Source organism: Enterobacter sp. 18A13 (assembly GCF_007035975.1).
Classification (GTDB): domain Bacteria; phylum Pseudomonadota; class Gammaproteobacteria; order Enterobacterales; family Enterobacteriaceae; genus Enterobacter; species Enterobacter vonholyi.
In genome coordinates this window covers 4,514,649-4,629,991 of the sequence record NZ_AP019634.1, presented here as the reverse complement: position 1 = coordinate 4,629,991, position 115,343 = coordinate 4,514,649, and the positions used below count along the sequence as shown (strand labels likewise).

Sequence of the window (115,343 nt, the reverse complement as noted above, 5' to 3'; positions counted from 1 at the left end):
CATAAGCCTGCAACATCACTTTAACCGGGCCGATCAGTTCGGACAGGGACGGGTTATCACCCATACCTGTCACCTGAGCGACAATGTTGCCACCAACGGAGTTAAAGAAAGAGACGCCTTTAGAGCCGATCATTGCGATATCGCACTGAACGCCTTTTTCAGACCATGCTTTCATATCCGCCAGCAGTTTTTTGAACAGGTTAATGTTCAAGCCGCCACACAGACCACGGTCGGTCGACACCACCAGGTAGCCCACGCGCTTAACTTCGCGTTCTTCCAGGTAAGGGTGCTTATATTCCAGATTACCGTTTGCAAGGTGACCAATCACTTTGCGCATGGTTTCTGCATAAGGACGGCTGGCCGCCATGCGATCCTGCGATTTACGCATTTTGGAAGCGGCGACCATCTCCATCGCTTTAGTGATCTTTTGCGTGTTCTGGACGCTTGCGATCTTACTACGTATCTCTTTTGCGCCGGCCATGAGCTTCTCCTCAATGCCAGGCGGCTTGTCCTGAGACAAGCCGCCGGACGATTACCAGGATTGGGTTGCTTTGAAGGAATCGAGGATAGCTTTCAGCTTGCCTTCGATTTCGTCGTTATAGCCACCGGTCTGGTTGATCTCTTGCATCAGCGGAGCGTGATCACGGTCGACGTAAGCCAGCAGAGCGGCTTCGAAGCTACCGATTTTCGCCAGTTCCACATCTTCGAGGTAACCGCGTTCAGCCGCGAACAGTACCAGGCCCTGCTGAGCAACAGACATTGGTGCGTACTGTTTTTGCTTCAGCAGCTCGGTCACTTTCTGACCGTGGCTCAGCTGTTTACGGGTTGCTTCGTCCAGATCGGATGCGAACTGAGAGAACGCAGCCAGTTCACGATACTGTGCCAGCGCGGTACGGATACCACCGGACAGTTTCTTGATGATCTTGGTCTGAGCAGCACCACCAACACGGGATACGGAGATACCCGGGTTAACTGCCGGACGAATACCGGAGTTAAACAGGTTGGTTTCCAGGAAGATCTGACCATCGGTAATAGAGATTACGTTGGTCGGAACGAACGCAGAAACGTCACCCGCCTGGGTTTCAATGATCGGCAGAGCGGTCAGAGAGCCCGTTTTACCCTTCACTTCACCTTTGGTGAAGTTCTCGACGTATTCCGCGTTAACGCGGGAAGCACGCTCCAGCAGACGAGAGTGGAGGTAGAATACGTCGCCAGGGAACGCTTCACGTCCAGGTGGACGACGGAGCAGCAGGGAAACCTGACGATAAGCAACAGCCTGTTTAGACAGGTCATCGTATACGATCAGCGCATCTTCACCGCGGTCACGGAAGTATTCGCCCATTGCGCAACCGGCGTATGGCGCCAGGTATTGCAGTGCAGCAGATTCAGACGCGGTCGCTACCACAACGATGGTGTTAGACAGTGCGCCGTGCTCTTCCAGTTTACGAACCACGTTAGAAATGGTGGACGCTTTCTGGCCGATGGCCACGTACACGCATTTGATGCCGGAGTCACGCTGGTTGATGATGGCGTCGATAGCCATCGCGGTTTTACCGGTCTGACGGTCACCGATGATCAGTTCACGCTGACCACGACCGATTGGGATCATGGCATCAACGGACTTATAACCTGTCTGAACAGGCTGATCTACGGACTGACGGTCGATAACGCCTGGTGCGATAACTTCGATTGGAGAGAAGCCATCGTGCTCAACCGGACCTTTACCGTCGATTGGCGCACCCAGGGTGTTAACAACGCGACCCAGCAGGCCACGGCCAACCGGTACTTCCAGAATACGGCCAGTACACTTAACCTTCATGCCTTCGGCGAGGTCAGCGTATGGACCCATCACAACTGCACCTACGGAGTCGCGCTCCAGGTTCAGTGCGATAGCGTAACGGTTACCCGGCAGGGAAATCATCTCACCCTGCATACAATCGGCCAGGCCGTGGATACGGATAACACCGTCACTTACAGAAACAATAGTACCTTCGTTGTGAGCTTCACTCACAACACTGAACTGAGCAATGCGCTGCTTGATCAGTTCGCTGATTTCGGTGGAATTCAGTTGCATGCTCCAGTCCCCTTAAGACTGCAAGACGTCTGCAAGGCGTTCAAGACGGCCGCGTACGCTGCCATCAATGACCATATCACCCGAACGGATGATTACGCCTGCCATTACAGACTTATCGATTTTGCAATTCAGCTTAACTTTGCGTGACAGACGTTTTTCCATCGCGGCGGTGATTTTCGCAAGCTGTTCATTACTCAGTTCAGTCGCAGAAGTCACTTCGACTTCAGCGGTTGCTTCACTAAGGGCACGTAAGTGCTCAAACTGCTCGAAAACATCCGGGAGCACACGGAGACGACCATTTTCTGCCATCACCTTAATCAGGTTCTGGCCGTTGGCATCCAGTTGCTCTCCGCACACGGCGATAAACGACGCGGCGAGAGTTTCAGGTGCTAACGCACCGGAAAGCAACTCAGCCATTTGTTCGTTTTTCGTCACCTCAGCGGCAAACGCCAGCATATCCTGCCAGCGATCGACATTTTGGTGTTCGACAGCAAAGTCAAAAGCTGCTTTGGCGTAGGGGCGAGCTACCGTAACAAATTCAGACATCAGCCCCTCCCTCCTTACAGTTCAGCGACAAGTTTGTCCACGATGTCGCTGTTAGCAGCTTCATCCACGGAACGTTCGATGATCTTCTCGGCGCCAGCAACAGCCAGAATCGCAACCTGCTTACGCAGTTCTTCACGAGCACGTTTACGCTCAGCATCAATTTCTGCCTGAGCCTGTGTCACGATCTTAGTACGTTCCTGTTCTGCTTCAGCTTTGGCTTCGTCCAGGATCTGCGAACGGCGTTTGTTAGCCTGTTCGATGATAACCTGAGCTTCCGCTTTCGCTTTTTTCAGCTGGTCTGTCGCGTTGGCCTGTGCAAGGTCCAAATCTTTCTTAGCGCGTTCTGCAGAAGCCAGACCGTCAGCAATTTCTTTCTGACGTTTTTCGATGGCAGCCATTAAAGGCGGCCATACATACTTCATGCAGAACCAGACAAAGAGAATAAACGCGATGGCCTGGCCGAGGATTGTTGCGTTCATGTTCACAGCACAATACCTCTTTAATATCTGTGGCTTAGGGTTTTAAAACTACTACTACGCGACAGCAAACATCACGTACAGACCCAGACCTACAGCGATCATTGGGATAGCATCCACCAGACCCATAACGATAAAGAACTGAGTACGCAGCAGAGGAATCAGATCAGGTTGACGCGCTGCGCCTTCCAGGAATTTGCCCCCGAGGATGCCGATACCGATCGCAGCACCGATAGCCGCCAGACCCATCATCACAGCGGCAGCCATGTACAGCAGATCCATATTCAGGTTTTCCATGACAGTCTCCAGTTTGTTTCAATTAAAACGTAGTAGTGTTGGTAAAAAATCAGTGCTCTTCAGACGCCATCGACAGATAGACGATCGTCAGAACCATGAAGATAAAGGCTTGCAGCGTAATGATCAGTATGTGGAAAATGGCCCACGGCACATTCAGAACCCACTGTGACCACCACGGCAGAAGACCCGCGATCAGAATGAAAATCAGCTCACCCGCATACATGTTGCCGAACAGTCGCAGACCCAGTGAAACAGGTTTGGACAGCAGGCTAACGCCTTCCAGGATCAGGTTGACCGGAATAAACGCCCAGTGGTTGAACGGCTGCAAGGTAAGCTCTTTCACAAAGCCGCTTACGCCTTTCATTTTGATGCTGTAGAAAAGAATCAGGATAAATACGCCCAGCGCCATCGACAGGGTGATGTTCACGTCCGCAGACGGTACAACACGCAGCGCTGGCAGGCCGAAGATGTGCTCACCGATAAACGGCAGCAGATCGATTGGCAGCAGGTCCATCAGGTTCATCAGGAAGACCCAAACGAACACGGTCAGGGCCAGCGGAGCAATCAGCTTGCTCTTGCCATGGTACATGTCTTTGACGCTGCCATGGACGAAGCCGATGATCATTTCGATGAAGGTCTGGAATTTCCCTGGTACACCGCTGGTCGCTCGTTTAGCAACACCGCGGAACATGGCCAGGAACAGAAGACCCAAAACCACCGAGAAGAACATGGAGTCGATGTTGATCGTCCAGAAGGTGGCCGGGGGGTTATGTGGATCCACCAGCGAGAATGTACGCAGGTCCAACTGAAGGTTATTCAGATGGTGACCTATGTAATCCTGCGGCGTCATATTTTCTGAAGCCATGATGCCTTTTACCCTTTGTTATTGATTACAGCTGGAGCCAGAACTTGTACCACCAGCACCAAAACCCACGTTGCTATCAGCGGCATGAAGACCACTTTCAAAACCGCCAGCGCCATCACCAGTAGAGCAAAGGTCAGCAACACCTTACACACTTCGCCGAGAGCGAAGGACCAGGCCACGCGGCCTTTGGCGGGTGTATGCGCCTGATGACGCCAGGCAAAAATCATAAACAACACATTTGGCAGCACAACCGCCAAACCCCCGCACACGGCGGAGATGCCCCAGAAGGGGTCTTTGAGGCTAAACAGCAGTCCACTTGCTATCACAGCCAGAAACTGAATGAACAGAAGCTTACGAGCAACGTTTCTACTCAAGAGCGACACAGACATCACGTTTTTACTCCTGCTCCCTTCGAGGTATGTCGCGTGTCGTATAAAACGTCCTTTAAGGCTCAGAGTCAAGCATCAAAAAGCGGTCAAATTATACGGTGCGCACCCGTGATTTCAAACATTAAGTAGCGAAAAGGTGAATAAATGTTTAAATATTTTTCCCCACCGCTATTTTTTAACTTTCGAGCAAAGCACCAACCTTCGACCAAAACTGCAAACAGCGCGAAAACGTTGTCGATAAAGCGTGCACGAGATCACAAAACACACATTTGCGATAAGGTTGTATTTATCAAAGACGCAAATCGCAGAAATTTATCTTTATGAAATTAAACGCAAAATATCGCAACTATTTTCAAAACAGCCCGGTACACAATAAAAACCTTTTATTGACATTCTTAATAAATAATTAACATTGCGTTCTGGTTACTGCTTTCCACTTTTAGCAGACTTATATTTTCACAGATGACTATCTTCCAGGGGAAGAATAGTCGCCAGGTTAACCAGAAGAAAAACCTTAGTGAAAACGAGGTTAAGAGCTCACCAGTAAATCCCCTGTAGTTGTGCTGTTTTTTAACATGCGAAGAACAGCACAAATTCCACATTTTTTATTAATTTTTTAAAAATTGTTTGGCTTAATTATCACCAGATGACGTTCGCCATCGAGCTGAGGAATGTTTAATTTCTCGATGGATTCAACAGCAAAACCGTCCGGAAGCTGTTCAATCTCATCGCCTGGCAACTGCCCTTTTAGCGCATAAAAGCGGCCATTCTCAGCAGGTAAGTGCTTGCACCAGCTCACCATATCATTGAGCGACGCAAATGCGCGGCTGATAACCCCGTCAAACGGCGGCTCTGCCGGGAACGCCTCTACCCTGCTCTGTACGGGCGTAATATTTTCAAGCTTCAGCTCATGCTGTACCTGACGTAAAAAGCGCACACGCTTGCCAAGACTGTCCAGAAGCGTGAAATGGCTCTCAGGGCGAACAATCGACAGCGGAATACCCGGCAGACCTGGGCCCGTCCCTACGTCGATAAAACGCTCACCTTTCAGATAAGGGGCAACCACGATGCTGTCGAGAATGTGGCGAACGAGCATCTCGTTGGGGTCGCGAACAGACGTCAGGTTGTACGCTTTATTCCATTTATTCAGCATATCGACATAGGCCACCAGCTGATTTTTCTGGTGATCGGTGAGCGAAATACCTGCCTGATCCAGCAGACGAGAGAGTTTGTTGAGCACGGTGAATACCTGTTGGAAAACTTAGGTGGCGGGTGGCGCTTGGCTTACCCGCCCTACGGGTTCAGTAGGCCCGGTAAGCGCTGCGCCACCGGGCAATATTCCGGGCCTTACGCGCTACGGCGCAGCATGCCCTGCTTTTTCAGCCACACCAGCAGAATGGAAATCGCTGCAGGCGTGACGCCGGAGATACGTGAGGCCTGGCCGATCGAGACCGGTTTGTGATCGTTCAGCTTGGCGATCACTTCGTTGGAAAGGCCAGTCACCTGGCGGTAGTCCAGCATTTCCGGCAGCAGCGTGTTTTCGTTACGCTGCTGTTTTTCGATCTCATCCTGCTGACGCGCGATGTAACCTTCGTACTTAACCTGGATCTCAACCTGCTCTGCCGCTTCAGCATCTTCCAGGCCCGGCGCGAACGCGGTCAGTTTGACCAGGTTCTCGTAGGTGACTTCAGGACGGCGCAACAAATCTTCACCGCTGGCCTCGCGCGACAGCGGCGCGGTTAAGTGAGCGTTTACTTCGGCAGCGGTTTCCGCCTGCGGGTTCACCCAGGTGGTTTTCAGGCGCTGACGTTCCTGTTCAATGCGCTCCAGCTTCTCGTTAAAGCGCGCCCAGCGTTCGTCATCGACCAGACCCAGCTCGCGGCCGATTTCGGTCAAACGCAGGTCGGCGTTATCTTCACGCAGCATCAGGCGATATTCCGCGCGAGAGGTAAACATACGGTACGGTTCTTTGGTACCCAGCGTGCAGAGATCGTCAACCAGCACGCCCAGATACGCCTGAGAACGGCCGGGTGCCCAGCCCTCTTTCTCAGCAGAGAAGCGCGCGGCGTTCAGACCGGCAAGCAGGCCCTGCGCAGCCGCTTCTTCGTAGCCGGTGGTGCCGTTAATCTGACCCGCAAAGAACAGACCGTGGATGAATTTGCTCTCCAGGGTTGGCTTCAGGTCACGCGGATCGAAGAAATCGTACTCAATAGCGTAGCCAGGGCGAACGATTTTTGCGTTCTCCATGCCCTGCATTGAGCGAACAATTTGCATCTGCACGTCAAACGGCAGGCTGGTGGAGATGCCGTTCGGGTAAATTTCGTTCGAGGTCAGCCCTTCCGGCTCCAGGAAGATCTGGTGCTGGTTACGATCGGCGAAGCGCATCACTTTGTCCTCGATCGACGGGCAGTAGCGCGGACCGATCCCTTCGATCACGCCGGCGTACATCGGGCTGCGATCGAGGTTATTGCGGATCACATCGTGGGTTTTCTCGTTGGTATGCGTGATATAGCACGGCACCTGCTGCGGATGCTGTGCCGCATTGCCCATGAACGAGAAGACCGGCATCGGGTTATCACCGTGCTGTTGCGCCAGCACGCTGAAATCAATGGTGCGCGCATCAATACGCGGCGGCGTACCGGTTTTCAGGCGGCTGACGCGCAGCGGCAGTTCACGCAGACGGCGAGACAGTGGAATAGAAGGCGGATCGCCGGCACGGCCACCGCTGTAGTTATCGAGACCAATATGAATTTTACCGTCAAGGAATGTACCCACGGTCAGCACCACGGCTTTGGCGCGGAATTTGAGGCCCATCTGGGTCACGGCACCCACGACGCGATCGTTCTCAACGATTAGATCTTCAACCGCCTGCTGGAAGATCATCAGGTTCGGCTGATTCTCCAGGGCGGTACGCACCGCCTGCCGGTAAAGCACGCGGTCTGCCTGGGCACGGGTCGCACGCACAGCGGGACCTTTACTCGCGTTTAGTATCCTAAACTGGATGCCGGCCCGATCGATCGCTTTCGCCATCAGGCCGCCAAGTGCATCCACTTCTTTTACCAGGTGTCCTTTCCCAATGCCGCCAATCGCCGGATTACAGGACATTTGTCCCAGCGTGTCGATATTGTGTGTCAAAAGCAGGGTCTGCTGACCCATTCGCGCTGCGGCCATTGCGGCCTCAGTGCCTGCGTGACCCCCGCCAATGATGATGACGTCAAAAGGATCCTGATAAAACATGGTGGTCTGCCTCGCGTAAAGCGGTATGAAAATGGATTGAAGCCTGGGCCGTGGATTCTACTCAACTTTAGTCTTTCGAGAAAGCATTGGGATCCTGGGCTATTAAAAAGAAGATCTTTTTATTTAGAGATCTGTTCTATTGTGATCTCTTATTAGGATCGCGAACCTGTGTGGATAAGTCCGATCTCATAAAGAAGATCATGCAGTTAGAAAGGATCGTTTGCTGTGAATGATCGGTGATCCTGGACCGTATAAGCTGGGATCAGATCGCGACTTTATACACAGGCCAAAAACTGCGCTACGGTTGTTATTTGGATAACTACGGGTTAATACGAGCTTTTAACCAGAGTTATCCACATCTGTTCGCGCGATCTTTAATCGTTTTTGAGTAAATTTTTCCATTCCGCGAGCCAGATCTCGGCTGGATCCTCCGGAATGTCATGATCGAGGATGTTGATCTTGAGCGTTTCACCCAGCTGTTTTGCTCCGCAGGAGGTCACAGCGGCTTCGACTTTCTCTATTGCCCCGCAAAAGGTGTCATATTCACGACTGCCGATCCCCACTGCGCCAAAACGGACGTTTGACAGGTCGGGCTGCTGTTCCAGCAGTTCGTCATATAAAGGTTGCAGATTATCCGGCAGATCCCCCGCGCCGTGCGTGGAGGTGATCAGCAGCCAGACCCCGTCAGTCGGGAGATCTTCAAGCAACGGGCCGTGCAGGGTTTCCGTGGAAAAGCCCGCCTCTTCCAGCTTTTCAGCCAGATGTTCCGCTACGTATTCCGCACCACCAAGGGTGCTGCCGCTGATAAGGGTAATGTCCGCCATTGATCGCTCGCCCAGATAAAGAGACGGCCATTGTACGCTGTGAACGAGCTGGGATCTACCTGTGGAAAATGTGGGAATGAATTTGCCCGATCACGGGCGGATGGTACGCATGATCGGGTTTTGCAAGGAGATCAGGGTCTCGGTGGACTGAATTTCATCTATTGTTTGGATCTTGTTGATAAGTACCTGCTGGAGCGCGTCGATGGATCGGCACATAACTTTAATAAAGATGCTGTAGTGCCCGGTGGTGTAGTACGCCTCGGTGACTTCATCCAGCGCGTTCAGTTTCGCCAGGGCGGAAGGGTAGTCTTTGGCGCTTTTAAGAATGATGCCGATGAAGCAGCAGACGTCGTAACCCAGCTGCTTTGGGCTGACGTCAATGCGCGCACCGGTAATGATCCCTGCCTGCTTCATCTTTTCTACGCGAACGTGAATGGTTCCCGGGCTGACGCCAAACTGTTTTGCCAGTTCGGCATAGGCGGTGCGGGCATTAGCCATTAAGGCCTCCAGAATGCCGCGGTCGAGATTGTCGATCTGATAATTTTCCATAGCTTTTTCTTATGAAGATTAATGAATCACTTTATTCTAGCGCTATATTTTATCGAATCAAAAATGAAGGTGGCTTTTTGTTGATGGGTTATTGAATAAGGCGCCGTTTCTGTTGCTTAATCAATATCAACAGGACGCAGGAGTATAAATAATGAAAACCGCTTACATCGCAAAACAACGCCAGATCAGTTTCGTAAAATCCCATTTTTCCCGCCAGCTGGAAGAGAAGCTTGGGCTGATTGAAGTCCAGGCACCGATCCTCAGCCGCGTGGGTGACGGGACGCAGGATAACCTCTCTGGATGCGAAAAAGCGGTACAGGTGAAAGTGAAAACACTGCCAGACGCCCAGTTCGAAGTGGTTCATTCACTGGCGAAGTGGAAGCGTCAGACCCTGGGACAACACGACTTCAGCGCGGGCGAAGGGCTCTACACGCACATGAAAGCCCTTCGCCCTGATGAAGATCGCCTTTCACCGATTCATTCCGTTTACGTTGACCAGTGGGACTGGGAGCGCGTAATGGGTGATGGTGAACGTCATATCGGCACGCTGAAATCCACCGTTGAGGCGATCTACGCCGGGATCAAAGCAACCGAAGCGGTAGTGAGCAAAGAGTTTGGTCTGGCAACGTTCCTGCCGGATACGATCCACTTTGTCCACAGCCAGGAACTGCTGACCCGTTTCCCGGATCTGGATGCCAAAGGCCGTGAGCGTGCGATCGCCAAAGAATTAGGTGCTGTGTTCCTGATCGGTATCGGCGGCAAATTGTCTGATGGCAAACGCCACGACGTTCGTGCGCCTGATTATGATGACTGGAGTACTGCGGGTGAGGGCGAATTTGCCGGGCTGAACGGCGATATTCTTGTCTGGAACCCGATACTGGAAGACGCATTCGAGCTCTCTTCTATGGGGATCCGCGTGGATGCTGACGCGCTGAAGCGCCAGCTGGCGGTCACCGGTGATGTAGACCGTCTCAAACTCGAGTGGCACCAGGCGCTGCTGCGCGGCGAAATGCCGCAGACGATTGGCGGCGGTATCGGCCAGTCCCGTCTGACCATGCTGCTGCTGCAATTACCTCATATCGGTCAGGTTCAGTGTGGCGTCTGGCCGCAGCAGGTACGTGAAAGCGTTGGCTCTCTTCTGTAATTAACGCTGCCAGCGTCTGAGCAGGCGGCTACGCAGCCCGGTATCAAAGCGCCAGATATGATCGAAGATGCGCATGATGCCGGGTTTTCCATGGGCGGACATCGCCACCGCATGAAAACCGTGTTGATGCACCCTCTGTAATTCCTTCACCTTATTGACCACATCATCCGGCAGCCGCTGGGCAATAAAATCGGAAATCACCACTGCGTCAGCGTCGTACCAGTCGCCGCCCTGCATACGCTCCACAATGCTGCGAAAACAGCTTGCCAGATCGGTTCCACCGCGAAAACGCTGGCTCAGGAAGCGGATTGCCTGCTCGATCCCCTGCTGGTTCGTCAGCTCATAGCCCACGACTTCGCTGGAGAACAGCATGATGAAGCAGCGACGGCGATCGGCGAGCGCCACGCGCATCAGTGCCAGACAGAACGCCTTCGCACACTGCTCGTTAAACCCACCCATCGATCCGGACGTATCCACGCAAACGATGAATGGCCCGCGCGGCTGTTCATCAAAATCCTGATGAACCACAGGGCGCTGGCTTACCTTCTCGCGCCAGGCTTCGCCGTGCAGCCGGTAGGTGAGGAGCTGTTTTTCCACCAGCCGACGGTAAAACTCATACTCCAGCTCGGTCATCCCGAGCGTGCTCAGTTCCGTGGGCAGCAGGCGTAAAATGTCATCACTCTGCTGGAGCCCGTCGACCTGCTCCGGCACGGTAGCCGGTTCGCGCACCAGGGTGCGGAAGGTCTCCATGGGGGCATCTTTCTTTGGGACCGACTTTGCCTCCCTTGAGCGACCCAGCTGTTCTGCAAGCTTCATCAGCTCGGGCTGCTGCGCCAGAAAATCGCCGTATTTGACGATCAGCTGATAGTCCCCGCGCCGGAGCTGACCGGCGCTCATATCCCAGAGACGCCCTGCGGCGTTTTCATTCTCCACCAGCACCTGCTCAAGCTGGCCGCTTAAGGTCATGCGCTCCTGAACTTCACTGAGCAGCTGTTCGCGCTCTTCGTCCAGCAGCTGCTGGTTTAGCGTCGTGGCCTGCACCACCAGGCTGAGGCGCCAGCGCTGTAAGAAGAGGGTGTGCAGTGCGGGAGTGAACGTGGCGTTATCCGTGACCAGCGCCCGGGCCTGGCTGGCAAACGGAGAGTGGACCTTGTCGAGCAGCGTCAGGGTTTGCGGAAGCTGAACGATAAACTGCGATGTGGAGAGCCGCTGGCACTGCTGATAACAGGCCACCTCTTCCGTTAGCTCAGGCGGAACTTCGGTCTCCCTGAACCGCTGACGCAAATTTTCCCGCCAGCGCGGAAGATCGTCCGTCATCGCCTTTTTGAGCTTCGGAAATTTTTCAAAGAAGGCTGCCAGCTGCGGCGAAGCCAGAAGGGTTATGACCACTTCTTCGATCAACCCTTCCTCGCTGACGGCCAGCATGACGTTAAGCGTATCCAGGGTTAGCATTGACGCGCCTGTTTAATCTGCGCGCTGACGTCCTGCAGGCTGGCTTCGATGCGACCTAACCAGTCGCTATGAATAAAGAGGCACTTTTGCTGCTCGCTAAAGCGGGTGTGCTGCTGGTGCCATTCCGTATCCAGCGCTTCCAGCTGCTGCTTAATCTCCTCGGGGACGCTGTCAGAGGCGGTTCCCGGCAGCGCGAGACGCGAGCCCTGCAGGCTGACGTCGCGGATCACCAGGTGCTGGCTGCTGTCCACTTCCATATTCAGCGGCTGCGCGAAACCGATGCCGTTGAGCTTTCCACGGATCTCTCCGCCCTTATCCAGCCACTGTGCCAGCGCCTCGCGCTCAATCGTCACATGCACCACCTGCATATCATGCAGCTTAAGCGGCTGTTGGAGCAGCAGGGTCAGCGTCGGGCTGGTGAGTTCGGTGGGTAATTCATAGTGCGGTTTGCGTGCGAACATCCCCCCCAGGCGATTCACTTTCAGCGCGGTTTTATCACTTTGCTGCTGCTGAAGCTGGATGCGCCGCTGGGCAATCGCCCCCAACTGATTGAGCATCGCCTGCTGTCCCCAGGCGTGTCCGGTCATCAAAACGTCAAGCTGCTGCTGCATCAGGTTCATGCCTTCCGCGTCGTGCCAGAGGCAGTCTTTCAGCAGGATCAGATCGATGGGCGCCACGGCATCGCGGCCGCTGAACAGGGCGCTGGCCTGCAGCAGACGGATCGCTTTTTTCCAGCGGCGATCGGAGACATAGGGCGCCGAGGGAAGGTGATCAAGCTGCTGACGAAGCAGATAGATCAGCTCGAATACCGCGTCCGGCAATTTGATTTTGCCAATATCCTGCTGCCACTGGTGGTACTCCTCATCCGTCACCTGCAGCGAAGCGGGTACCGGATTTTCGCTCTCGTCCTGCTGGCTGACCAGCATGGAGCGGAAGTTGGATTTATCCTGTACTTTGTCCAGCCACAGGCGGATCAGCATACGGTCATACAGCGCTTCCAGGCTGCTGTCGGCTTCAGGCAGTTCGTTTGAGGCGGCCACCAGCAGGCGCATTGGGATTTTTTCTTCACTGGCGCCGTTGCGGAACCGACGTTCGTTTATCGCCGTGAGCAGGGTGTTCAGAATGGCCGGTCCCGCTTTCCAGATCTCATCAAGAAAGACAATTTCAGCCTCCGGAAGATACCCTTCTGTCAGACGCTGATAGCGCCCCTCATCTTTCAGTGCCTGAATGGAAAGCGGGCCAAAAACTTCTTCTGGGGTGGAAAACCGGGTCATGAGATATTCGAAGGCGCGGGCGTTCTGAAAAGCAAATTTTAGCCTGCGGGCAATCAGGCTTTTGGCAATGCCCGGCGGACCCAGCAAAAACACGCTCTCGCCGCTCAACGCCGCCAGTAAACAGAGGCGAATGGCGTGGCTACGCTCGAAAAGGCCTTTCTCCAGCGCGCTGCTAAGGCGGGAAATTCTTTCTGCTAATAAATGTGAGTGAGCCATAATAGTTTTGCATCCTTTCGCCGTCGTGGCGGCCAATTGAAGCGAGTATAGACGTTTCAGTCAGGGCTGGTAATAGACTGAAGTGCGGCGCAATTTTCTTTGCGCTACATTAATGCGGTTGCATTTAGGGGTACGATTTTGCAATGAATCGTGCATACTGTGCGCTTTTTGTGGGCCAAGGGACCAGGAACACATTTGTTATTTAAACGAAAAGACTAGTCTATGAGCACTGATAATAAGCAATCATTACCCGCAATAACGCTTGCGGCGATCGGGGTTGTCTACGGTGATATTGGCACCAGCCCGCTTTATACGCTTCGTGAATGTCTGTCCGGCCAGTTTGGCTTTGGTGTTGAGCGCGATGCCGTATTTGGCTTCCTGTCCCTCATCTTCTGGCTGCTGATCCTGGTGGTTTCCGTTAAATATCTCTCCTTCGTTATGCGTGCTGATAACGCAGGTGAAGGTGGGATCCTGACCCTGATGTCCCTGGCAGGGCGCAATACGTCAGCCAGGATGACGTCCGTTCTGGTGATTATCGGCCTGATTGGCGGCAGCTTCTTCTATGGGGAAGTGGTGATAACGCCGGCTATTTCGGTGCTCTCGGCGATAGAGGGGCTGGAGATCATTGCGCCGCAGCTCGATTCATGGGTTGTTCCTTTGGCCATTATTGTCCTGACGCTGCTGTTTATGATCCAGAAGCACGGTACCGGGCTGGTGGGCAAACTGTTTGCGCCGATTATGCTGGCCTGGTTCCTGATCCTGGCCGCGCTTGGTTTGCGCAGCATTATCGCGAATCCGGAAGTGCTGCATGCGCTGAACCCTTACTGGGCCGTGCATTTCTTCCTTGAATACAAAGTGGTTTCCTTCGTGGCGCTGGGTGCCGTCGTGCTCTCCATTACCGGCGTTGAAGCGCTATATGCTGACATGGGGCACTTCGGGAAACTGCCTATCCGCGTGGCATGGTTTATTGTGGTGCTGCCGTCGCTGGTGCTGAACTACTTTGGCCAGGGCGCGCTGTTACTTAAAAATCCGGAAGCGATCAAGAACCCGTTCTTCCTGCTGGCGCCTGACTGGGCGCTGGTGCCGATGCTGATTCTGGCGACGCTGGCGACCGTCATTGCCTCTCAGGCGGTGATTTCCGGCGTGTTTTCTCTGACGCGCCAGGCCGTGCGTCTGGGGTATCTCTCTCCGATGCGCATCATCCATACCTCTGAGATGGAGTCGGGCCAGATCTACATCCCGTTCGTTAACTGGCTGCTCTACTTCGCTGTTGTGATTGTTATCGTCAGCTTCGAGCACTCCAGCAACCTGGCGGCGGCGTACGGTATTGCGGTAACCGGTACGATGGTGCTGACATCGCTTCTCTCCACCACAGTGGCGTACCGAAACTGGCACTGGAATAAATTCCTCGTGGCGATGATTCTGGTGGGCTTCCTGTGCATTGACGTGCCGCTGTTCTCCGCAAACCTCGACAAGATTGTCTCCGGCGGCTGGCTGCCGCTGACGCTGGGTCTGGTGATGTTCATCGTCATGACCACCTGGAAAAGCGAGCGTTTCCGTCTGCTGCGCCGCATGCACGAGCACGGGAACTCTCTTGAGGCGATGATCGCTTCTCTGGAGAAATCCCCGCCGGTCCGCGTGCCGGGCACCGCGGTGTACATGTCTCGCGCCCTGAACGTCATTCCCTTCGCGCTGATGCATAACCTCAAGCACAACAAAGTGCTGCACGAGCGCGTGATCCTGCTGACGCTGCGCACTGAAGATGCGCCTTACGTTCACAACGTGCGTCGCGTGCAAATCGAGCAGCTCTCCCCGACATTCTGGCGCGTGGTGGCGAGCTACGGCTGGCGTGAAACGCCAAATGTGGAAGAGGTGTTCCACCGCTGCGGTCTTGAAGGGCTGAGCTGCCGGATGATGGAGACGTCGTTCTTTATGTCTCACGAATCGCTTATCATCGGCAAGCGCCCTTGGTATTTGCGCCTGCGCGGCAAACTGTACCTGATCCTGCAGCGTAACGCCCTGCGCGCGCCTGACCAGTTTGAGATCCCGCCTAACCGCGTGATAGAGCTGGGTACGCAGGTCGAGATTTAAGTCCTTTCGAAAATGCCGGGTGGCGCTGCGCTTACCCGGCCTACCAAACCCGTAGGCCCTTGCAAGCGAAGCGCCGTCGGGCTATTTCTCCCATCAATATTTCACTTAGCGAAACGTTTCGACGTCGATCACAAATCTGTTACGTCATGATGGTTTTCTGAACATTTCTGGCGCTACACTACTTTTAGCGAAACGTTTCGCTAGTGGAGCAAGAAAATGAAGAAAGGCACGGTACTCAACTCAGAAATCTCATCGGTTATTTCCCGCCTTGGGCATACCGATACGCTGGTGGTTTGCGATGCAGGCTTACCGGTTCCGCGCAGCACAACCCGTATTGATATGGCGTTAACGCAGGGTGTTCCTTCGTTTATGCAGGTACTGGAAGTCGTGACGGCGGAGATGCAGGTTGAGGCAGCCATTCTCGCGGCGGAAATCAAACAACATAATCCGCAACTCCACGAAACGTTGCTCAGCCATATTGAGCAACTGCAACAACACCAGGGAAACACCATAGAAATTCGTTACACAACGCACGAGCAGTTCAAACAACAAACCGCAGACAGTCAGGCGGTAATTCGCAGCGGGGAGTGTTCCCCGTATGCGAATATCATTCTCTGTGCTGGCGTCACCTTCTGAGGCCATCATGGACGCATTACTGCAACTCAAAGGGATCGATAAGTCGTTCCCGGGCGTAAAAGCCCTCTCCGGCGCGGCGCTGAACGTCTACCCCGGGCGCGTAATGGCGCTGGTGGGGGAAAACGGCGCCGGCAAATCCACCATGATGAAAGTGCTAACCGGTATCTATCAACGCGATGCCGGTTCACTCCTCTGGCTGGGTAAAGAAACCACCTTCACTGGCCCGAAATCTTCTCAGGAAGCAGGTATCGGCATTATTCACCAGGAGCTGAACCTGATCCCGCAGCTCACCATTGCGGAAAACATCTTCCTCGGCCGCGAGTTTGTTAACCGGTTCGGCAAAATCGACTGGAAAACTATGTATGCTGAAGCGGACAAGCTGCTGGCGAAGCTGAACCTGCGCTTTAAGAGCGACCGTCTGGTAGGCGATTTGTCGATTGGCGATCAGCAGATGGTGGAAATCGCGAAGGTGCTGAGCTTTGAGTCGAAGGTCATCATTATGGATGAACCGACCGACGCCCTGACCGATACTGAAACCGAATCCCTGTTCCGCGTTATCCGCGAGCTGAAGTCGCAGGGGCGCGGGATTGTCTATATCTCTCACCGCATGAAAGAGATCTTCGAGATCTGCGACGACGTCACCGTTTTCCGCGACGGGCAGTTTATTGCCGAGCGCGAAGTGGCCACGCTGACCGAAGATACGCTCATTGAAATGATGGTGGGACGTAAGCTTGAAGATCAATATCCGCATCTGGATAAAGCGCCGGGAGAGATCCGCCTGAAGGTGGACAACCTCTGCGGTCCGGGTGTGAACGACGTGACCTTTACCCTGCGCCAGGGCGAGATCCTGGGCGTGGCGGGCCTGATGGGAGCGGGACGTACCGAGCTGATGAAAGTGTTGTACGGCGCACTGCCGCGCACCAGCGGTTATGTCACCCTTGACGGCCATGAAGTGGTCACCCGCTCTCCGCAGGATGGTCTGGCGAACGGCATCGTCTATATCTCCGAAGACCGCAAACGCGATGGCCTGGTGCTGGGCATGTCGGTAAAAGAGAACATGTCCCTGACCGCGCTGCGCTATTTCAGCCATAGCGGTGGAAGCCTGAAGCATAAAGACGAACAGCAGGCGGTCAGCGATTTTATCCGCCTCTTTAACGTCAAAACCCCGTCGATGGAGCAGGCGATTGGCCTGTTATCCGGCGGGAATCAGCAGAAAGTGGCGATTGCGCGCGGGTTGATGACGCGCCCGAAAGTGCTGATCCTCGACGAGCCAACCCGCGGCGTGGACGTGGGCGCGAAGAAAGAGATCTATCAGCTGATTAACCAGTTTAAGGCCGACGGTCTGAGCATCATTCTGGTCTCTTCCGAGATGCCAGAAGTATTAGGCATGAGCGATCGCATTATCGTTATGCATGAAGGGCATCTCGGCGGTGAATTCACTCGCGAGCAGGCCACCCAGGAAGTTCTGATGGCTGCCGCTGTGGGCAAGCTTAATCGCGTGAATCAGGAGTAAGAAGATGACTACCCAGGCTGTTTCTGGTCGCCGCTATTTCACAAAGGCGTGGCTCATGGAGCAAAAATCGCTGATTGCCCTGCTGGTGCTGATCGCGATTGTATCGACCATGAGTCCGAACTTTTTCACCGTTAATAACCTGTTCAACATTCTGCAGCAGACGTCGGTGAATGCCATTATGGCGGTCGGCATGACGCTGGTAATTTTGACCTCAGGTATCGATCTGTCCGTCGGTTCCCTGCTGGCCCTTACCGGCGCGATCGCCGCTTCGCTTGTCGGGATTGAAGTCAACGCGCTGGTGGCCGTGGCCGCGGCCCTGGCGGCAGGGGCCGCGATTGGCGCCGTCACCGGCGTGATTGTGGCAAAAGGTCGCGTTCAGGCATTCATCGCCACGCTGGTGATGATGCTGCTGCTGCGCGGGGTGACCATGGTTTATACCAACGGCAGCCCGGTCAATACCGGCTTCACCGATAACGCCGATCTGTTTGGCTGGTTCGGTATCGGTCGCCCGCTGGGTGTTCCGACACCGGTCTGGATCATGGCTATCGTCTTCCTGGCGGCGTGGTACATGCTGCACCATACCCGTCTGGGCCGTTATATTTATGCGCTGGGCGGTAACGAAGCGGCAACGCGCCTGTCCGGTATCAGCGTTAATAAAGTCAAAGTTATCGTCTACTCCCTGTGCGGTCTGCTGGCGTCACTGGCGGGCATTATCGAAGTGGCGCGCCTCTCTTCCGCGCAGCCGACGGCGGGTACGGGGTATGAGCTGGATGCTATCGCGGCAGTGGTTCTGGGCGGTACGAGTCTTGCGGGCGGTAAAGGTCGCATTGTTGGGACATTGATCGGCGCACTGATTCTCGGTTTCCTGAATAATGGTTTGAATTTGTTAGGTGTTTCCTCCTATTACCAGATGATCGTTAAGGCAGTGGTGATTTTGCTGGCGGTACTGGTAGACAACAAAAAACAGTAACTGACGACACTACAGGACATCTTAGATATGAACATGAAAAAACTGGCTACCCTGGTTTCTGCTGTCGCGCTGAGCGCAACCGTAAGTGCTAACGCCATGGCGAAAGATACCATCGCGCTGGTTGTCTCAACCCTGAACAACCCGTTCTTCGTCTCCCTGAAGGACGGTGCGCAGAAAGAAGCGGACAAGCTGGGCTACAACCTGGTGGTGCTGGATTCACAGAACAACCCGGCGAAAGAGCTGGCTAACGTTCAGGACTTAACCGTTCGTGGCACCAAAATTCTGCTGATCAACCCAACCGACTCTGACGCCGTAGGCAACGCCGTGAAGATGGCAAACCAGGCGAAAATTCCGGTGATCACCCTGGACCGTCAGGCAACCAAAGGCGACGTGGTGAGCCACATTGCGTCTGATAACGTGCTGGGCGGCAAAATCGCGGGTGATTACATCGCGAAGAAAGCTGGCGAAGGCGCGAAAGTTATCGAACTGCAGGGGATTGCCGGTACGTCTGCCGCCCGCGAGCGTGGCGAAGGCTTCCAGCAGGCTGTGGCCGCACACAAATTCAACGTGCTGGCGAGCCAGCCAGCAGACTTCGATCGTACCAAAGGTCTGAACGTCATGCAGAACCTGCTGACCGCACACCCTGATGTGCAGGCGGTCTTCGCGCAGAACGACGAAATGGCGCTCGGTGCGCTGCGTGCTCTGCAGACTGCAGGTAAATCTGATGTGATGGTTGTCGGATTTGACGGCACGCCGGATGGTGAAAAAGCAGTAAACGATGGCAAACTGGCTGCGACCATCGCTCAGCTGCCTGAGCAGATTGGCGCCACTGGCGTTGAAACTGCCGACAAAGTGCTGAAGGGCGAAAAAGTTCAGGCTAAATACCCGGTTGACCTGAAGCTGGTCATCAAGCAGTAAAAGGCGAATCAGGCAGTCGCTGGCTGCCTGAGGGACACCAATAAAAGAAAAGTGTGGCATACGCCACCGGGTAACACCGGTGGCGCTCTCAGATGGACAACCCAACCATGAAAACCGCAGGCAACCTCGTCGTCCTTGGCAGTATCAATGCCGATCACATTCTTAACCTTGAATCGTTCCCTGCACCGGGCGAAACCGTCACGGGTAATCAGTATCAGGTGGCATTTGGCGGTAAAGGTGCCAACCAGGCCGTGGCCGCGGGTCGCAGTGGGGCGAATATTGCGTTTATCGCCTGCACGGGTGATGACGATACCGGTGAGCGTGTACGCAAGCAGCTCGCGAGCGACAACATTGATATCGCACCGGTCAGCGTTGTTGCAGAGGAATCTACCGGCGTGGCGCTGATTTTCGTCAACGCTGAAGGTGAGAATGTCATCGGTATTCATGCTGGGGCTAACGCTGCGCTGACGACGGAGCGCGTAGAAGCGCAACATGCAAGCATCGCCGGAGCGGAAGCCCTGCTCATGCAGCTGGAATCACCGGTTGAAAGCGTGCTGGCCGCCGCAAAAATTGCGCATGAAAATCATACCACTGTTGTACTGAACCCGGCCCCAGCACGTGTATTATCAGACGAGCTGCTGGCGCTGGTGGACATCATTACGCCGAACGAAACCGAAGCCGAAAAGCTGACGGGCATTCGCGTAGAAAATGATGACGATGCCGCACGAGCCGCGCGTGCACTGCATGATAAGGGCATCGGCACCGTAATTATCACCCTTGGCAGCCGTGGGGTGTGGGCAAGCGTCAATGGCGAAGGCCGTCGCGTGCCGGGCTTTAAGGTCAAAGCGATTGATACCATTGCAGCGGGAGACACCTTCAATGGTGCACTGGTGACCGCGCTGCTGGAAGGCAAGAAAATGGATGACGCTATTCGCTTCGCTCACGCCGCTGCCGCGATTGCGGTGACGCGCAAGGGCGCCCAGCCTTCCGTTCCGTGGCGTAAAGAGATCGATGAATTCTTAAGTCAGCAGGGGTAACGCTTGGCTACAATGAAAGATGTCGCCCGTATGGCGGGCGTTTCTACCTCGACGGTATCCCACGTCATTAATAAAGATCGCTTCGTCAGCGAGGCGATTCGGGAAAAAGTCGAAGCTGCGGTAAAAGAACTCAACTATGCGCCGTCTGCGCTGGCGCGCAGCCTTAAGCTCAATCAGACGCGCACCATCGGTATGCTGATCACCGCAAGTACCAACCCCTTTTATTCAGAACTGGTTCGCGGCGTGGAGCGCAGCTGCTTCGAGCGCGGCTACAGCCTGGTGCTGTGTAACACCGAAGGTGACGAGCAGCGCATGAATCGTAACCTGGAGACGCTGATGCAAAAACGCGTCGACGGGCTACTGTTGCTCTGCACCGAAACGCACCAGCCCTCGAAAGAGATCATCCAGCGCTATCCTTCTATTCCCACCGTGATGATGGACTGGGCCCCATTCGACGGAACCAGCGATCTCATTCAGGATAACTCCCTGCTGGGTGGTGATATGGCGACTCAGTATCTGATTGATAAAGGCTATACCCGCATCGCCTGTATTACCGGTCCGCTGGATAAAACCCCGGCGCGTTTGCGTCTGGAAGGGTATCTCTCCGCCATGGATCGAGCAGGGCTCGCCATTCCTGATGGCTACCGGATCACTGGTGATTTCGAATTTAACGGTGGCTTCGAGGCAATGCAGAAACTGCTGACGCAAGCGCAGCGCCCGCAGGCGGTCTTTATTGGTAATGATGCGATGGCGTTTGGTGCCTATCAGGCGTTGTACCAGGCGGGGCTACGCGTGCCGGACGATATGGCGGTGATTGGCTACGATGATATTGAACTTGCCCGCTACATGACGCCGCCGCTGACTACTATTCATCAGCCGAAGGATGAACTGGGAGAGCTGGCCATAGATGTGTTGATCCACCGTATGGCGCAGCCCACGCTGCAGCAACAACGCCTGCAGCTTACTCCTGTTCTGATGGAACGCGGTTCGGTTTAGCTTTCTCTTTATGACGCTCTTTAATCAGGTTTCTGCCGTCTTTCGGTTTTAACAGCATAAAGACCAGCGCCGATACCACGGTAAGTGCGCCCATGGTAATAAAGGTATAGTGGAACTGCTCAACGGTATTTGCGTTGTCAAAACCCTCATAAAACCTCAGCACCGCTGCACTCACGGCAACCCCTAAACTGATCGACAGCTGTTGCGTTACCGCCAGCACGCTGTTGCCGCTACTGGCGTTCTCGTCAGTCAGGTCGGCGAGGGTGATGGTGTTCATCGATGTGAACTGCGTCGACATCGCCATGCCCAACACAAACAGCGGCAGGATCAGCATCCAGACGGGTAACGCGGCGGACTGCAGCGAAAACTGCGCAATCATCAAACCGATAAAGACCGTCACGCCAACCAGCGTCTTACGATAGCCAAACCAGCGCAGCACCTGCGTAACGGTTGATTTTGCCAGAATCGAGCCCATTGCCGTGGGCGCCATCATGCAGCCAGCAATCAGGGCCGGGTAGCCGAAACCCACCTGCAGCATCAATGGCATCAGGAACGGCACACAACCCGTCCCCAGACGAGACGCAATGTTGCCTGCAATCCCTACGGAAAAGGTTCGGGTATTAAAGAGCCCCAGGGAGATTAACGGTGTCGGGTGGCGGCGCGCGTGACGTATATAAAGAAGAAATAACAGAATACCGCCCAGGATAACGGAGAGCGCTATCCACGTTGCGACGATCTTCTCGCCAAACAGCTCCATCCCGCTGGAGAATAATACCAGGCTCAGGCCGAACAGGAAAAAGCCGCCCATGTCGAAGCTGCGCCTTGGCGTGGTGAAGTTCGGCATATATTTGCGGGCATACAGCAGCCCCGCAACGCCAATTGGGATATTAATCAGGAAGATCCAGTGCCAGCTTGCCCAGGTGACAAACACGCCACCGAGTACCGGTCCAAGTATCGGGCCAACAAGGCCTGGCATGGTAACGAAGTTGAGCACGGGAAGTAATTCGCTGCGCGGGTAGGCTCGCAGTAGGGCAAGGCGCGCCACGGGCATCATCATCGCGCCGCCGATGCCCTGCAATACGCGGAAGATAACCAGCTCTGTTAATGATGAGGAGAGCGCACAGGCCAGCGAACCGAGCGTAAAGAGCGTTACGGCCAGCATGAAAACTCTGCGGGTGCCAAAGCGGTCGGCCAGCCAGCCGCTGACCGGTATTAACATTGCCACCGTCAGGGTGTAGCTGATGATGGCTGACTGCATCGCCAGTGGGGAACGGTTGAGGCTTTGCGCAATAGCGGGAAGCGCGGTGTTGAGGATGGTGGCATCCAGTGCCTGCATAAAAAACGCCATGGCTGCAATCCACGGCAATCCGGCCATGCTGCGCGCTTTTTTCTTTATCATTTATTTACCTGCTGGTAGGTTGGCGCGGCCAGCAATGCCTGGCACGCACTCAGGGCTCGTTGCCCGTCGCTTTCCTGGATGGCATCCACTATCGCCTGATGCAAATCCAGTTTTACCACTTCGTTTTGTGTAATAGAGGTAAAGTAGGTGTGATACACCGAATGAAATAAAGAGGCAAAAGAGGTAAGGAACGGATTGGCGCTCATCATATAGATGTGTTCATGCCAGGCCATATCGACCTCAACCCAGCGTTCGCGGTTGAAGTGTTTTTTCAGGAACACCATCTCTTCCATCAACGCGTTAAGCTGCGCTTTCTGCTCTGCTGTTCCCAGCGTAGCGGCAAGCAGACATGCCTGAGGTTCAAGGCTGCTGCGCATCACCAGAAAGTGATCGACGACCTGATGAAAGTTATCTTCCGTCATCCACCAGGAGAGCAGCTCCTGATCGAGAAAATTCCAGTTACTCTGTGGCATTACGCGTGTGCCAATGCGAGGACGTGGAAGCACCATACCTTTTGCCGTCAGGGTTTTCACCGCCTCGCGCACGGCGGTACGACTCACCCCAAACTGCTCACCCAGCTCCATTTCACCCGGCAGGATGCTACCGGGGGCATATTTACCCGCTAAAATCCGCTGCGCCAGCTTTTCTGCCAGCACGTACGACAGGTTTTTTTGGGCGGCCAGCTGTTGTGCGCTTAATGGCATCGCTTTTATTCCTTAAAGATACATGCTGATAATTATGCCACCTCGAATGTGATTGTGGTTGCAGATACATCAAATAGAACAATTTGTAGCTTGATTTCACCTCGGGTGGTGAAAAAAAACGCGGATAAAAACTTTTTTTAAATTTCCTCTTGTCACGTCGGAATAACTCCCTATAATGCGCCTCCACTGACACGGAGCAACGGCACACACGCCGCCGGGTCAGCAGAGAATAGTGTAAATAAACGCTTGACTCTGAAGCGGGAAGGCGTAATATGCACACCCCGCGCCGCTGCGAAAAGCGAAGCGGTACTGCTCTTTAACAATTTATCAGACAATCTGTGTGGGCACTCAAAGTGACATGGATTCTTAATGTCTTCGGACAATAAATGAATACCAAGTCTCTGAGTGAACATGCGTAATTCATTACGAAGTTTAATTCACGAGCATCAAACTTAAATTGAAGAGTTTGATCATGGCTCAGATTGAACGCTGGCGGCAGGCCTAACACATGCAAGTCGAGCGGCAGCGGAAAGTAGCTTGCTACTTTGCCGGCGAGCGGCGGACGGGTGAGTAATGTCTGGGAAACTGCCTGATGGAGGGGGATAACTACTGGAAACGGTAGCTAATACCGCATAACGTCGCAAGACCAAAGAGGGGGACCTTCGGGCCTCTTGCCATCAGATGTGCCCAGATGGGATTAGCTAGTAGGTGGGGTAACGGCTCACCTAGGCGACGATCCCTAGCTGGTCTGAGAGGATGACCAGCCACACTGGAACTGAGACACGGTCCAGACTCCTACGGGAGGCAGCAGTGGGGAATATTGCACAATGGGCGCAAGCCTGATGCAGCCATGCCGCGTGTATGAAGAAGGCCTTCGGGTTGTAAAGTACTTTCAGCGGGGAGGAAGGTGTTGAGGTTAATAACCTCAGCAATTGACGTTACCCGCAGAAGAAGCACCGGCTAACTCCGTGCCAGCAGCCGCGGTAATACGGAGGGTGCAAGCGTTAATCGGAATTACTGGGCGTAAAGCGCACGCAGGCGGTCTGTCAAGTCGGATGTGAAATCCCCGGGCTCAACCTGGGAACTGCATTCGAAACTGGCAGGCTAGAGTCTTGTAGAGGGGGGTAGAATTCCAGGTGTAGCGGTGAAATGCGTAGAGATCTGGAGGAATACCGGTGGCGAAGGCGGCCCCCTGGACAAAGACTGACGCTCAGGTGCGAAAGCGTGGGGAGCAAACAGGATTAGATACCCTGGTAGTCCACGCCGTAAACGATGTCGACTTGGAGGTTGTGCCCTTGAGGCGTGGCTTCCGGAGCTAACGCGTTAAGTCGACCGCCTGGGGAGTACGGCCGCAAGGTTAAAACTCAAATGAATTGACGGGGGCCCGCACAAGCGGTGGAGCATGTGGTTTAATTCGATGCAACGCGAAGAACCTTACCTACTCTTGACATCCAGAGAACTTTCCAGAGATGGATTGGTGCCTTCGGGAACTCTGAGACAGGTGCTGCATGGCTGTCGTCAGCTCGTGTTGTGAAATGTTGGGTTAAGTCCCGCAACGAGCGCAACCCTTATCCTTTGTTGCCAGCGGTTAGGCCGGGAACTCAAAGGAGACTGCCAGTGATAAACTGGAGGAAGGTGGGGATGACGTCAAGTCATCATGGCCCTTACGAGTAGGGCTACACACGTGCTACAATGGCGCATACAAAGAGAAGCGACCTCGCGAGAGCAAGCGGACCTCATAAAGTGCGTCGTAGTCCGGATTGGAGTCTGCAACTCGACTCCATGAAGTCGGAATCGCTAGTAATCGTAGATCAGAATGCTACGGTGAATACGTTCCCGGGCCTTGTACACACCGCCCGTCACACCATGGGAGTGGGTTGCAAAAGAAGTAGGTAGCTTAACCTTCGGGAGGGCGCTTACCACTTTGTGATTCATGACTGGGGTGAAGTCGTAACAAGGTAACCGTAGGGGAACCTGCGGTTGGATCACCTCCTTACCTTAAAGAACCTGCCTTTGTAGTGCTCACACAGATTGTCTGATGAAAAGTAAATAGCAAGGCGTCTTGCGATTGAGACTTCAGTGTCCCCTTCGTCTAGAGGCCCAGGACACCGCCCTTTCACGGCGGTAACAGGGGTTCGAATCCCCTAGGGGACGCCACTTGCTGGTTCGTGAGTGAAAGTCACCTGCCGTCATATCTCAAAACTGACTTACGAGTCACGTTTGAGATATTTGCTCTTTAAAAATCTGGATCAAGCTGAAAATTGAAACGACACATCTTTAATGGTGTGTTCGAGTCTCTCAAATTTTCGCAATCAGAAGTGAAACATCTTCGGGTTGTGAGGTTAAGCGACTAAGCGTACACGGTGGATGCCCTGGCAGTCAGAGGCGATGAAGGACGTGCTAATCTGCGAAAAGCGCCGGCGAGGTGATATGAACCTTTGACCCGGCGATGTCCGAATGGGGAAACCCAGTGCAATTCGTTGCACTATCGTTAACTGAATACATAGGTTAACGAGGCGAACCGGGGGAACTGAAACATCTAAGTACCCCGAGGAAAAGAAATCAACCGAGATTCCCCCAGTAGCGGCGAGCGAACGGGGAGCAGCCCAGAGTCTGAATCAGCTTGTGTGTTAGTGGAAGCGTCTGGAAAGTCGCACGGTACAGGGTGACAGTCCCGTACACGAAAGCACACAGGCTGTGAACTCGAAGAGTAGGGCGGGACACGTGGTATCCTGTCTGAATATGGGGGGACCATCCTCCAAGGCTAAATACTCCTGACTGACCGATAGTGAACCAGTACCGTGAGGGAAAGGCGAAAAGAACCCCGGCGAGGGGAGTGAAAAAGAACCTGAAACCGTGTACGTACAAGCAGTGGGAGCACCTTCGTGGTGTGACTGCGTACCTTTTGTATAATGGGTCAGCGACTTATATTCTGTAGCAAGGTTAACCGTATAGGGGAGCCGAAGGGAAACCGAGTCTTAACTGGGCGTTAAGTTGCAGGGTATAGACCCGAAACCCGGTGATCTAGCCATGGGCAGGTTGAAGGTTGGGTAACACTAACTGGAGGACCGAACCGACTAATGTTGAAAAATTAGCGGATGACTTGTGGCTGGGGGTGAAAGGCCAATCAAACCGGGAGATAGCTGGTTCTCCCCGAAAGCTATTTAGGTAGCGCCTCGTGAACTCATCTTCGGGGGTAGAGCACTGTTTCGGCTAGGGGGCCATCCCGGCTTACCAACCCGATGCAAACTACGAATACCGAAGAATGTTATCACGGGAGACACACGGCGGGTGCTAACGTCCGTCGTGAAGAGGGAAACAACCCAGACCGCCAGCTAAGGTCCCAAAGTCATGGTTAAGTGGGAAACGATGTGGGAAGGCACAGACAGCCAGGATGTTGGCTTAGAAGCAGCCATCATTTAAAGAAAGCGTAATAGCTCACTGGTCGAGTCGGCCTGCGCGGAAGATGTAACGGGGCTAAACCATGCACCGAAGCTGCGGCAGCGACGCTTATGCGTTGTTGGGTAGGGGAGCGTTCTGTAAGCCGTTGAAGGTGGCCTGTGAGGGTTGCTGGAGGTATCAGAAGTGCGAATGCTGACATAAGTAACGATAAAGCGGGTGAAAAGCCCGCTCGCCGGAAGACCAAGGGTTCCTGTCCAACGTTAATCGGGGCAGGGTGAGTCGACCCCTAAGGCGAGGCCGAAAGGCGTAGTCGATGGGAAACAGGTTAATATTCCTGTACTTGGTGTTACTGCGAAGGGGGGACGGAGAAGGCTATGTTAGCCGGGCGACGGTTGTCCCGGTTTAAGCATGTAGGCGGAGGTTCCAGGTAAATCCGGTACCTTTTAACGCTGAGGTGTGATGACGAGGCACTACGGTGCTGAAGTAACAAATGCCCTGCTTCCAGGAAAAGCCTCTAAGCATCAGGTAACATCAAATCGTACCCCAAACCGACACAGGTGGTCAGGTAGAGAATACCAAGGCGCTTGAGAGAACTCGGGTGAAGGAACTAGGCAAAATGGTGCCGTAACTTCGGGAGAAGGCACGCTGATATGTAGGTGAAGCCCCTGCGGGTGGAGCTGAAATCAGTCGAAGATACCAGCTGGCTGCAACTGTTTATTAAAAACACAGCACTGTGCAAACACGAAAGTGGACGTATACGGTGTGACGCCTGCCCGGTGCCGGAAGGTTAATTGATGGGGTTAGCGGCAACGCGAAGCTCTTGATCGAAGCCCCGGTAAACGGCGGCCGTAACTATAACGGTCCTAAGGTAGCGAAATTCCTTGTCGGGTAAGTTCCGACCTGCACGAATGGCGTAATGATGGCCAGGCTGTCTCCACCCGAGACTCAGTGAAATTGAACTCGCTGTGAAGATGCAGTGTACCCGCGGCAAGACGGAAAGACCCCGTGAACCTTTACTATAGCTTGACACTGAACACTGGTCCTTGATGTGTAGGATAGGTGGGAGGCTTTGAAGCGTGGACGCCAGTCTGCGTGGAGCCGTCCTTGAAATACCACCCTTTAATGGCTGGTGTTCTAACGTAGACCCGTGATCCGGGTTGCGGACAGTGTCTGGTGGGTAGTTTGACTGGGGCGGTCTCCTCCCAAAGAGTAACGGAGGAGCACGAAGGTTAGCTAATCCTGGTCGGACATCAGGAGGTTAGTGCAATGGCATAAGCTAGCTTGACTGCGAGAGTGACGGCTCGAGCAGGTGCGAAAGCAGGTCATAGTGATCCGGTGGTTCTGAATGGAAGGGCCATCGCTCAACGGATAAAAGGTACTCCGGGGATAACAGGCTGATACCGCCCAAGAGTTCATATCGACGGCGGTGTTTGGCACCTCGATGTCGGCTCATCACATCCTGGGGCTGAAGTAGGTCCCAAGGGTATGGCTGTTCGCCATTTAAAGTGGTACGCGAGCTGGGTTTAGAACGTCGTGAGACAGTTCGGTCCCTATCTGCCGTGGGCGCTGGAGAATTGAGGGGGGCTGCTCCTAGTACGAGAGGACCGGAGTGGACGCATCACTGGTGTTCGGGTTGTCATGCCAATGGCACTGCCCGGTAGCTAAATGCGGAAAAGATAAGTGCTGAAAGCATCTAAGCACGAAACTTGCCCCGAGATGAGTTCTCCCTGACCCTTTAAGGGTCCTGAAGGAACGTTGAAGACGACGACGTTGATAGGTCGGGTGTGTAAGCGCAGCGATGCGTTGAGCTAACCGATACTAATGAACCGTGAGGCTTAACCTTACAACGCCGAAGATGTTTTGGCGAAGAGACAGAACAATCAAATTTCAGCCTGATACAGATTTAACAGAATTTGCCTGGCGGCTTTAGCGCGGTGGTCCCACCTGACCCCATGCCGAACTCAGAAGTGAAACGCCGTAGCGCCGATGGTAGTGTGGGGTCTCCCCATGTGAGAGTAGGGAACTGCCAGGCATCAAACAAGTGAAGAGGCCATCCGAAAGGATGGCCTTTTTGCGTTTCGGAACCACCGAATTTTGTAGGCCGGGCAAGGCAAAGCCGCCACCCGGCAAGTCAGATCGCACTCCACTCCATAATAAACTCCGCAATCCCATCCACATCATTTAAATCCAGTACCGGAACTTCAAGTGGCAATACAACATCACTTGCCACCGCAATCACATGCTCATCCAGCGTTAACTCACTAAAATCATGCCCGGCATCGCTTCTGAATAGCAGGATCTTAGGCACGGCCTCATGCTTAAATCCCTCAATCAGCACCAGATCCAGGGTGGAGTGATCCATCCGACTGACAAGATAAGCGAGATCCAGCGGCGCCTCGTCCGGCGTTTCTGTCATTAACGCCCAGCGTTGAGAACTTGCCACCATCGTTTGCGCTGCACCCGCTTTACGCAGCTCAAAGCTGTCTTTTCCCGGTTTATCGACATCCATATTATGGTGGGTATGCTTAATCAATCCTGGACGGATACCTCTGGTACACAGCGCAGGAATGAGCTTTTTCAGCAGCGTGGTTTTCCCGGTTCCACTCCAGGCGGATATGGCTACAACAGGTATCATTTTTTCTCCTGCATCATCTGCAAATCTTCATGCGTATTCACATTCACAAACGCTGATTTCACATCGCTAAAATCAACGGAATGGCCGCCAGACTCACGCATGAAGACCATTACCCTGCGCTCTCCCCCAGCCAGATAGCTCTGCAGAGCAGGAGCTAGCGATCTGTGCATTAATGCGATAGCAGGATGGTCACGCTCGCCGTCATGTACCCAAACCACTGGAGCTGTACTGCGAAGCTGTAATAAACGCTCGGCAAGACAGGACGGAATAAACGGGGTATCGCAGGGGCAGAAGATAAACCACTCTCCTTGAGACTGTTGTATGACCGAAAGCATACCGGCCAGCGGTCCTGGGTAATCCTCAACGATATCCTGGTAGACGGCGTACCCGCTGCTTCGGTAAGTGTCGATATGCCGGTTAGCGCTGATGGCCATTGTCGACACCTGGCCTGAGAGCGTATCGGCGACATGCTGCCATAAGGGTTTTCCATTAAGAAGCTGAAGCCCCTTATCTTTTCCGCCCATTCGCGTTGCTCTGCCGCCTGCCAGAACGACCCCGATGATTTCCTGGCTAAGATTCACGAATATCGCCTCTTTTATTGTGGGATTGACCCTGCTAACGTGTCACTCTAAATGAAAGGAGCACCACCATGAAATGTAAACGTCTGAATGAAGTTATTGAACTCCTACAGCCCGCCTGGCAAAAAGAGCCAGAGCTAAATCTGATGCAATTTTTACAGAAACTGGCGAAAGAGTCAGGTTTTGACGGCGATCTGGCTGACCTTTCTGACGACATCCTGATCTACCACCTTAAAATGCGCGACTCTGCCAAAGATGCTGTTATTCCTGGTATTCAGAAAGATTATGAGGAAGATTTTAAGACCGCATTATTGCGCGCACGAGGCGTAATTAAAGAGTAAAAGCTTGTAAGCGGCGGCACCGAAATCGCCACAAGATGATATCCTGAATCATTCGTATAATTTCCGGATGATCGGATGAACGACCAGGCTTTTACTTTCCAGACATTACACCCGGACACCATTATGGATGCCCTGTTTGAACAGGGTATTCGGGTGGATTCCGGGCTAACACCTTTAAACAGCTACGAAAACCGCGTCTATCAATTTCAGGACGAGGATCGTCAGCGCTACGTCGTAAAATTCTATCGTCCTGAACGCTGGTCCGCAGAACAAATTCAGGAAGAGCATCAGTTTGCTCACGATCTGCTGGATGACGATGTTCCCGTTGCCGCACCGCTGAAATTCAATAACCAAACGCTCCTCACGCACGAAGGGTTTTACTACGCTGTATTCCCGAGCCTGGGGGGGCGCCAGTTTGAAGCGGATAATATCGATCAGATGGAGTGGGTTGCCCGCTATCTTGGGCGTATACACCAGACGGGACGCAAAAAAGCCTTTATTGCCCGCCCGACTATCGGGATTCAGGAATACCTTCTTGAACCGCACAAAGTATTCGAAACGTCTGCAATGATCCCCGCAGCGCTAAAGGATGATTTCCTCAACGCCACCGATAAGCTTGTTGCTGCAGTGAAAACCTGCTGGCGCGATGATATTTCCGTCCTGCGCCTGCATGGCGATTGTCACGCCGGGAATATTCTCTGGCGTGACGGCCCGCTCTTTGTCGATCTCGACGATGCGCGCATGGGGGCAGCGGTTCAGGACCTGTGGATGCTGCTCAATGGCGATAAAGCCGAGCAGCGCATGCAGCTTGAAACCATTATTGAAGCTTATGAAGAATTTAGCCCGTTTAATTCAGACGAAATTGCCCTGATTGAGCCTTTACGTGCGATGCGTTTTGTTTATTATCTCGCATGGTTAATCAGGCGTTGGGACGATCCGGCATTTCCTCGCAATTTCCCGTGGCTTACCGGAGAGGATTACTGGCGTAGCCAGATATCTACATTTACTGAGCAGGTTAAGGTTCTTCAGGAGCCCCCTCTGCAATTAACGCCGATGTATTAATGGACACACCCAGGAGAGAGTTAATCATGAAAAAAATTTGGCTGGCGCTGGCAGGTATGATTCTGGCATTTAGCGCTTCTGCTGCGCAGTTTACCGACGGCAAACAGTACATCACGCTGGACAAGCCGGTCGCTGGCGAGCCACAGGTTCTGGAGTTCTTCTCGTTCTATTGCCCACACTGCTATCAGTTCGAGCAGGTGCTGCATGTTTCTGACAACGTGAAGAAAAAGCTGCCGGAAGGCACAAAAATGACCAAGTACCACGTCGAGTTCCTGGGCCCATTGGGTAAAGACCTGACTCAGGCATGGGCGGTGGCGATGGCACTGGGCGTGGAAGATAAGATCACTTCGCCAATGTTTGAAGCCGTACAGAAAACACAGACCGTTCAGACCACTGCGGATATCCGTAAAGTGTTCGTTGATGCCGGCGTGAAAGGTGAAGAGTATGATGCCGCGTGGAACAGCTTCGTGGTGAAATCACTGGTTGCCCAGCAGGAAAAAGCGGCTGCTGACCTCCAGCTTCAGGGCGTTCCGGCGATGTTTGTTAACGGCAAATATCAGCTGAACATGCAGGGCATGGACACCAGCAGCATGGATATCTTCGTACAGCAGTATGCTGATACCGTGAAATACCTGGTTGAGAAGAAGTAATTTCACTGATGTAAAAACGCCGGTCACTGACCGGCGTTTTTGTATGAAGATTTAATCTTGCCTATCTGTTCGTCTTTCTCTTTCCAAAGCGTATTAAGCCACTGTTGGAAACGACGTTTGAAGTTCTTATCGTTTACGTAATCACCGTGCAGTTCAGCGTCAATCGGAACCAGGTCGACATGCACGACAATGCGCGTCAGTTTGCCGCTGAGCATATCGAAGAATGGCGTCCTGTCGTTTTCCGGATAGCAGAGCGTGACGTTAAGAAGTTTATCGAACTGTGCTCCCAGCACGTTAAGCGCCATCGCAATCCCCGCAGCCTTTGGCGGCAACAGATGCTGATAAGGAGAGCGAGTTTGCTGGCGCTTCTCTTCCGTAAACCGGGAACCTTCAACAAAGTTCACGATAGTCGTTGGATGCGCGCGAAACTTTTCGCAGGAACGGCGCGTGGTCTCCACATCTTTGCCGCGACGCTCGGGATGACGAATCAAATAGCTGCGCGAATAGCGTTTCATAAAGGGCATATCTAGCGCCCAGCAGGCCAGCCCAATAAAAGGTACCCAGGCGAGCTGCTGTTTCAGAAAGTATTTGTTCATCGGGATGTGTTTGCGAAAAAGCACGCATAACACCACGATGTCCGCCCAGCTGTGGTGATTGCAGATCAGCAGGTACCAGTTCTTCTTGTTAAGACTCTCCAGTCCTTTGATATCCCACTTCAGATGTGGGTTCAGGCACAGCAGGATCGCCAGCCCTTCGCACCAGCAGTACATCATGAAATTACAAAATGCGGACACGGCTCGCCACACCATGGGGACAGGCAGCAGCAGTTTAATGATCCCGGCTACGATGATCGGCACAGAACATGCGACAGTTACCAGAATAGTTAAAATGATGCTTAACAGTAATGTTATTGCAGCGAGCAATCTCGACATGATGAGCTTTTTCAGGTAGTTAGCTGTAAGTTAGCGGCCGGCTATTCGACGCTGGGCGCTGATTTTACCAGAAAACGGACAAATTAATGGCGCTTTCATGTGATGATTTGGCCGCTTTTACCCTGTCGTAGACGATTTCACTGTGATTCCGCGCTTATCAAGGCTTATATCCACATAGACTAAATTGCCATCAGTTGGCCATATAGATAAGATCTAATGCCATAACAGCATGATAATTAAGATCTAAAAAATAACTCATATGTGTATTTTGTGTCTGTTATTCATATGAAGTGAAAATATGCACAAACTTATCCACAGTTTGAATTTTGCGAGCGATCCTCACGATCGCAAAATCTTTTCCTGTATCAGGCGCTAATAACTGATGTTTTCATCCTTCTGTGGCATCCTTTACCCATAAATTGATTAAAGGCACGGACATTATGGTTCAGATCCCAGAAAACCCTCTTATTCTCGTCGATGGCTCTTCTTACCTGTATCGGGCATACCATGCGTTTCCTCCTCTGACCAATAGCGCAGGGGAACCCACCGGCGCAATGTACGGCGTGCTGAACATGCTGCGCAGCCTGATCCTTCAGTACCAGCCAACCCATGCGGCTGTGGTCTTTGATGCGAAAGGCAAAACGTTCCGCGATGAGCTGTTTGAGCATTACAAATCTCACCGTCCGCCAATGCCTGACGATCTGCGTGCGCAGATTGAACCGCTGCACACCATGGTAAGAGCGATGGGGCTGCCGCTGCTGGCCGTCTCTGGCGTTGAAGCCGATGACGTCATCGGTACGCTGGCGCGTGAAGCAGAAAAGATGGGTCGTCCTGTACTGATCAGCACCGGTGATAAAGATATGGCGCAGCTGGTGACGCCAGGTATCACCCTGATTAATACCATGACCAACACCATTCTGGGGCCTGAAGAGGTTGTCACTAAGTATGGCGTGCCGCCTGAGCTGATTATCGACTTCCTTGCGTTGATGGGCGACTCCTCGGATAACATCCCGGGTGTCCCTGGCGTTGGTGAGAAAACCGCGCAGGCGCTGCTTCAGGGGCTGGGCGGGCTGGATACGCTCTACGCGGAATCAGACAAAATCGCCGGGCTCTCCTTCCGTGGCGCAAAAACCATGGCCGGAAAACTGGAAGAGAACAAAGAGGTGGCTTATCTCTCCTATAAGCTGGCTACAATCAAAACCGATGTCGAACTGGAGCTGGGCTGTGAGCAGCTTGAGGTGCAACAGCCTTCTGCTGACGATCTGCTGAGCCTGTTTAAGAAATACGAATTCAAGCGCTGGATCACCGACGTGGAAGCCGGTAAATGGCTACAGGCAAAAGGGGCCAAACCTGCTGCAAAGCCGAAGGAGACGATTGTTGTTGAAGCAGAAGATCAGGCTGAAGAAGAAGCCGTGGCGCTTTCATTCGACAACTACGAAACCATTCTTGAAGAGTCACAGCTGATCGCCTGGATCGAGAAGCTGAAAAAGGCGCCGGTCTTTGCCTTTGATACCGAAACTGACAGTCTCGATAACATCTCAGCCAATATGGTTGGCCTGTCATTTGCGACAGAGCCGGGTATTGCAGCCTACGTTCCTGTGGCGCACGATTACCTGGATGCGCCGGAGCAGCTCTCCCGTGAACGCGTGCTTGAGCTGCTGAAGCCGATCCTGGAAGACGAAAAGGCGCTCAAGGTTGGGCAAAACCTCAAGTACGACCGCGGCATTCTGCAAAACTACGGCATTGAACTGCGTGGGATCGCCTTCGACACCATGCTTGAATCCTACATTCTGGACAGCGTCGCGGGCCGCCATGATATGGATTCCTTATCTGACCGCTGGCTTAAGCACAAAACGATCACCTTCGAAGAGATTGCCGGTAAAGGGAAAAATCAGCTCACCTTTAACCAGATTGCTCTTGAAGAGGCGGGTCGCTACGCGGCGGAAGATGCTGACGTCACGCTGCAGCTGCATCTGAAGATGTGGCCAAAACTGCAGAAGCACGAAGGTCCGCTGAACGTGTTCCAGCATATCGAGATGCCGCTGGTGCCCGTGCTATCCCGCATTGAACGCAACGGCGTGAAAATCGACCCAACGGTGCTGTATAACCACTCCGGGGAGCTGGCGCAGCGCCTGACCGAGCTTGAGCAAAAAGCGCATGAGCTTGCAGGCGAGCCGTTTAACCTCTCTTCACCGAAGCAGTTGCAAACCATTCTGTTTGAAAAGCAGGGTATCAAGCCGCTGAAGAAAACCCCTGGCGGCGCACCGTCAACCTCTGAAGAGGTGCTGGAAGAGCTGGCACTGGATTACCCGCTGCCAAAAGTGATTCTGCAGTACCGTGGTCTCGCGAAGCTGAAGTCGACCTACACCGACAAGCTTCCGCTTATGATCAACCCGAAAACGGGTCGCGTGCACACGTCGTATCATCAGGCTGTTGCGGCGACCGGTCGTCTCTCGTCAACCGATCCCAACCTGCAGAACATCCCGGTACGTAACGAAGAGGGCCGTCGTATTCGCCAGGCTTTCATCGCACCAGAGGATTATCTGATTGTCTCTGCTGACTACTCGCAAATCGAACTGCGCATTATGGCGCATCTGTCCCGTGACAAAGGCCTGCTTACCGCGTTTGCCGAAGGGAAGGATATCCACCGGGCAACCGCGGCGGAAGTCTTCGGCTTGCCGCTGGACAGCGTGACCAACGAACAGCGCCGCAGCGCTAAGGCGATCAACTTCGGTCTGATCTACGGCATGAGCGCGTTCGGCCTTTCACGCCAGCTCAACATTCCGCGTAAAGAGTCGCAGAAGTATATGGATCTCTACTTCGAGCGTTATCCGGGCGTGCTGGAATATATGGAACGCACACGCGCGCAGGCGAAGGAAAAAGGGTACGTCGAAACCCTGGATGGCCGCCGTCTCTACCTACCGGACATCAAATCCAGCAACGCGGCGCGCCGCGCTGGCGCAGAGCGTGCGGCGATCAACGCCCCGATGCAGGGTACCGCGGCGGACATTATTAAGCGTGCAATGATCGCTGTTGATGCCTGGCTGCAAGAAGAGAAACCTCGCGTGAAAATGATCATGCAGGTACACGATGAACTGGTATTTGAAGTGCACAAGGACGACCTCGACGCCGTGTCGAAGAAGATCCACGAACTGATGGAAAGCAGCATGACGCTTGATGTGCCGTTGCTGGTGGAAGTGGGAAGTGGTGAAAACTGGGATCAGGCTCACTAACGATTCTTCGCATAACGCGCTATTTATGTAAGTTTGCAACATTAGAACGCGCGTTTTGTGACGATCATTAGAATTCCCTATGTAAAGAATGAAAAAAAACTACAAAAAGTGCTTTTTCTGCAGCACAAAAAGGGGTAGAGTTATCGGCGTAGGGTACAGAGGTAAGATGTTCTATCTTTCAGACCTTTTACTTCACGTAATCGGATTTGGCTGAATATTTTAGCCGCCCCAGTCAGTAATGACTGGGGCGTTTTTTATTGCGGCAAAGAAATGTTCAGGCAAAAAAAGCGCGGCCATTGCCGCGCCCGGTATTACTCTTCTTCCGCTTCCTTCGCGGGTTCCATCTCGCTAAACCAGGTATCGAGTTTCTGACGCAACTTGTCCACGCCCTGCTTTTTCAGCGAGGAGAACGGCTCAACCTGCACATCACCGTTGAACGCCAGCACCGCTTCGCGAACCATATTCACCTGCGCTTTACGCGCGCCGCTCGCCAGCTTATCGGCTTTCGTCAGCAGCACCAGTACGGCGATATCGCTTGCTACAGCCCAGTCGATCATCTGCTGATCGAGATCTTTTAGCGGGTGACGAATATCCATCAGCACCACCAGACCTTTCAGGCACAGACGTTTTTCCAGGTATTCACCCAGCGCACGCTGCCACTTGATTTTCATCTCTTCCGGTACCTGCGCGTAACCGTAGCCCGGTAAGTCGACCAGGCGTTTGCCCTCTGCGACTTCAAACAGGTTGATCAGCTGGGTACGGCCAGGTGTTTTTGAGGTACGCGCCAGGCTCTTCTGATTGGTCAGCGTATTCAGGGCGCTGGATTTCCCCGCATTGGAGCGGCCAGCAAAGGCCACTTCAATACCGGTATCAGAAGGCAGGTGGCGAATATCGGGCGCACTGGTGACAAAATGCGTCTGTTGGTAGTTCCAGGTAGTCACGTGGTCGTCTCCAAAATCGTAATCTGAAGGGGATTATACCCGAATGCAGGCAAAAGGCTTTTCTGATTACTATGCCGTGTAGGCGAATGCCCCCATCGGTGTGAGAGATCGGCCAGTGATGCTATGGGAGATTTCAGAGAATTCGCAGGCGTTAAAAAATGCAAACTGTTTTAAATCATAAGCTTATTTTCGGGTAATTGTCTGAAAATCTCTTTTTATGCCGTTTCGTTGCTTGTTAGTTTAACGGAACAAGGTAAAGTGTGCGTCAGGGCGAGGAAGCCAACAGGAAATCGACTTAAGGATTAGGGTCAGGAGCGCCAGGAGGCGAAGACGCAGGATTGTCAGGACGACCAGCGCCTGGAGGCGTTTTAAAAGGAAATGGAACCGTATCACGGACGGTATTAGCCAAGGGATAAACAGGGTTTGTTGTTGGCAAACATGGAATGTCTGACCCGCTAAGGGTTGTGAGTCAGGAAAAAAGGCGACAGATTGCTCTGTCGCCTTTTTTCTTTGCTTGCTTTCTGCTAGATTTCGCCGCAATTCTATACTGAAGAAAACGACTTAAAGATAAAACATCATGAAAAAACCAACCTCCGCTGCGGGCGCGAAACGCCCTGCAAAAGCACGCCGCAAAACGCGCGAAGAACTGAACCAGGAAGCGCGCGACCGCAAACGCGACAAAAAACATCGCGGTCATGCTGCGGGTAGCCGTGCCAACGGTGGTGGTGCAGCGGGCTCTTCTGCAAAAGGCAGGCAGCAGAAAGATCCTCGTATCGGCAGTAAAACTCCCATTCCACTGGGCGTGACAGACACCCCGGTCACTAAGCAGCACAAACCAAAGAGCGAGAAACCTATGCTTTCACCGCAGGCTGAGCTGGATTTGCTGGAGAACGATGAGCGCCTGGACGCGCTGCTGGAACGTCTTGAAGAGGGTGAAACCCTGACCGCTGAAGAGCAGTCATGGGTGGATGCCAAACTGGATCGTATTGATGAACTGATGCAGAAGCTGGGCCTGTCATACGACGATGACGAAGATGAAGAAGAAGACGAGAAGCAGGAAGATATGATGCGTCTTCTGAAGGGTGGAAACTAACATTTGCACCCGGCAGGCACGATAGTCCTGCTTATAACCCTTCCGGTTATATGTTATCTGGTGTGGTTATTCGTTAAACTACGGCGGTTGTCGCGGCGACAGAAGTGGCTGCGCACCCGAATGATGGCCCGCAATGGGGTCAGAACGGGCCGCCGTATACGAACGCGACACCAACGGAAGGAGTGAGCATGTCAGCATCAACTATCGACTGGGATTTGGCCCTAATCCAGAAATATAACTATTCCGGGCCGCGTTATACGTCTTACCCCACCGCGCTGGAGTTCTCCGATGCCTTCGGAGAGCGTGATTTCCAGCAGGCTGTCGCGCGCTATCCTGAGCGTCCGCTGTCGCTCTACGTCCATATTCCGTTCTGCCACAAGCTTTGCTACTTCTGCGGCTGCAATAAAATCGTGACCCGCCAGCAGCATAAAGCCGACCAGTATCTTGATGCGCTCGAACAGGAAATTGTTCATCGCGCGCCGCTGTTTAAAGGCCGTCACGTGAGCCAGCTTCACTGGGGCGGCGGTACGCCAACCTATCTGAACAAAGCGCAAATAAGCCGCCTGATGGCGCTTCTGCGCGGCAATTTCAGTTTTAATGCTGACGCTGAGATCTCGATCGAAGTCGATCCGCGTGAAATTCAGCTGGATGTCCTGGATCATTTACGCGCAGAAGGATTCAACCGACTGAGTATGGGCGTACAGGATTTCAATAAAGAGGTTCAGCGTCTGGTGAACCGCGAGCAGGACGAAGAATTTATCTTTGCCTTACTCATTCACGCGCGTGAGATTGGTTTCACCTCGACCAATATTGACCTGATTTACGGCCTGCCAAAGCAAACGCCGGAAAGCTTCGCCTTCACGCTGAAGCGCGTGGCTGAACTTAACCCGGACCGCCTGAGCGTCTTTAACTATGCGCATCTGCCAACGCTGTTTGCCGCCCAGCGCAAAATCAAAGATGCCGATCTTCCTTCTGCCCAGCAGAAGCTGGATATCCTGCAGGAAACCATCACCTCGCTGACCGAAACCGGCTATCAGTTTATCGGCATGGATCACTTTGCCCGTCCGGATGACGAGCTGGCCGTTGCTCAGCGCGAAGGGGTCCTGCACCGTAACTTCCAGGGATACACGACCCAGGGCGATACCGATTTACTGGGAATGGGTGTCTCCGCCATTAGCATGATTGGCGACTGCTACGCGCAGAACCAGAAAGAGCTGAAGCTGTATTACCAGCAGGTTGATGAGACTGGCAACGCGCTGTGGCGCGGCATTGCGTTAACGCGTGATGACTGTATCCGTCGCGATGTGATTAAGGCGCTTATCTGCAACTTCCGTCTCGATTTCAGCGATGTGGAAGCGCAGTGGGAACTGAACTTCAGCGATTATTTCGCGGAAGATCTGAAGCTGCTGGCGCCGCTGGCGAAAGACGGGCTGGTGGATGTGTCGGAGAGAGCGATAGAGGTCACCCCGAAAGGGCGTCTGTTGATCCGTAATATCTGCATGTGCTTTGACGCGTATCTGCGTCAGAAAGCGCGAATGCAGCAGTTCTCGCGAGTTATTTAAACTGTGATGCCGGGTGGCGGCTTCGCCTTACCCGGCCTACAAAAGTGCGAAATGTAGGCCGGGTAAGCGAAGCGTCACCCGGCTTTTCATCGCCAACTCGCTAGCTAAACAGCCCAACCAGCGCCGCGCACAACATAGCCGCAACGGCTGTTTGTGGCGTGTGGCTTTCAGCGGCTCCGCTAGAGAGCATATTCACGAATGTTTCCAGCATGATATTCACCCCCAATTTCCGGGCACGATCATACAAAACTCATCGGAACAGTAAAGCGCAAAATAACGACGATTTGCGTTCAATTAATAACCTTTACACAGCGGCGTGAGATCATTCCATTCCCAGCTCTTTCAGCTTGCGCGTCAGGGTATTGCGACCCCATCCCAACAGGCGAGCGGCTTCCTGCTTGTGACCCTGCGTATGACGAAGCGCGGTGGTCAACAGCGTACGCTCCATCTCAGGCTGAGCCTCAGAAAGCAGGTTTTGATGACCGGAACGCAGCGCGCGGTCGGCCCACTGCGCCAGCAGCGTCGCCCAGCTGTCCGGCAGCGCGTGTCCGCTACTGCTTTCCGGCGCGGTCGCCTCAAACAGTTCGGCCGGTAAATCCTGAATCAGCACTTCCTGACCGGCAGCCATCACGGTTAGCCAGCGGCAGGTGTTTTCCAGCTGACGCACGTTGCCCGGCCACGCCAGACGCGTCAGAGCGGCATCGGTTTCCGGGTGAAGCTGCTTGGCTTCCACGCCCAGCTCGCGGGCAGCCACCTGCAGAAAATGACGCGCCAGGCGGGGAATATCTTCCCGACGTTCACGCAGCGGCGGCAGATGAACGCGGATGACGTTAAGACGGTGGAATAAATCCTCACGGAATTTGCCTTCCTGCACGCGTTGCTCCAGGTTCTGGTGGGTCGCGGCGATAATACGCACGTCCACTTTCACCGGCGCATAGCCGCCCACGCGATAAAACTGCCCGTCGGCCAGCACGCGCAGCAGGCGGGTCTGAACGTCCAGCGGCATATCACCGATTTCATCCAGGAACAGCGTGCCGCCGTCAGCCTGTTCGAAGCGCCCCTGGCGAATGGTATTTGCGCCGGTAAATGCCCCTTTTTCATGGCCGAACAGTTCGGACTCAATTAAATCCTTCGGGATCGCCGCCATATTCAGGGCGATGAACGGGGCTTTTGCCCGCGGGCTATGGCGATGCAGTGCATGCGCCACAAGCTCTTTACCGGTGCCCGATTCGCCGTTAATCAAGACGCTGATGGACGAGCGGGACAGACGGCCAATAATGCGAAACACGTCCTGCATCGCCGGCGCTTCGCCGATGATGTCGGTGGTTGGCCCAAAATCGGGCGCGTGGCGCGGCTGTTGCTGCTCCTGATAATGGCTAATCGCGCGCTCAACCAGCGCCACCGCTTCGTCGATATCAAACGGTTTGGGCAGGTAATCGAACGCCCCTTGCTGATAGGCGCTCACTGCGGCATCCAGATCGGAGTGCGCGGTCATTATGATGACCGGTAGCATAGGGTGGCGTTGTTTGATCTGCTTTAACAGCGCCAGCCCGTCCATGCCCGGCATACGGATATCCGACAGCAGAACATCGGGCGTTTTAGTGGTGAGTGCGTCGAGCACTTCGCTGCCGCTCTCAAACGTCGTGCAGCTTAATCCCGCCCCTGTGAGCGCGCGTTCAAGCACCCAACGGATGGAGCTATCGTCATCGACTACCCAGACTATCCCTCGTTGCATAAACGTCACCTTTATTTTTTAATCGGCAGGAAAACCGAAAACTCGGTATGTCCCGGCCAACTGGTAAATTCAATTTTTCCAGAGTGTTGGTCGATCAAACTGCGGGCAATGGATAAGCCCAGGCCGGTTCCGCCTTCACGGCCGCTGACCATCGGGTAGAACAGGGTGTCCTGCAGATGCGATGGAATGCCGGGCCCGTTATCCTCAACGTCGATTCGGGCGGCCAGCCGGTAGCGCACGCCGTGTAACGTGAGCTGGAAGGCGGTGCGGGTGCGTAAAATAATCTCGCCGCCTTCAGGTCCCAGCGCCTGCAGGGCATTGCGCACAATGTTCAACAGGACCTGCTCAATCTGGTCCGGGTCATGGGCCAGTTCCGGCAGGCTTGGGTCGTAATCACGTACCAGCGTGACGTTCTCCGGCAGCTCCATTGAGACGAGCTTCACCACCCGCTCAGCCACTTTATGGATGCTTTCAGTGACGTGCATTCCCGGCTGCTGCGGACCGAGAAGACGGTCTACCAGATTCCGCAGACGGTCCGCCTGCTCAATGATGACGTTGGTGTACTCCGCCAGCGCAGGGTCAGGCAGCGCCTTGGTCAGAAGCTGCGCCGCGCCGCGTAACCCACCCAGCGGGTTTTTGATTTCATGCGCCAGACCGCGCACGAGGTCACGGGCTGCAATCTGCTGCGCATGCTGAAGCTGCTCCTGGCTCAGTCGACGCTGATTATCCATCGGCGCCATTTCCAGCAGGATCAGGCCTTCGGGAAGACGTTGCGCGGTTAGCGACAGAATGTGCGAGCGCCCGTCGATCACCAGCGTCACTTCGTTATCGGTGAAACCCTGGCCTGCCTGTAAGCTTTCCTGCATCAGGCCAATATTCAGCGAAAAGTAGCTCAGGAGTTCCGGAAGCGGGGTACCGAATAGTTTACGTGCGCTTTGGGCAAGCAGCTGCTGTGCCGCCGGGTTGGCGTAATGAACGGCCAGCTCGTCATCGACCAGCAAAATGCTGTTAATCAAAGAATTGAGGATCTGCCCAGCATCGGGCAGCGTGCCAGTTGCCATTCAGCAGTCTCCTGGAGTCGTTTGCACTAATTTAGTGCAGTATAGCGTTTTCGGCGTAAAAAGCGCGTGAGATCAGATTGTTGGTGGAGAAAAAAGCCCATCCGGAGATGGGCTAAAAGTTTCCACGGCAACTACTCCCGGCGCTTGTCACGCCGGGTAAAACAACTTAATTAAACGCTGTAGTACAGTTCGAACTCAACCGGATGCGGAGTCATGCGCACGCGGTCGTTCTCTTCAGTGCGCAGGGCGATGTAAGCATCGATAGCGTCGTCAGTGAATACGCCACCTGCAGTCAGGAACTCGCGGTCTGCGTCCAGCGCCTGCAGGGCTTCTTCCAGAGAGCCAGCAACCTGTGGGATCTCTTTCGCTTCTTCTGGCGGCAGGTCGTACAGGTTTTTGTCCATCGCTTCGCCCGGGTGGATCTTGTTCTTGATACCGTCCAGACCTGCCATCAGCAGTGCTGCGAAGCACAGGTATGGGTTAGCCGCTGGATCCGGGAAGCGTACTTCGATACGACGCGCTTTAGGAGACGCCACCACCGGGATACGGATAGAAGCAGAACGGTTACGTGCAGAGTAGGCCAGCATCACTGGCGCTTCGTAGCCCGGGACCAGACGCTTGTAGGAGTTGGTGGTTGGGTTCGCCAGGGCGTTGATCGCTTTAGCGTGTTTGATAACACCACCGATGTAATACAGCGCCTGCTCGGACAGGCCAGCATATTTGTCGCCAGAGAACAGGTTGGTACCGTTCTTGGACAGAGACATGTGGCAGTGCATACCGGAACCGTTGTCGCCAAACATTGGTTTTGGCATGAAGGTCGCGGTTTTACCGAAACGGTGCGCAACGTTGTGCACAACGTATTTGTAGATCTGAATTTCGTCCGCTTTTTTGGTCATGGTGTTGAAGCGGGTTGCCACTTCGTTCTGACCCGCAGTCGCCACTTCGTGGTGGTGAGCTTCAACAACCAGGCCCATCTCTTCCATCACCAGACACATGGTGGAACGAATGTCCTGTGCAGAATCGACCGGAGGAACCGGGAAGTAACCACCTTTAACGCCAGGACGGTGACCTTTGTTACCACCTTCATATTTGGTGGAGGAGTTCCATGCACCTTCGATGTCGTCGATAGCAACGTGGGAGCCAGAAATAGAAGCACCGAAACGGATGTCATCGAACAGGAAGAATTCTGGCTCTGGCCCGAACAGAACGGTGTCTGCGATGCCGGTAGAACGCAGGTACTCTTCAGCGCGTTTCGCGATAGAACGTGGGTCGCGGTCGTAGCCCTGCAGCGTGCCTGGCTCGAGGATGTCGCAACGGATGATCAGGGTTGGTTCTTCGAAGAACGGATCAATGACCGCAGTGGTTGCATCTGGCATCAGAACCATGTCGGATTCGTTAATGCCTTTCCAGCCACCAATGGAGGAGCCGTCAAACATTTTGCCTTCTTCAAAGAATTCGGCGTTCACCTGATGAGCAGGGATTGTGACGTGCTGTTCTTTACCTTTGGTGTCGGTGAAGCGGAGATCAACAAACTTCACTTCATGTTCGTTCAGCATCGTCAAAACGTGTTCAGCGGACATACTTAACTCTCCAGATTGGTCATTGTCGTCGTGGTAACGAGGTCTTCAGTTTCTGTTTGTACTGGCTGTTGCCATGTAATTTTTATAAAGCGAAATCTGTGCCAACTTTTAAATCACCCCAAAAAGGCGTTATCATGCGCACCATAGTGCAAAAGGGCTGCACCACGATGGATTTGTTGCACCAGTATAGTGCTTCAATGTGAACATTGAGCACCATATTGGTGCAATTTACGTTAAAGTGCCCTTTTTCGCTCCGTGAAAGCGATCACAAAGCATCTCTGCAATACTTGTTTGCGGAGGATGTTTGTGATCCTGTTTTGTAGTGCGATTAATCCGTGTACAATAACGCGCTATTTCTAATGCCTGAGGCAAAGTTGTGATCGAAAATTTGCGTAACATCGCCATCATCGCGCACGTTGACCATGGTAAAACTACCCTGGTTGATAAGCTGCTGCAGCAATCCGGTACGTTTGATGCGCGTGCCGAAACTCAAGAGCGTGTGATGGACTCCAACGATTTGGAGAAAGAGCGTGGGATTACCATCCTCGCGAAAAACACCGCGATTAAATGGAATGACTACCGTATCAACATCGTTGATACCCCAGGGCACGCCGACTTCGGTGGTGAAGTTGAGCGCGTGATGTCCATGGTGGATTCCGTGCTGCTGGTGGTTGACGCATTTGACGGCCCAATGCCGCAAACGCGCTTCGTGACCAAAAAAGCATTTGCCCATGGCCTGAAACCAATTGTTGTTATCAACAAGGTTGACCGTCCTGGCGCACGTCCTGACTGGGTTGTTGATCAGGTATTCGACCTGTTCGTTAACCTCGATGCGACCGACGAACAGCTGGACTTCCCTATCATTTACGCTTCGGCGCTGAATGGTATCGCGGGTCTGGATCACGAAGATATGGCGGAAGACATGACCCCGCTGTATCAGGCGATTGTCGATCACGTACCGGCACCGGATGTTGATCTGGATGGTCCACTGCAGATGCAGATCTCCCAGCTCGACTACAACAACTACGTTGGCGTCATCGGTATCGGCCGTATCAAACGCGGTAAAGTGAAGCCAAACCAGCAGGTTACTATCATCGATAGCGAAGGCAAAACCCGTAACGGTAAAGTTGGCAAAGTGCTGACTCACCTGGGTCTGGAGCGTATCGACAGCGATCTGGCTGAAGCGGGCGACATCATCGCTATCACCGGTCTGGGCGAGCTGAACATCTCTGACACCATCTGCGATCCGCAGAACGTGGAAGCGCTGCCAGCCCTGTCTGTTGATGAACCAACCGTTACCATGTTCTTCAACGTCAACACCTCTCCGTTCTGTGGAAAAGAAGGTAAGTTCGTTACCTCTCGTCAGATCCTTGACCGCCTGAACAAAGAGCTGGTGCACAACGTTGCGCTGCGTGTTGAAGAAACCGAAGACGCTGATGCATTCCGCGTTTCTGGTCGTGGTGAGCTGCACCTGTCTGTTCTGATCGAAAACATGCGTCGTGAAGGTTTCGAAATGGCGGTTTCCCGTCCGAAAGTTATCTTCCGCGAAATCGACGGCCGTAAACAAGAGCCGTTCGAAAACGTGACGCTGGACGTTGAAGAGCAGCACCAGGGTTCTGTGATGCAGGCGCTGGGTGAGCGTAAAGGCGACCTGAAAAACATGAATCCAGATGGCAAAGGCCGCGTACGTCTCGACTACGTGATCCCAAGCCGTGGCCTGATCGGCTTCCGTTCTGAGTTCATGACCATGACCTCCGGTACCGGTCTGCTGTACTCCACCTTCAGCCACTACGACGACGTGCGTCCGGGCGAAGTGGGCCAGCGTAACAACGGCGTACTGATCTCCAACGGTCAGGGTAAAGCGGTTGCGTTTGCGCTGTTCGGTCTGCAGGATCGCGGTAAGCTGTTCCTGGGTCACGGTGCTGAAGTTTACGAAGGCCAGATCATCGGTATTCACAGCCGTTCTAACGACCTGACCGTAAACTGCCTGACCGGTAAGAAACTGACCAACATGCGTGCGTCCGGTACTGACGAAGCAACGGTTCTGGTTCCACCGATCAAGATGACCCTGGAGCAGGCTCTGGAATTCATCGATGACGACGAACTGGTAGAAGTGACTCCGCTGTCTATCCGTATCCGTAAACGTCACCTGACCGAGAACGATCGTAAACGTGCTATGCGCGGTGCGAAAGAAGAGTAATACGGTCAATCTATAGGCCGGGTAAGCGCACGCGCCACCCGGCAGGTAAAAAGCCACTGATCCCTCAGCGGCTTTTTTATTCGATGATCGCCAGAATTCTTCATTACCCGGGGACGTTATGTCCCAACGCTATCTTTTTCCTGCGAAATTCACGGATTAGGGTAACTCTGCTCCATTTATCACGAACACCCGATCTGCCGATGAAATCGTGGTTTCGCGATGCGCGATAATAATCCTGGTAATGTTCATCGCCTGTATAGACTGATTGACCTGACTTTCACTGGTTTTATCAAGGTGGCTGGTCGCCTCGTCCATGAATAAAATACCCGGTTTACGGTATAATGCCCGGGCAATATAAATCCGCTGTTTTTGACCGCCCGACAACCCTTCCCCAAGTTCACCAATCAGTGTCTCGTAACCCATTGGTAGCTTTAAAATGTCATTATGAATATGGCTTGCGATAGCGCATTGCACCATCCACTGCTCGTCAATGTCAGGCCGAAAACCGGCGATATTCTCTTTGATTGAGCCTGAAAACAGCTTATCTTCCTGCATGATACAGGCAATGCGTTCAGCATAATGCTCGAAACCAAGTTGCTTAATATCAATGCCATTAATTCGGACGCAGCCGTTCGACGGTTCGAATAAACCGCACAACACTTTCATCAAGGTGCTTTTACCTGAACCCGATACGCCCGTAATAGCAATACTCTCCCCGGCATGAATGGTCAGATTCAGTTTGCTGAAGATAGGGTCCGCATGGTTATCATAACGGTAAGTCAGATCCTGAGTTTCGAGCGTTAAGGCTCCGTGTGGTAAACGCAGCGGGCTGGTGGCCGTTATAGAAGATGCTTCGTGCAGCGCAATATCGGCAACGCGTTCATTGTGTAAATTGATGATCTTCAGCTGAATGATAAAGTTGATCAGGGCATTTATTCGGTCATAGAACTGACTCCTGAAGGTGTTAAATGCAATAAACATACCGATGGTTAAATGACTATCCATCATCAGCCTGCCGCTAACCCACAGGATAACAATTTGGTCGCAGGCGGCGATAAAAGAGACGACGCCACCAAAGAAGAGATCCATTCGCGTCAAACGAATGCCTGTATTGACCTTATCTGAAAAAAGATTAAACCAGTTATTGATTCTCAGGTCAGTCATCCCCTGAACTTTAATCGTCGCGATACCGTACAGGGTTTCCATAAAATAAGAATTAAGGCGTGCTTCCTTGATTAACTCTTCTTCGGATAGCTGGCGATAGTATCGATAGGTAGCAAACCTAATGAAGGTGTATATTGCGGTAAAAGAGACCACTATCATGCTGAGCTGCAGGTTGTATAAAAACATCATTACCAGCAAACCCATGAGCATTAGCGTATCAATAATGCTACCAGTCAAACCTGTGGTAAAAGTGGCCCGTATAACATCAAGCGAGTGGAAGCGAGACTGAATGTCCCCCAGTTTGCGTCTTTCAAAATAGGTGGTCGGTAGCTTAATAAGGTGAGAAAAGAGGCTAAAACTCCACTGGACGTCGATGAGTGTTCCCAGTATCAGCGTGGTCCAGGAGCGTATGACACTGACCGTCAAACGTAACAGAATCAGAATAAACAACCCAAGACAGATGATATTAAGTAAACCGTAATCTCCGGATGCAATCACATTATCCGTGACTAATTGTGTCCCCACTGGCATTAGCAGGCTGATCAACTCAATCACCAGCGATAAGAAAAATACCTTCGTCAGTGAAGTTATCAGTCCATTGATATTCTTTAATAACGTGGTCGCTTTTAACCTGTTTTGCTTCTTTTGAACTGAGAAAGTGGTTCCCGGCCATACCTCAAGCACAACACCAGTAAAATGTTGGGATAATTCGGGCATGCTAATCACCCGTCGTCCAAACGCAGGGTCGTGGATCACCGCGCTGTTCTTATCGACCTTAATCAGTACGACAAAATGGTTAAAATCCCAATGCAATATGCAGGGCTTACGCACGTCATGTAATTCCTGAAGGTCCACGGACAATGCGCGTGACGACATCTCCAGTTCACTGGCAATTGCTTTTATCGCATTGAGGTTGACCCCACGTGATGACAAATTGAATTGTTGCCGGAGTTGCAGTAGATCCACCTGCTTGCCATAAAAACTGCATATCATTGAAAGACAGGCCAGGCCACATTCGGACGCTTCGGTTTGAAAGACAACTGGGATGCGTTTAAATATTTTCAGATCCAACTTGCGCAGCAGCGTCTCAAGTGTATAAAGATTATTCATTACCTGCGTCCGTTACGCTCATTTTCATTTCGTAAAATGGCGATAATAACCACTCATAGATATGTCTCTTTTCAAGGAAAAGAGAAATCTGCGCTTTGGCTCCCTGGCTCAGTGAGAGTTGTTTTCCATGAACTTGCACAGACTGTAGGTCAGGTTTGATCATGATTTTGTACCAGGACTTTTTATCGTCATAGAATTCATGTGCGATGGTCTGCTTTGACAGGAGTTCTGGCTTCGATGCCGGAAGCCTGGATATTGCTGATATTGATGCCCTGAACTGACCAAATTTTTCATAAGGAAAGGCGTCGTAACTAACATTAACGCGCTGGCCAATCGCCAGATAAGGAAGAACTTCATCCGGAACCCAGGTTTCGAGATAGCATGGTGAATGGATATTCTGCTGAACTCGCGCCAGTACATCGCCTGCGCCGATCATCTTACCTTGCGCCGTATTGATGGAGTCGATTAAGCCATCGGCTGTTGCCACGATGACATAATTACCTTCCGCTTCTGTATTTAACTTTTCTTTTTGCAGTTCGTATATTTGTTGCTCAAGCTGGTAAATCTGTTGGTCATAATCAGCGCTCTGGGACTGGATTTGCTGATTGAGCGCATCAATCTGAACCTGGTCCTGTGATTTTCTGGCGACCAGGTCAGAAACATTGCTCTGCTGTTGGTAGAGTAGTGCGTTTTGGCTACTCATCTGGTCTTTGGTGACCAGACCTTTTTCCTGATAACCACGGTAATCGTTAACGTTCTTCTCAATCTGATGCAGTTCCCGCTCAGCCTGCACCAGTAGCCCAGATGAGGTATTAAAACTGGACTGATAATGATCTTTTTGAGTCGTCAGCGCGTTGAGCGTACGGTTTTTCGAAGAGTTCAAATTTGCCATCATTACGCTGATACTCTTTATCTGTAGCGCGATCTCCTTTTTTTTATTCTCATCAACCAGGCCTGATTGCGTCGATACACCCGAATGAATGAGAAAGAGAGCATCACCTTTTTTTACGCGATCGCCTTCATTAACAAAACTCTGCACGACTGTACCCTGCATTGATGCAGAGATATTCACTGCGCCAGGGAAAGTGGTTATTTCACCGTGAACGATGACGCGACGGGTGTAGGAACCTTTGGTAATAAAAATAGAAATGGAAGCAATAAAAAAAATGCTGAGCAATATGATAAGAGCAAAAGGGATGCCCGGCAGAAGAACAGCTTTCCCTTCCCACCGTGTACTCTGATATTCAATAGCTTCCTTGCGAAACATTTCTGGCCTCTTGCGGGGTGGAAATAGCCGCCAAATATCAGCGGCTATGAGTTATAATGGTTCAGGAATTAATGTCTACCGTGATCATTACCCTGGCGGCCACCGCCACTTTTCGAACCACCATTACCTTTTGATGAACCACCGCTTTTACCACCAACGTTAACCGAGCAACCACCGCTAAAGGATGTGCTTTCAGAGTGAGAACCATCTTTGTTAGTGGTGCTGGTGTGAGAATAGCTGCCATTACAACCAGCGCTACCACCACCGAACATCCCACCAATCGCACTACCGATAGAACCCCACATTCCTGCACCGCTGACGTTACATAATTCACTTTCATTGAGTTCACGCATTATTAATTTTCCTTGCAATAGTGAGCAAAAGGTATACCCATAATATCCATAGACTTTTTCCATACCATTTCACCATCCGTGAATGAAATGTTTTTTACGCCAAAACGCGTAAAATCCTTTTCGCTGTACGTCGACAGACCTGTGTCTGGATCACCAATATTTTCTTTTTGCCCGCAAAGTGGCATCATCCATGACACATTTATATCTTTGTAGAATGCTTTATCCGTTTTTCTTATTTCTGAGAAAATGCGATCTGTTATCGTTGTGTCTGTATTGATTTCTCCGTTAACCGTAGTTGTTAACTTATTGTCATCAGAATTAGGCGACCCATGGAAACCAATAATGGAACCATAGTTGATGATTTTGTTTTTTGCCGCTGGGAAAAGATAGTTAGCACAGGAAGAAAGGCATAATCGCCTGACCTCAATGTTAATTTCTTTATCATGAATAACTTGTGCTATTTTTATTGCAGTTTCGACATCGCCGCCACCACTGTTTATGGATATCGTTCTGACAGGGATAAGGTTTTTTCTGATAAGCCCCACAATGATTTTGTCATCATCTTTGGATATGTTTCCGTCGATATATAACGTATCAAAAACGAGGTGGGGTGAAAGTTTTGGTTCAAGCCCTTGCTTCACAATCAGTTGGCTAGAGAGTTGATATAAAATATCTCTGCTGGCTTTTTTAAATCGGTAGGCATTGTATGAATAAATAGCGAAAGCGCAGAGTAAAGCTATTAAAACGGCACTGAGGACGTATCCCTTTTTAATCTTCACGAAAGTGCAGCTCCATGTGTAAAGTAATGTAAACTTATCATTATAAAAAAGAAGATAAATAGAGTATTTGTATCTAAATGTAAATTTAAGTAAGGTGAACTTGTTGCGATTTCGAGCAAAGCCGCGCGAAATGGGATTGCCATGGCAAAAATGGGGGAATATGGTGATGAGAAAAAATATTACGGAAGCGTTTTTCTATAATTTTTTGCAGAATGAACTAAAACGTATATCTTCGCAAAATCGAACTTAAATAAAACTCATCCCTGCCTATCGCCCGTAAGCCAATATCATCTTCCTGGCTAAATTTTTGTTCTTCATACTGCTCCCTCTAAGCTGAATCTCATGCATAGCCAAACTTTATCTTTCCCGCTACAGTTACCTCTCCACGGCGAGCAGGAGATAAACATGCTTTATATCTTTGATTTAGGAAACGTCATCGTCGATATCGATTTTAATCGCGTGTTGGGCGCATGGAGCGATTTTAGCCGCGTGCCGCTGGCGACCTTAAAGCAGAATTTCGCGATGGGCGAGACCTTCCACCAGCATGAGCGCGGTGAGATTAGCGATGAAGCATTCGCTGATCGTTTCTGTCAGGAGATGGGGCTTTCGTTAAGCTATGAACAGTTTTCCCACGGTTGGCAGGCGGTATTTGTCGCCATCCGGCCTGAAGTGATCGACATCATGCACAAACTGCGCGAGCAGGGGCATCGTGTCGTTGTGCTATCAAATACCAACCGCCTGCATACCACGTTCTGGCCTGAAGAATACCCTGAAGTTAAGGCGGCGGCTGATAAAATCTATCTCTCGCAGGAGATGGGCATGCGTAAGCCTGAAGCGCGAATTTATCAGGCTGTTCTGCAGTCAGAAGGATTCACCGCGGCCGATGCGGTCTTTTTCGACGACAACGCCGATAATATAGAGGGAGCTAACCAGTTGGGTATTACGTCAATTCTGGTGACCGGAAAAGAGACGATACCTGACTACTTTGCGAAGCAGCTATGCTAAAAACCGTTCATCAAAAAGCCACGCACCATACTCGCCCGCTGCGGGCCTGGCTGAAACTGCTCTGGCACCGGATTGATGAGGACAATATGACCACGCTGGCGGGTAACCTCGCCTACGTGTCATTGCTCTCGTTAGTGCCGCTGGTGGCGGTTATCTTTGCCCTGTTTTCCGCCTTTCCGATGTTTGCGGACGTCAGCGTGCAGCTTCGTCATTTTGTCTTCGCGAATTTCATTCCGGCAACCGGGGATGTTATCCAGAACTACATTGAGCAGTTTGTTGCCAATTCCAGCAAGATGACGGCAGTGGGGGCGTGCGGTCTTATCGTCACCGCGCTGCTGTTGATGTACGCCATCGATAACGCGCTAAACACGATCTGGCGGAGTAAAAAAGCGCGGCCAAAGGTCTATTCCTTTGCCGTGTACTGGATGATCCTCACGCTGGGGCCGCTGCTGGCCGGAGCGAGCCTGGCAATCAGTTCTTATCTGCTCTCCCTGCGCTGGGCGAGTGATTTAAACGGCGCTATTGATAATGTGCTTCGCATCTTTCCGTTGATCCTGTCGTGGCTCTCGTTCTGGCTGCTCTATAGCGTGGTGCCGACCACGCGCGTGCCTAACCGCGATGCGGTCGTGGGGGCGCTGGTGGCGGCATTGCTCTTTGAGCTCGGTAAGAAAGGGTTTGCCCTCTACATCACCATGTTTCCGTCCTATCAGCTGATTTACGGCGTGCTGGCGGTGATCCCCATTTTGTTTGTCTGGGTCTACTGGACCTGGTGTATCGTCTTGCTTGGTGCTGAAATAACTGTCACTCTCGGTGTATACCGCGAACTTAAAAAAGCAGCAGAAGCTGAAAAACAACAAGAAGCAGACCAACCATGATTGCATTGATACAGCGCGTAACCCGTGCCAGCGTCACCGTGGAGGGAGAGGTGACGGGTGAAATTGGCCCAGGACTTTTGGTGTTGTTAGGTGTCGAAAAGGATGATGACGAACAAAAAGCCAACCGCTTGTGCGAGCGCGTGCTGGGCTACCGTATTTTCAGCGATGCGGAAGGCAAGATGAACCTGAACGTCCAGCAGGCGGGCGGCAGCGTGCTGGTGGTTTCCCAGTTTACGCTGGCAGCGGATACCGAGCGCGGCATGCGCCCGAGTTTCTCGAAAGGTGCCGCGCCAGATCGTGCAGAAGCACTTTACGAGTACTTTGTTGAGCGTTGTCGCCAGCAGGAAATGAATACGCAAACCGGACGATTCGCTGCAGATATGCAGGTATCGCTGGTGAACGATGGCCCCGTCACATTCTGGCTCCAGGTATGAGCATACTTACGGCATGGCCGCGGGTAACAAGAGAGAGTACAGCTATGTATCACCTTCGAGTACCGCAAACGGAAGAAGAGTTAAACGCTTATTACCAGTTCCGCTGGGAAATGCTACGCAAGCCATTACATCAGCCAAAAGGCTCTGAGCGCGACGCCTGGGACGCGATGGCCCACCATCAGATGGTGATGGACGAAGAGGGCAACCTTGTGGCCGTCGGGCGTTTGTATATCAACGCCGATAACGAAGCGTCTATTCGCTTTATGGCGGTTCATCCCTCCGTGCAGGACAAAGGTCTGGGGACGCTAATGGCGATGACCCTGGAATCCGTCGCCCGTCAGGAAGGCGTTAAGCGCGTCACCTGTAGCGCCCGCGAAGATGCCGTGGAATTCTTCGCTAAACTCGGTTTTGTGAATCAGGGGGAGATCACGACCCCGCAAACCACCCCGATTCGTCATTTTTTGATGATCAAACCCATCGCCACGCTGGACGATATTCTGCATCGCGCCGACTGGTGCGGGCAGCTGCAGCAGGCCTGGTATCAGCACATTCCGCTCAGCGAAAAAATGGGCGTGCGCATTCAGCAGTACACCGGACAAAAATTTATTACCACCATGCCGGAAACTGGCAATCAGAACCCCCACCACACCCTCTTTGCCGGAAGTCTGTTCTCACTGGCCACGCTTACCGGCTGGGGACTTATCTGGCTGATGCTGCGCGAGCGCCATCTGGGTGGCACCATCATTCTTGCTGATGCTCATATCCGCTATAGCGCACCGATCAGCGGTAAACCGAGCGCGGTGGCCGATCTGGGATCGCTGGGCGGCGATCTGGATCGCCTGGCACGCGGCCGCAAGGCTCGCGTACAAATGCAGGTTGAACTATTTGGCGATAAAACACCGGGCGCGGTGTTTGAAGGCACCTACATTGTTCTTCCGGCGAAGCCTTTTGGCGCGTATGAAGAGGGCGGGAACGAGGAGGAGTAATCTTCTGTTCACGTTATCCGGGCGTGCTGAATCCGCCCGGCGATATCCCGCATAACGTCTCGCGCAGACTGGCTAACGCCGCCAAGCTGAAAGAAGCCATGGATGACGCCCAGCCAGCGCTGAGCGGTACACTTCACACCCTGCTCAGTCAAATGCTGATATAACATTTCTCCCTCATCGCACAGCGGATCGTACTCTGCGGTAATGATGTGCACTGGCGGAAGTCCGTAAAAATCATCGCGCCACAGCGGGCTCGCTTCGGGATGCTGGCGGTCGATGTCGGCGAGGTACATTTCATACCCGCTGAGCAGGGTATCGCGGGTGATAATGTAATCCGTGCCATTGAGGGCATAGCTTTCAAAACTGGCGGTGGCGTCGAGCATGGGATAGATAAGAATGAGCTGCGCGGGTTTCCATCGTCCTTTCGCGTTGAGCCGCAATGACGTTACCAGCGCAAGATGGCCTCCTGCGCTGTCTCCGCAAAGTGTGATCCGGTTTTTATCCACGCCCAGTTTGTCCGCATATTGCCAGACCAGATCTGCACCTTTTTCAGCATCGTCATGTGCTGCGGGGAAAATATGCTCCGGGGCCAGCCTGTACTGAATCGCGATCACCCGGCAATTGCCGTAGCAGGCTAACTGGCGGAGTTGGTTGTCATGGGTATCAAAGCCGCCGCTGATGAAACATCCACCATGATAGTAAATGGCAGCAGGCAATATTTCAGGTGCATTGAGAGGTGAAAATACCCGAATGGTAAGACCCTCAAGAACAAACGTCTCTACCTGAACGCGCGTTTCGGTCTCCCCGGCAAGCCCTGTGCTGGCAATATAGCCTGCTCGTCGCACCTCAATGCTCTGGCGACGTAACGAGGGCCGCCCTGCAGCGATAAATCCCTGAACCAGCTGTGCAATACCCTTTTCCAGCGCCATGAATAATCCCTTTTACTGTATGGATGAACAGTTTTATGGCCTGGTTTGATTCAAAAGAAAACAAGAATAGTGTTGAGGGCAACAACCTGGAAAGCGGCTCGTAAAGGCGATAACGCGTCTCTCAACGAGAATGGAGAACATCTGACATGAAAGACGGCGGGTAATGCTGTCGAACTGCAGGCCGGGCAAGCACGCGCCGCCCGGCACTGTCACAGGGAGTTATTCCCCTTCACCCGGGAACAGGAACGGGTTGATCGAGCTGCGGGCGAATCCCTCCTGCTCCATCTTCGCGTCCAGAATCAGCGAGGCAAGATCGTCGGCCACCGCTTCGACTTTCGGGTCTTTTTCCTGATACAGAATCTTCAGGTAAGTGCCACAGTCGCCGCAGCTTTCGGCTTTCACTGCTGCTTCTTCATTTTCCAGCGACCAGTAATTCAGATCGCGGGTCTGCTCGCAGTTGCTGCACTTGATGCGAACCACGTGCCACTCGGTTTCACACAGGTTACAGTGCAGGTAGCGCAGCCCCTGAGTGGTGCCGATTTGCACCATGCTGGAAACCGGCATTGAGCCGCAGACCGGGCAGAACTGGCGCGCCTCGCCGTATTCGGCGCGAGCTTTGCCGGGGATCAGGCTCGCCATTTGCGCCCAGTAAAGCGACAGCGCAGCCCAGATAAACGGCGCTTTATCGCTGCTCACCAGAGCGAAGTCGGAGGCAAACAGCGCGCTCGCCATCTCTTCCAGCTCCAGGTCAGAGGCTTTTTCCAGATTCTCAATGACCGCCAGCGCGGTACCGCTCATCTCCGGCTTCAGCTCGGCAATCAGCGAATGCAGCAGCTTTTGCCAGTGCTTGTCGCGCGGCAGGACGTGAATGTCCAGCGGCGGCTTGCCCTGCGCGTTGGCTTCTTTGATACGCGCGGTCAGATCCATTTGCAGCGGGTGGTCGTACAGCACCACTTCCTGCGCATGGGCGACCAGCGCGGCAAAACGCAGAAAATCGCCCAGCGGGTTGTTCTCTGCCAGCTCGCGCAGACGCTCTGCGCGGCGGTTGTAGAGGTTCTTGAGTCTGGGGAATAACAACGGCGGAATATAATCCGCCGTGCGTTTCTCGCTCGACCCCAGCTCATCTTGCGGGATTATGCGAATACTCATTCAGATGACTTTTCCTGTTTCTGGCGGACTTCACGGTACCAGCGCGGGTGATGTTTCTTCGCCCACGTACTGGTTACCCAGCCTTCCACCATCGCGGTAATGGTGCCTTTCACCCAAAGGGCGGCGTAGATATGCACCATGATAACCACAATTAACGCCACTGCGGCAAATGAATGCAGCATCAGCGCGAATCGGATCACCGGGATTGAGAAAGCAGGCGCAAAGTACGGACGCCAGATGATCACGCCGCTCACCAGCAACAGGACCAGGAAGATAATCGCCGCCCAGAATACGCATTTCTGGCCGAAGTTATAACGCCCGGTGTCACCCACTTCCTCGTTGACGACGATCTTACGAATATTCTTCGCCCAAAAGATATCATCCCGATTGATTAGGTTATGGTGCCAGTAGCGGAAAAACATGATGATGAACGACGCGAACATGATGACGCCTACAAACGGGTGTAGGATGCGCGCCAGCTGTGGTGTCCCCATGATCTGCATCAGCCAGTTGAAGGACGGGAAGAAGAACCCCAGCCCGCTTATCGCCGCCAGCATGAAGCAGAAGGCGGTGACCCAGTGGTTGATGCGTTCCGGCGCGGTGTAGCGCACGATGGTGTCACGTTTTCTCATTTGCGCACCTCGTCTTTCTCTTCATGCAGGTTGTCGTCTTCCTCTTCCGCGCGGTTCGGACCGACGCCGACGTAGTGGAAGATGCTCGCTGCGAAGGTGGCAGCAAAACCGACCGCTGCCAGCGGTTTCCAGATGCCTTTCCAGAACTTCACGGTGGCGCTGATTTCCGGGTTCTCCGGCAGACCGTGATACAGATTCGGCTTGTCGGCGTGGTGCAGCACGTACATCACGTGCGTACCGCCAACCCCGGCCGGATCGTACAGGCCCGCGTTGTCGTAACCACGGGTTTTCAGCTCTCCCACGCGCTCTGCCGCCAGCGTTTTCATATCCTCTTTGGAGCCAAAGTGGATAGCGCCGGTTGGGCAGGTCTTCACGCACGCAGGCTCCTGGCCGACGGTTACGCGGTCAACGCACAGGGTGCATTTGTAGACGCGGTTGTCTTCCGGGTTCAGGCGCGGTACGTCGAACGGACAGCCCGCGATGCAGTAGCCGCAGCCGATGCACTGTTCGGACTGGAAGTCGACGATGCCGTTGGCATACTGAATGATAGCCCCTTCTGACGGACATGCCTTCAGGCAGCCCGGATCCGCACAGTGCATACAGCCGTCTTTGCGAATAAGCCATTCCAGTTTGTCGTTCTGCTCAACTTCCGAGAAACGCATCACCGTCCAGGACTTGGCGGTCAGGTCCGCCGGGTTGTCGTACACCCCGACGTTGTGACCCACTTCGTCACGCAGATCGTTCCACTCAGAGCAGGCCACCTGACAGGCTTTACAGCCGATACAGGTGGTCACGTCGATAAGCTTCGCCACTTCCTGCTGGTGGTCCCGCGCCTGAGGCGCGGGCGTGAAACCATTAGTCGCGGAACGACGGATAATGTCTTGAGATTGATAAGCCATAAGTCGTCTCCGTTACACCTTTTCCACGTTCACGAGGAAGGCCTTAAACTCCGGCGTCTGCGTGTTCGCATCACCGACGAACGGCGTCAGGGTGTTCGCAATAAACCCTTTCTTCGCCACGCCCTCATAGCCCCAGTGAATCGGAATACCGATGGTATCCACCTGCTGACCGTGAACGTTCAGCGTGCGAATACGCTTAGTCACCACCGCCTTGGCTTTAATGTAGCCACGGTTAGAGGAGACCTTCACGGTATCGCCATGGGCAATGCCGAGCTTGTTCGCCAGCTTCTCGCCGATCTCCACAAACTGTTCCGGCTGTGCGATCGCGTTAAGCAGCGCGTGCTTGGTCCAGTAGTGGAAGTGCTCGGTCAGACGGTAGGTGGTGCCCACGTACGGGAACTTGTCCTTTTTACCCAGCGCTTCAAAGTCGCCTTTGAAGATACGGGCTGCCGGGTTTGAGACCACGTTCGGGTGCAGCGGGTTGGTGCCCAGCGGCGTCTCAAACGGCTCGTAGTGTTCCGGGAACGGACCTTCCGCCATCTTATCGATAGCAAACAGACGCCCCATCCCTTCAGGCTGCATGATAAACGGCCCGACGTCGCTGCCTGGTGCGGCAGTGCTGTAGTCCGGAATATCCACGCCGCCCCATTTCGCACCGTCCCACTTCAGAAGCTGACGCTTCGGATCCCACGGGTTACCCTGCGGGTCAGCGGATGCGCGGTTATAGAGGATGCGGCGGTTGAGCGGCCACGCCCATGCCCAGCCCAGCGTATTGCCAAGGCCCGACGGGTCGGCGTTATCGCGGTTTGCCATCTGGTTGCCTTTCGGCGTCCAGCTACCGGCAAAGATCCAGCAGCCGCTGGAGGTGGTACCGTCATCGCGCAGGTGCGCGAAGGTGCTGAGCTGATCGCCTTTCTTCGCCAGTACGGTGCCGGTGGCCGTGTCAATAACGTCCGCCAGCGCCTTACCGTTGCTCTCCATCGCCACTTCTTCTGGCGCAGGATTTTCCGGCGTCGAGTAGTTCCAGGTCATGTTCAGCACGGGTTCCGGGTTCGCGCCGCCTTCTTCCGCATACATCTTACGCAGGCGTAAGAAGATGCCGGCCAGGATCTCGCCGTCGTTCATGGCGATGCCCGGGGCGTCCGCACCTTTCCAGTGCCACTGCAGCCAGCGTCCGGAGTTAACGATCGACCCGTTCTCTTCCGCGAAGCAGGTTGACGGCAGACGGAACACTTCGGTCTGAATCTTCGACGGATCGACGTCGTTCGATTCGCCGTGATTCTGCCAGAAGGTCGAGGTCTCGGTATTGAGCGGGTCAATCGTCACCAGGAACTTCAGTTTCGACAGCGACTCAACAACCTTGTTCTTGTTAGGGAACGAGGCCACCGGGTTAAAGCCCTGGCACAAATAGCCGTTCACTTTGCCCTGGTGCATCATCTCGAAATACTGCAGAACGTCATAACCTTTGTCCCACTTCGGCAGCCAGTCAAAGCCCCAGCTGTTTTCAGCCGTCGCTTTATCACCGAAGAACGCTTTCATCATCGAGACGAAGAACTTCGGATAGTTGCCCCAGTAGTTCACCTGGCCTTCAAGCAGCGGTTTAGGCGTGCTGGCCGTCAGGTAGGTTTGCAGGTCGGTCTGTGTCTCGCTTGGCAGGTTCATGTAACCCGGCAGGCTTTGAGACAGCAGGCCGAGGTCAGTCAGACCCTGAATGTTGGAGTGACCGCGCAGGGCGTTCACGCCGCCGCCAGCCATACCCATGTTGCCGAGCAGGAGCTGAACCATCGCCATGGTACGGATGTTCTGCGCACCGATGGAGTGTTGCGTCCAGCCGAGGGCGTACAGGAACGACGCGGTTTTGTCCTTCGCGCTGGTTTCGGCGATAAGCTCGCACACCTTCAGGAAGTCCGCCTTCGGCGTACCGCAGATGTTTTCGACAACCTCAGGCGTGTAGCGGGAAACGTGCTCTTTCAGCAGGTTCCACACGCAGCGCGGGTGCTGCAGGGTGGTGTCGCGCTTCGCAAAGCCTTTTTCATCCAGCTCGTAGTTCCAGCTGGTTTTGTCGTATTTGCGTTTTTCGGCGTCGTAACCGCTGAACAGGCCATCTTCGAAGTGGTAATCCTCACGCACGATCAGGCTGGCGTTGGTATAGGCTTCGGTGTATTCGCGGTTATATTTTTCGTTGGTCATCAGGTACAGCAATACGCCTGACAGGAAAGTGATGTCAGTACCTGAACGAATAGGGGTGTAGAAATCCGCCACTGACGCAGTACGCGTAAAGCGGGGATCGATCACAATCAGTTTCGCACCGTTGTGGATTTTGGCTTCCATCGCCCAGCGGAACCCGACAGGGTGCGCTTCAGCGGCGTTACCGCCCATCACCACAATGAGGTTGGCGTTCTTGATGTCGACCCAGTGGTTGGTCATCGCACCGCGACCAAATGTTGGAGCAAGACTTGCTACCGTTGGTCCGTGTCAGACACGCGCCTGGTTGTCGACCGCGAGCATACCGAGTGCGCGCGTAAATTTCTGGGTTAAATAACCGGTTTCGTTGCTTGAAGCGGAGGCACACAGCATCCCGGTGGAGAGCCAGCGGTTGACCGTGACGCCGTCCGCATTCTTCTCAACAAAGTTGGCATCGCGGTCTTCTTTAATGTGTTTTGCGATGCGGTCAAACGCCTCTTCCCAGCTGATTTGCTGCCATTTGTCGGATCCAGGCGCACGATATTCAGGGAATTTGAGACGGCTTTCGGAGTGGATAAAGTCCACCAGACCGGCCCCTTTCGGGCACAATGCGCCGCGGTTAACCGGATGATCCGGGTCGCCTTCGATATGGAAAATAGACGCTTTGGCGTTTTTAGCACCGTCGCCGAGGCTATACATTAACAGCCCGCAACCGACAGAGCAGTACGTACAGGTATTACGGGTTTCACGGGTGCGCAGCAGTTTATACTGCCGCGTTTCCGCCAGCGCTACGCCGGGCGCAAAGCCCAGTGCCGCTGCCGTGGTGCCTGCCATACCGCCAGCGCAGATCTTAAAGAACTGCCTTCTGCTGACCTGCATGGGTCACTCCTTGTTTCGACATTGCTTACATATGTAGTTTTGACTTCGCGGTTGAGAATTGACCGCAAAGGAAAAAATTTGCGTTAATCCCTCAATTCCACGAGGGATATCATCAGAATACCACATTGTCGGTACCGCTGTTCTAATGGCGTTAATACAAAGTGAACGTATTATCACCATGTTGATTATAAAGTGTGATATTGATCACATTAAAGGCTCTGCATGTTAAAGCGGTGTAGCCAGTGTCAGGTTGCACCCCTGCTAAATGAGTAGGAGAATGGTTGTCGAAAAGTTGATCCATACTATGCATACAGCCTGTGGTTTATGCTGCAATAGCACGCTCACCTCCGTGGTTGTTCAGGAATACCGCTGTGTCTAAACAAAACCGTGCTCCCCACTCGTCACTCCTGCCTGCCGGCATTGTGGAACTTTCGGTACACAGACCGCCCCACATCACCCATGCCACGCCGGATTTTCTGGCGGAAGAAGTGCCCGTTGCGCTCGTTTACAACGGTATTTCACATGTGGTGATGATGGCGTCTCCGAAAGATCTTGAGCTGTTCGCCATCGGTTTTTCCCTCTCGGAAGCCATCATTGACCATCCGCAGGAGATCTACGGTATGGACGTGGTGCAGGCCTGCAACGGTCTTGAAGTGCAAATCGAACTCTCCAGCCGCCGCTTTATGGGACTCAAGGAGCGCCGTCGCGCGCTGGCCGGGCGTACCGGCTGTGGCGTGTGTGGCGTTGAGCAGCTCAATGATATTGGTAAACCCGTTGCGCCATTGCCGTTTACTCAGACCTTTAATCTGGCGCACCTCGACCATGCGCTTAAGCACCTGAATGATGTACAGCCCATCGGCCAGCTGAGCGGCTGCACGCACGCGGCGGCATGGGTGTTGCCGTCGGGGGATATTGCCGGGGGACATGAGGACGTTGGCCGCCACGTGGCGTTGGACAAGCTGCTCGGTCGCCGGGCTCGTGAAAGTGAGGTCTGGAAGCAGGGGGCAGCACTCGTTTCCAGCCGCGCCAGCTACGAGATGGTGCAAAAATCCGCGATGTGCGGTGTGGAAATTCTGTTTGCGGTCTCAGCCGCAACAACGCTGGCGGTGGAGGTGGCGGAGCGCTGCAACCTGACGCTGGTGGGCTTCTGCAAGCCGGGAAGGGCGACGATTTATACCCATCCACAACGATTGATAGTTGATCAGTAATTTTGAATGATAATAGCAAATCCTTCCGCTTTTAGTTGTTCATGATGAGGTCTAGTATTTATCTCATCAAGGCACGGTGCCTTACCAAAACAACTTAATGAAAGGGTTTATATCATGAAAAGCATCAAAACTTTTGTCGCTGTAATCGCTCTGGCTACTTCTTTCGGTTCTTTCGCTGCACAGACCGTAACCGCAACCGCCTCTACCATTGATGGCGCAGAAGCTAAAATCGCGGCTCAGGCTCAGGAAGCCGGCGCGTCATCGTACAAAATTACCCAGGCGTTCTCAGGTAACCGCGTACACATGACCGCTGAACTGACTAAATAAGCTGTCACACCGTCGAAAGAGCGCCCCAGGGGCGCTTTTTTAGTTTATGCCCGCCACGCGCAGCAGCGCGGTTACCACTGCCGCCGCTACGATCACCACAATTAACGGCATCTTCCGCCAGGCCAAAAACACTGCAAACGCCACGCCCAGCACGCGCGCCATGCCGGCAAAGTGGTCACCTTCATAAAACGTGGTCACCAGCGCCACGGAAAACAGCAATACCGTTGCCGCATCTGACAGCAGCGCCTGTGAACGCTCTGACAATGCCAGCCTGCTGCCCAGTTTCGCTCCGCCAAGACGCATCAAATAGGTTCCCGCAGACAAAATGGCGATGCCGAGAATAAAGAACGTCATGTTTTCCATTATTTTTTCCTCGCGGCAAGACCGAGTAAAGAGAGCAGTACCGGCAGACCTACCGGGGCAAACGGCACGGCGGCCAGCGACAGAACGGCACCGCTGCAGGCGCGTATCAGCGTGGTGCGGTTTTTAAATGCGGGAACCACTAATGCCAGCAGTATCGCCGGGAATACCGCATCCAGGCCTATAGTTTCCGGGTCCGGCAGCAGTTTGCCGACCATGGCACCCAGCAGCGCGCCAAGCGGCCAGACGATGGCGACGCCTAAACCGCACAGCCAGTAGGCGGCTTTACGCTGCTCGGCGGTTTTTTGCGACAGGCCAAACACCACGCTTTCGTCGTTCATGATGTGGCAGCCCAACAGGCTCAGACCGCGCTTACCGACCAGTTCTCGCACCGTCACGCCAAACGGCACGTGGCGCGCGTTGACCAGCAAACCCGCGGCTGCAGCCGCCAGCGGGTTACCGCCGCTTGCTACAATGCCGATAAACATAAACTCTGACGCGCCCGCGAGTACGGTGATGGAGAGCACAAACGGCACCCAGACCGGGAAACCGTAGGCCATCGCCAGCGAGCCGTAGGACATTCCCACCACGCCCACCGCGAGGCAGACCAGGATGATTGCTTTTATGGTGTCGCCTTTCAGACAAGAGAGATGTTGCTTCATACATTTTTAGCCATATCGAACGTGTATCCATTATAATGAACGCAACGAAACTGATTTTCAAGGCGAACGATTCGTTCGTTTTATAGAACAAGAGGCCGTTATATGACGCAGCCAATCAGCCTGATCGCTAAAAGTCTGGTGCGGGAACGTCTGCGCACCGGGCTTTCGCTGGCGGAAATTGCCCGCCGTGCCGGGATCGCTAAATCCACGCTTTCCCAGCTGGAGTCCGGCAACGGTAACCCTAGCCTGGAAACGCTGTGGTCGCTCTGCGTGGCGCTGGATATTCCTTTCGCCCGTCTGCTTGAGCCGCAGTTGCCGACCACGCAGGTGATCCGCCGTGGTGAAGGTACGAAAGTGGTCGCCGGACAGGCTAATTATGAAGCCATTTTACTGGCGGCATGCCCTCCCGGCGCGCGCCGCGATGTCTATCTTCTGATGACCCAACCGGGCGCAGATCGTATTTCTCAGCCGCATCCGCCGGGCTCTGTTGAACATATTATTGTGACGCAGGGCCGGGCGCTGGTCGGCCTGCTCGACGCGGCGGAAGAGCTCGGCGCAGGGGATTACATTTGTTATCCCGCCGACCAGCCGCACATCTTCAAGGCCCTGGAGCCAGACACTTACGCGCTGCTGGTGGCGGAACAAAACTAACAGAGATACGGAAACTCATGTCGCTTAAAGCCATTGCCAAAGAACTGGGGCTGTCAGTCACCACCGTCAGCCGCGCCCTCAACGGATATGACGACGTCTCCGCCGAGACGCGCGCTCGCGTAGAAGCGGAAGCCCAGCGACGCGGCTATCGGCCTAACACCTTCGCCCGCCGCCTGAAGATGGGCAAAATTGATGCCGTTGGGCTGGTGTTCCCGGTCCATCCTGTTCCGCTCAATAACAGCGTATTTATGGACATGGTCGGCGAAATTAGCCACGAACTGGCGCGACATGAGATCGACTTATTGCTTATCGCCGACGACGATCTGGCGGATAAGCACAGCTATATGCGCATGGTGCAAAGCCGCCGCGTGGATGCGCTAATTGTGGCCCACACGTTGGATCGCGATCCGCGACTTGAGCAGCTGCAGGCCGCCGGATTTCCCTTTCTGGCGCTTGGTCGCAGCCAGCTACCGCAGCCGTACGCGTGGTTCGACTTCGACAACTATGCCGGTACGTACAATGCTACACGCTGGCTAATCGGGAAAGGCCATCAGCGCATTGCCCTACTGGGCGAAAGCAACAATCAGGCATTCATCACCCAGCGTCGTCAGGGCTATCTGGACGCGTTGCGGGAAGCCGGGCTTTCCAGCGAATGGCTGCGCGCCATGCCCCCTTCGCGCCGCGTGGGTTATGCCACCACGAAAGAGCTTCTCTCGCTGTCGCAGCCGCCCACGGCCATCATTACCGACTGCAACACTCACGGTGACGGCGCGGCGATGGCGCTGGCAGAGCTGGGCCGTCTGACCGGCGAGAGCGCCGTTGCGCTGGTTGTTTATGACGGGCTCCCGCAGGACAGTATCGTCGATGCCGACGTGGCGGCAGTGATCCAGTCCACCCGCCAGGGCGTCGGGAAACAGATTGCCGATATGGTGCGTCAGCTGATTAACGGCGACGATATTGAACGGCTTCAGGTACTCTGGCAGCCCGAATTCTCTCCCGGCCAGACGGCCTGAATCTCTCCATTTTCTAAAGCCGATCACAAAACCGAAACGTTTTGGTTTGTATCCGAAACGTTTCGGATCAACACTCAGATCATCCCGATGACAGGAGATGTCTGATGCAAGATTCCGTTTTACGACTTGAAAGCAACACGGTAGACGTGGTGATCAAAACGTACCCGTTCGCCGAAATTCTCTACTGGGGGGCGCACCTTCAGCACTTTTCGCCACAGGATGTTGCTATGCTCGCGCGCCCTGTTGCCAACGGCAGGCTTGACGTCGACTCCCCGGTCACGCTGATGGCCGAGCTGGGGCACGGTCTGTTTGGTGCTCCCGGCATTGAGGGGCATCGGCAGGGGCTGGACGGTTCACCCATGTTCACCACCACAGACGTACAGCAGTCAGGACAAACCCTGACGGTGACGGCGGAAGATGAACATGCGGGCCTGCGTCTGACCAGCGAGCTGGCGCTGGATGCCAGCGGCGTGCTGGTGGTTCGTCACGGTTTAACGAACCTGAAAGCGCAGGCGTGGCAGGTGGACCGTTTTGCCATAACGCTACCCGTGGCCGAACGCGCGCGGGAGGTGATGGCCTTCCATGGACGCTGGATCCGGGAATTTCAGCCGCACCGCGTGACGCTTGAACACGACAGCTTTGTGATTGAAAACCGCCGGGGTAAAACCTCCCATGAACACTTCCCGGCGCTGATTGCCGGGACGCCGTCGTTCAGCGAAATGCACGGCGACGTCTGGGGCGTGCATCTGGGCTGGAGCGGCAACCACCGCCTGCGTGCGGAAGCCAAAACCGACGGCCGCCGCTATCTGCAGGCTGAAGCCCTCTACCTGCCGGGCGAAATGGCGGTTGAGGAGGGCGATACGCTCTGGACGCCGCGCCTGTATGCCAGCTATTCCACGCATGGCCTGAACGGCATGAGCCAGTCGTTCCATCGCTACCTGCGCAACAACGTTATCCGCTTCCCGGAAAACAAACCGCGCCCGGTGCACCTCAATACCTGGGAAGGGATCTACTTCAACCACGATCCGGGCTACATCATGCGCATGGCCGACGAGGCTGCCGCCCTGGGCGTGGAGCGCTTCATCATTGACGACGGCTGGTTCAAAGGCCGTAACGACGACCATGCCGCGCTGGGCGACTGGTACCTGGATGAGAAAAAATACCCGAACGGCCTGACGCCGGTGATCGACCACGTCAAACGGCTCGGTATGGAGTTTGGCATCTGGGTTGAGCCGGAGATGATCAACCCGGATTCCGATCTGTACCGCGCGCACCCTGACTGGGTGCTGGCGCTGCCGGGCTACAAACAACACACCGGGCGGCACCAGCTGGTGCTCAATCTGAGTATCCCGGAAGCATTTGATTATCTTGTGGAACGCATGAGCTGGCTTCTGGGTGAACATGAAATCGACTACGTGAAGTGGGACATGAACCGTGAGCTGGTACAGCCGGGTCACGACGGGAAGGCCGCCGCTGACGCGCAAACCCGCCAGTTTTATCGCTTGCTGGACGTGCTGGGTGAACGTTTTCCGCACATCGAATTTGAATCCTGCTCATCCGGCGGGGGGCGAATTGACTATGAGGTGCTGACGCGCTGCCACCGCTTCTGGGCCTCGGACAACAACGATGCGCTGGAGCGCAACACCATCCAGCGCGGCATGAGCTATTTCTTTCCGCCGGAGGTAATGGGGGCGCATATCGGTCATCATAAATGTCACGCCACCTTCCGCCAGCACAGCATTGAATTTCGCGGTCTAACGGCGCTGTTTGGCCATATGGGGCTGGAACTTGATCCCCTCACCGTCGATGAGAAGGAGCGCGAAGGCTATCGCCGTTACGCCGCGCTGTACAGGCAGTGGCGCGAGGTTATTCATCAGGGCACACAATGGCGCGTGGATATGCCGGATGCCAGTACGCTGGCACAGGGTATTGTGAGCGAAGATAAAACGCAGGGGCTGTTTATCGTCAGCCAGCTCGCCATGCCGGACTACACGTTGATGATGCCGCTGCGCATGCCGGGGCTTGAGCCCTGCGCGCAGTATCGTATTTCGCTGCTCGATCACCCTGATATTCACATCACCGGTGAGGGGGGACATACCATGCGCAAGCTGCCGGCATGGATGGAAACACCGCAAACGGCGAGCGGCGAGTGGCTGATGCAGGCGGGCATTGCGCTGCCGATTCTGGATCCGGAAACCGCCGTTCTGATTGGCGTTGAACGCGTGTAAAGGTGACGGGCCGGGCTGCCGGCCCTCCGTTGAGGATAAAAATAATGAACACAACACCCTGTACCCACAAAGACAACCCTAACTTCTGGATTTTCGGGCTGTTCTTCTTTCTCTACTTCTTCATCATGGCCACCTGCTTTCCGTTCCTGCCGATCTGGCTGTCGGATATCATCGGCCTGAACAAAACCCATACCGGCATCGTCTTTTCCTGCATCTCACTCTCGGCCATTGCCTTCCAGCCGGTGCTTGGGGTGATCTCGGATAAACTGGGGCTAAAAAAACACCTGCTGTGGATCATCTCCGTGCTGCTGTTCCTGTTTGCCCCTTTCTTCCTCTACGTCTTTGCGCCGTTACTAAAAGCCAACATCTGGCTGGGCGCGCTGAGCGGCGGCATGTATATCGGCTTTGTCTTTTCGGCGGGCTCAGGAGCCATTGAGGCCTACATTGAACGCGTGAGCCGTAACAGTTTCTTTGAGTACGGTAAGGCGCGCATGTTTGGCTGCCTCGGCTGGGGGCTATGCGCCTCCACGGGCGGGATCCTGTTCGGCATCGATCCGTCGTATGTTTTCTGGATGGGTTCGGCGGCGGCGCTGCTGTTGATGCTGCTGCTGGTGGTCGCGAAGCCAAAACCCAACCAGACGGCGCAGGTGATGAATGCGCTGGGTGCCAACCAGCCGCAGATCACCGCGAAAACGGTCTTTAGCCTGTTCCGTCAGCGCAGGATGTGGATGTTTATTCTGTACGTGATTGGCGTGGCCTGCGTCTATGACGTCTTTGACCAGCAGTTTGCTACCTTCTTCAAAACGTTCTTCGCCACGCCGCAGGAGGGCACTCGCGCCTTTGGTTTTGCGACCACTGCCGGGGAAATCTGCAACGCGATCATCATGTTTTGTTCACCGTGGATCATTAACCGCATCGGCGCGAAAAACACGCTGCTCATCGCCGGGGTGATTATGGCGACGCGCATTATCGGCTCGTCGTTTGCCACCACCGCCGTAGAAGTAATTGCCCTGAAGATGCTGCACGCGCTGGAGGTCCCGTTCCTGCTGGTGGGGGCATTCAAGTACATCACCGGGGTGTTTGATACGCGACTCTCGGCCACTATCTATCTGATTGGCTTCCAGTTTGCCAAACAGTCAGCGGCCATTTTCCTCTCCGCCTTTGCCGGAAATATGTATGACCGGATCGGCTTCCAGGAGACGTATCTGATGCTGGGCTGCTTCGTGCTGGCGATCACGGTGGTGTCAGCGTTTACGCTGAGCAGCAGGCAGGAGATAGCCGCTGCCGCGGGCGCGGCAGCGTTAACCAGTCAGTCCAGATAAAACACCTCTTCCAGCCCGGTACTCACCGGGCTGTTGTCCGGGTTCGACGGCATAACATCACGCATGTGTTTCCACCAGCGCTGGCAGACGTCGGTATTCGCGACCGCGTTCCAGCGCTCCTCCGATTCAATCTCTACGGTGGCAAACAGCAGGTTACGTTCCCGGTCGAGATAAATGGCGTAGTGGTGCGCGCCGTGGTCCTTCAGCACCGCTTCCAGTTCGGGCCAGATGGGGTTGTGGCGACGCGCGTACTCCTCGTGCGCGTCCGGGTTTACCTGCATCACAAAGGCTTTGCGGATCATAATGCCTCCAGATACAGCTCGCGCACCTCGTCGCGGCTGGCGGTGCGCGGATTGCATGGCGCGCACGGGTCGGCGAGAGCTTTATCCAGCCAGTCTTCAATATCGGCTTTGGTCACGCCGAGCTGGCTGAAGCCGGAAGGGATGCCGACGCGAGCGCTCAGGTCGCGAATCGCCTGAATGGCGGACATGCTGGCGGCTTCAACGCTCATGCCGCGAGTATCGATGCCCATCGCCTGCGCCACGCGGGCGAAGCGGGCAACTGCGTTCGGGCGGTTAAAGCTTTCAACGATCGGCAGCAGGATGGCGTTGCACACGCCGTGCGGCAGGTTGTGCGTCGCACCCGGCTGGTGCGCCAGGGCATGCACAAGGCCGAGACCCGCACTGTTAAACGCCATGCCCGCCAGATACTGACCAAACGCCATCTGCTCGCGCGCCTCAAGATTATGACCGTCTTCGACCGCTTCCGGCAGCCAGAGGTTGATCAGGCGGATTGCCTCCAGCGCGTTGGCATCGGTCAGCGGGTGCGCGCCAACGGACACGTAGGCTTCTATGGCGTGGGTTAACGCGTCCATGCCGGTTGCGGCGGTCACGGAGGCCGGAATATCCAGCATCACGCTGGCATCGTCCACGGCGATATCCGGAATGATATTCGGATCGATGATCACCTCTTTCACCTGGCGCGCAGAGTCGATGATTACCGCGTTGCTGGTCATCTCCGCCGCCGTGCCTGCGGTGGTGTTGATCGCCACCAGCGGCACGCCCGCGTTTTTCACCTTGCCGACGCCGGCATAATCGGTGGACGGACCGGGGTTGGCGGTGAGGATTTTAATCGCCTTGGCGGTATCAATCGGGCTGCCGCCGCCGAAGGCGATCACGTAATCACACTCCGCGTCCCGGTATGCCGCAAATCCTTTTTGCACCAGCGCTTCCGTCGGGTTCGGGAACACCTCGTCGAACAGGTGATACGACATCTGATGGGTGTCCAGCGCGGCAAAAAGGCTGTCGAGCAGGCCCAGCTTTACCAGCTGACCGTCGGTGACAATCAGCGCTTTTCCCCACTGCTTGTTCGCCACCAGGTTAACCATATCGCCAATAGCGCCCGCGCCGTGAAGGCTGATTTTTGGAAGTGCCAACATAAAGCTCATGATAATTCTCCTTAACTATCGCCCGTACCGTCCGGTCTGCGATGGTTTATGCATAGATTTCCAGCGCTGACCGTAGCGGGGTCACGCCGAAGCGCTTGCCGAGCGCAATAAGCTCTTCGCGGGTAATGGTCTGCTTCATTCCTCCCATGGAATAAACTTTCACCAGCACTTCAGCCGATTTCTCGGCGGTGTCGATCAGGCCGAAAGTTTCATCCAGCGTCGGACCGCTGCCGAACACGCCGTGGAACGGCCACAGCACCAGCGAATGTTTTTGCATATCTCTGGCGGTTGCCTGGCCAATTTCGTCGGTACCCGGCACCATCCACGGCAGAATGCCCACGCCATCCGGGAACACCACCAGACACTCGGTGCTGCCTTCCCAGAGCTTGCGAGTGATGAAATCGGCGCTGTTTTCCAGCACATAGGTCAGGGCGATCAGGTTGGTGGCGTGGCAGTGCATGATCGCGCGATCTTTGCCGTTAGTCGCCCTGATGCGCTCGCAGTGGGAGAGGAAGTGCGCCGGCAGTTCAGACGTGGGTACCGCCTCATCGGTCAGGCCCCACAGAATGTGGTAGCCCGCACCGTCGCTATCCACTTTCACCACGCCGAGGTTGGCCTGTGGATCAAGCTGAACGTTGCGGAAGAACTTGCCGGAGCCGGTGACGATAAACGGCGTGTTGGCCAGCAGCGGCATCGGCTGGCTCAGGGCAATATAGCGTGGCTTCTGGTGAAAATCGCCGGTGTAAGGCGCGATATCCGCATCGTCCAGACGCAGCGTCAGGTTGCCGCCGTTGCGCTCGTCCCAGCCTTTCAGCCAGGCATCGGAGGTGGCTTTGATCATGCCCTGGACGAACCAGGAGTGGGTGATAGTCTGCATAGTCTTTATTTTCCAGTTATCGCGGTGAGGGCAAAATTACCCGCGCTTGCTCAACACGTTGTTCTCGTACGCCCGCACGTTTTCCAGCCACTGGCTGCCCGCCGGAGCGTCGTTACGCTGGCAGTACATCTCCCAAACGGCCTGCCACGGCAGGGATTTCTGCTCTTCCAGCAGCGCCAGGCGCGCGGTGTAGTCGCCGTTTTCTTCCAGCTGTTTCAGCACTGCGGTTGGCTCCAGCAGCGCGCGCAGCAGGGCTTTCTTCATATTGCGGGTGCCAATAACCCACGCCGCGATGCGGTTGATGGAGGCATCGAAGAAGTCGAGGCCAATGTGCACGCGGTCGAACAGGTCGTGACGGATAATTTCGCTGGCAATCGCCTGGGTTTCGTCATCCAGCAGCACCACGTGGTCGCTGTCCCAGCGCACCGGGCGGCTGACGTGCAGCAGCAGGCGCGGCACGTAGAGAATGGTTGCGGAGATTTTGTCGGAGATCGCCTCGGTCGGATGGAAGTGACCGGCATCCAGGCACAGCGCGGTCTGGCGGCTGGTGGCGTACCCCATGTAGAACTCGTTCGAGCCGACGGTGTAGCTCTCGGCGCCAATGCCGAACAGCTTGCTCTCCACGGCGTCGATGTGGTGCGCCGGGTCCAGCTTCTCGCTGATGGCCTCATCCAGCGCGGCCAGCAGGCGCTGACGCGGGGCCAGGCGGTCGACGGTGATGTCTTTCATGCCGTCCGGGATCCAGATGTTCATTACTGACGGCGTGCCGAGCTGCTCGCCGAAATACGCCGAAACGCGGCGGCTGGCCTTCACGTGGTCGATCCAGAACTGACGGATTTTGTCGTTGGCGTGCGCGAGGGTAAAACCATCGGCGCTCAGCGGGTGCGAGAAGCAGGACGGGTTAAAGTCCAGACCAAGATTGTTGGTTTTCGCCCACTCCACCCAGTTTTTAAAGTGTTCCGGTTTGATCTCGTTACGCGCTACCGGTGCGTCGGACTCCAGATAAATCGCATGCAGGTTCAGGCGTTTTGGCCCCGGGATCAGGCTCAGCGCCAGCTCCAGGTCGGCACGCAGTTCGGTGGCGTTGCGCGCTTTGCCCGGATAGTTACCCGTCGCCTGAATCCCCCCCGTCAGAGAACCGCCCGGGTTCTCGAAGCCGGCGACGTCATCACCCTGCCAGCAGTGCATAGAGACGGGCAGACGGTCGAGCTGGCGCAGCGCCGTTTCGACATCCACGCCGACGGCGGCGAAACGCTGTTTAGCCAGCTCCCAGGCTTGTTCTAATTGAGTGGTCATGCGCAAAGCTCCTTAGTCAGTCGTTTTTGCTGAAACTGCGCCCGGTAGCGGGCTATTTCATGGCAGGGATTGGGGGTTAAGGTGGTCAGGCAGGTATTCGCGGTGACCACCGAACGAAATTCATCGACATCAGAAAGTTCGTCCAGGGTCATCAGCTGAATACCGATGTTGCCGAGCGTCGAAGCCTCCACCGGACCCGCCACCACGGTGATGCCGCAGGCATCGGCGCAGAGCTGGTTCAGCAGCTGGTTCTGGCAGCCTCCGCCCACGATATGCAACTGGCTGAACGGTGCGCCTCGCAGGTCGACCAGCTCGCTCAGTACATCCGCGTAGAGAAGGGCGAGGCTGTCAAAAATACAGCGCGCCAGCTCGGCAGGACGGGAAGGCACCGGCTGCCCGGCTTCGAAACAGGCGGACTGGATTTCGGCACTCATATGCACCGGGTTAATAAAGCGGTCGTCGTTCGGGTTAATCAGGAACGTACAGGCCTTCAGCTTTTCGGTTTCTGCGATAAGCGCGGGCAGGTCGTTAACGTTTTGCTCTTTCAGCACGCGCTGAAGCAGCCACAGGCCCATGATGTTCTTCAGAACGCGGTAGCGCCCTTCGGCACCGCCTTCGTTAGTGATGTTCGCCGCCATCGCGGCGTCGCTGGTGTACGGCGTTTTGCTCTCAAAACCCATCAGCGACCAGGTGCCGGACGAGAGGTAGGCCGCGTCTCTACTGGCCAGCGGGGATGCAATTACTGCGCTGGCGGTATCGTGACTGGCGACGGCAACGACGGGGATTTCATTCCCCTGCGGGCAAATCCACCGACCTATCACATTTCCGGGGTGCGTTGGCGTGCCGAACCAGGAGGGCGAGGCGCCCGTCCAGGTCAGCAGGGTTTCATCCCAGCTATCGGTGTTGATGTTGACCAGCTGCGTGGTGGTGGCGTTGGTGTATTCCCAGTTCATGTTGCCGGTCAGCCGATAGCTTAAGTAGTCCGGAATGAGTAACGCGTGCGTCACCTTTTTGACCAGCTCCGGCTGCTGCTCAACCAGCGCGCGCAGCTGATAGAGCGTGTTAAACGGCAGAAACTGAATACCGCTGCGGCCATAGATGTTGTCCATGCCAAGCTGTGCGATGGCGTGTGTCATCAGCCCGTCGGTGCGACTGTCGCGATACGAGACGGGCAGGCCGACGCGTTCGCCGCGGCTGTCGAGCAGAACGTAGTCCACGCCCCAGGTATCGATGCCGATGCTGTCGATGCGAATGCCGTCATTGCAGACGTTGTTCAGCCCGGTGAGGATCTCCGCTTCCAGGGCATCAATATCCCAGGTATCAAAACCGTCCTGTTTTTGCAGGCAGTTGGCGAAACGGTGCATTTCGCGAAGCGTAAGTATGCTCCGATCGCAGTCCCAGGTGGCGAGCATTACGCGGCCGCTGGATGCGCCTAAATCGACAGCCACACAATGGCGAAAAGTCATGGTCAGGTCCCTTCTTAAGTCATTGGTGCTGAGTGTAAAAAAGGGACGAAAAGACCACCTTCTCGTCACTGACAGCACGAATCTCGCGCTGGCAAGAAAGCAAAGATGATCGTGAGGAAGTTCACAATTTCCTGTTATGGCAGGGTTTTCTGGCAATGTGACGCTGACCGCATTTCCCGATTTTTCCGTCTGTTTCTTGAAAAACTGACGGCTTTTGCGCCGTTTGCTGTCAAAAATTTAAGGTGAGTGCGGAAGGCCTTAATTACTATTCGAGAACTTTCCTCATTGGTGGGGGCCGTTATGACCGTATTGCACAGCGTCGATTTTTTCCCGTCGGGAACGTCTCCGGTTGCGATAGAGCCCCGGCTCCCGCAGGCTGCGTTTCCTGAACATCATCATGATTTTCATGAAATTGTGATTGTCGAGCATGGAACGGGTATTCATGTCTTCAACGGCCAGCCCTACACCATCAGCGGCGGTATGGTGTGCTTCGTGCGCGATCACGACAGGCATTTGTATGAACATACCGACAACCTGTGCCTGACCAACGTGCTCTATCGTTCGCCGGACGCGTTCCAGTTTCTGTCGGGGTTGAACAAGCTACTGCCCCAGGAGCAGGATGGACACTACCCGTCTCACTGGCGGGTCAATCAGTCCACGTTGCAGCAGGTGCGCCAGCTGGTGAATCAACTGGAGCAGAGCGAGGGCGGGCAGGAGACGTATGCTATTGCCTCCCGCGAACTGCTGTTTATGCAACTGCTGGTGCTGCTGCGTCGCAGCAGCCTTGTGGAAGGGCTGGAAAATAACGACGCGCGCCTGAACCATCTGATGGCCTGGCTGGAAGATCATTTCACCGAGGATGTCTGCTGGGAGACGCTGGCGGATGATTTTTCACTGTCCCTGCGCACCCTGCATCGCCAGCTTAAGCAGCACACCGGGCTGACGCCGCAGCGCTACCTTAACCGTCTGCGCCTGATCAAAGCGCGTCATCTTTTACGTCACACCGACGAAAGCGTCACGGATATTGCCTACTGCTGTGGTTTTGGCGACAGCAATCACTTTTCAACGCTGTTTCGCCGGGAATTTAGCTGGTCGCCGCGCGATATCCGTCAGGGAAAGGATGCTTCACTCCAGTAACGCGAATGCAATCACCGTTTTATTGCCGCAAAAAGGCTAATAATATCCGGTTATTCACCGTAGAGGTGGTGGTGTGGCCGCTCAGTTAATTCTTCGCAAAGATGATTTTTTTGCCTCCGCGAGTCAGGCCGTCGCGGTGGCTGACCGCTACCCGCAAAATGTCTTTGCCGAGCATACCCACGAGTTTTGCGAGCTGGTGCTGGTATGGCGCGGCAACGGCTTACACATCCTCAACGACCGGCCCTACCGCATCACGCGTGGCGATCTGTTTTACATCCGCGCCGAAGACAAACACGCTTACGCCTCGGTTAACGATCTGGTGTTGCAGAACGTTATTTACTGCCCGGACAGGCTTAAACTGAATGTCGACTGGCCGGCCCATATCCCCGGTTTTCTCAATGCCAGAGGCGAACCCCACTGGCGCTTAAGCAGTAACGGCATGGCTCAGGTGCGCCAGACGATCGCCCAGCTGGAGCAGGAGAGCCAGAAGCACGATCCCGTGGCAAATCCGATGGCGGAACTGCTGTTCGCCCAGCTGGTGATGACCCTCAAACGTCATCGTTACGCGACCGATAACCCCTCCGCAACCGTCCAGGAAGCGCTGCTGGACAAGTTGATTGCCCGGCTTGCGGGCAGCCTGAACAAAAGTTTCGTTCTGGAAAAGTTTTGCGAGCAGGAGCAGTGCAGCGAGCGCGCGCTGCGCCAGCAGTTCCGCACCCAGACGGGGATGACGGTGAACCACTACCTGCGTCAGCTGCGCATCTGCCACGCCCAGTACCTGTTGCAGCATACCGAGCTGATGGTCAGTGAAGTGGCGATGCGCAGCGGATTTGAGGACAGTAATTACTTTTCGGTGGTATTTAACCGCGAGGTGGGGATGACGCCGGTTCAGTGGCGTCATCGCAGTCGAAAGGCAGCGTAATCAGTTCGCCATGCCGAGGCCCACGATATTGGCCGCGATAATAATCACCACGCAGCCCAGGCTCAGCACGCCCACTGGACGACGCCCGGCGTTATTCCACTCCTTCAGTACCAGCCCAACCAGTCCGCCACACAGCACGTAGAAGCTCATGTGCAGCATCCAGCTTATGTAATCGTACTGCGGTGGAATGCTGGCGTGGCCCCAGGCGTAGAAAAAGAACTGCAGATACCACATGAGGCCGCCCAGCATCGATAGGAGCACATTGGTGATGATTAAGGATTTAGCCAGTGAGAAATCGGCTTTTACCGACAAATCCTTCACTTTTGCCAGACGAATGAAGCAGAAGCCGAGGTTTACCAACGCGCCGCCGCCCATGATCACCACGTAGCTTGGCAGCGCCACGTACAGCGGGTCGACGCCCAGCGCGGCGGCCGCTTCGTGCATGGGTTTTGCGGCGTTCATGGCGAACGACATGCCCGCCGAGAAGATGCCGCACATCACTGCCAGCAGCAGCCCCTTCTTCAGGTTAAAGTCTTCGGCTTTGATGCCCATCTTGCGCTCTTTCAACTGTCCCGCGCGGGTGACGATACCCACGCCTATCACCGCAACAAGCACGCCAAGCAACGTCATTTGCCCGCCTTTGGTGTTGATCAACACGTCGACATTGCCGTTAAGAATGGGCGTCATCAGCGTGCCGACGATGAGCGTAATGCCAATTGCGATGCCAATACCCATCGACATCCCGAGGTAGCGCATGGTCAGGCCGTAATTGATGTTGCCGATGCCCCACATCGCCCCGAACAGAAACACTGGCAGGAGGGTGGAGGCACTGAAGGAAGTAAAGTAGCCCCAGAAATCCGGGAGCAGCATGGCGCTAATGGTCCACGGCAAAATCAGCCAGGACACGGTACCGCCAACTGACCACATGGTTTCCCACGACCACCCTTTCACCTTTTTAAACGGGGCATAGAAACAGGCTGCACTGGCCGCGCCTATCAAATGCCAGAAGATACCCATCGTAATCGCATGATTCATTTTTACGTCCTCATCGTTTTTATAGCCGGTGGCTTCCCCCCGGCTTGATGAGTGTAAAAATTAGGCAGTTCCGGAACCTTCAGACTGTTGCCGCAATTTAGTTTTGGATGGCAATCAGCACGTTAACCGGGTGAGCAGACTCACAATTTTGTGATAAGGCAAAAATCAAATAACCTTATAAAAACTACGGCATTGATAATCATTTTCAATATCATTTAATTAACTATAATGAACCAACTGCTTACGCGGCATTAACAGCTGTGCCGCCCGACAATAATGGAGAGGATTATGAGTTATACACTGCCATCCCTGCCGTATGCCTACGACGCACTGGAACCGCATTTCGACAAGCAGACGATGGAAATCCATCACACTAAACACCACCAGACCTATGTGAACAACGCGAACGCCGCGCTGGAAAGCCTGCCAGAGTTCGCTAACCTGTCTGCTGAAGAGCTGATTACCAAGCTGGACCAGCTGCCAGCGGATAAGAAAACCGTTCTGCGTAACAACGCGGGCGGCCACGCAAACCACAGCCTGTTCTGGAAAGGCCTGAAAACCGGTACCACCCTGCAGGGCGACCTGAAAGCGGCTATCGAGCGCGACTTCGGTTCCGTTGACAACTTCAAAGCGGAGTTCGAGAAAGCCGCTGCAACCCGCTTCGGCTCCGGCTGGGCGTGGCTGGTACTGAAAGGTGACAAACTGGCGGTAGTGTCTACTGCTAACCAGGACTCCCCGCTGATGGGTGAAGCAATCTCTGGCGCATCCGGCTTCCCAATCCTGGGCCTGGACGTGTGGGAACACGCTTACTACCTGAAATTCCAGAACCGTCGCCCGGACTACATCAAAGCGTTCTGGGACGTGGTGAACTGGGACGAAGCAGCAGCGCGTTTCGCCGCTAAAAAATAAGGTTGCATTGACGCCTGTGAGAAGCGAGTCTTATGACTCGCTTTTTTTTGTATCTGTATACCCGTCATACTTCAAGTTGCAGGTGCGTTGGCTGCGTTCGCTCACCCCAGTCACTTACCTGAGTAAGCTCCTGGGGATTCACTCTCTTGCCGCCTTCCTGCAACTCGAATTATTTAGGGCATAAAAGGAGCAGCGATGCATTATCCGGTGAATGTATTTACAGGCAAGGTAAGGGAGTACGACGGCAGCCGCCCGAGTGCCATCGCCAAAATTCAGGTCGACGGTGAGCTGACGTTAACCGACCTCGGGCTTGCGGGTGACGAGCAGGCCGAAAAGAAAATCCACGGCGGGCCCGATCGCGCGCTGTGCCACTACCCGCGTGAACACTATCAGCACTGGAAAACCGAATTCCCCGAGCAGGCGGACCTCTTCGTCGCCCCCGCGTTTGGCGAGAATCTCTCCACCGAAGGGCTCACCGAAAAGAACGTGTTTATCGGTGATATCTACCGCTGGGGCGATGCCCTGATTCAGGTGACGCAGCCACGCTCGCCGTGCTTCAAGCTCAACTACCATTTCGGTATTCAGAATATGTCGGCCCAGCTGCAAAAAGCGGGTAAAACCGGCTGGCTGTATCGCGTGGTGCTGGCTGGGCAGATTTCAGCGGACGCCCCGCTTGAACTGGCGTCGCGCCTGAGCGATGTGTCTGTTTATGACGCCTGCGCCATTGCCTGGCATATGCCGTTTGACGACGAACAGTATCACCGCCTGCTGTCGGCGGCGGGGCTATCGACCAGCTGGACGAGAACGATGCAGAAGCGGCGTTTAAGCAGCAAGATCGAAGATAATTCGCGGAGATTGTGGGGGAAATAACTGCCCCTCACCCCGGCCCTCTCCCCAAAGGGGCGAGGGTGAAAAAACCTCACTAAGCAGTCACCTCTCCCCTATGGGGAGAGGGGTACGATGAGGGGAAAACTAAGAACGCTTATACAACGGTAGCCACAGCGTTAATCGTAGTCCACCCAGCGGACTGTCATCGGCTTTCACCCAGCCGCGGTGCTGTTGCATGGCGGTTTCCACAATAGCCAGACCCAGTCCCGTGCCGCCCGATTCCCGGTCGCGCGCCTCATCGGTACGATAGAACGGACGGAAAATCTGCTCGCGATCTTCCGGGCTGACGCCAGGACCGTCGTCGTCGACAATGACGGTGATCCCGTCTTTATCCACCGAGAACGCCACCTCAATCTTCGTATGCGAGTAGCGCAGGGCGTTACGCACGATATTCTCCAGCGCGCTTTCCAGCGCGTTGGGGTTACCGTAGAGCGGCCACGGGCCCGGTGGGAAGTTGACGGTGAAGGATTTGCCCATCTGCTCTGCTTCGAATGCCGCGTTGTCCAGCACCTCGTGCCAGAGGTGATTCGCTTTCACCGTTTCGCTAACCAGCGCGTTTTTCTGCTGATTGCGGGACATGACCAGCAGATCGTTGATCATGCTGTCCAGGCGGTGAGCTTCGGTTTCGATACGTTCCAGCTCTTTGCTTTCCCCGCTGCGGCGACGCAGCAGCGCGGTGCCAAGCTGTAAGCGCGTTAGCGGGGTGCGCAGCTCGTGCGAGATATCCGACAGCAGGCGCTGCTGTGCGGTCATCATGCGATCGAGAGCGCTCACCATCTGGTTAAAACTGGTCCCGGCGGCAAGGAACTCCTGCGGTCCGGCTTCCAGTTCAGGGTGTTGTCGCAGGTTACCCTGTGCCACCTCATCGGCGGCATTCTTCAGCTTACGCGCCGGTTTTGCCAGGCTCCACGCCAGCCATAACAGCAGCGGCGAGCTGACCAGCATAGTAACAATCAGCAGCAGGAGAGGGCGGTCAAACAGCAGGTTGATGAAGTCGGACTGGGAGCTGCTCGCGGGGCGAATCAGGTAGAGCTGATAATTATCCTCTCCGTCCCTGACGGAGAAAGGCCCCACCATCTCTACGCGCCCATATTTCTTCTTCTGGGGATGATCGGCGTTATCCGCCTGGCCAATGAAGTTGCGGATAATCTGCATTTCATTGCGATCGGCCCCAATCACGCGGCCTTCGCTGGTCACCAGCAGCAGGCGTTGTCCGGGCGGCGCCCACTTGTCGATAGCGCGAAACAGCCTGCGCCACCACATTAAATCGTTTGGCGGATCGTTTGCCAGCTCGGCTTCCACGTGCTGCTCGATCATCACGCCCTGACGTTGCTCGCTGTCGAGAAGCTCCGTCATCTGGCGTGAGTCAAGTTTTGGCAACATCAGTACGAGCATTAAAACCAGTGCCAGCGTCAGCCAGAAGATGGCGAAGATGCGGGCGGTTAAGCTTCCTATCATGAAGCGGAAACCATCAGATAACCGCGACCACGCAGGGTTTTAAACCATGGGTGACCGTCTTTACGCTCCGGCAGCTTACGGCGCAGGTTAGAGATGTGCATGTCGATGGCGCGGTCAAACGGGGTGAGGCGTTTGCCCAGCACCTCCTGGCTTAGATGTTCACGCGAAACCACCTGGCCGAGGTGCTGCGCCAGCAGATATAGCAGGGTGAACTCCGTGCCGGTCAGTTCCAGCGTCTGGCCATCAAAGCTCGCTTCCTGACGGCCCGGGTTGAGGCTCAGGGAGTCGACTTCTAGTGTAGGTGAGCTGTTGTCGGTATTTTGCTGCTGTTCGCTCCAGTGGGAACGACGCAGGATAGCGCGAATACGGGCAACCAGTTCACGGTCGTTAAACGGCTTTGGTAAATAGTCATCCGCGCCCAGCTCAAGGCCGAGTACGCGATCAAGTTCGCTGCCGCGTGCGGTCAGCATGATTACGGGAGTCTGGTGTGTCTGGCGAAGTTCTTTCAACGTATCAATACCGTTTTTCTTCGGCATCATCACGTCGAGCAAAAGTAAATCGATGCTGTCGTCAAGGAGACTCAGCGCCTGCTCGCCATCATGGGCAACCAGGACGTTGAAACCTTCCATGTCGAGCAACTCCTTTAAAAGGGATGTGAGCTCTCGGTCATCATCAACTAACAGGATTTTATTCATTGTTTAAATACCTCCGAGGCAGAAATTACGACATCAAGGCTGTCTAATCCATGACTTTACGTTGTTTTACACCCCCTGACGCATGTTTGCAGCCTGAATCGTAGACTGTCTCTCGTTGAATCGCGACACGAAAGATTTTTGGGAGCAAGTGATGCGCAAAGTTACCGCTGCCGTCATGGCCTCAACGCTGGCGTTCAGTGCGTTTAGCCAGGCTGCTGAAGCTATCATCAGCGATAACAGTCCCTTACAAGAGGGCGCAACGCAGAACAGCAGCCAAAGCCATATGTTTGACGGCATAAGTTTAACCGAACATCAGCGTCAACAGATGCGAGATCTGATGCAGAGGGCAAGACACGACCAGCCCCCTGTTAATGTTAGCGAAATGGAGACAATGCATCGCCTTGTCACCGCAGAAAATTTTGACGAAAGCGCTGTACGCGCTCAGGCCGAAAAAATGGCACAGGAACAGGTTGCACGCCAGGTAGAGATGGCGAAGGTCCGCAACCAGATGTTCCATCTGCTAACGCCCGAGCAGCAAGCGGTTTTGAACACCAGACATCAGCAGCGTATGGATCAGCTGCGAGAGGTTGCACGGATGCAGCGAAGCTCAGAAACGACGTTTTTCAGTAGCAATAGCAGTACCCGTAGTAACCAGTAAACCCTGTTTTCCTTGCCATAGACACCATCCCTGTCTTCCCCCACATGATGTGGGGGTTTTTTTTATTCCTTCTTCTATCCCCCCCTAAATCAAGGGCTCATTATTTTCATTCCGACGATATATTCTTTTTTAAAATAGTATTTTTCTGAATTGTTTGTAAAATATGCAAGCTACTGATAAGAAACAAAAGGGGATATCATGTCAGGAATGGTTTTTTGCCGAGGATGTGGCAAGGAGTTGCACAGTACCGCTAAGGCCTGTCCGCATTGTGGCGCAAGCCAGGTTGCAGCAGGAAGTAAAAATAAGCTTACCGCAGCATTGCTCGCATTCTTCTTAGGAGGCCTGGGTGCACATAAATTTTACTTAGGTAAGATTGGCCAGGGATTCCTTTATCTCATCTTTTGCTGGACCTTCATACCGTCAGTCATTGCCTTCATTGAGTTTATTATCTATCTGTGCACCTCTGAAGACGACTTTGCCAGAAAATATGGTTAAGTGCTGACTTAGCATTTTCAGGTTTCAAATCAGGAAAGCCCCTTTTAAACGGGGCTTTCTTATTGATGAACGTCACGGGCGAATATCTCGTTATAAAAACCATTTATATCAATAGTATGATTGTAATCCTGCATAATCTATTTCTCTTCATCTGCGACAGGTCTTTTGCTCGTCATTTCTTTTGTTAACCGTTTATTCATCCTTTGACTCCCAATGCTTCCGTTATACTAGCGGCATAACATGACAGGAGCGTTTATGAATCAATCCTATGGAAGACTGGTCAGCCGGGCCGCCATTGCGGCGACCGTCATGGCCTCCAGCCTGTTACTGATTAAAATCTTTGCGTGGTGGTATACCGGCTCGGTCAGTATTCTGGCGGCGCTGGTGGACTCGCTGATGGATATTGCCGCCTCGTTGACCAACCTGCTGGTGGTGCGTTACTCGCTGCAGCCAGCGGACGAAGAGCACACGTTTGGGCACGGCAAAGCGGAGTCGCTGGCCGCGCTGGCGCAAAGTATGTTCATTTCCGGCTCTGCGCTGTTCCTGTTTTTAACCGGCATTCAGCATCTCGTCTCGCCAACACCGATGAACGATCCCGGCGTGGGCGTCGTTGTGACGATAGTCGCGCTTATATGCACACTCGTTCTGGTAACGTTCCAGCGCTGGGTAGTTCGCAAAACGCAAAGTCAGGCTGTACGGGCGGATATGCTTCATTATCAATCTGATGTTATGATGAATGGGGCTATTCTTATTGCGCTCGGTCTGGCCTGGTATGGCTGGCATCGCGCCGATGCGTTGTTTGCGTTAGGGATTGGTATCTATATTTTATATAGCGCTCTGCGGATGGGGTATGAAGCGGTGCAATCACTGCTTGACCGCGCCCTCCCGGACTCAGAACGTAATGAAATTTTTTCTATCGTGACCTCCTGGCCCGGCGTCAGCGGTGCACACGATCTTCGAACGCGGCAGTCAGGGCCGACCCGCTTTATACAGATTCATATTGAAATGGAAGACAACCTGCCACTGGTACAGGCTCACGTTATTGCTGAGCAGGTCGAGCAGGCGATTTTGCAGCGTTTTCCTGGTTCAGACGTCATCATTCACCAGGATCCCTGCTCGGTTGTACCCGGTCATGTTGGGCTTTCGTAATTCGTTGTAAAAAAGTGAGCCAGGCCAGCATTTTGTGTATAAATTACCGCCGTTTGGTCTGACCTGAATCAATTCAGCTGGAAGGGATTGATATACTATTTGCAGTATTCGTTGGTCGATAAGTTTCTTCCGGCAACAGATTTCAATTTTGCATTCCTAAGTTCAGAGGTAGTCATGATTAAGAAAATCGGTGTGTTGACAAGCGGCGGTGATGCGCCGGGCATGAACGCGGCAATTCGTGGTGTTGTCCGTGCAGCGCTGACGGAAGGCCTGGAAGTTTTTGGCGTTTATGACGGTTATCTGGGCCTGTATGAAGATCGTATGGTTCAGCTCGACCGCTACAGCGTGTCTGACATGATCAACCGTGGCGGTACTTTCCTCGGTTCTGCGCGCTTCCCGGAATTCCGCGACGAACACGTTCGTGAAGTGGCTATCGAAAACATGAAGAAACGTGGTCTGGACGCCCTGGTGGTTATCGGTGGTGACGGTTCCTACATGGGTGCAAAACGTCTGACCGAAATGGGTTTCCCGTGCATCGGTCTGCCTGGCACCATCGACAACGACATCAAAGGCACTGACTACACTATCGGCTTCTTTACTGCACTCGGTACCGTTGTTGAAGCGATTGACCGCCTGCGTGACACCTCGTCTTCTCACCAGCGTATCTCTATCGTTGAAGTGATGGGCCGTTACTGTGGCGACCTGACGCTGGCGGCTGCCATTGCGGGCGGTTGCGAATTTATCGTCGTGCCAGAAGTCGAATTTAGCCGTGAAGATCTGGTTGCTGAAATCAAAGCGGGCATCGCGAAGGGTAAAAAACACGCGATCGTCGCTATCACCGAGCACATCTGTGACGTTGACGAGCTGGCGAAGTACATTGAAGCCGAAACCAAACGCGAAACCCGCGCGACCGTACTGGGTCACATCCAGCGTGGCGGTTCCCCAGGCCCTTACGACCGTATTCTGGCGTCCCGTATGGGCGCGTACGCGATCGATCTGCTGCTGCAGGGGCACGGCGGCCGCTGCGTCGGTATTCAGAACGAAAAACTGGTTCACCACGACATCATCGACGCGATTGAAAACATGAAGCGTCCGTTCAAAGGTGACTGGCTGGACTGCGCGAAAAAGCTGTACTGATTCTCCTGGCCCTCTTCTTTCGCGAAGAGGGCCATTATTCCACTACGTTATAGCCAATCTTTTTTTATTCTTTAATCCTCGATTCGCTTTCTGGCACGCTGCATTCATCAAAACACTACACAAGAGAGCTGGGCGATGAATAAATGGGGCGTGGGTTTAACATTATTGCTGGCATCGACCAGCGTTCTGGCTAAGGATATCCAGTTACTGAACGTGTCATATGACCCGACGCGTGAACTGTACGAGCAATACAACAAAGCGTTTGCGGCACACTGGAAACAGGAAACCGGCGACAACGTGGTGGTTCGTCAGTCGCATGGCGGCTCCGGCAAGCAGGCGACGTCCGTGATAAACGGTATTGAAGCCGACGTGGTGACCCTGGCGCTGGCCTACGATGTCGACGCGATCGCCGAGCGTGGCCGCATTGACAAAAACTGGATCAAACGCCTGCCGGATAACTCCGCACCCTACACCTCGACCATCGTCTTCCTGGTGCGCAAAGGAAACCCGAAACAAATTAAAGACTGGAACGACCTGATCAAACCGGGCGTTTCTGTGATTACCCCGAACCCGAAAAGCTCCGGCGGCGCTCGCTGGAACTACCTGGGCGCATGGGGTTACGCGCTGCATCACAACAACGGCGACCAGGCCAAAGCGCAGGAGTTCGTGAAGGCGCTGTATAAAAACGTTGAGGTGCTGGACTCCGGCGCGCGTGGTGCCACCAACACCTTCGTCGAGCGCGGGATTGGCGACGTGCTGATTGCATGGGAAAACGAAGCGCTGCTGGCGACCAACGAACTGGGTAAAGACAAATTCGAGATCGTGACCCCGAGCGAATCGATTCTGGCTGAGCCGACCGTTTCCGTGGTCGATAAAGTGGTTGAGAAGAAAGATACCAAAGCGGTGGCGGAAGCTTACCTGAAGTATCTCTATTCGCCAGAAGGCCAGGAAATTGCGGCGAAAAACTTCTATCGTCCACGCGATCCCGCTGTTGCGAAGAAATACGAAAGCGTATTCCCTAAACTGAAACTCTTCACCATCGATGACGAGTTCGGCGGCTGGACGAAAGCGCAGAAAGAGCACTTCTCTAATGGCGGTACCTTCGACCAAATCAGCCAGCGCTAACCAGTAGCCTGTGACACGGTGACCCGGCGTGAGAAATCCGCCGGGTTTTTTATTTGGTCATCATTTTGCGTTACTCTTTTGCCTCAATCGAAAACAGGGAACGCGTTGTGAAAAAAATTATCTTATTGATCCTCATTGTCATCGCCCTTGCCGCTGGCGGCGTGTACTGGATGAAGGCGGGTAATCCGAATGCGTTAAGACATATCGTTCTCGACCAGTGTGTGCCGAATCAGATCCAGAATCGTAACCCGGCACCCTGTGCGCAGGTGAAAACGGATGCAGGCTATGTGATATTTAAAGACCGCAACGGGCCGCTGCAATACCTGCTGATGCCGACATATCGCATCAACGGCACCGAGAGCCCGCTGTTGACCGAAGCGCATACGCCGAACTTTTTCTGGCTGGCGTGGCAGTCGCGCAGCTTTATGAGCCTGAAGCGTGGAGCCGAGGTGCCTGACAGCGCCATTTCGCTGACGATTAACTCCCCGACAGGGCGCACGCAGAACCACTTTCATATTCATATCTCCTGCCTTCGCCCGGACGTGCGCGAGAAGCTCAACGCGGCACAGGGAGAAATCAGCACCCAGTGGCTGCCTCTTCCCGGGGGACTGGAAGGACATGAGTATCTTGCTCGTCGGGTGACGGAGAATGAACTGGTCCAGCGCAGCCCGTTTATGATGCTGGCAGAAGAGCTGCCGGAAGCGCGCGACCATATGGGGCGTTTCGCACTGGCGATGGCGCAGCAGTTTGATGGTTCGTTTGTGTTGCTGGCGACCGAGCGTAACCTGCTCACGCTTAACCGCGCGTCTGCGGAGGAACTGCAGGATCATCAATGCGCTATCCTGAAGTAACCCCACCATAAATCGCGTTTACTCCGGATGCCTGTCACCGTAGACTTGCTCAAAAATACTACAGGAGACAGGTATGTCGCTCTGGTCAACGTATCCTCTGCTGCTGCCCTCACTGATCGTTGGCGTCACCATCGTGCTGTGGGCGACGTCGCTATTGCCGGAATTCATCACCGCGCTGCTGTTCTTTACGGCGGCAATGACCGCGAAGATCGCCCCGCCGGAGGTGATTTTCGGCGGTTTTGCCTCGTCTGCTTTCTGGCTGGTCTTCAGCGGATTCGTGCTCGGCGTGGCGATCCGTAAAACCGGACTGGCAGACAGGGCCGCCAGGGCGCTGTCGGCAAGGCTCACCGACTCCTGGGTGTTGATGGTGGCGAGCGTGGTGCTGCTGAGCTACGCGCTGGCGTTTGTGATGCCGTCGAATATGGGACGTATTGCGCTACTGATGCCGATTGTCGCCGCGATGGCGAAACGCGCCGGTATCGCAGAAGGCTCCCGAGCGTGGTTTGGTCTGGCGCTGGCGGTAGGGTTTGGGACTTTCCAGCTTTCGGCGACGATTCTGCCCGCTAACGTCCCTAACCTGGTGATGAGCGGTGCGGCGGAAGGCTCGTACGGCATCCATCTGAACTATGTCCCTTATCTGCTGCTGCACACGCCGGTGCTGGGCATTCTCAAAGGCCTGATTCTGATTGGCCTCATCTGCTGGCTATTTCCCGGCAGCCCAAAACCGCCGAAAGAACAGGCGCCGTCTGAGCCTATGGGGCGGGACGAAAAGCGTCTTGCCTGGCTGCTGGCGGTGGTGCTGGGGATGTGGGTTACGGAGAGCTGGCACGGCGTGGGGCCCGCGTGGACGGGGCTGGCGGCGTCGATCATCGTTATGCTGCCGCGCATTGGTTTCATTACCGGGGAAGAGTTTTCTGCGGGGGTGAATATGCGCACCTGTATCTACGTTGCCGGTATTCTGGGGCTGGCGATCGTCGTGACGCAAACCGGTATCGGAACGGCGGTGGGCGAGGCGTTGCTCCGCATTATGCCGCTGGATGCAGGCCGACCGTTCACCAGTTTCCTGGCGCTGACCGGTATTACCACCGCACTCAACTTCATTATGACCGCCAACGGCGTTCCGGCGCTGTATACCACTCTGGCGCAGAGTTTTTCGGACGCGACCGGTTTCCCGCTGCTGTCGGTGATTATGATTCAGGTGCTGGGCTATTCCACGCCGCTGCTGCCCTATCAGGCGTCTCCGATTGTGGTGGCGATGGGGTTAGGAAAGGTGCCTGCCAGGGCGGGGATGGTGCTTTGTCTGGCGCTGGCTATTGCAACGTATCTGGTGCTGCTGCCGCTGGATTATCTGTGGTTTAGCCTGCTGGGACGGCTGTAAAAAAGCCCGGTGGCGCTGACGCTTACCGGGCCTACAGAACCGTAGGGCGGGTTAGCGAAGCGCCACCCGCCACAAAGGCAATTACGCCTGTTTAGCCGCTTCTGCCGCTTTAACGATCACCGCGAAAGCGTCAGCTTTCAGGGATGCACCGCCAACCAGCGCGCCATCGATGTCTGGCTGGGTGAACAGCTCAGCAGCGTTGGAAGCGTTAACGGAACCGCCGTACTGGATAATCACTTGCTCAGCGACTTTGGCGTCAGCTTTCGCAATGTGGTCACGAATGAATTTGTGAACAGCCTGAGCCTGTGCAGGGGTTGCTGATTTGCCGGTACCGATCGCCCAGACTGGCTCGTAAGCGATAACCGCGCCTTCGAACGCTGCCGCGCCCTGGGTTTTCAGCACTGCGTCGATCTGACGTGCGCACACTTCTTCGGTTTTGCCCGCTTCGTTTTCCGCTTCGGTTTCACCGATGCACAGAACCGGAATCAGGCCCTGCTCTTTCAGCACGGCGAATTTCTTCGCGATGAACTCATCGGATTCTTTGTGATAGGTGCGACGCTCGGAGTGGCCGATGATGATATATTTCGCGCCGATATCTTTCAGCATTTCAGCGGAGGTTTCACCGGTGAACGCGCCAGACAGGTTAACGTCAACGTTCTGCGCGCCCAGAATGATGTGGCTGCCGTCAGCGGCGTGTTTAGCCAGATCCAGATACATATCCGGCGGAGCGATCGCAACCGCGCAGCCGGTCACGCCAGCCAGCTCTTTACGCAGGTTCGCAACCAGTTCGTTTACCATGTGGCGGCTGCCGTTCAGCTTCCAGTTACCCATCACTAAAGGATGTCGCATTTCAATTCTCCACGCTAAATAAGCGAATTAAGGAATATGGCCGCCCTGTCGGGCAGCATGGTCTGTGAATCAGTATAGAGATTTTCCCTCGAAAGGCTTTGCTTTTTGTCATTAATTCGCCCCGTCGAGGGTGTCAGATAGTGCCAGCTTAATCGGTTCAACAGCGAAGGTCAGTCCTTTTTCGCCGTTGTCCGCCACAACATAGCGGATCGCGCCTTCGGTATCGGCGTAGTAACGCTTGTTTTTACCGGCGGTGAGGAGTTTTTGCAGCTTTTGCTGGCTTTGCTTTTTCGTCAGTGCAGGGGTAAAGGCCTGCAATACCGCGCTCATATACTCCAGCGCTTTCGCCTTCGCGGCTTTCTGCTCTGGCCCCTGTATCGGCAGCCAGGTGATTTGCATGCTTTTGATTTTTAACGTTCCGCGCTCCAGCGCCGTCGAGGCATACAAATTCTCATTAATCTTGCTTGCCGCACGGGTCAGTGTGGGGGTATCGCGGGAGCCATCAATGGCGCGAAACTCATCCAGCGGCAGCGTGGGGTTGGCCTGATTGAAGGCTTCACGAAACTGGCTGATGGACTGATCGAACGACGGGGCGCCCGCCAGCAGATACGGCGCTGTGCTCGGGGCAGTGGTTTCGGCGGCGTGCAGGGGAAAACCCGCGCTGAGCACCGCTAAACACAGGAAAAGAGAATGTGCCGAACTTTTCATCAACATTGTCCCTGGCCGTAAGTGCTCATGATTAAAACGATATCTGGTCGGCTTGTCAAAAGGTCACAACTCCAGGGTAAAATGCGCGCTATACGATAATAAGGAACCTTACATGACCATACAGCAGTGGTTGTTTTCATTCAAAGGGCGTATTGGACGCCGTGATTTCTGGATCTGGATGGTGACGTGGGTTGTCGCCATGCTGCTTCTGTTTTTCGTTGCTTACAACGCATGGCTGAGCACGCAAACGGCGGCCTTCGCGCTGGTCTGCCTGCTATGGCCAACGGCGGCTGTTGTTGTTAAACGCCTGCACGATCGCGGTCGTTCCGGCGCGTGGGCATTTCTGATTATTCTGGCGTGGATGCTGGTGGCGGGGAACTGGGCGATGCTTCCGTCCATCCTGCCGTGGGTTGTGGGCAGGCTGCTGCCTTCGGTCATCTTCGTGATGATGATTGTCGATCTGGGTGCGTTTATCGGCACCCAGAGCGAAAACAAATACGGTAAAGATACCGTTGAGGTGAAATACCGCTGATCACCAGTAGTGTTCAGCGGTCATATGGCCCGGCCGGCGGCGAAGATGTTTCGTCATCTGCCGGGTATCCTTCAGAAGCTGCTGCGTGTCCCGTACCATCTGCGGGTTGCCACACAGCATGACGTGGCTGGTTTCAGCGTTCAGCGGCAAACCCACCGCCTCTTCCAGGGCTCCACTCTCAATTAACGCCGGCACGCGACCGGTAAGCGTTCCTGCTACGGTTTCGCGGCTGACCACCGTCTGAATCTTTAACTTTCCGCCGTACCGCTGCTCCAGCGCCTGCATCTGTGGCAGGTAGCTCAGGTCCGCGGCGTAGCGCGCAGCGTGCACCAGCACGATGTTTTTAAAGCGCTCCAGATCTTTGCCGTACTGCAAAATAGAGAGATAAGGGCCGATGGCCGTACCGGTTGCCAGCATCCAGAGCGTGTCACAATTCGGGATCTCTTCGAGCACAAAGAAGCCTGCCGCTTCACTCACAATTTGCACGTCGTCGCCGGGCTTAAGGGCGGCAAGGCGCGGGCTGAGCTTACCGTCAGGAACGGTGACCAGATAGAATTCGAGATCCGGGTTATCAGGCGCGTTAACGTAAGAGTAGGCGCGCTGCACGCGCTCGCCGTCGACATCCAGTCCCAGCTTTGCAAATTGCCCGGCTTTAAACGGGTGAACGGGAGCATGTACGGTGAGACTAAATAGCGCATCGGTCCAGAACTGTACCTTTGTGACTTTACCTGTTACCCAGTCCGCCATGATCTTCTCCTGTGCTGTTTCTCTGTTCTATCTTCCGTACTTGTGGTGACAATTTCCAGCCCGTCAGGGCCGGAAAGCTCTATCGATCAAACGGTTTTACAGAATGTGCGTCTGTACGTCCGGGTCTTTGCGGTCGAGATAGTGGATAGACTGGATACGACGAATGGTGCGTGATTTACCGCGGATCAGCAGCGTTTCGGTGGTCGCCATATTGCCCTTGCGGGTGATGCCGTCCAGCAGATCGCCTTTGGTGATGCCGGTCGCCGAGAAGACCACGTTATCGCTACGGGCCATCTCGTCCAGCGCGAGCACTTTATTAGCCTCGATGCCCATCGCTTCGCAGCGCGCCAGCTCGTTTTCACCGATACGGCGATTCTCTTCGCTGTCGCCTTTCACCTCGTGGCGGGGCAGCAGACGGGCCTGCATATCGCCATCCAGCGCGCGGATCACTGCCGCAGAGACCACACCTTCCGGCGCGCCGCCGATGCCGTACAGCACGTCTACTTCGCTGTCCGGCATGCAGGTCAGGATCGAGGCGGCAACGTCACCGTCCGGAATGGCAAACACGCGCACGCCGAGCTTTTGCATCTGCGCGATGGTGGCGTCGTGGCGCGGTTTCGCCAGAATCGTCACGGTGAGTTCGCTAAGAGGTTTGCCCAGGGCTTTGGCGACGTTGTGCAGGTTCTCTTCCAGCGGCAGGCTAAGGTCGATTGCGCCTTTCGCGCCAGGGCCGACAATCAGCTTTTCCATGTACATATCCGGCGCGTTAAGGAAGCATCCCTTATCGCCCACGGCCAGCACCGCCAGGGCGTTGGCCTGACCCATTGCGGTCATGCGGGTACCTTCGATCGGGTCGACGGCAATATCCACGGCATCGCCTTTGCCGGTACCGACTTTTTCACCAATATAGAGCATTGGCGCTTCGTCGATCTCGCCTTCGCCGATCACGATGGTGCCGTCGATGTTGACCTGGTTAAGTACAATGCGCATGGCATGGACGGCTGCACCGTCTGCGGTATTTTTATCGCCACGACCCAGCCACTTATAGCCTGCAAGGGCGGCCGCTTCGGTGACGCGGGAAAACTCGATAGCAAGTTCACGTTTCATGAGGTACTCGTGCAATCAAAAGGAATTGCACGAAGTTTATCACAGAGTGGGGAGGGGTGTTTTAAGTCCCCTCTCCCCTTTGGGGAGAGGGTTAGGGTGAGGAGGAAGTATGTCTTACTCCTCGTGTTCTTCCCACGCCAGGGCGCGTTTCACCGCTTTCTTCCAGCCGCTGTAGCGGAAGTTACGCTCGGTGGTTTCGATGCCCGGGCGGAACTCGCGTTCGATAACCGCTTTTTCCTGCAGCTCGTCCAGGTTCTGCCAGAAGCCTACCGCCAGACCAGCAAGGTACGCCGCACCCAGCGCCGTCACTTCACGCACTTCAGGGCGCTCAACGCGGGTGCCCAGAATGTCGGACTGGAACTGCATCAGGAAGTTATTCGCTACCGCACCGCCGTCCACGCGCAGGGCGTGCAGACGAATGCCGGAGTCCGCCTGCATCGCTTCCAGCACGTCTCGGGTCTGGTAGGCGATGGATTCCAGAGTAGCGCGAATAATGTGGTTAGAGTTCACGCCACGCGTCAGTCCGAAAATCGCGCCGCGTGCATACGGATCCCAGTAGGGTGCGCCCAGACCGGTGAATGCAGGCACCACGTACACGCCGTTGGTGTCTTTCACTTTGGTGGCGAAGTACTCGGAGTCGAATGCATCGCTGATCAGCTTCATCTCGTCACGCAGCCACTGGATAGACGCACCGGCCATGAACACAGCACCTTCCAGGGCATAGTTCACTTCGCCGCGCGGGCCGCAGGCGATGGTGGTCAGCAGACCGTTTTCTGATTTCACCGCTTTCTCACCGGTATTCATCAGCATAAAGCAGCCGGTGCCGTAGGTATTCTTCGCCATCCCTTCTTTGACGCACAGCTGGCCGAACAGCGCCGCCTGCTGGTCACCGGCGATACCGGCAATAGGAATACGGGTGCCACCTTTACCGCCGATATTGGTCTGGCCGTAAACCTCAGAAGACTTGCGCACTTCAGGCAGCATCGCGCGTGGGATATCCAGCGCGTCCAGCATCTTGTCATCCCACTCCAGGGTGTTGATGTTGAACAGCATGGTACGCGAGGCGTTGGTGTAATCGGTGACGTGGACGCGTCCCTGGGTCATCTTCCAGATAAGCCAGGTGTCAACGGTACCGAACAGCAGCTCGCCGCGTTTAGCACGCTCGCGTGAACCTTCCACGTGGTCGAGGATCCATTTCACTTTGGTGCCGGAGAAGTACGGGTCAACCACCAGGCCGGTGGCGCTGCGCACGTACTCTTCCATACCGTCGCGCTTCAGCTGTTCGCAGATTTCAGAGGTACGGCGGCACTGCCAGACGATGGCGTTGTAAATCGGCTTACCGGTTTCGCGTTCCCAGACGATCGTTGTTTCACGCTGGTTGGTGATACCAATCGCGGCAATCTCGTCGGAACTGATATCGGCTTTCGCCAGCACTTCGACCAGCGTGGAGCTTTGTGACGCCCAAATCTCCATCGGGTCGTGTTCTACCCAGCCTGGGCGAGGATAAATTTGCTCAAATTCGCGCTGTGACACGCTGACGATGTTCGCGTCATGATCCATTACGACAGCGCGGGAGCTGGTAGTGCCCTGGTCGAGCGCAACGATATATTTTTTTTCGGTCATGGTATGTGTCCCGTAGTCAGATTACAGCGAAGCTTTTTGTTGTGCGGTAGAAGTCGTTTCCTTCTCCTCTTCCACACAGGTGTCGCACGGTAAGTGGCGACCAATTAATTTGCGGTAGCTAAACGCACCCAGCGCAGCCCCGACAACCGGCGCAAACAGCGGTACCAGGAAGTAAGGAATGTCTTTGCCACCTGTGAAGGCGACGTCGCCCCAGCCTGCGATAAAGGCGAACGCTTTTGGTCCGATATCACGTGCCGGGTTCATCGCGAAGCCGGTCAGCGGGCCCATGGATGCGCCAATTACCGCAATCAGCAAACCAATCAGCAGGGGTGCCAGCGGGCCGCGCGGAATGCCGTTTCCGTCGTCGGTCAGCGCCAGAATAACGCCCATCAGAATAGCGGTAATCACCATTTCAACTGCGAACGCCTGCACAAAATTGATGTGCGGGTTAGGGTAGGTTGAGAAGATGCCTGCCAGATCCAGACTTTCGACGCTGCCGCGTACCATATGATGCGTCTGTTCGAAGTCGATGAAAAGATTGTAATAAAGCCCGTAAACTAACGCCGCTGCGCAAAATGCGCCGGCAAATTGAGAAAGAATGAAAGGAACAACTTTGCGTCCGTCAAAGCACGCGAACAGCCACAGTGCGATTGTCACCGCCGGGTTAAGATGTGCACCAGAAACCCCTGCGGTCAGGTAGATGGCCATCGCCACGCCCAGACCCCAGATGATACTGATTTCCCACTGACCAAAACTGGCACCCGCCACTTTCAGTGCAGCGACACAGCCCACTCCGAAGAATATCAACAACCCGGTACCAAGGAACTCGGCAATGCACTGGCCTTTTAAGGTTGATGTCTGACTCATAATCGGAATCCTGAAGAAATTGATGTTTATTGTTAGCATGACCGCCCGTGACAGCCACGATGCCCTGTAGACATAGTGTTAATTTATCGTTAACGAGCAAAAACGAGAAATATCGAAATCGAAATGTGTGGTCTGCGTCAATAAAATGAGCGTTTTCGCGCCATAAAGCACATCTTTGCAGCAGTACAGGATCAGTGCCGGAATGTGAGCTGAATCATTTCATTAACGAATCAGCTAACAATTTAGGGGTATATGACGCGAACACACCAGGACCAGACCTAAAAGTGTTGCAAACCGCGATCTGCGCGGTGTGTCGCTGGACACAGAGCGCCGCGCTCCATACAATCGACGGTATATGTCGTGCGCGTTTATGTTAAAGCGTCGCCTTGCAATTCAGGAGAGGTAGCATCATGTCTTTAGAAGTGTTTGAGAAACTGGAATCGAAAGTACAGCAGGCGATTGACACCATCACCCTGCTGCAGATGGAAATTGAAGAGCTGAAAGAGAAGAACAACAGCCTGGCGCAGGAAGTTCAGAACGCGCAGCACGGCCGCGAAGAACTGGAGCGCGAAAACAACCAGCTGCGCGAACAGCAGAATGGCTGGCAGGATCGCCTGCAGGCGCTGCTGGGACGTATGGAAGAAGTCTGATTCCCACTGGGATGAACTGCACAGGCCGGGTAAGGCGAAGCCGCTACCCGGCTTTTTTATGGTTCTCGCTAACTGACATCCAACCATAAAAAAGGCCGCCAGAGGCGGCCTTAACGCTACTTGTCCTGCGCTGTCATAGCAAAAGTAACGAACACATTCGGTTCATCACTCTTTACAACGAGTACGCTGGCGACAATGAACGCGATACATAAATAGCGTTTCATTATGCGGTCCCTGCAGCTAACCGCTCCACCGTTCACCACCGGTGATAAGTCGGCGGACACAAGCCCGGTTAAAGGTTGCTTTACGGTTGTTAATACACCTTTTCCTGGACCGATGCCCATGTGCGAGATGGCGGAAAGGGACGATGCATCATAATGAGCAACAGTAGCGTAGTTAAGGTTTTCAAAGGAAATTAGGAATTTATAAAGGGTCGATGGGGTTACCTGAGATTTGAACCAGGGTAAGATAAAAATCCTGGTTAAAGGTTGCAAAACTCCCCAACGGACCGCGAATCCCGAGGGACAAAAAAACCGCCACATTGCTGTTGGCGGTTTTTTTATGGTTCACGCTGACGGTTTAATTACTCGATATCCAGCGGATCTTCGGAAAGGATAATGCCGGTATTATCGGCGTAGAGATGATCCCCGGAGAAGAAGGTCACGCCCCCGAAATTGACGCGCACGTCGCTTTCGCCGATGCCGTCACCCGCCGCCCCTACCGGTATGGCCGCGATGGCCTGAATCCCGATATCCAGGTCTTCCAGATCGTCCACCTGGCGCACGGAACCGTACACCACAAGGCCTTCCCACTCGTTCTGGACGGCAATGCCGGCCAGTTCAGCATCAATTAATGCCCGGCGCACGGAACCGCCGCCGTCGACCACAAGAACGCGGCCGCGGCCGTTCTGTTCGAGCAGATCGTACAGCAACCCGTTGTCCTCGAAACATTTCACCGTGACGATTTGACCGCCAAATGATGACCGCCCACCAAAGTTGGAGAACAGCGGTTCAACGACGTTGACATCTTCCTGGTAGATGTCACAAAGCTCGGAGGTATCGTATTTCATAGGTTTAACGCTCAGTTGCTGCGAATGTGTTCAGTATATCGTGCGAAATGCGTTGTTGGCAAAATCATCAATTGTTAATTGATATTTGTCAGCTAACGCAGCGTCTGGCTTAACACAATCCCGATGACGAACAACAGGTTAGTCAGCAGCGCACCTTTTACCGTGCGCTCCAGCATCGGCGGCATGGCGGACGGGCTGAGTTCACGCATCACAAAGCGGGCCTGCTTAATCAGCAGCGGCGCGGCAAGCACAAACAGCCAGCCCCACAGGCTTTGCAAGGAAATCAGGTTAAACAGCGCCAGGCAAACCAGCGCGCCAATGAGCAGACAGGCGTGATAGCGGCGGGCATTAACCGGCCCCAGACGAACCGCCAGGGTATTTTTGCCGTTCTCGCGATCGCTGTCGATGTCGCGCAGGTTGTTGATGTTGAGCACAGCTGTCGCCAGCAGACCGCAAGCGGTCGCAGGCAGGAACAGGGCAGGGATCACCGTATGCGCCTGCAGGTACCAGCTTCCCATCACGCTCAGCCAGCCGAAGAACACCAGTACGGAGATATCCCCGAGTCCAATATAACCGTAAGGACGCGTGCCGACGGTGTAGGTGATGGCCGCGATAATAGCCAGTAAACCCAGCACCAGGAAGCCAATAAAATCGCTGGTGGTCTTAGACGCCACCGTCACCAGCGCCAGGCCGGATACGCAGATCAGCACCACGGTGATAATCAGCGCGCGTTTCATCTGCGCCTGGGTAATCACCCCTTTCTGCATTCCGCGCAGTGGCCCTATGCGGTCCGGCTTGTCGCTGCCTTTTACCGCGTCGCCGTAGTCGTTGGCGAGATTGGAGAGAATTTGCAGCAGGCCGGCGGTAATCAGTGCCAGCGCGGCGACCAGCGGATCAAAATAACCCTGCCACCAGGCAAGGGCGGTGCCGACGATAATCGCGGCAAAGGCCAGAGGAAGTGTTTTTGGGCGCAGACTTTCGAGCCACGCCTGCGTACGGCTGATGTCAGTCATAAGTATTTAGCCAATAAAAATGGGGGCATTAGCCCCCATTAAACGTGATGAGAATCCAGTAACCGCGATTATAGGATAAAACGGCTCAGATCTTCATCTGCCACTAACGCATCCAGATGTTTACTCACATATTCTGAGTCAATGGTAACGGTTTGGCCGTTCAGGTCGCTCGCGTCATAAGAGATATCTTCGACCAGGCGTTCCAGCACGGTATGCAGACGACGCGCACCGATGTTTTCGGTGGTTTCGTTCACCTGCCATGCGGCCTGGGCAATACGTTTGATACCGTCTTCGGTGAATTCGAGGTTCACGCCTTCGGTCGCCATCAGCGCTTTGTACTGTACGGTAGCAGAGGCGTTTGGCTCGGTCAGGATACGTTCGAAATCTTCGGTGGTCAGCGCCTGCAGCTCAACGCGGATAGGCAGACGGCCCTGCAGCTCCGGGATCAGATCCGACGGGCTGGCAACCTGGAAGGCACCTGATGCGATAAACAGGATGTGGTCCGTTTTCACCATGCCGTGCTTGGTGGAGACGGTGCAGCCTTCAACCAGCGGCAGCAGATCGCGCTGAACGCCTTCGCGGGACACGTCCGGGCCGGAGCTGTTGCCACCGCGCTTACAAATTTTGTCGATTTCGTCGATAAACACGATACCGTGCTGCTCAACCGCGTCGATAGCGTCCTGCTTCAGCTCTTCCGGGTTCACCAGCTTCGCCGCTTCTTCTTCAATCAGCAGCTTCATCGCGTCTTTAATTTTCAGCTTACGCGCTTTCTGCTTCTGTCCGCCCAGGTTCTGGAACATGGACTGGAGCTGACTGGTCATCTCTTCCATGCCCGGAGGTGCCATGATTTCCACACCCATTGGCGCGGCAGCGAGATCGATCTCAATCTCTTTGTCATCCAGCTGGCCTTCGCGCAGTTTTTTGCGGAACGCCTGACGTGCAGCAGACGGTTCTGCCTGCTGTTCTGCCTGGCCCCAGTTGTTTTTTGCCGGTGGGATCAGCACGTCGAGAATGCGCTCTTCGGCCATCTCTTCCGCGCGATAGCGGTTTTTCTCGATCGCCTGGACGCGCACCATCTTGATCGCCGAGTCGGTCAGATCGCGGATGATGGAGTCCACTTCTTTACCCACGTAGCCCACTTCGGTGAACTTGGTGGCTTCAACTTTGATGAACGGCGCGTTGGCCAGCTTCGCCAGTCGACGGGCGATTTCGGTTTTACCGACCCCGGTCGGGCCGATCATCAGAATATTTTTCGGTGTGACTTCGTGGCGCAGCTCTTCGTCAAGCTGCATACGACGCCAGCGGTTACGCAGAGCGATAGCCACGGAGCGCTTGGCGTTATCCTGGCCGATAATGTGTTTGTTCAGTTCGCTGACAATTTCGCGTGGGGTCATTTCAGACATGGGAGATCCTTACGCTTTGGAGGTCAATTCTTCGATGGTGTGATTGTGGTTGGTATAGATGCAGATATCACCTGCAATATCCAACGCCTTCACCGCGATATCACGCGCGTTCATGTCGGTATTTTCCAACAGCGCGCGGGCTGCAGCCTGGGCATACGGGCCGCCAGAGCCGATGGCAATCAGGTCATTTTCCGGCTGAATCACGTCACCATTACCGGTGATGATAAGCGAAGCGGTTTCATCGGCCACGGCCAGCAGCGCTTCAAGCTTGCGCAGCATGCGGTCGGTACGCCAGTCTTTTGCCAGCTCAACGGCAGCTTTCACCAGATGACCCTGGTGCATTTCCAGTTTGCGTTCAAAAAGTTCAAACAGCGTGAAGGCATCCGCCGTGCCGCCTGCAAAACCGGCGATCACTTTGTCGTTGTAGAGACGGCGTACTTTCTTCACGTTGCCTTTCATGACGGTATTACCCAGCGTGGCCTGGCCATCACCGGCGATTACCACATGGCCGTTACGGCGTACACTTACTATTGTTGTCACGAGCAGACCCCCTGGTTACAGAATCGGGAAACAGAAGCCCTGAGCCTGTGCTCAGGGCTGAATTAAATGATAGATGGGGGGGATTTTGGGGGTTTCAACCCCCGGAGGCGAGTCGAATGCAGTTTGTGTGACCGGCGATTTTCAAACGCGAAATGGTGCCATCGGCATTTTCTTTGCCTTTGACCGGCCCAATCACCACGCGATTCCAGCCGTTATTGGTGGTAATACGCGAATCAAACCCTTCGAAGGCCAGCTGCGCACGCACCGTTTCCGCCTGCTCCGCGCCTTTGAACGAACCGCACTGCACCATCCAGCGGCGTTCGTCTTTTTTCTCAGCCGTCTGCTTCGGCGCTTCGGTCTCTTTGGTCACCGGCGCAGCCTGCTGAGTTTTCGGCTGCTGCGCGGTGGTATGCGCTGGCGTCTGAAGCAGATCCTGATAAGGCTGAGCCGCCTGTTTCTGAGGCTGAGTTTTCGGCTGCTGCTGGACAGGCTGAGACTGCACCGTACGCGTCGGCTGCTGATACGGCTGTTCCGTTACCCGCGGCTGTGCCTTAGGCTGCTGCACCGGCTGGGTTTGTGCCCACTGCTGCTGCTGTTGCGCCTGACGTCGCTGCAGCGTTTGCTGGCGCTGTGCCGGGGTCTGCTCATTCCACGGCACTTCGTTCAGCTGCGTAGGCTGCTGGCGCATATCGGCCTGCATTTGTGCCAGCAGCTGACGCTGTTCATCCGTCAGCTGATTCGCATTCTGCACTTCACCACCCGCAGAAGGTTCAGTTGGCGCACGTACCCCAGGCTGACGGCTTTCCAGCTCTTTGATATAGCGCCAGCGCTCTTCAGGCTTCGGAGGAAGGCCATTTCCGGCCACTTTGCTTGCCTGAAGCGCCTCAGACTCTTCTTTTTTATGGTGCGTGATAAAGTACAGGCCACCAATAAAGGCGACGACTACAGCCGCAGCAATAGCGACCATTGCTGGCGAGACAGCAGGCAGGTTACGTTGCTTTTTCCTTGAGCTACTCTTTTTGCGTCGCGAAGGTGCCGGCTGGCCGCGACGTACATAATCTCGTTGTGCCACTATCGTTTCGCTGTATTTATTCGTTCGTCAGTCCGCCATGTTACTTAAGCGGCGGGGCTTTGACCAGATAAGGGTATCCGAAAGACGTTTACTTTAAGTCAATGCCTGGGTAGTGCCGCGGACGATCAGTTCACAGTCCAGCAACCGCGAGCCGCTGCTAACTGTTTGACCGTGAAGCTGATCCAGCAGAAGAAGCATCGCTTCGCGGCCGATTTTGTAGCGCGGCTGAGCGACCGTTGAGAGCGGCGGATCGCAAAATTCCGAAAGCGAAATATTATCGAAACCGATGATCGATAAATCTTTCGGTATGCGAAGACCGCGGCGTTTGGCATACGATAATGCGCCCAGCGCCATCACGTCGCTGTGACAAAATACGGCGGTTGGTGGCTCAGGCAGGTCCAGAAGTTTCTCCAGCGCCTGTCCACCTGCAGCGAAGGTAAAATCACCGCGCGCAATGTAGTGCGGATCGACGGTAACGCCGGTACGGCGCAGCGCCTGAACGTAGCCCTGCAGACGGTAGTGACACAGCGGCATCTCTTCCGGTCCGGCGATGCAGCCAATACGCTTATGCCCCAGCTCCTGGAGATAATTTACGGCGTTGAACGCGGCGGTGAGGTTATCGATATGGACCGTCGGCAGCTCCAGCTCTGGCGCAAACTCGTTGGCCATGACCATCGGCGGTAAATTACGCTGCTCTTCAATGCTGGCATCAAACGGCAGACGAGAGCCAAGCAAAAGCATGCCGTCGATCTGCTTGGTGATAATGAGGTCGATGAAGGTTTTTTCCTGCTGATTCTGATGAGCACAGTCACCAATCAGCACCAGGTAACCTTGTTCCGCCGCGGTGACTTCAATACCGCGGATAATCTCGCTGAAAAAGGGGTCACAGATGTCCGGCACAATAACCAGAATGGTGCGCGACTCGTTGCGTTTAACGTTACGCCCCATCGCCTGTGGGAAATAGCCCACTTCCAGCGCAGCCTGCTCCACCCGGTTACGGGTCGCCTGGGAGACTTTATCCGGGTTCATTAATGCGCGGGATACCGTTGCCGTAGAGACTTGTGCTTTCTGGGCAACGTCTTTCATGGTCGCCGGTGCAACCTCTTTCCTGGACTTCAACGTCTTCTCCTCGCCTGAACACCGAACTTCTGACATCACCATTTTTACAGATTGTTAATGGAATCGGTTACAGAATTTTCATAAAAAATGTGAGGAGAGTTAAATTTTTCGATCCAGCTTCAGCCTTCGATGGGGTCGACGTCCAGCACCCACTTCACTTTTCGCGCTTCGGGCAAGGTATTAATCAGCACCAGCGCGCCGCTGACGATATGCTGAAGACGAACACGCGAAGGGTGCTGGAGCAAAATCTGCCATCGGAAACGGCCGCCGCGTTTTGGCGCGAGGGCGGGCACCGGGCCCAAAATCCACAGCTGATTATCCACCAGCGGGCTGGCCTGCAGAAGGTTTCTCAGCTGCTGCAGGAAAAGTGGCGCCTGCTGGTTGTTATGATCTTCCGCGCGGATGATGACGTGACTGGTCCACGGCGGTAGCTGCATAGTCTGGCGCTCGGCCAGCGCCTGCTCGGCAAAGGCGTCATAGCCTTTGTGCAGCAAGGTTTGCAGCAGCGGGTGCTCCGGGTGGTGCGTTTGCAACACCACTTCGCCCTGTTTACCGGCGCGTCCTGCACGTCCGGCTACCTGGGTATAAAGCTGGGCGAAGCGCTCGGCTGAACGAAAATCTGCCGAGAACAGCGCGCCGTCCACGTCCAGCAGGGCGACCAGCGTCACGTCCGGAAAATGGTGACCTTTAGCCAGCATCTGGGTACCAATCAGGATGCGCGCGCCACCGCGATGCACTTCCGCCAGCTGCTGTTCGAGCGCGCCTTTGCGGCTGGTGGTGTCCCGGTCGATACGCGAAATCGGCACGTCCGGGAAGAAGGGACCAAGCGCCTGTTCAAGCTGTTCCGTTCCCAGACCGACCGGCACAATATGCGTTGAACCACATGACGGACACTGGCGCGGCACCGGACGCTGGCTGTCGCAGTGGTGGCAGCGCAAATGCCGCTGGGCCTGATGGAAGGTATAGTAGTGGTCGCAGCGCGGGCATTCGGCAATCCAGCCGCAGTCGTGGCACAGCAGGGCAGGGGCGAATCCGCGGCGGTTCAGAAACAAAATGACCTGATTCCCCGCCTGCAAATGCTGGCGCATGCGGGTAATCAGCGCGGGCGCTAGCCCCGCCTGAACCTGCTGACCTTTCAGATCCAGCACGTGCTGAATGGCCGGACGGGCATTACCCGCCCGACGCGTCAGGCGCAGCATGTGGTATTTACGCTGGCGCACGTTGTGCAGCGTTTCGAGCGCCGGCGTGGCGGAACCCAGAATAATGGGAATTTGCTCGCTGTGCGCGCGATAGACCGCCAGATCGCGGGCATGATAGCGCCAGCCTTCCTGCTGTTTATAGGAGCTGTCGTGCTCTTCGTCGATCACGATAACGCCAAGATTTTTAAACGGCGTAAACAGCGATGAACGGGTGCCGATCACAATCGCCGCTTCGCCGTTCTTCGCTTTCAGCCAGGCGCTGAGGCGTTCGCTGTCGTTCAGGCCGGAGTGCAGCACCTCAACCGGCGCGTTAAAGCGTTCGCGAAATCGGGCGATGGTTTGCGGCGTCAGGCCAATTTCCGGCACCATCACCAGCGCCTGTTTCCCCTGAGCGAGCACGTTTTCCAGCACGCTCAGGTAGACTTCGGTCTTGCCGGAACCGGTGACCCCCGCCAGCAGCCAGGCAGAGAAACGATCGGAGGCGCTATGAATCGCGCCTACCGCGGTGGCCTGTTCGGTATTCAGACGCAGGCGATCCCCTGAAACGGAGAAACTCTCCCGCCAGTCGTTCAGAGCAGGCGCTTCGCTGGCCAGTTCGCTTAGCCCTTTCTTTCTTAATGCCTGTAGCGCCGTTTCGCTGACCTCAAGCTCGTCGACCTGATGCCGCCAGATTTTCCCCTGACGCAGCGCCGCCAGCGCCTGCTGCTGCTTCTGCGAGCGCTTCAGATTGTTGATGTCGACGGCCTGGCCTTCCTCCGTGGCAAACCAGTACCACATTGGCGCATGGCTGGCGCTCTTGCCCTGACGCAGCATAATTGGCAGAGCGTGGAACAGGACGTCGCCGATCGGGTGATGATAATAATCCGCCGCCCACAGCAGCAGTCGCCATATGCTGGTGGAGTAAACCGGCTCGCTGTCCAGCACCTCAACGACTGATTTCAGCTCATTAAGCGGTAGCTCGCTTTTATCGCTGACGGAGACGACGATCCCCACGCGCTGCTGTTTGCCAAACGGCACGGTCACGCGGCAGCCCGCTTTGGCGCTCATGCTGTCGGGCAGCAGATAGTCAAAGGTGCGGGGAAGCGGAACGGGCAGGGCAACGTGAGCGACGGGCATCGAATCTTCCTGACTTGAAAAGTGGCGCGTTAGTATACACATTAGTAAAAGCGGCGTGCGGATCAGTTTGCATACGTTGGTCAAATTCTGTATGATTCGCCGCCTTTGGTGTACTTTACGCCAAAGAACTTACAATCAACATCGCGTGGTGTCTGGCGTTAGGGCTGGAAGAGCGACGCGGCCTTAACTGAGGTTCTCCCATGAAAAAAGATATTCACCCGAAATACGAAATGATTACTGCAAACTGTTCTTGCGGTAACTCTATCCAGATCCGCTCTACCGTGGGTCACGATCTGAACCTGGACGTGTGCGGCAAATGCCACCCGTTCTACACTGGTAAGCAGCGTGACGTTGCAACCGGTGGCCGTGTTGACCGCTTCAACAAGCGTTTCAGCATCCCGGGCGCTAAATAAGTTTCCCGAAAAAAAGGCACCGCAAGGTGCCTTTTTTGTATCCGCTTCTCAGTATTCCCACGTCTCCGGGTCAATACCCAGTTCACGCATGATCACCTTCGCCTCTTCCGGGATTTCATCACTACGCTCTTTGCGCAGATCTTCATCGTTCGGCAACGGTTGACCGGTAAACGCATGCAGAAACGCTTCGCACAGCAGTTCGCTGTTGGTCGCGTGGCGCAGGTTGTTCACCTGACGACGCGTACGTTCATCGGTGAGGATCTTCAACACCTTCAGAGGAATGGAAACCGTAATTTTCTTTACTTGCTCACTCTTCTTACCGTGCTCAGCGTATGGGCTGATATATTCGCCGCTCCATTCAGCCATGAGATACCTTTAATCCTCTCAGTCATTTATCTAAAGGTGCAAAACCTGTAACCACCCGTTTTGAACCGCAATCTTGTCTAGTTTACCGTAGAGACGATACCGTGGCACGGATATTGCCGCTGCAGCGTGCACTAAAGCATATAATTTTAACGGCTATTTGCGCATTGCTCAATCTATACGCAAAGAAGTTTAGATGTCCAGATGTATTGACGTCCATACTTTCAATGTTTACTCTGGTGCCTGACTTTTCACCTCATTCGCCAGGAAGCCCTCACCATGACGCGTAAACAGGCCACTATTGCAGTGCGTAGCGGATTAAATGATGACGAGCAGTACGGCTGCGTTGTCCCGCCGATTCATCTTTCCAGTACCTACAACTTCACCGGATTTAATGAACCCCGCGCGCATGACTACTCGCGTCGTGGCAACCCTACGCGTGACGTGACCCAGCGCGCGCTTGCGGAACTGGAAGGGGGCGCAGGGGCAGTATTAACCAATACCGGGATGTCCGCCATTCACCTGGTGACCACCGTGTTCCTGAAACCGGGCGATCTGCTGGTTGCCCCACACGATTGCTACGGCGGCAGCTATCGCCTGTTTGATAGCCTGGCAAAACGCGGCTGCTATCGCGTGCTGTTTGTCGATCAAAACGACGAACAGGCGCTGAAACAGGCTCTGGCAGAGAAACCAAAGCTGGTTCTGGTGGAAAGTCCAAGCAATCCATTGTTGCGCGTTGTCGATATTGCGAAAATTTGTCAGCTCGCAAGGGATGCGGGAGCGATAAGTGTAGTGGATAATACGTTCCTCAGTCCGGCCCTTCAGAACCCACTCGCACTGGGTGCCGATCTGGTATTGCATTCATGCACTAAATATCTGAACGGCCATTCTGACGTAGTGGCAGGCGTGGTAATTGCCAAAGATCCGGATGTTGTCACCGAACTGGCATGGTGGGCCAATAACATTGGCGTCACCGCGGGCGCCTTCGACAGCTATCTGCTGTTGCGCGGCATCCGCACGCTTTCGCCGCGCATGGACGTGGCGCAGCGCAATGCCCAGGCGATTGTCGATTTCCTGAAAACCCAGCCGCTGGTGAAAAAGCTTTATCACCCGTCGCTGCCGGAAAATCAGGGGCACGAGATTGCCGCGCGCCAGCAGAAAGGGTTTGGCGCGATGTTAAGTTTTGAACTGGACGGTGACGAGCAAACGCTGCGTCGCTTCCTGAGCGGGCTGTCATTGTTTACGCTGGCGGAATCCTTAGGTGGGGTTGAAAGCTTGATCTCCCACGCCGCAACCATGACGCACGCAGGTATGGCACCGGAAGCACGTGCCGCCGCCGGGATTTCTGAGACGCTGCTGCGTATCTCAACCGGCATTGAAGATTCTGAAGATTTAATTGCCGATCTGGAAAATGGCTTCCGGATCGCAGCCAAGGGGTAATCATGAGTGTGATAGCGCAGGCAGGGGCGAAGGGTCGTCAGCTGCACAAGTTTGGTGGTAGTAGTCTTGCTGATGTGAAATGTTACCTGCGCGTTGCAGGGATCATGACGGAATATTCACAGCCGGGTGACATGATGGTTGTCTCGGCAGCGGGCAGCACCACCAACCAGTTGATTAGCTGGCTGAAACTGAGCCAGACCGATCGCCTTTCTGCGCATCAGGTGCAACAGTCCTTACGTCGTTACCAGAGCGAGCTGATTGCCGGCCTGCTGCCTGCGGACGTGGCGGACGGGCTGATCGGTGCCTTCACCCATGACCTTGAGCGTCTGGCTGCCCTGCTGGACAGCGGTATTACCGATGCGGTGTATGCCGAAGTGGTGGGCCACGGTGAAGTGTGGTCCGCACGCCTGATGGCCGCCGTGCTGCAACACCTGGGCGTGGAAGCGGCCTGGCTCGACGCGCGTGATTTCCTGCGCGCCGAACGCGCCGCGCAGCCGCAGGTGGATGAAGGGTTGTCCTACCCGCTGCTGCAACAGCTGCTGGTGCAGCACCCGGGCAAACGTATTGTCGTCACCGGCTTTATCAGCCGCAGCAACGCGGGCGAAACCGTGCTGCTGGGCCGTAACGGATCGGACTACTCGGCAACGCAGATTGGTGCCCTGGCGGGCGTGTCCCGCGTCACCATCTGGAGCGACGTGGCCGGTGTTTACAGCGCGGACCCGCGTAAAGTTAAGGATGCCTGCCTGCTGCCGCTGCTGCGCCTGGATGAAGCCAGTGAACTGGCGCGTCTGGCTGCGCCGGTACTGCACGCGCGCACGCTGCAGCCGGTTTCCGGCAGCGATATCGACCTCCAGCTGCGCTGCAGTTACACCCCGGATCAAGGCTCCACGCGCATTGAGCGCGTGCTGGCGTCCGGTACCGGGGCTCGTATTGTCACCAGCCATGACGACATCTGCCTGATTGAGTTCCAGGTGCCTGCGGGGCAGGACTTCAAGCTGGCGCATAAAGAGATCGACACGATCCTGAAACGTGCTCAGGTGCGTCCGCTGGCCGTGGGTGTTCACAATGACCGCCAGCTGCTGCAGTTCTGCTATACCGCAGAAGTGGCGGACAGCGCGCTGAAAATTCTGGATGAAGCAGGCCTGCCGGGCGAACTTCGCCTGCGTCAGGGGCTGGCGCTGGTGGCGATGGTGGGCGCGGGCGTCACCCGTAACCCGCTGCACTGCCACCGCTTCTGGCAGCAGCTGAAAGGGCAGCCGGTGGAGTTCACCTGGCAGTCGGAAGAGGGCATCAGCCTGGTTGCCGTTCTGCGCAAAGGGCCAACCGAAAGCCTGATTCAGGGTCTGCATACCTCCCTGTTCCGCGCGGAAAAACGCATCGGCCTGGTGCTGTTCGGGAAAGGTAATATCGGTTCCCGCTGGCTTGAGCTGTTTGCCCGCGAACAGGTGACGCTCTCGGCGCGTACCGGGTTTGAATTTATTCTTGCGGGCGTGGTAGACAGTCGCCGCAGCCTGCTGAACTACGAAGGGCTGGACGCCAGCCGCGCGCTTGCCTTCTTTAACGATGAAGCGGTTGAGCAGGATGAAGAGTCGCTGTTCCTGTGGATGCGCGCGCACCCGTATGACGATCTGGTGGTGCTGGACGTTACCGCCAGCGAACAGCTTGCCGATCAGTACCTTGATTTCGCCAGCCACGGTTTCCACGTCATCAGCGCCAACAAGCTGGCGGGGGCGAGCAGCACCGATAAATACCGTCAGATCCACGACGCGTTTGAAAAAACTGGCCGTCACTGGCTGTATAACGCCACCGTGGGCGCGGGCCTGCCGGTTAACCACACCGTGCGTGACCTGATTGAAAGCGGCGACAGCATTCTGGCGCTGAGCGGTATCTTCTCCGGCACGCTCTCCTGGCTGTTCCTGCAGTTTGACGGCACCGTACCGTTCACCGACCTGGTGGATCAGGCGTGGCAGCAGGGCTTAACGGAACCCGATCCGCGCGTTGACCTTTCCGGTAAAGACGTGATGCGTAAGCTGGTAATCCTGGCGCGTGAAGCTGGTTACGACATCGAACCGGATTCCGTACGCGTCGAATCACTGGTGCCTGCCGGCTGTGAAGAAGGTTCTGTGGACCATTTCTTTGAAAATGGTGAAGAGCTTAACGAGCAGATGGTTCAGCGTCTGGAAGCGGCGAACGAGATGGGGCTGGTACTGCGCTATGTGGCGCGTTTTGAGGCTAACGGAAAAGCGCGAGTCGGCGTCGAGGCGGTGCGTCCTGAGCATCCGCTGGCGGCGCTGCTGCCGTGCGATAACGTCTTCGCCATCGAAAGCCGCTGGTATCGCGATAACCCGCTGGTAATCCGCGGTCCTGGCGCCGGGCGCGATGTCACCGCAGGAGCCATTCAGTCCGACATCAACCGTCTGGCTAAGCTGCTGTAACTCGTCACCCTGGCCCTCTCCCCGCATAGGGGGAGAGGGCACCAGTCAGGACAGATTAAACCAAACGGTTTTTCGCATCCGCTATCGCCTGCGCCACCTGCTTAGGCGACACGCCGCCTTTCGCGGCACGTTTATCCAGGCAAGACTGCAGCGCAAGAATCGGATACACATCATCCCCGATAACCGCGCTGAACTTCTGCAGGTCGGCCAGCGCCAAATCTTCCAGCGGTTTACCCTGACGAATAGCTTCCACTACCGCTTCACCCACGATATGGTGCGCTTCACGGAAAGGTACGCCTTTCGCCACCAGATAATCCGCCAGCTCGGTAGAGTTCGCATAGCCCTGCTGCGCCGCTTCCTGGCAGCGCGGACGTTTCACCTGAATGCCGTCCAGCACCAGCGCGCCCATATGCAGACAGTCCAGCCAGGTGTCGAGCGCGTCGAACAGTCCTTCTTTGTCTTCCTGCATGTCTTTGTTATACGCCAGCGGCAGCCCTTTCAGGGTCATCATCATGCCGGTCAGCGCGCCCTGCACGCGGCCACATTTACCCCTAATTAGCTCAAGCGCGTCCGGGTTTTTCTTCTGCGGCATCAGGGATGAGCCTGAGGTCACGCGGTCGGACAGCTCGACGAAGCCCGCTTCGCCAGAGTTAAAGAAGATCAGGTCTTCGGCAAAACGCGACAGGTGCACCATCCCGATCGAGGCATTGGAAAGTAGCTCCAGCACGTGGTCGCGGTCAGACACGCTGTCCAGGCTGTTACGGGTGGCGGAGGCAAAGCCCAGCCAGCCTGCCAGCTGTTCACGGTCGATTTCGTAAGCGGTACCGGCCAGCGCGCCGCTGCCCAGCGGGCTGACGTCCAGACGTTTAAGGGTGTCCTGCAGACGGCTTTCATCACGCGCCAGCATCTCGACGTAGGCCAGACACCAGTGCGCAAAGGTCACCGGCTGGGCGCGCTGCAGGTGAGTATAACCCGGCATCACCGCGTCCTGGTTGTTCTGCGCGGTCTCCACCAGTGCGCTCTGCAGCTGACGATTAGCCGCCAGCAGTTCGCCAACGGTATCTTTACACCACAGCTTCAGATCGGTGGCGACCTGGTCGTTACGGCTGCGTCCGGTGTGCAGCTTTTTGCCCAGTTGGCCGACTTTGTCGATAAGTTTGCCTTCCACCCAGCTGTGAATATCTTCAGCATCGCTTTCGAGGATCTGCTGCGGGTTAAGACGCACCTCTTCCAGCAGATTGTTCAGCGCTTCTTCCAGCTGTAATTGTTCGTCTGCGGTCAGTACGCCAACCGTCACCAGCGCTTTGGACCAGGCCACAGAGCCGACAATATCCTGTTCGGCCAGGCGGTAGTCGAAGCGCAAAGAGTCGTTGAACTGTTTGAACCGCTGATCCGCTGCCTGTGTAAAACGCCCACCCCAAAGTGCCATAACATGCTTCCTTAATATCTTTGAATTTCATTGCCCGGTGGCGCTGCGCTTACCGGGCCTACAAAACGTTAAATCGATTACGCCAGAATACGCGTGCCAATCGGCGTACCGTTGAACAGCGCAGGCAGTTGTTCAGCGTGACGCCAGGAGGCGATATCCACCGGGCGGCCCAGCGTGCGTGCGGCATCCAGCGCGGCGTTCACTTTGACGATCATGCCGTCGGTAATAATGCCCTGGGCAATCAGCTGCTCGGCTTTCTCAGCCGTCATTTCCGCAATGCGCTGGCCTTTGCCGTCCAGAATGCCGCTCACGTCGGAGAGAAGGATCAGATCCGCGCCCAGCGTTGCCGCGAGCGCGGTTGCTGCCTGGTCAGCGTTGACGTTCATCAGCTCGCCCTCTTCGGTCACGCCGATTGAGCTCACCACCGGCAGGAAACCCCCTTCCAGCAGCGTATTAATCAGCTTAGGCGAACCAGGCTGCGCCAGTCCAACGTGGCCGAGCTCTTCGTCGAGCTGGGTCACTTTTACGCTGTCGCCATCGCCCAGATAGAGGCCAACGGACGCGATGTGGTGTTTCTTCGCCCACGCCAGCAGCGTTTTGTTCGCCGTACCCGCCAGCGCGCCGGTAATGATGTCAATCTGGTCAGCAGGCGTCACGCGCAGGCCGTTTTTCTTTTTCACCGGCAGGTTGAGCCCTTTCATCAGCTCATCCACCACGCAGCCGCCGCCGTGCACAATCACCAGCGGACGTTGATGTGACTCGCGATAGTTCACCAGCGCGGTAAACAGACGCTCCAGCGCTTCTTCGCTATCCAGCAGTACACCACCGAGTTTGATAATTAATGGGTTCATCATCACACCTTAAATAAGAGCCTGCGTTTCCGGGAAACCGAAACGAATATTTGCACACTGCATTGCCTGTGCGGCAGCGCCTTTCAGTAAGTTATCTTCTGCGGCCACCACGATGAGATGCTCACCCTGAACGGCAAAGCCGATATCGCAGAACGGCAGACCGACCACGTTTTTCAGCGCCGGCACGCCTTTGTCGTACAGGCGCACCAGCGGTTTGTCCGCATACGCCTGCGTGAAGGCCTCGTTCACCTGCTCTTTGGTCACGCCCGGTTTCAGGCGGCAGGTGATGGTTTCGAGGATCCCACGCGGGAAGCTGCCCAGGTGCGGGGTGAAAATGACGTCCGCGCCCAGATGCGTCGTGATTTCAGGGTGATGACGGTGATTAAACACGCCATACGGCTGAAGGCTCACTTCGCAGAAGCTGTTGGAGATCGCCGCCTTGCGGCCTGCACCGCTCACGCCGCTGGTGGCGTTAATCACCGGCCACTGGCTCAGATCCAGCAGGCCTGCGTCGATCAGCGGCTTCAGGGAAAGCTGCGCTGCAGTCGGGTAGCAGCCCGGAACGGCAATCAGGTCAGCTTCTTTCAGTTTGTCAGCGCTCCACTCCGCCAGGCCGTACACCGCTTTTTCCAGCAGATCCGGATGCTGATGGGTGAAACCGTAATATTTTTCGTAGAACGCGCCGTCGTTAACGCGGAACGCGCCGGAGAGGTCGAAGACCACGCAGCCAGCCGCCAGGAACTGCGGCGCCAGGTCGTGGCTGACCTCGTGCGCGGTGGCTAAAAACACCACGTCGACGCCGTCGGTAAACTCGCTGATGTCAGACATGGGCTGCAGCGGCAGATCGACCTGGCCCTTAAGCTGCGGATGCAAATCGGAAATTAACTTTCCTGCATCATTGCTTTGCGCTGACACGGTCAAAGCGGTTATGGTCATATGTGGATGGCGATTCACGTAGCTTACAAGCTCTGCGCCCGCATAACCGCTAGCGCCTACAATCAGCGTATTCAACATCGGGTTCCTTTATGCTCAACGTTAATGTATTTTTATTCACATTTATTGCATGAATATTGATACTATCACGACCTAAGGTGTGTCAACAATGAAAATGAACTTACCGCCATTTATCGAGATCTACCGCGCCCTGATTGCCACACCGTCCATCAGCGCAACGGAAGAAGCGCTGGATCAGAGCAATGAGACTTTAATCAATCTGCTGGCGGGTTGGTTTAGCGATCTTGGGTTTAACGTTGAGGTTCAGCCCGTTCCCGGAACCCGCCACAAATTTAACCTGCTCGCCAGCACCGGAACCGGTGCGGGCGGCCTGCTGCTGGCCGGTCATACCGACACCGTGCCGTTTGACGATGGCCGCTGGACGCGCGATCCGTTCACCCTGACCGAGCATGACAACAAGCTCTACGGTTTGGGCACCGCCGACATGAAAGGCTTCTTCGCCTTTATCCTCGACGCGCTGCGTGACGTGGACGTGACGAAGCTGAAAAAACCGCTCTACATTCTGGCGACCGCTGATGAAGAAACCAGCATGGCTGGCGCGCGCTACTTCTCTGAAAACACGTCGATTCGCCCGGATTGCGCGATCATCGGCGAGCCGACGTCGTTGCAACCGATTCGCGCGCACAAAGGCCATATCTCTACGGCCGTGCGCGTGCTCGGCCAGTCCGGCCACTCCAGCGACCCGGCGCGCGGCGTGAACGCCATTGAGCTGATGCATGACGCCATCGGGCGCATCATGGCCCTGCGCGACGATCTGAAAGAGCGCTATCACTATGACGCGTTCACCGTGCCGTATCCGACCCTGAACCTCGGCAGCCTGCACGGCGGCGATGCCTCGAACCGTATATGCGCCTGCTGCGAACTGCATATGGACATCCGCCCGCTGCCGGGTATGACCCTCAGCGATCTCGACGGCCTGCTGAATGAGGCGCTGGCCCCGGTGAGCGAGCGCTGGCCGGGCCGCCTGACGGTCTCCGAACTGCATCCGCCGATCCCGGGTTACGAATGCCCGCCGGACCATCAGCTGGTTGAGGTGGTGGAAAAGCTGCTCGGTGAGAAAACCGACGTGGTGAACTACTGCACCGAAGCGCCGTTTATTCAGACGCTTTGCCCTACGCTGGTCCTTGGCCCCGGCTCCATCAACCAGGCGCACCAGCCGGATGAATATCTGGAAACCCGCTTCATCAAGCCAACCCGCGAACTGATTACTCAGGTTGTGCATCACTTCTGCTGGCATTAAAACCGCACCGTACACCCCATAGGGAGAAGACTGCCTGGTGCGGTCTTTTCCCCTTTACCCAAAGGGCAGTAAGGTCCTGGGCAGGGGGTGTCTCACTCCCCATCATGAACTTTCTTCATCTTGTCTGAGCAAACCTCACCGTTATTGTTGATTATTTATGTTGACGTCCCTCTGCTTTTCCGTCATTTTTACATCTGGACGTCTAAACGTATAGAAGTTCACAAGACAACAGACAACGACATGTGATTGATAGAGGTAAGGTATGAGCTTTTTTCACGCCAACCAGCGGGAAGCACTGAATCAGAGCCTGGCCGAAGTAAACGGTCAGATTAACGTCTCTTTTGAATTTTTCCCGCCGCGCACCAGTGAAATGGAGCAAACCCTGTGGAGCTCTATCGATCGTCTCAGCAGCCTGAAGCCGAAGTTCGTTTCCGTGACTTACGGCGCTAACTCCGGCGAGCGCGATCGTACGCACAGCATTATCAAAGGCATCAAAGATCGTACCGGTCTGGAAGCGGCGCCGCACCTCACCTGTATCGACGCGACCCGCGACGAGTTACGGGCTATCGCCCAGGATTACTGGAATAACGGCATCCGTCATATTGTCGCACTGCGCGGTGATCTGCCGCCGGGCAGCGGTAAGCCGGACATGTATGCCGCCGATCTGGTCGCGCTGCTGAAAGACGTGGCTGATTTTGATATCTCCGTTGCCGCTTATCCTGAGGTGCATCCGGAAGCGAAAAGCGCCCAGGCCGATCTGCTTAACCTCAAGCGTAAAGTGGACGCCGGCGCGAATCGCGCCATTACCCAGTTCTTCTTCGATGTCGAAAGCTATCTGCGCTTCCGTGACCGCTGCGTCTCCGCGGGCATCGACGTTGAAATTATCCCGGGTATTCTGCCGGTCTCTAACTTCAAGCAGGCGAAGAAATTCGCTGATATGACCAATGTCCGCATTCCGCTGTGGATGTCCAAAATGTACGAAGGGCTGGACGATGACCCGGAAACCCGCAAGCTGGTGGGGGCTAATATCGCGATGGACATGGTGAAAATTTTAAGCCGTGAAGGAGTGAAAGATTTCCACTTCTACACGCTAAACCGTGCGGAGATGAGCTACGCCATCTGCCACACTCTGGGCGTTCGCCCCGCGTAAAACACCAAAAGCCCTCTTAAATTGAGGGCTTTTTAACAGGGGAAAAAGTTAAAAGGTATCAGCTATCGAATCTGTGGATTAATTCAACTATAACTTATTGCTAGTGGTGTATATCGTAACGGTAACACTGTAAAAGGGAGCATAGCGATGAGCACGTCAGACGAGACCAATAAAGCGGCATCAGTCGGCAAATGCCCGTTCCACCAGGGCGGCGTCGATCACAGCGCGGGCGCAGGTACAGGCAGCCGCGACTGGTGGCCAAAACAACTCCGCATCGATCTTCTTAACCAACATTCCAATCGTTCGAACCCGCTGGGTGAAGACTTCGACTACCGCAAAGAATTCAGCAAACTTGATTACTCCGCCCTTAAAGGCGACCTCAAAGCACTCTTAACCGACTCTCAACCGTGGTGGCCTGCCGACTGGGGCAGCTATGCGGGCCTGTTTATCCGTATGGCCTGGCACGGCGCGGGTACCTATCGCTCCGTTGACGGGCGCGGTGGGGCTGGACGCGGTCAACAGCGCTTTGCGCCGCTGAACTCCTGGCCGGATAACGTAAGCCTGGATAAGGCGCGCCGTCTGCTGTGGCCCATCAAGAAAAAATACGGTCAAAAAATTTCCTGGGCTGACCTGTTTATCCTCGCGGGTAACGTGGCGCTGGAAAACTCGGGTTTCCGCACCTTTGGTTTTGGTGCCGGACGTGAAGACGTCTGGGAACCGGATCTGGACGTGAACTGGGGTGATGAGAAAGCCTGGCTGACCCACCGTGACCCGGAAGCGCTGGCGAAGCGTCCGCTGGCTGCCACCGAAATGGGCCTGATCTACGTCAATCCGGAAGGGCCAAACGCCAGCGGCGAACCGCTGTCAGCGGCGGCAGCGATTCGCGCCACCTTTGGCAACATGGGTATGAACGACGAAGAGACCGTGGCGCTGATTGCAGGCGGCCATACCCTCGGCAAAACCCACGGCGCGGGTGAAGCCACCCACGTGGGTACTGACCCGGAAGCCTCTCCGATTGAAGCGCAGGGCCTCGGCTGGGCGAGCACGCACGGTACGGGCGTGGGCGCTGATGCCATTACCTCCGGTCTGGAAGTCATCTGGTCACAAACTCCGACCCAGTGGAGCAACTACTTCTTCGAGAACCTGTTTAAATTCGAATGGGTGCAGACCCGCAGCCCGGCGGGAGCGATTCAGTTTGAAGCCGTGGATGCGCCGGAAATCATGCCTGACCCGTTCGACCCGTCCAAAAAACGTAAGCCAACGATGCTGGTTACCGACCTGACGCTGCGTTTTGACCCGGAATTCGAAAAGATTTCCCGCCGTTTCCTGAACGACCCGCAGGCCTTTAACGAAGCCTTCGCGCGCGCGTGGTTCAAACTGACCCACCGCGATATGGGACCAAAATCGCGTTACCTCGGCCCGGAAGTGCCGAAAGAAGATCTG

Annotated in this window: 104 protein-coding genes, 1 tRNA gene and 3 rRNA genes (2 of these 108 cut by a window edge); 49 read left to right on the top strand and 59 right to left on the bottom strand. The window is 54.8% G+C overall.

Annotation, left to right across the window (positions count from 1 at the left end; genetic code table 11):
• From atpG to asnC, 11 genes are all read right to left on the bottom strand, one after another.
• On the bottom strand, positions 1-481 hold the 5' portion of the coding sequence (gene atpG, locus FOY93_RS22370) for a F0F1 ATP synthase subunit gamma (protein WP_133295377.1). It extends 383 nt beyond the left edge of the window; the window shows 481 of its 864 coding nt (coding positions 1-481); its start codon is at positions 479-481; its stop codon lies beyond the left edge, outside the window.
• A 51-nt stretch (positions 482-532) separates the two neighbouring features.
• Positions 533-2,074, bottom strand: coding sequence for a F0F1 ATP synthase subunit alpha (atpA, locus tag FOY93_RS22365; RefSeq protein ID WP_006808751.1), 1,542 nt, complete (start codon positions 2,072-2,074; stop codon positions 533-535).
• 12 nt (positions 2,075-2,086) lie between these two features.
• Positions 2,087-2,620 (bottom strand): F0F1 ATP synthase subunit delta, encoded by a 534-nt coding sequence (gene atpH / locus FOY93_RS22360; protein ID WP_143345691.1) that lies wholly within the window; start codon positions 2,618-2,620, stop codon positions 2,087-2,089.
• Between the two features lie 14 nt (positions 2,621-2,634).
• Positions 2,635-3,105 (bottom strand): F0F1 ATP synthase subunit B, encoded by a 471-nt coding sequence (atpF, locus tag FOY93_RS22355; protein WP_014072436.1) that lies wholly within the window; start codon positions 3,103-3,105, stop codon positions 2,635-2,637.
• Positions 3,106-3,153: 48 nt separating this feature from the next.
• Positions 3,154-3,393 carry a F0F1 ATP synthase subunit C gene (gene atpE, locus FOY93_RS22350; RefSeq protein WP_000429386.1) on the bottom strand — a complete coding sequence of 80 codons (240 nt, stop codon included), beginning with the start codon at positions 3,391-3,393 and terminating at the stop codon, positions 3,154-3,156.
• 49 nt (positions 3,394-3,442) lie between these two features.
• Positions 3,443-4,258 (bottom strand): F0F1 ATP synthase subunit A, encoded by an 816-nt coding sequence (atpB, locus tag FOY93_RS22345; protein WP_008500193.1) that lies wholly within the window; start codon positions 4,256-4,258, stop codon positions 3,443-3,445.
• An 8-nt stretch (positions 4,259-4,266) separates the two neighbouring features.
• Positions 4,267-4,647, bottom strand: a complete 381-nt coding sequence (gene atpI / locus FOY93_RS22340; RefSeq protein ID WP_008500194.1) for a F0F1 ATP synthase subunit I — start codon at positions 4,645-4,647, stop codon at positions 4,267-4,269.
• Positions 4,648-5,263: 616 nt separating this feature from the next.
• The gene (gene rsmG / locus FOY93_RS22335; protein WP_115876778.1) at positions 5,264-5,887 is read right to left on the bottom strand and encodes a 16S rRNA (guanine(527)-N(7))-methyltransferase RsmG; all 624 of its coding nucleotides are present in this window, start codon (positions 5,885-5,887) and stop codon (positions 5,264-5,266) included.
• Positions 5,888-5,994: 107 nt separating this feature from the next.
• Positions 5,995-7,884, bottom strand: coding sequence for a tRNA uridine-5-carboxymethylaminomethyl(34) synthesis enzyme MnmG (gene mnmG, locus FOY93_RS22330; protein WP_115876779.1), 1,890 nt, complete (start codon positions 7,882-7,884; stop codon positions 5,995-5,997).
• Positions 7,885-8,258: 374 nt separating this feature from the next.
• Positions 8,259-8,708, bottom strand: coding sequence for an FMN-binding protein MioC (mioC, locus tag FOY93_RS22325; RefSeq protein WP_008500197.1), 450 nt, complete (start codon positions 8,706-8,708; stop codon positions 8,259-8,261).
• Positions 8,709-8,798: 90 nt separating this feature from the next.
• The gene (asnC, locus tag FOY93_RS22320; RefSeq protein WP_008500198.1) at positions 8,799-9,257 is read right to left on the bottom strand and encodes a transcriptional regulator AsnC; all 459 of its coding nucleotides are present in this window, start codon (positions 9,255-9,257) and stop codon (positions 8,799-8,801) included.
• A gap of 151 nt (positions 9,258-9,408) precedes the next feature.
• On the opposite strand from asnC, the gene asnA reads away from it, so the two are divergent.
• On the top strand, positions 9,409-10,401 hold the full coding sequence (asnA, locus tag FOY93_RS22315; protein WP_143345690.1) for an aspartate--ammonia ligase: 993 nt from the start codon (positions 9,409-9,411) through the stop codon (positions 10,399-10,401).
• On the opposite strand, the gene viaA is transcribed toward asnA, so the two are convergent.
• Entirely contained in the window at positions 10,402-11,853 is a 1,452-nt protein-coding gene (gene viaA / locus FOY93_RS22310; protein ID WP_143345689.1) for an ATPase RavA stimulator ViaA, read from the bottom strand.
• Positions 11,847-13,343, bottom strand: a complete 1,497-nt coding sequence (gene ravA / locus FOY93_RS22305) for an ATPase RavA (RefSeq protein ID WP_115876782.1) — start codon at positions 13,341-13,343, stop codon at positions 11,847-11,849. Before ravA ends, viaA begins: the two co-directional genes overlap by 7 nt.
• A gap of 222 nt (positions 13,344-13,565) precedes the next feature.
• On the opposite strand from ravA, the gene kup reads away from it, so the two are divergent.
• The 7 genes from kup to rbsR all read left to right on the top strand — a co-directional run bounded on the left by kup (position 13,566) and on the right by rbsR (position 21,504).
• Entirely contained in the window at positions 13,566-15,434 is a 1,869-nt protein-coding gene (gene kup, locus FOY93_RS22300) for a low affinity potassium transporter Kup (RefSeq protein WP_023309781.1), read from the top strand.
• 216 nt (positions 15,435-15,650) lie between these two features.
• Positions 15,651-16,070, top strand: coding sequence for a D-ribose pyranase (rbsD, locus tag FOY93_RS22295; RefSeq protein WP_003862392.1), 420 nt, complete (start codon positions 15,651-15,653; stop codon positions 16,068-16,070).
• Between the two features lie 7 nt (positions 16,071-16,077).
• The gene (rbsA, locus tag FOY93_RS22290; protein WP_021242658.1) at positions 16,078-17,583 is read left to right on the top strand and encodes a ribose ABC transporter ATP-binding protein RbsA; all 1,506 of its coding nucleotides are present in this window, start codon (positions 16,078-16,080) and stop codon (positions 17,581-17,583) included.
• 4 nt (positions 17,584-17,587) lie between these two features.
• On the top strand, positions 17,588-18,553 hold the full coding sequence (gene rbsC, locus FOY93_RS22285; protein WP_021242657.1) for a ribose ABC transporter permease: 966 nt from the start codon (positions 17,588-17,590) through the stop codon (positions 18,551-18,553).
• A 27-nt stretch (positions 18,554-18,580) separates the two neighbouring features.
• Complete coding sequence (gene rbsB, locus FOY93_RS22280; RefSeq protein ID WP_008503498.1) at positions 18,581-19,471, top strand: ribose ABC transporter substrate-binding protein RbsB; 891 nt, start codon at positions 18,581-18,583, stop codon at positions 19,469-19,471.
• A gap of 107 nt (positions 19,472-19,578) precedes the next feature.
• A complete protein-coding gene (rbsK, locus tag FOY93_RS22275) occupies positions 19,579-20,508 on the top strand; it encodes a ribokinase (RefSeq protein WP_133295482.1) in 930 nt (309 codons plus the stop codon).
• Positions 20,509-20,511: 3 nt separating this feature from the next.
• A complete protein-coding gene (gene rbsR / locus FOY93_RS22270; RefSeq protein WP_111964226.1) occupies positions 20,512-21,504 on the top strand; it encodes a ribose operon transcriptional repressor RbsR in 993 nt (330 codons plus the stop codon).
• On the opposite strand, the gene mdtD is transcribed toward rbsR, so the two are convergent.
• Together mdtD and FOY93_RS22260 are read right to left on the bottom strand one after the other, a co-directional pair.
• Positions 21,470-22,903, bottom strand: coding sequence for a multidrug transporter subunit MdtD (gene mdtD / locus FOY93_RS22265; protein ID WP_143345688.1), 1,434 nt, complete (start codon positions 22,901-22,903; stop codon positions 21,470-21,472). The genes rbsR and mdtD overlap by 35 nt on opposite strands.
• Positions 22,900-23,607, bottom strand: coding sequence for a FadR/GntR family transcriptional regulator (locus FOY93_RS22260; protein ID WP_143345687.1), 708 nt, complete (start codon positions 23,605-23,607; stop codon positions 22,900-22,902). The genes mdtD and FOY93_RS22260 overlap by 4 nt, the downstream gene beginning before the upstream one ends.
• A 454-nt stretch (positions 23,608-24,061) precedes the next feature.
• Between FOY93_RS22260 and FOY93_RS22255 the strand changes: the two genes are divergently transcribed.
• From FOY93_RS22255 to rrf, 4 genes are all read left to right on the top strand, one after another.
• Positions 24,062-25,603 (top strand): 16S ribosomal RNA (locus FOY93_RS22255).
• An 85-nt stretch (positions 25,604-25,688) separates the two neighbouring features.
• Positions 25,689-25,764, top strand: a tRNA-Glu gene (locus tag FOY93_RS22250).
• 183 nt (positions 25,765-25,947) lie between these two features.
• Positions 25,948-28,852 (top strand): 23S ribosomal RNA (locus FOY93_RS22245).
• Positions 28,853-28,925: 73 nt separating this feature from the next.
• Positions 28,926-29,041: ribosomal RNA gene (rrf, locus tag FOY93_RS22240) — 5S ribosomal RNA — on the top strand.
• Together the 16S, 23S and 5S rRNA genes with 1 tRNA gene alongside form the textbook arrangement of a ribosomal RNA operon.
• A 99-nt stretch (positions 29,042-29,140) precedes the next feature.
• Here the strand turns inward: rrf and mobB are convergent.
• A complete protein-coding gene (mobB, locus tag FOY93_RS22235; protein WP_127732679.1) occupies positions 29,141-29,644 on the bottom strand; it encodes a molybdopterin-guanine dinucleotide biosynthesis protein MobB in 504 nt (167 codons plus the stop codon).
• Positions 29,641-30,225 carry a molybdenum cofactor guanylyltransferase MobA gene (gene mobA / locus FOY93_RS22230; protein ID WP_115876963.1) on the bottom strand — a complete coding sequence of 195 codons (585 nt, stop codon included), beginning with the start codon at positions 30,223-30,225 and terminating at the stop codon, positions 29,641-29,643. The genes mobB and mobA overlap by 4 nt, the downstream gene beginning before the upstream one ends.
• A 68-nt stretch (positions 30,226-30,293) precedes the next feature.
• Between mobA and FOY93_RS22225 the strand changes: the two genes are divergently transcribed.
• From FOY93_RS22225 to dsbA, 3 genes are all read left to right on the top strand, one after another.
• On the top strand, positions 30,294-30,563 hold the full coding sequence (locus tag FOY93_RS22225; protein WP_008501866.1) for a YihD family protein: 270 nt from the start codon (positions 30,294-30,296) through the stop codon (positions 30,561-30,563).
• A gap of 75 nt (positions 30,564-30,638) precedes the next feature.
• The gene (locus FOY93_RS22220; protein ID WP_143345686.1) at positions 30,639-31,625 is read left to right on the top strand and encodes a serine/threonine protein kinase; all 987 of its coding nucleotides are present in this window, start codon (positions 30,639-30,641) and stop codon (positions 31,623-31,625) included.
• A 26-nt stretch (positions 31,626-31,651) separates the two neighbouring features.
• On the top strand, positions 31,652-32,275 hold the full coding sequence (dsbA, locus tag FOY93_RS22215; protein WP_045285687.1) for a thiol:disulfide interchange protein DsbA: 624 nt from the start codon (positions 31,652-31,654) through the stop codon (positions 32,273-32,275).
• A gap of 23 nt (positions 32,276-32,298) precedes the next feature.
• On the opposite strand, the gene yihG is transcribed toward dsbA, so the two are convergent.
• On the bottom strand, positions 32,299-33,207 hold the full coding sequence (gene yihG, locus FOY93_RS22210) for a 1-acylglycerol-3-phosphate O-acyltransferase, YihG family (protein WP_133295371.1): 909 nt from the start codon (positions 33,205-33,207) through the stop codon (positions 32,299-32,301).
• Positions 33,208-33,647: 440 nt separating this feature from the next.
• Here yihG and polA point away from each other — a divergent pair, with 440 nt between their 5' ends.
• Together polA and spfP are read left to right on the top strand one after the other, a co-directional pair.
• Entirely contained in the window at positions 33,648-36,440 is a 2,793-nt protein-coding gene (gene polA, locus FOY93_RS22205) for a DNA polymerase I (protein ID WP_143345685.1), read from the top strand.
• A gap of 166 nt (positions 36,441-36,606) precedes the next feature.
• The gene (gene spfP, locus FOY93_RS24135) at positions 36,607-36,654 is read left to right on the top strand and encodes a small protein SpfP (RefSeq protein WP_071892919.1); all 48 of its coding nucleotides are present in this window, start codon (positions 36,607-36,609) and stop codon (positions 36,652-36,654) included.
• Positions 36,655-36,751: 97 nt separating this feature from the next.
• Here the strand turns inward: spfP and yihA are convergent, their stop codons facing one another.
• Complete coding sequence (gene yihA, locus FOY93_RS22200; RefSeq protein WP_136196050.1) at positions 36,752-37,381, bottom strand: ribosome biogenesis GTP-binding protein YihA/YsxC; 630 nt, start codon at positions 37,379-37,381, stop codon at positions 36,752-36,754.
• A 577-nt stretch (positions 37,382-37,958) separates the two neighbouring features.
• Here yihA and yihI point away from each other — a divergent pair.
• Together yihI and hemN are read left to right on the top strand one after the other, a co-directional pair.
• A complete protein-coding gene (yihI, locus tag FOY93_RS22195; RefSeq protein WP_143345684.1) occupies positions 37,959-38,474 on the top strand; it encodes a Der GTPase-activating protein YihI in 516 nt (171 codons plus the stop codon).
• A 188-nt stretch (positions 38,475-38,662) separates the two neighbouring features.
• The gene (gene hemN / locus FOY93_RS22185) at positions 38,663-40,036 is read left to right on the top strand and encodes an oxygen-independent coproporphyrinogen III oxidase (RefSeq protein WP_143345683.1); all 1,374 of its coding nucleotides are present in this window, start codon (positions 38,663-38,665) and stop codon (positions 40,034-40,036) included.
• 100 nt (positions 40,037-40,136) lie between these two features.
• On the opposite strand, the gene FOY93_RS22180 is transcribed toward hemN, so the two are convergent.
• From FOY93_RS22180 to glnA, 4 genes are all read right to left on the bottom strand, one after another.
• Positions 40,137-40,247 (bottom strand): YshB family small membrane protein, encoded by a 111-nt coding sequence (locus FOY93_RS22180; protein WP_136196048.1) that lies wholly within the window; start codon positions 40,245-40,247, stop codon positions 40,137-40,139.
• A gap of 111 nt (positions 40,248-40,358) precedes the next feature.
• Positions 40,359-41,771, bottom strand: coding sequence for a nitrogen regulation protein NR(I) (gene glnG / locus FOY93_RS22175; RefSeq protein ID WP_008501858.1), 1,413 nt, complete (start codon positions 41,769-41,771; stop codon positions 40,359-40,361).
• 11 nt (positions 41,772-41,782) lie between these two features.
• Positions 41,783-42,832 (bottom strand): nitrogen regulation protein NR(II), encoded by a 1,050-nt coding sequence (gene glnL / locus FOY93_RS22170; RefSeq protein ID WP_008501857.1) that lies wholly within the window; start codon positions 42,830-42,832, stop codon positions 41,783-41,785.
• A gap of 170 nt (positions 42,833-43,002) precedes the next feature.
• A complete protein-coding gene (gene glnA, locus FOY93_RS22165) occupies positions 43,003-44,412 on the bottom strand; it encodes a glutamate--ammonia ligase (RefSeq protein WP_008501856.1) in 1,410 nt (469 codons plus the stop codon).
• A gap of 376 nt (positions 44,413-44,788) precedes the next feature.
• On the opposite strand from glnA, the gene typA reads away from it, so the two are divergent.
• On the top strand, positions 44,789-46,612 hold the full coding sequence (gene typA / locus FOY93_RS22160) for a ribosome-dependent GTPase TypA (RefSeq protein ID WP_008501854.1): 1,824 nt from the start codon (positions 44,789-44,791) through the stop codon (positions 46,610-46,612).
• Positions 46,613-46,768: 156 nt separating this feature from the next.
• On the opposite strand, the gene FOY93_RS22155 is transcribed toward typA, so the two are convergent.
• The 4 genes from FOY93_RS22155 to FOY93_RS22140 all read right to left on the bottom strand — a co-directional run bounded on the left by FOY93_RS22155 (position 46,769) and on the right by FOY93_RS22140 (position 51,285).
• A complete protein-coding gene (locus tag FOY93_RS22155; RefSeq protein WP_133295369.1) occupies positions 46,769-48,886 on the bottom strand; it encodes a peptidase domain-containing ABC transporter in 2,118 nt (705 codons plus the stop codon).
• On the bottom strand, positions 48,879-50,153 hold the full coding sequence (locus tag FOY93_RS22150) for an HlyD family secretion protein (protein WP_143345682.1): 1,275 nt from the start codon (positions 50,151-50,153) through the stop codon (positions 48,879-48,881). Before FOY93_RS22150 ends, FOY93_RS22155 begins: the two co-directional genes overlap by 8 nt.
• 68 nt (positions 50,154-50,221) lie before the next feature.
• On the bottom strand, positions 50,222-50,506 hold the full coding sequence (locus tag FOY93_RS22145) for a hypothetical protein (RefSeq protein WP_143345681.1): 285 nt from the start codon (positions 50,504-50,506) through the stop codon (positions 50,222-50,224).
• A gap of 2 nt (positions 50,507-50,508) precedes the next feature.
• Complete coding sequence (locus FOY93_RS22140) at positions 50,509-51,285, bottom strand: hypothetical protein (RefSeq protein WP_143345680.1); 777 nt, start codon at positions 51,283-51,285, stop codon at positions 50,509-50,511.
• A gap of 405 nt (positions 51,286-51,690) precedes the next feature.
• Here FOY93_RS22140 and yihX point away from each other — a divergent pair, with 405 nt between their 5' ends.
• From yihX to fabY, 4 genes are read left to right on the top strand one after another with little or no spacing between them, the layout of a single operon-like run.
• Entirely contained in the window at positions 51,691-52,290 is a 600-nt protein-coding gene (gene yihX / locus FOY93_RS22135) for a glucose-1-phosphatase (protein WP_143345679.1), read from the top strand.
• A complete protein-coding gene (locus tag FOY93_RS22130) occupies positions 52,284-53,165 on the top strand; it encodes a virulence factor BrkB family protein (RefSeq protein WP_115876970.1) in 882 nt (293 codons plus the stop codon). The genes yihX and FOY93_RS22130 overlap by 7 nt, the downstream gene beginning before the upstream one ends.
• Positions 53,162-53,599 carry a D-aminoacyl-tRNA deacylase gene (dtd, locus tag FOY93_RS22125; RefSeq protein ID WP_008501836.1) on the top strand — a complete coding sequence of 146 codons (438 nt, stop codon included), beginning with the start codon at positions 53,162-53,164 and terminating at the stop codon, positions 53,597-53,599. The genes FOY93_RS22130 and dtd overlap by 4 nt, the downstream gene beginning before the upstream one ends.
• Before the next feature lie 44 nt (positions 53,600-53,643).
• Entirely contained in the window at positions 53,644-54,585 is a 942-nt protein-coding gene (fabY, locus tag FOY93_RS22120) for a fatty acid biosynthesis protein FabY (RefSeq protein ID WP_158285469.1), read from the top strand.
• 8 nt (positions 54,586-54,593) lie between these two features.
• Here the strand turns inward: fabY and FOY93_RS22115 are convergent, their stop codons facing one another.
• The 5 genes from FOY93_RS22115 to fdnG all read right to left on the bottom strand — a co-directional run bounded on the left by FOY93_RS22115 (position 54,594) and on the right by fdnG (position 61,257).
• Complete coding sequence (locus FOY93_RS22115; RefSeq protein ID WP_133295364.1) at positions 54,594-55,514, bottom strand: alpha/beta hydrolase; 921 nt, start codon at positions 55,512-55,514, stop codon at positions 54,594-54,596.
• 219 nt (positions 55,515-55,733) lie between these two features.
• Positions 55,734-56,663, bottom strand: coding sequence for a formate dehydrogenase accessory protein FdhE (fdhE, locus tag FOY93_RS22110; protein ID WP_023309751.1), 930 nt, complete (start codon positions 56,661-56,663; stop codon positions 55,734-55,736).
• Positions 56,660-57,295, bottom strand: a complete 636-nt coding sequence (gene fdoI / locus FOY93_RS22105; RefSeq protein ID WP_008501832.1) for a formate dehydrogenase cytochrome b556 subunit — start codon at positions 57,293-57,295, stop codon at positions 56,660-56,662. The genes fdhE and fdoI overlap by 4 nt, the downstream gene beginning before the upstream one ends.
• A complete protein-coding gene (gene fdxH, locus FOY93_RS22100) occupies positions 57,292-58,194 on the bottom strand; it encodes a formate dehydrogenase subunit beta (RefSeq protein WP_008501831.1) in 903 nt (300 codons plus the stop codon). Before fdxH ends, fdoI begins: the two co-directional genes overlap by 4 nt.
• Positions 58,195-58,206: 12 nt before the next feature.
• Positions 58,207-61,257 (bottom strand): formate dehydrogenase-N subunit alpha, encoded by a 3,051-nt coding sequence (fdnG, locus tag FOY93_RS22095; RefSeq protein WP_143345678.1) that lies wholly within the window; start codon positions 61,255-61,257, stop codon positions 58,207-58,209.
• Between the two features lie 371 nt (positions 61,258-61,628).
• Between fdnG and fdhD the strand changes: the two genes are divergently transcribed.
• Positions 61,629-62,465, top strand: coding sequence for a formate dehydrogenase accessory sulfurtransferase FdhD (fdhD, locus tag FOY93_RS22090; RefSeq protein ID WP_143345677.1), 837 nt, complete (start codon positions 61,629-61,631; stop codon positions 62,463-62,465).
• 114 nt (positions 62,466-62,579) lie between these two features.
• Positions 62,580-62,792, top strand: coding sequence for a YdgH/BhsA/McbA family protein (locus tag FOY93_RS22085; RefSeq protein WP_023309747.1), 213 nt, complete (start codon positions 62,580-62,582; stop codon positions 62,790-62,792).
• 39 nt (positions 62,793-62,831) lie between these two features.
• Here the strand turns inward: FOY93_RS22085 and FOY93_RS22080 are convergent, their stop codons facing one another.
• Together FOY93_RS22080 and FOY93_RS22075 are read right to left on the bottom strand one after the other, a co-directional pair.
• Positions 62,832-63,155, bottom strand: a complete 324-nt coding sequence (locus FOY93_RS22080) for an AzlD domain-containing protein (protein ID WP_143345676.1) — start codon at positions 63,153-63,155, stop codon at positions 62,832-62,834.
• On the bottom strand, positions 63,155-63,814 hold the full coding sequence (locus tag FOY93_RS22075) for an AzlC family ABC transporter permease (RefSeq protein WP_136196044.1): 660 nt from the start codon (positions 63,812-63,814) through the stop codon (positions 63,155-63,157). Before FOY93_RS22075 ends, FOY93_RS22080 begins: the two co-directional genes overlap by 1 nt.
• Before the next feature lie 102 nt (positions 63,815-63,916).
• Between FOY93_RS22075 and FOY93_RS22070 the strand changes: the two genes are divergently transcribed.
• The 4 genes from FOY93_RS22070 to FOY93_RS22055 all read left to right on the top strand — a co-directional run bounded on the left by FOY93_RS22070 (position 63,917) and on the right by FOY93_RS22055 (position 69,028).
• Positions 63,917-64,465: a helix-turn-helix domain-containing protein gene (locus FOY93_RS22070; RefSeq protein ID WP_023309744.1), complete on the top strand. Its 549-nt coding sequence runs from the start codon at positions 63,917-63,919 to the stop codon at positions 64,463-64,465.
• 17 nt (positions 64,466-64,482) lie between these two features.
• Positions 64,483-65,478, top strand: coding sequence for a LacI family DNA-binding transcriptional regulator (locus tag FOY93_RS22065; RefSeq protein WP_127732649.1), 996 nt, complete (start codon positions 64,483-64,485; stop codon positions 65,476-65,478).
• A 104-nt stretch (positions 65,479-65,582) separates the two neighbouring features.
• Positions 65,583-67,706 (top strand): alpha-galactosidase, encoded by a 2,124-nt coding sequence (locus tag FOY93_RS22060; protein WP_143345675.1) that lies wholly within the window; start codon positions 65,583-65,585, stop codon positions 67,704-67,706.
• A gap of 44 nt (positions 67,707-67,750) precedes the next feature.
• On the top strand, positions 67,751-69,028 hold the full coding sequence (locus FOY93_RS22055; protein ID WP_143345674.1) for an MFS transporter: 1,278 nt from the start codon (positions 67,751-67,753) through the stop codon (positions 69,026-69,028).
• Here the strand turns inward: FOY93_RS22055 and rhaM are convergent.
• The 5 genes from rhaM to rhaB are packed head-to-tail and all read right to left on the bottom strand — an operon-like array spanning position 69,016 to position 74,114.
• Positions 69,016-69,330 (bottom strand): L-rhamnose mutarotase, encoded by a 315-nt coding sequence (gene rhaM, locus FOY93_RS22050; protein ID WP_013099341.1) that lies wholly within the window; start codon positions 69,328-69,330, stop codon positions 69,016-69,018. The genes FOY93_RS22055 and rhaM overlap by 13 nt on opposite strands.
• Complete coding sequence (gene fucO, locus FOY93_RS22045; RefSeq protein WP_143345673.1) at positions 69,327-70,475, bottom strand: lactaldehyde reductase; 1,149 nt, start codon at positions 70,473-70,475, stop codon at positions 69,327-69,329. Before fucO ends, rhaM begins: the two co-directional genes overlap by 4 nt.
• Positions 70,476-70,521: 46 nt before the next feature.
• Positions 70,522-71,352 (bottom strand): rhamnulose-1-phosphate aldolase, encoded by an 831-nt coding sequence (gene rhaD / locus FOY93_RS22040; RefSeq protein ID WP_143345672.1) that lies wholly within the window; start codon positions 71,350-71,352, stop codon positions 70,522-70,524.
• A gap of 36 nt (positions 71,353-71,388) precedes the next feature.
• Positions 71,389-72,648, bottom strand: a complete 1,260-nt coding sequence (rhaA, locus tag FOY93_RS22035) for an L-rhamnose isomerase (RefSeq protein ID WP_143345671.1) — start codon at positions 72,646-72,648, stop codon at positions 71,389-71,391.
• Complete coding sequence (gene rhaB, locus FOY93_RS22030; protein ID WP_143345670.1) at positions 72,645-74,114, bottom strand: rhamnulokinase; 1,470 nt, start codon at positions 74,112-74,114, stop codon at positions 72,645-72,647. The genes rhaA and rhaB overlap by 4 nt, the downstream gene beginning before the upstream one ends.
• 300 nt (positions 74,115-74,414) lie before the next feature.
• On the opposite strand from rhaB, the gene rhaS reads away from it, so the two are divergent.
• On the top strand, positions 74,415-75,251 hold the full coding sequence (gene rhaS, locus FOY93_RS22025) for an HTH-type transcriptional activator RhaS (protein ID WP_047743326.1): 837 nt from the start codon (positions 74,415-74,417) through the stop codon (positions 75,249-75,251).
• Positions 75,252-75,324: 73 nt separating this feature from the next.
• On the top strand, positions 75,325-76,173 hold the full coding sequence (rhaR, locus tag FOY93_RS22020) for an HTH-type transcriptional activator RhaR (protein WP_023309734.1): 849 nt from the start codon (positions 75,325-75,327) through the stop codon (positions 76,171-76,173).
• Here the strand turns inward: rhaR and rhaT are convergent, their stop codons facing one another.
• The gene (rhaT, locus tag FOY93_RS22015) at positions 76,174-77,208 is read right to left on the bottom strand and encodes an L-rhamnose/proton symporter RhaT (protein ID WP_023309733.1); all 1,035 of its coding nucleotides are present in this window, start codon (positions 77,206-77,208) and stop codon (positions 76,174-76,176) included.
• Between the two features lie 288 nt (positions 77,209-77,496).
• Here rhaT and sodA point away from each other — a divergent pair, with 288 nt between their 5' ends.
• Positions 77,497-78,117, top strand: coding sequence for a superoxide dismutase [Mn] (gene sodA / locus FOY93_RS22010; protein WP_004203668.1), 621 nt, complete (start codon positions 77,497-77,499; stop codon positions 78,115-78,117).
• Positions 78,118-78,312: 195 nt separating this feature from the next.
• A complete protein-coding gene (gene yiiM / locus FOY93_RS22005) occupies positions 78,313-78,987 on the top strand; it encodes a 6-hydroxyaminopurine reductase (RefSeq protein ID WP_143345669.1) in 675 nt (224 codons plus the stop codon).
• 102 nt (positions 78,988-79,089) lie between these two features.
• Here yiiM and cpxA read toward each other — a convergent pair whose 3' ends face one another.
• The gene (gene cpxA / locus FOY93_RS22000; protein WP_045329509.1) at positions 79,090-80,463 is read right to left on the bottom strand and encodes an envelope stress sensor histidine kinase CpxA; all 1,374 of its coding nucleotides are present in this window, start codon (positions 80,461-80,463) and stop codon (positions 79,090-79,092) included.
• Positions 80,460-81,158 carry an envelope stress response regulator transcription factor CpxR gene (gene cpxR, locus FOY93_RS21995; RefSeq protein ID WP_006179159.1) on the bottom strand — a complete coding sequence of 233 codons (699 nt, stop codon included), beginning with the start codon at positions 81,156-81,158 and terminating at the stop codon, positions 80,460-80,462. The genes cpxA and cpxR overlap by 4 nt, the downstream gene beginning before the upstream one ends.
• Positions 81,159-81,309: 151 nt before the next feature.
• Between cpxR and cpxP the strand changes: the two genes are divergently transcribed.
• From cpxP to FOY93_RS21960, 7 genes are all read left to right on the top strand, one after another.
• Positions 81,310-81,816, top strand: a complete 507-nt coding sequence (gene cpxP, locus FOY93_RS21990; RefSeq protein ID WP_024909200.1) for a cell-envelope stress modulator CpxP — start codon at positions 81,310-81,312, stop codon at positions 81,814-81,816.
• Positions 81,817-82,014: 198 nt separating this feature from the next.
• A complete protein-coding gene (locus FOY93_RS21985; protein ID WP_115876978.1) occupies positions 82,015-82,311 on the top strand; it encodes a TM2 domain-containing protein in 297 nt (98 codons plus the stop codon).
• A 255-nt stretch (positions 82,312-82,566) separates the two neighbouring features.
• On the top strand, positions 82,567-83,460 hold the full coding sequence (fieF, locus tag FOY93_RS21980; protein ID WP_023309697.1) for a CDF family cation-efflux transporter FieF: 894 nt from the start codon (positions 82,567-82,569) through the stop codon (positions 83,458-83,460).
• A gap of 174 nt (positions 83,461-83,634) precedes the next feature.
• Complete coding sequence (gene pfkA / locus FOY93_RS21975; protein ID WP_023309696.1) at positions 83,635-84,597, top strand: 6-phosphofructokinase; 963 nt, start codon at positions 83,635-83,637, stop codon at positions 84,595-84,597.
• A gap of 135 nt (positions 84,598-84,732) precedes the next feature.
• Positions 84,733-85,722, top strand: coding sequence for a sulfate ABC transporter substrate-binding protein (locus FOY93_RS21970; protein WP_029741703.1), 990 nt, complete (start codon positions 84,733-84,735; stop codon positions 85,720-85,722).
• A gap of 107 nt (positions 85,723-85,829) precedes the next feature.
• Positions 85,830-86,573 carry a CDP-diacylglycerol diphosphatase gene (locus FOY93_RS21965; protein ID WP_136196039.1) on the top strand — a complete coding sequence of 248 codons (744 nt, stop codon included), beginning with the start codon at positions 85,830-85,832 and terminating at the stop codon, positions 86,571-86,573.
• A 73-nt stretch (positions 86,574-86,646) separates the two neighbouring features.
• A complete protein-coding gene (locus tag FOY93_RS21960) occupies positions 86,647-87,951 on the top strand; it encodes an SLC13 family permease (RefSeq protein WP_143345668.1) in 1,305 nt (434 codons plus the stop codon).
• A gap of 81 nt (positions 87,952-88,032) precedes the next feature.
• Here the strand turns inward: FOY93_RS21960 and tpiA are convergent, their stop codons facing one another.
• The gene (gene tpiA, locus FOY93_RS21955; RefSeq protein WP_014172206.1) at positions 88,033-88,800 is read right to left on the bottom strand and encodes a triose-phosphate isomerase; all 768 of its coding nucleotides are present in this window, start codon (positions 88,798-88,800) and stop codon (positions 88,033-88,035) included.
• 111 nt (positions 88,801-88,911) lie between these two features.
• The gene (locus FOY93_RS21945; RefSeq protein ID WP_133295353.1) at positions 88,912-89,508 is read right to left on the bottom strand and encodes a DUF1454 family protein; all 597 of its coding nucleotides are present in this window, start codon (positions 89,506-89,508) and stop codon (positions 88,912-88,914) included.
• 112 nt (positions 89,509-89,620) lie between these two features.
• Here FOY93_RS21945 and FOY93_RS21940 point away from each other — a divergent pair, with 112 nt between their 5' ends.
• Entirely contained in the window at positions 89,621-90,040 is a 420-nt protein-coding gene (locus FOY93_RS21940) for a DUF805 domain-containing protein (protein WP_023293600.1), read from the top strand.
• Here the strand turns inward: FOY93_RS21940 and fpr are convergent, their stop codons facing one another.
• From fpr to FOY93_RS21920, 4 genes are all read right to left on the bottom strand, one after another.
• On the bottom strand, positions 90,041-90,787 hold the full coding sequence (fpr, locus tag FOY93_RS21935; RefSeq protein WP_136196037.1) for a ferredoxin--NADP(+) reductase: 747 nt from the start codon (positions 90,785-90,787) through the stop codon (positions 90,041-90,043). It lies immediately after the preceding gene.
• A 96-nt stretch (positions 90,788-90,883) separates the two neighbouring features.
• Positions 90,884-91,894, bottom strand: a complete 1,011-nt coding sequence (gene glpX, locus FOY93_RS21930) for a class II fructose-bisphosphatase (RefSeq protein ID WP_115876985.1) — start codon at positions 91,892-91,894, stop codon at positions 90,884-90,886.
• 114 nt (positions 91,895-92,008) lie between these two features.
• Positions 92,009-93,517 (bottom strand): glycerol kinase GlpK, encoded by a 1,509-nt coding sequence (gene glpK / locus FOY93_RS21925; protein WP_023309688.1) that lies wholly within the window; start codon positions 93,515-93,517, stop codon positions 92,009-92,011.
• Positions 93,518-93,538: 21 nt separating this feature from the next.
• Positions 93,539-94,384 carry an MIP/aquaporin family protein gene (locus tag FOY93_RS21920; protein ID WP_014885705.1) on the bottom strand — a complete coding sequence of 282 codons (846 nt, stop codon included), beginning with the start codon at positions 94,382-94,384 and terminating at the stop codon, positions 93,539-93,541.
• Between the two features lie 410 nt (positions 94,385-94,794).
• Between FOY93_RS21920 and zapB the strand changes: the two genes are divergently transcribed.
• Positions 94,795-95,034 (top strand): septal ring assembly protein ZapB, encoded by a 240-nt coding sequence (gene zapB, locus FOY93_RS21915; protein ID WP_010436935.1) that lies wholly within the window; start codon positions 94,795-94,797, stop codon positions 95,032-95,034.
• Between the two features lie 583 nt (positions 95,035-95,617).
• On the opposite strand, the gene rraA is transcribed toward zapB, so the two are convergent.
• The 7 genes from rraA to priA form a co-directional block, all read right to left on the bottom strand.
• Complete coding sequence (gene rraA / locus FOY93_RS21905; protein ID WP_023309687.1) at positions 95,618-96,103, bottom strand: ribonuclease E activity regulator RraA; 486 nt, start codon at positions 96,101-96,103, stop codon at positions 95,618-95,620.
• A 92-nt stretch (positions 96,104-96,195) separates the two neighbouring features.
• On the bottom strand, positions 96,196-97,116 hold the full coding sequence (gene menA / locus FOY93_RS21900; RefSeq protein WP_033146936.1) for a 1,4-dihydroxy-2-naphthoate polyprenyltransferase: 921 nt from the start codon (positions 97,114-97,116) through the stop codon (positions 96,196-96,198).
• A 68-nt stretch (positions 97,117-97,184) separates the two neighbouring features.
• Complete coding sequence (hslU, locus tag FOY93_RS21895; RefSeq protein ID WP_143345666.1) at positions 97,185-98,519, bottom strand: ATP-dependent protease ATPase subunit HslU; 1,335 nt, start codon at positions 98,517-98,519, stop codon at positions 97,185-97,187.
• A gap of 9 nt (positions 98,520-98,528) precedes the next feature.
• Positions 98,529-99,059 carry an ATP-dependent protease subunit HslV gene (hslV, locus tag FOY93_RS21890; protein ID WP_008501802.1) on the bottom strand — a complete coding sequence of 177 codons (531 nt, stop codon included), beginning with the start codon at positions 99,057-99,059 and terminating at the stop codon, positions 98,529-98,531.
• 94 nt (positions 99,060-99,153) lie between these two features.
• Positions 99,154-100,131 (bottom strand): cell division protein FtsN, encoded by a 978-nt coding sequence (gene ftsN, locus FOY93_RS21885; RefSeq protein ID WP_133295350.1) that lies wholly within the window; start codon positions 100,129-100,131, stop codon positions 99,154-99,156.
• A gap of 93 nt (positions 100,132-100,224) precedes the next feature.
• Positions 100,225-101,250 carry a DNA-binding transcriptional regulator CytR gene (cytR, locus tag FOY93_RS21880; protein WP_133295349.1) on the bottom strand — a complete coding sequence of 342 codons (1,026 nt, stop codon included), beginning with the start codon at positions 101,248-101,250 and terminating at the stop codon, positions 100,225-100,227.
• Positions 101,251-101,369: 119 nt separating this feature from the next.
• A complete protein-coding gene (gene priA / locus FOY93_RS21875) occupies positions 101,370-103,565 on the bottom strand; it encodes a primosomal protein N' (RefSeq protein WP_136196036.1) in 2,196 nt (731 codons plus the stop codon).
• A gap of 200 nt (positions 103,566-103,765) precedes the next feature.
• Between priA and rpmE the strand changes: the two genes are divergently transcribed.
• Entirely contained in the window at positions 103,766-103,978 is a 213-nt protein-coding gene (gene rpmE / locus FOY93_RS21870) for a 50S ribosomal protein L31 (protein WP_003862040.1), read from the top strand.
• 48 nt (positions 103,979-104,026) lie between these two features.
• Here rpmE and metJ read toward each other — a convergent pair whose 3' ends face one another.
• Entirely contained in the window at positions 104,027-104,344 is a 318-nt protein-coding gene (gene metJ / locus FOY93_RS21865) for a met regulon transcriptional regulator MetJ (RefSeq protein WP_015966498.1), read from the bottom strand.
• 276 nt (positions 104,345-104,620) lie between these two features.
• On the opposite strand from metJ, the gene metB reads away from it, so the two are divergent.
• Complete coding sequence (metB, locus tag FOY93_RS21855) at positions 104,621-105,781, top strand: cystathionine gamma-synthase (protein ID WP_045909121.1); 1,161 nt, start codon at positions 104,621-104,623, stop codon at positions 105,779-105,781.
• A 2-nt stretch (positions 105,782-105,783) separates the two neighbouring features.
• The gene (locus FOY93_RS21850) at positions 105,784-108,216 is read left to right on the top strand and encodes a bifunctional aspartate kinase/homoserine dehydrogenase II (protein WP_115876989.1); all 2,433 of its coding nucleotides are present in this window, start codon (positions 105,784-105,786) and stop codon (positions 108,214-108,216) included.
• Positions 108,217-108,271: 55 nt separating this feature from the next.
• Here the strand turns inward: FOY93_RS21850 and argH are convergent, their stop codons facing one another.
• The 3 genes from argH to argC all read right to left on the bottom strand — a co-directional run bounded on the left by argH (position 108,272) and on the right by argC (position 111,510).
• Complete coding sequence (gene argH / locus FOY93_RS21845; protein ID WP_039264229.1) at positions 108,272-109,645, bottom strand: argininosuccinate lyase; 1,374 nt, start codon at positions 109,643-109,645, stop codon at positions 108,272-108,274.
• Between the two features lie 77 nt (positions 109,646-109,722).
• Entirely contained in the window at positions 109,723-110,499 is a 777-nt protein-coding gene (gene argB / locus FOY93_RS21840; protein ID WP_090420882.1) for an acetylglutamate kinase, read from the bottom strand.
• 6 nt (positions 110,500-110,505) lie between these two features.
• The gene (gene argC, locus FOY93_RS21835; RefSeq protein WP_111963965.1) at positions 110,506-111,510 is read right to left on the bottom strand and encodes an N-acetyl-gamma-glutamyl-phosphate reductase; all 1,005 of its coding nucleotides are present in this window, start codon (positions 111,508-111,510) and stop codon (positions 110,506-110,508) included.
• Between the two features lie 88 nt (positions 111,511-111,598).
• Here argC and argE point away from each other — a divergent pair, with 88 nt between their 5' ends.
• From argE to katG, 3 genes are all read left to right on the top strand, one after another.
• Positions 111,599-112,750 (top strand): acetylornithine deacetylase, encoded by a 1,152-nt coding sequence (gene argE / locus FOY93_RS21830; protein WP_136196033.1) that lies wholly within the window; start codon positions 111,599-111,601, stop codon positions 112,748-112,750.
• A 262-nt stretch (positions 112,751-113,012) separates the two neighbouring features.
• Positions 113,013-113,900: a methylenetetrahydrofolate reductase gene (gene metF / locus FOY93_RS21825; RefSeq protein WP_023309676.1), complete on the top strand. Its 888-nt coding sequence runs from the start codon at positions 113,013-113,015 to the stop codon at positions 113,898-113,900.
• A gap of 147 nt (positions 113,901-114,047) precedes the next feature.
• Positions 114,048-115,343, top strand: partial view of a catalase/peroxidase HPI gene (gene katG / locus FOY93_RS21820; RefSeq protein ID WP_143345665.1) — the 5' portion only. It continues 885 nt past the right edge of the window; 1,296 of the gene's 2,181 nt are visible here — the first part of the coding sequence; it begins with the start codon at positions 114,048-114,050; its stop codon lies off the right edge, out of view.

Coding starts and splice junctions, on each gene's coding strand:
- atpA (WP_006808751.1), bottom strand. CDS start 2,074: ATGCAACTGAATTCCACCGAAATCAGCGAACTGATCAAGCAGCGCATT.
- atpH (WP_143345691.1), bottom strand. CDS start 2,620: ATGTCTGAATTTGTTACGGTAGCTCGCCCCTACGCCAAAGCAGCTTTT.
- atpE (WP_000429386.1), bottom strand. CDS start 3,393: ATGGAAAACCTGAATATGGATCTGCTGTACATGGCTGCCGCTGTGATG.
- atpB (WP_008500193.1), bottom strand. CDS start 4,258: ATGGCTTCAGAAAATATGACGCCGCAGGATTACATAGGTCACCATCTG.
- atpI (WP_008500194.1), bottom strand. CDS start 4,647: ATGTCTGTGTCGCTCTTGAGTAGAAACGTTGCTCGTAAGCTTCTGTTC.
- mnmG (WP_115876779.1), bottom strand. CDS start 7,884: ATGTTTTATCAGGATCCTTTTGACGTCATCATCATTGGCGGGGGTCAC.
- mioC (WP_008500197.1), bottom strand. CDS start 8,708: ATGGCGGACATTACCCTTATCAGCGGCAGCACCCTTGGTGGTGCGGAA.
- asnC (WP_008500198.1), bottom strand. CDS start 9,257: ATGGAAAATTATCAGATCGACAATCTCGACCGCGGCATTCTGGAGGCC.
- asnA (WP_143345690.1), top strand. CDS start 9,409: ATGAAAACCGCTTACATCGCAAAACAACGCCAGATCAGTTTCGTAAAA.
- viaA (WP_143345689.1), bottom strand. CDS start 11,853: ATGCTAACCCTGGATACGCTTAACGTCATGCTGGCCGTCAGCGAGGAA.
- ravA (WP_115876782.1), bottom strand. CDS start 13,343: ATGGCTCACTCACATTTATTAGCAGAAAGAATTTCCCGCCTTAGCAGC.
- kup (WP_023309781.1), top strand. CDS start 13,566: ATGAGCACTGATAATAAGCAATCATTACCCGCAATAACGCTTGCGGCG.
- rbsD (WP_003862392.1), top strand. CDS start 15,651: ATGAAGAAAGGCACGGTACTCAACTCAGAAATCTCATCGGTTATTTCC.
- rbsA (WP_021242658.1), top strand. CDS start 16,078: ATGGACGCATTACTGCAACTCAAAGGGATCGATAAGTCGTTCCCGGGC.
- rbsC (WP_021242657.1), top strand. CDS start 17,588: ATGACTACCCAGGCTGTTTCTGGTCGCCGCTATTTCACAAAGGCGTGG.
- rbsB (WP_008503498.1), top strand. CDS start 18,581: ATGAACATGAAAAAACTGGCTACCCTGGTTTCTGCTGTCGCGCTGAGC.
- rbsK (WP_133295482.1), top strand. CDS start 19,579: ATGAAAACCGCAGGCAACCTCGTCGTCCTTGGCAGTATCAATGCCGAT.
- mdtD (WP_143345688.1), bottom strand. CDS start 22,903: ATGATAAAGAAAAAAGCGCGCAGCATGGCCGGATTGCCGTGGATTGCA.
- FOY93_RS22260 (WP_143345687.1), bottom strand. CDS start 23,607: ATGCCATTAAGCGCACAACAGCTGGCCGCCCAAAAAAACCTGTCGTAC.
- mobB (WP_127732679.1), bottom strand. CDS start 29,644: ATGATACCTGTTGTAGCCATATCCGCCTGGAGTGGAACCGGGAAAACC.
- FOY93_RS22225 (WP_008501866.1), top strand. CDS start 30,294: ATGAAATGTAAACGTCTGAATGAAGTTATTGAACTCCTACAGCCCGCC.
- FOY93_RS22220 (WP_143345686.1), top strand. CDS start 30,639: ATGAACGACCAGGCTTTTACTTTCCAGACATTACACCCGGACACCATT.
- dsbA (WP_045285687.1), top strand. CDS start 31,652: ATGAAAAAAATTTGGCTGGCGCTGGCAGGTATGATTCTGGCATTTAGC.
- yihG (WP_133295371.1), bottom strand. CDS start 33,207: ATGTCGAGATTGCTCGCTGCAATAACATTACTGTTAAGCATCATTTTA.
- polA (WP_143345685.1), top strand. CDS start 33,648: ATGGTTCAGATCCCAGAAAACCCTCTTATTCTCGTCGATGGCTCTTCT.
- yihI (WP_143345684.1), top strand. CDS start 37,959: ATGAAAAAACCAACCTCCGCTGCGGGCGCGAAACGCCCTGCAAAAGCA.
- hemN (WP_143345683.1), top strand. CDS start 38,663: ATGTCAGCATCAACTATCGACTGGGATTTGGCCCTAATCCAGAAATAT.
- FOY93_RS22180 (WP_136196048.1), bottom strand. CDS start 40,247: ATGCTGGAAACATTCGTGAATATGCTCTCTAGCGGAGCCGCTGAAAGC.
- glnG (WP_008501858.1), bottom strand. CDS start 41,771: ATGCAACGAGGGATAGTCTGGGTAGTCGATGACGATAGCTCCATCCGT.
- glnL (WP_008501857.1), bottom strand. CDS start 42,832: ATGGCAACTGGCACGCTGCCCGATGCTGGGCAGATCCTCAATTCTTTG.
- glnA (WP_008501856.1), bottom strand. CDS start 44,412: ATGTCCGCTGAACACGTTTTGACGATGCTGAACGAACATGAAGTGAAG.
- FOY93_RS22155 (WP_133295369.1), bottom strand. CDS start 48,886: ATGAATAATCTTTATACACTTGAGACGCTGCTGCGCAAGTTGGATCTG.
- FOY93_RS22150 (WP_143345682.1), bottom strand. CDS start 50,153: ATGTTTCGCAAGGAAGCTATTGAATATCAGAGTACACGGTGGGAAGGG.
- FOY93_RS22145 (WP_143345681.1), bottom strand. CDS start 50,506: ATGCGTGAACTCAATGAAAGTGAATTATGTAACGTCAGCGGTGCAGGA.
- yihX (WP_143345679.1), top strand. CDS start 51,691: ATGCTTTATATCTTTGATTTAGGAAACGTCATCGTCGATATCGATTTT.
- FOY93_RS22130 (WP_115876970.1), top strand. CDS start 52,284: ATGCTAAAAACCGTTCATCAAAAAGCCACGCACCATACTCGCCCGCTG.
- dtd (WP_008501836.1), top strand. CDS start 53,162: ATGATTGCATTGATACAGCGCGTAACCCGTGCCAGCGTCACCGTGGAG.
- fabY (WP_158285469.1), top strand. CDS start 53,644: ATGTATCACCTTCGAGTACCGCAAACGGAAGAAGAGTTAAACGCTTAT.
- FOY93_RS22115 (WP_133295364.1), bottom strand. CDS start 55,514: ATGGCGCTGGAAAAGGGTATTGCACAGCTGGTTCAGGGATTTATCGCT.
- fdhE (WP_023309751.1), bottom strand. CDS start 56,663: ATGAGTATTCGCATAATCCCGCAAGATGAGCTGGGGTCGAGCGAGAAA.
- fdoI (WP_008501832.1), bottom strand. CDS start 57,295: ATGAGAAAACGTGACACCATCGTGCGCTACACCGCGCCGGAACGCATC.
- fdxH (WP_008501831.1), bottom strand. CDS start 58,194: ATGGCTTATCAATCTCAAGACATTATCCGTCGTTCCGCGACTAATGGT.
- FOY93_RS22085 (WP_023309747.1), top strand. CDS start 62,580: ATGAAAAGCATCAAAACTTTTGTCGCTGTAATCGCTCTGGCTACTTCT.
- FOY93_RS22080 (WP_143345676.1), bottom strand. CDS start 63,155: ATGGAAAACATGACGTTCTTTATTCTCGGCATCGCCATTTTGTCTGCG.
- FOY93_RS22075 (WP_136196044.1), bottom strand. CDS start 63,814: ATGAAGCAACATCTCTCTTGTCTGAAAGGCGACACCATAAAAGCAATC.
- FOY93_RS22070 (WP_023309744.1), top strand. CDS start 63,917: ATGACGCAGCCAATCAGCCTGATCGCTAAAAGTCTGGTGCGGGAACGT.
- FOY93_RS22065 (WP_127732649.1), top strand. CDS start 64,483: ATGTCGCTTAAAGCCATTGCCAAAGAACTGGGGCTGTCAGTCACCACC.
- FOY93_RS22060 (WP_143345675.1), top strand. CDS start 65,583: ATGCAAGATTCCGTTTTACGACTTGAAAGCAACACGGTAGACGTGGTG.
- FOY93_RS22055 (WP_143345674.1), top strand. CDS start 67,751: ATGAACACAACACCCTGTACCCACAAAGACAACCCTAACTTCTGGATT.
- rhaM (WP_013099341.1), bottom strand. CDS start 69,330: ATGATCCGCAAAGCCTTTGTGATGCAGGTAAACCCGGACGCGCACGAG.
- fucO (WP_143345673.1), bottom strand. CDS start 70,475: ATGAGCTTTATGTTGGCACTTCCAAAAATCAGCCTTCACGGCGCGGGC.
- rhaD (WP_143345672.1), bottom strand. CDS start 71,352: ATGCAGACTATCACCCACTCCTGGTTCGTCCAGGGCATGATCAAAGCC.
- rhaA (WP_143345671.1), bottom strand. CDS start 72,648: ATGACCACTCAATTAGAACAAGCCTGGGAGCTGGCTAAACAGCGTTTC.
- rhaB (WP_143345670.1), bottom strand. CDS start 74,114: ATGACTTTTCGCCATTGTGTGGCTGTCGATTTAGGCGCATCCAGCGGC.
- rhaS (WP_047743326.1), top strand. CDS start 74,415: ATGACCGTATTGCACAGCGTCGATTTTTTCCCGTCGGGAACGTCTCCG.
- rhaT (WP_023309733.1), bottom strand. CDS start 77,208: ATGAATCATGCGATTACGATGGGTATCTTCTGGCATTTGATAGGCGCG.
- sodA (WP_004203668.1), top strand. CDS start 77,497: ATGAGTTATACACTGCCATCCCTGCCGTATGCCTACGACGCACTGGAA.
- yiiM (WP_143345669.1), top strand. CDS start 78,313: ATGCATTATCCGGTGAATGTATTTACAGGCAAGGTAAGGGAGTACGAC.
- cpxA (WP_045329509.1), bottom strand. CDS start 80,463: ATGATAGGAAGCTTAACCGCCCGCATCTTCGCCATCTTCTGGCTGACG.
- cpxR (WP_006179159.1), bottom strand. CDS start 81,158: ATGAATAAAATCCTGTTAGTTGATGATGACCGAGAGCTCACATCCCTT.
- cpxP (WP_024909200.1), top strand. CDS start 81,310: ATGCGCAAAGTTACCGCTGCCGTCATGGCCTCAACGCTGGCGTTCAGT.
- FOY93_RS21985 (WP_115876978.1), top strand. CDS start 82,015: ATGTCAGGAATGGTTTTTTGCCGAGGATGTGGCAAGGAGTTGCACAGT.
- fieF (WP_023309697.1), top strand. CDS start 82,567: ATGAATCAATCCTATGGAAGACTGGTCAGCCGGGCCGCCATTGCGGCG.
- pfkA (WP_023309696.1), top strand. CDS start 83,635: ATGATTAAGAAAATCGGTGTGTTGACAAGCGGCGGTGATGCGCCGGGC.
- FOY93_RS21970 (WP_029741703.1), top strand. CDS start 84,733: ATGAATAAATGGGGCGTGGGTTTAACATTATTGCTGGCATCGACCAGC.
- FOY93_RS21960 (WP_143345668.1), top strand. CDS start 86,647: ATGTCGCTCTGGTCAACGTATCCTCTGCTGCTGCCCTCACTGATCGTT.
- tpiA (WP_014172206.1), bottom strand. CDS start 88,800: ATGCGACATCCTTTAGTGATGGGTAACTGGAAGCTGAACGGCAGCCGC.
- FOY93_RS21945 (WP_133295353.1), bottom strand. CDS start 89,508: ATGAAAAGTTCGGCACATTCTCTTTTCCTGTGTTTAGCGGTGCTCAGC.
- FOY93_RS21940 (WP_023293600.1), top strand. CDS start 89,621: ATGACCATACAGCAGTGGTTGTTTTCATTCAAAGGGCGTATTGGACGC.
- fpr (WP_136196037.1), bottom strand. CDS start 90,787: ATGGCGGACTGGGTAACAGGTAAAGTCACAAAGGTACAGTTCTGGACC.
- glpX (WP_115876985.1), bottom strand. CDS start 91,894: ATGAAACGTGAACTTGCTATCGAGTTTTCCCGCGTCACCGAAGCGGCC.
- glpK (WP_023309688.1), bottom strand. CDS start 93,517: ATGACCGAAAAAAAATATATCGTTGCGCTCGACCAGGGCACTACCAGC.
- FOY93_RS21920 (WP_014885705.1), bottom strand. CDS start 94,384: ATGAGTCAGACATCAACCTTAAAAGGCCAGTGCATTGCCGAGTTCCTT.
- zapB (WP_010436935.1), top strand. CDS start 94,795: ATGTCTTTAGAAGTGTTTGAGAAACTGGAATCGAAAGTACAGCAGGCG.
- rraA (WP_023309687.1), bottom strand. CDS start 96,103: ATGAAATACGATACCTCCGAGCTTTGTGACATCTACCAGGAAGATGTC.
- menA (WP_033146936.1), bottom strand. CDS start 97,116: ATGACTGACATCAGCCGTACGCAGGCGTGGCTCGAAAGTCTGCGCCCA.
- hslU (WP_143345666.1), bottom strand. CDS start 98,519: ATGTCTGAAATGACCCCACGCGAAATTGTCAGCGAACTGAACAAACAC.
- priA (WP_136196036.1), bottom strand. CDS start 103,565: ATGCCCGTCGCTCACGTTGCCCTGCCCGTTCCGCTTCCCCGCACCTTT.
- rpmE (WP_003862040.1), top strand. CDS start 103,766: ATGAAAAAAGATATTCACCCGAAATACGAAATGATTACTGCAAACTGT.
- metJ (WP_015966498.1), bottom strand. CDS start 104,344: ATGGCTGAATGGAGCGGCGAATATATCAGCCCATACGCTGAGCACGGT.
- metB (WP_045909121.1), top strand. CDS start 104,621: ATGACGCGTAAACAGGCCACTATTGCAGTGCGTAGCGGATTAAATGAT.
- FOY93_RS21850 (WP_115876989.1), top strand. CDS start 105,784: ATGAGTGTGATAGCGCAGGCAGGGGCGAAGGGTCGTCAGCTGCACAAG.
- argH (WP_039264229.1), bottom strand. CDS start 109,645: ATGGCACTTTGGGGTGGGCGTTTTACACAGGCAGCGGATCAGCGGTTC.
- argB (WP_090420882.1), bottom strand. CDS start 110,499: ATGATGAACCCATTAATTATCAAACTCGGTGGTGTACTGCTGGATAGC.
- argC (WP_111963965.1), bottom strand. CDS start 111,510: ATGTTGAATACGCTGATTGTAGGCGCTAGCGGTTATGCGGGCGCAGAG.
- argE (WP_136196033.1), top strand. CDS start 111,599: ATGAAAATGAACTTACCGCCATTTATCGAGATCTACCGCGCCCTGATT.
- metF (WP_023309676.1), top strand. CDS start 113,013: ATGAGCTTTTTTCACGCCAACCAGCGGGAAGCACTGAATCAGAGCCTG.